The 108,657-nt window shown below is 68.3% G+C and carries 121 protein-coding genes and 2 tRNA genes (1 of these 123 only partly in view); 42 read left to right on the top strand and 81 right to left on the bottom strand.

Annotation, left to right across the window (positions count from 1 at the left end):
* The 6 genes from maiA to rplM all read right to left on the bottom strand — a co-directional run.
* Positions 1-661: the 5' portion of a maleylacetoacetate isomerase gene (gene maiA / locus CSC71_RS06185; RefSeq protein ID WP_162373482.1), read on the bottom strand. The gene continues 5 nt to the left of window position 1, outside the view; the window shows 661 of its 666 coding nt (coding positions 1-661); its start codon is at positions 659-661; its stop codon lies off the left edge, out of view.
* 16 nt (positions 662-677) lie between these two features.
* Positions 678-1,661, bottom strand: coding sequence for a fumarylacetoacetate hydrolase family protein (locus tag CSC71_RS06180; protein ID WP_162373481.1), 984 nt, complete (start codon positions 1,659-1,661; stop codon positions 678-680).
* Positions 1,662-1,723: 62 nt separating this feature from the next.
* Positions 1,724-2,467 (bottom strand): 2OG-Fe dioxygenase family protein, encoded by a 744-nt coding sequence (locus tag CSC71_RS06175; RefSeq protein ID WP_162373480.1) that lies wholly within the window; start codon positions 2,465-2,467, stop codon positions 1,724-1,726.
* A gap of 96 nt (positions 2,468-2,563) precedes the next feature.
* Positions 2,564-2,638 (bottom strand) — tRNA-Gln (locus CSC71_RS06170).
* A 48-nt stretch (positions 2,639-2,686) separates the two neighbouring features.
* Positions 2,687-3,079, bottom strand: coding sequence for a 30S ribosomal protein S9 (rpsI, locus tag CSC71_RS06165; protein ID WP_162373479.1), 393 nt, complete (start codon positions 3,077-3,079; stop codon positions 2,687-2,689).
* A gap of 3 nt (positions 3,080-3,082) precedes the next feature.
* Positions 3,083-3,511, bottom strand: a complete 429-nt coding sequence (gene rplM, locus CSC71_RS06160; RefSeq protein WP_162373478.1) for a 50S ribosomal protein L13 — start codon at positions 3,509-3,511, stop codon at positions 3,083-3,085.
* 208 nt (positions 3,512-3,719) lie between these two features.
* On the opposite strand from rplM, the gene coq7 reads away from it, so the two are divergent.
* Positions 3,720-4,364, top strand: coding sequence for a 2-polyprenyl-3-methyl-6-methoxy-1,4-benzoquinone monooxygenase (gene coq7 / locus CSC71_RS06155; protein WP_162373477.1), 645 nt, complete (start codon positions 3,720-3,722; stop codon positions 4,362-4,364).
* Positions 4,365-4,378: 14 nt separating this feature from the next.
* Here coq7 and CSC71_RS06150 read toward each other — a convergent pair whose 3' ends face one another.
* The gene (locus tag CSC71_RS06150) at positions 4,379-4,702 is read right to left on the bottom strand and encodes a DMT family transporter (protein WP_162373476.1); all 324 of its coding nucleotides are present in this window, start codon (positions 4,700-4,702) and stop codon (positions 4,379-4,381) included.
* Between the two features lie 140 nt (positions 4,703-4,842).
* Positions 4,843-5,637 (bottom strand): adenosylmethionine decarboxylase, encoded by a 795-nt coding sequence (gene speD / locus CSC71_RS06145; RefSeq protein WP_162373475.1) that lies wholly within the window; start codon positions 5,635-5,637, stop codon positions 4,843-4,845.
* A 214-nt stretch (positions 5,638-5,851) separates the two neighbouring features.
* On the opposite strand from speD, the gene crp reads away from it, so the two are divergent.
* On the top strand, positions 5,852-6,538 hold the full coding sequence (gene crp / locus CSC71_RS06140) for a cAMP-activated global transcriptional regulator CRP (protein WP_162373474.1): 687 nt from the start codon (positions 5,852-5,854) through the stop codon (positions 6,536-6,538).
* Positions 6,486-6,938, top strand: a complete 453-nt coding sequence (locus CSC71_RS06135) for a zf-TFIIB domain-containing protein (RefSeq protein WP_343037675.1) — start codon at positions 6,486-6,488, stop codon at positions 6,936-6,938. Before crp ends, CSC71_RS06135 begins: the two co-directional genes overlap by 53 nt.
* 30 nt (positions 6,939-6,968) lie before the next feature.
* Here the strand turns inward: CSC71_RS06135 and CSC71_RS06130 are convergent, their stop codons facing one another.
* The 11 genes from CSC71_RS06130 to CSC71_RS06080 all read right to left on the bottom strand — a co-directional run bounded on the left by CSC71_RS06130 (position 6,969) and on the right by CSC71_RS06080 (position 15,305).
* Entirely contained in the window at positions 6,969-7,679 is a 711-nt protein-coding gene (locus CSC71_RS06130) for a haloacid dehalogenase-like hydrolase (protein ID WP_162373472.1), read from the bottom strand.
* Positions 7,676-8,470 carry an indole-3-glycerol phosphate synthase TrpC gene (trpC, locus tag CSC71_RS06125; RefSeq protein WP_162373471.1) on the bottom strand — a complete coding sequence of 265 codons (795 nt, stop codon included), beginning with the start codon at positions 8,468-8,470 and terminating at the stop codon, positions 7,676-7,678. The genes CSC71_RS06130 and trpC overlap by 4 nt, the downstream gene beginning before the upstream one ends.
* Before the next feature lie 71 nt (positions 8,471-8,541).
* The gene (locus tag CSC71_RS06120) at positions 8,542-8,907 is read right to left on the bottom strand and encodes an antibiotic biosynthesis monooxygenase family protein (protein WP_162373470.1); all 366 of its coding nucleotides are present in this window, start codon (positions 8,905-8,907) and stop codon (positions 8,542-8,544) included.
* Positions 8,907-9,947, bottom strand: a complete 1,041-nt coding sequence (gene trpD / locus CSC71_RS06115) for an anthranilate phosphoribosyltransferase (protein WP_162373469.1) — start codon at positions 9,945-9,947, stop codon at positions 8,907-8,909. Before trpD ends, CSC71_RS06120 begins: the two co-directional genes overlap by 1 nt.
* Before the next feature lie 20 nt (positions 9,948-9,967).
* Positions 9,968-10,507 (bottom strand): DUF1543 domain-containing protein, encoded by a 540-nt coding sequence (locus CSC71_RS06110; protein ID WP_246192027.1) that lies wholly within the window; start codon positions 10,505-10,507, stop codon positions 9,968-9,970.
* Positions 10,504-11,148: a LysE family translocator gene (locus CSC71_RS06105; RefSeq protein WP_162373514.1), complete on the bottom strand. Its 645-nt coding sequence runs from the start codon at positions 11,146-11,148 to the stop codon at positions 10,504-10,506. Before CSC71_RS06105 ends, CSC71_RS06110 begins: the two co-directional genes overlap by 4 nt.
* Positions 11,148-11,732 (bottom strand): anthranilate synthase component II, encoded by a 585-nt coding sequence (locus CSC71_RS06100; RefSeq protein WP_162373468.1) that lies wholly within the window; start codon positions 11,730-11,732, stop codon positions 11,148-11,150. The genes CSC71_RS06105 and CSC71_RS06100 overlap by 1 nt, the downstream gene beginning before the upstream one ends.
* 8 nt (positions 11,733-11,740) lie before the next feature.
* Complete coding sequence (locus CSC71_RS06095) at positions 11,741-12,472, bottom strand: SIMPL domain-containing protein (RefSeq protein WP_162373467.1); 732 nt, start codon at positions 12,470-12,472, stop codon at positions 11,741-11,743.
* Between the two features lie 29 nt (positions 12,473-12,501).
* Positions 12,502-13,980, bottom strand: coding sequence for an anthranilate synthase component I (gene trpE, locus CSC71_RS06090; RefSeq protein WP_162373466.1), 1,479 nt, complete (start codon positions 13,978-13,980; stop codon positions 12,502-12,504).
* A 284-nt stretch (positions 13,981-14,264) separates the two neighbouring features.
* Positions 14,265-14,954 carry a ribulose-phosphate 3-epimerase gene (gene rpe, locus CSC71_RS06085; RefSeq protein ID WP_162373465.1) on the bottom strand — a complete coding sequence of 230 codons (690 nt, stop codon included), beginning with the start codon at positions 14,952-14,954 and terminating at the stop codon, positions 14,265-14,267.
* Between the two features lie 24 nt (positions 14,955-14,978).
* Positions 14,979-15,305 carry a J domain-containing protein gene (locus CSC71_RS06080; protein ID WP_162373464.1) on the bottom strand — a complete coding sequence of 109 codons (327 nt, stop codon included), beginning with the start codon at positions 15,303-15,305 and terminating at the stop codon, positions 14,979-14,981.
* 168 nt (positions 15,306-15,473) lie between these two features.
* Here CSC71_RS06080 and CSC71_RS06075 point away from each other — a divergent pair, with 168 nt between their 5' ends.
* Positions 15,474-16,400 (top strand): phosphoribosylaminoimidazolesuccinocarboxamide synthase, encoded by a 927-nt coding sequence (locus CSC71_RS06075; protein WP_162373463.1) that lies wholly within the window; start codon positions 15,474-15,476, stop codon positions 16,398-16,400.
* A 203-nt stretch (positions 16,401-16,603) separates the two neighbouring features.
* The gene (locus CSC71_RS06070; RefSeq protein WP_162373462.1) at positions 16,604-17,089 is read left to right on the top strand and encodes an Mpo1 family 2-hydroxy fatty acid dioxygenase; all 486 of its coding nucleotides are present in this window, start codon (positions 16,604-16,606) and stop codon (positions 17,087-17,089) included.
* A 68-nt stretch (positions 17,090-17,157) separates the two neighbouring features.
* Here CSC71_RS06070 and CSC71_RS06065 read toward each other — a convergent pair whose 3' ends face one another.
* The 7 genes from CSC71_RS06065 to hppD form a co-directional block, all read right to left on the bottom strand.
* On the bottom strand, positions 17,158-18,015 hold the full coding sequence (locus tag CSC71_RS06065) for an NAD-dependent epimerase/dehydratase family protein (RefSeq protein ID WP_162373461.1): 858 nt from the start codon (positions 18,013-18,015) through the stop codon (positions 17,158-17,160).
* A complete protein-coding gene (nhaA, locus tag CSC71_RS06060) occupies positions 18,008-19,237 on the bottom strand; it encodes a Na+/H+ antiporter NhaA (protein WP_162373460.1) in 1,230 nt (409 codons plus the stop codon). The genes CSC71_RS06065 and nhaA overlap by 8 nt, the downstream gene beginning before the upstream one ends.
* Before the next feature lie 58 nt (positions 19,238-19,295).
* Positions 19,296-20,252 carry a calcium/sodium antiporter gene (locus CSC71_RS06055; protein WP_162373459.1) on the bottom strand — a complete coding sequence of 319 codons (957 nt, stop codon included), beginning with the start codon at positions 20,250-20,252 and terminating at the stop codon, positions 19,296-19,298.
* A gap of 136 nt (positions 20,253-20,388) precedes the next feature.
* Positions 20,389-20,988 carry a hypothetical protein gene (locus CSC71_RS06050; RefSeq protein WP_162373458.1) on the bottom strand — a complete coding sequence of 200 codons (600 nt, stop codon included), beginning with the start codon at positions 20,986-20,988 and terminating at the stop codon, positions 20,389-20,391.
* 94 nt (positions 20,989-21,082) lie between these two features.
* Positions 21,083-22,387, bottom strand: coding sequence for a homogentisate 1,2-dioxygenase (gene hmgA / locus CSC71_RS06045; protein ID WP_162373457.1), 1,305 nt, complete (start codon positions 22,385-22,387; stop codon positions 21,083-21,085).
* A complete protein-coding gene (locus CSC71_RS06040) occupies positions 22,374-22,796 on the bottom strand; it encodes an endonuclease domain-containing protein (protein WP_246192024.1) in 423 nt (140 codons plus the stop codon). Before CSC71_RS06040 ends, hmgA begins: the two co-directional genes overlap by 14 nt.
* 53 nt (positions 22,797-22,849) lie before the next feature.
* A complete protein-coding gene (hppD, locus tag CSC71_RS06035) occupies positions 22,850-23,947 on the bottom strand; it encodes a 4-hydroxyphenylpyruvate dioxygenase (protein ID WP_343037674.1) in 1,098 nt (365 codons plus the stop codon).
* A gap of 113 nt (positions 23,948-24,060) precedes the next feature.
* Between hppD and CSC71_RS06030 the strand changes: the two genes are divergently transcribed.
* Complete coding sequence (locus tag CSC71_RS06030) at positions 24,061-24,534, top strand: MarR family winged helix-turn-helix transcriptional regulator (protein ID WP_162373456.1); 474 nt, start codon at positions 24,061-24,063, stop codon at positions 24,532-24,534.
* 12 nt (positions 24,535-24,546) lie between these two features.
* On the opposite strand, the gene CSC71_RS06025 is transcribed toward CSC71_RS06030, so the two are convergent.
* The gene (locus tag CSC71_RS06025) at positions 24,547-25,395 is read right to left on the bottom strand and encodes a helix-turn-helix transcriptional regulator (protein WP_162373455.1); all 849 of its coding nucleotides are present in this window, start codon (positions 25,393-25,395) and stop codon (positions 24,547-24,549) included.
* Positions 25,396-25,520: 125 nt separating this feature from the next.
* On the opposite strand from CSC71_RS06025, the gene CSC71_RS06020 reads away from it, so the two are divergent.
* Entirely contained in the window at positions 25,521-25,901 is a 381-nt protein-coding gene (locus CSC71_RS06020) for a VOC family protein (protein ID WP_162373454.1), read from the top strand.
* Positions 25,902-25,959: 58 nt separating this feature from the next.
* Here the strand turns inward: CSC71_RS06020 and CSC71_RS06015 are convergent, their stop codons facing one another.
* Both CSC71_RS06015 and CSC71_RS06010 read right to left on the bottom strand, forming a co-directional pair.
* Positions 25,960-27,456: a peptide MFS transporter gene (locus CSC71_RS06015; protein WP_162373453.1), complete on the bottom strand. Its 1,497-nt coding sequence runs from the start codon at positions 27,454-27,456 to the stop codon at positions 25,960-25,962.
* A 135-nt stretch (positions 27,457-27,591) separates the two neighbouring features.
* Entirely contained in the window at positions 27,592-28,455 is an 864-nt protein-coding gene (locus tag CSC71_RS06010) for a tryptophan 2,3-dioxygenase (RefSeq protein ID WP_162373452.1), read from the bottom strand.
* A 207-nt stretch (positions 28,456-28,662) separates the two neighbouring features.
* On the opposite strand from CSC71_RS06010, the gene CSC71_RS06005 reads away from it, so the two are divergent.
* From CSC71_RS06005 to CSC71_RS05980, 6 genes are all read left to right on the top strand, one after another.
* Positions 28,663-32,265 (top strand): Calx-beta domain-containing protein, encoded by a 3,603-nt coding sequence (locus CSC71_RS06005; RefSeq protein ID WP_162373451.1) that lies wholly within the window; start codon positions 28,663-28,665, stop codon positions 32,263-32,265.
* Between the two features lie 257 nt (positions 32,266-32,522).
* Entirely contained in the window at positions 32,523-33,599 is a 1,077-nt protein-coding gene (pdhA, locus tag CSC71_RS06000) for a pyruvate dehydrogenase (acetyl-transferring) E1 component subunit alpha (protein WP_162373450.1), read from the top strand.
* Positions 33,596-34,627: an alpha-ketoacid dehydrogenase subunit beta gene (locus CSC71_RS05995; RefSeq protein ID WP_162373449.1), complete on the top strand. Its 1,032-nt coding sequence runs from the start codon at positions 33,596-33,598 to the stop codon at positions 34,625-34,627. Before pdhA ends, CSC71_RS05995 begins: the two co-directional genes overlap by 4 nt.
* 14 nt (positions 34,628-34,641) lie before the next feature.
* Positions 34,642-34,989: an SH3 domain-containing protein gene (locus tag CSC71_RS05990; protein WP_162373448.1), complete on the top strand. Its 348-nt coding sequence runs from the start codon at positions 34,642-34,644 to the stop codon at positions 34,987-34,989.
* Positions 34,990-35,051: 62 nt separating this feature from the next.
* Positions 35,052-36,431 carry a dihydrolipoamide acetyltransferase family protein gene (locus CSC71_RS05985; protein ID WP_162373447.1) on the top strand — a complete coding sequence of 460 codons (1,380 nt, stop codon included), beginning with the start codon at positions 35,052-35,054 and terminating at the stop codon, positions 36,429-36,431.
* A 75-nt stretch (positions 36,432-36,506) separates the two neighbouring features.
* The gene (locus CSC71_RS05980; RefSeq protein WP_162373446.1) at positions 36,507-36,890 is read left to right on the top strand and encodes a VOC family protein; all 384 of its coding nucleotides are present in this window, start codon (positions 36,507-36,509) and stop codon (positions 36,888-36,890) included.
* Positions 36,891-36,901: 11 nt separating this feature from the next.
* Here the strand turns inward: CSC71_RS05980 and CSC71_RS05975 are convergent, their stop codons facing one another.
* Entirely contained in the window at positions 36,902-37,852 is a 951-nt protein-coding gene (locus tag CSC71_RS05975; RefSeq protein ID WP_162373445.1) for an MBL fold metallo-hydrolase, read from the bottom strand.
* A gap of 184 nt (positions 37,853-38,036) precedes the next feature.
* Complete coding sequence (locus CSC71_RS05970; protein ID WP_162373444.1) at positions 38,037-39,347, bottom strand: tryptophan--tRNA ligase; 1,311 nt, start codon at positions 39,345-39,347, stop codon at positions 38,037-38,039.
* 130 nt (positions 39,348-39,477) lie between these two features.
* Between CSC71_RS05970 and CSC71_RS05965 the strand changes: the two genes are divergently transcribed.
* Positions 39,478-40,284: a hypothetical protein gene (locus tag CSC71_RS05965; RefSeq protein WP_246192022.1), complete on the top strand. Its 807-nt coding sequence runs from the start codon at positions 39,478-39,480 to the stop codon at positions 40,282-40,284.
* 85 nt (positions 40,285-40,369) lie between these two features.
* Here the strand turns inward: CSC71_RS05965 and CSC71_RS05960 are convergent, their stop codons facing one another.
* From CSC71_RS05960 to rocF, 4 genes are all read right to left on the bottom strand, one after another.
* Positions 40,370-40,579, bottom strand: a complete 210-nt coding sequence (locus CSC71_RS05960; RefSeq protein WP_162373443.1) for a CsbD family protein — start codon at positions 40,577-40,579, stop codon at positions 40,370-40,372.
* Between the two features lie 200 nt (positions 40,580-40,779).
* Positions 40,780-40,914, bottom strand: a complete 135-nt coding sequence (locus CSC71_RS05955; protein ID WP_162373442.1) for an entericidin A/B family lipoprotein — start codon at positions 40,912-40,914, stop codon at positions 40,780-40,782.
* A 124-nt stretch (positions 40,915-41,038) separates the two neighbouring features.
* Positions 41,039-41,191, bottom strand: a complete 153-nt coding sequence (locus CSC71_RS05950) for an entericidin A/B family lipoprotein (protein ID WP_162373441.1) — start codon at positions 41,189-41,191, stop codon at positions 41,039-41,041.
* Positions 41,192-41,349: 158 nt separating this feature from the next.
* On the bottom strand, positions 41,350-42,273 hold the full coding sequence (rocF, locus tag CSC71_RS05945) for an arginase (protein ID WP_162373440.1): 924 nt from the start codon (positions 42,271-42,273) through the stop codon (positions 41,350-41,352).
* A 136-nt stretch (positions 42,274-42,409) separates the two neighbouring features.
* Between rocF and CSC71_RS05940 the strand changes: the two genes are divergently transcribed.
* The 4 genes from CSC71_RS05940 to CSC71_RS05925 all read left to right on the top strand — a co-directional run bounded on the left by CSC71_RS05940 (position 42,410) and on the right by CSC71_RS05925 (position 45,132).
* On the top strand, positions 42,410-43,144 hold the full coding sequence (locus CSC71_RS05940; RefSeq protein ID WP_162373439.1) for an RNA polymerase sigma factor: 735 nt from the start codon (positions 42,410-42,412) through the stop codon (positions 43,142-43,144).
* The gene (locus tag CSC71_RS05935) at positions 43,138-43,482 is read left to right on the top strand and encodes a hypothetical protein (RefSeq protein WP_162373438.1); all 345 of its coding nucleotides are present in this window, start codon (positions 43,138-43,140) and stop codon (positions 43,480-43,482) included. Before CSC71_RS05940 ends, CSC71_RS05935 begins: the two co-directional genes overlap by 7 nt.
* The gene (locus CSC71_RS05930) at positions 43,479-43,910 is read left to right on the top strand and encodes a DUF2231 domain-containing protein (RefSeq protein ID WP_162373437.1); all 432 of its coding nucleotides are present in this window, start codon (positions 43,479-43,481) and stop codon (positions 43,908-43,910) included. The genes CSC71_RS05935 and CSC71_RS05930 overlap by 4 nt, the downstream gene beginning before the upstream one ends.
* A gap of 223 nt (positions 43,911-44,133) precedes the next feature.
* A complete protein-coding gene (locus CSC71_RS05925) occupies positions 44,134-45,132 on the top strand; it encodes an SDH family Clp fold serine proteinase (protein WP_162373436.1) in 999 nt (332 codons plus the stop codon).
* Between the two features lie 79 nt (positions 45,133-45,211).
* Here the strand turns inward: CSC71_RS05925 and CSC71_RS05920 are convergent, their stop codons facing one another.
* Both CSC71_RS05920 and CSC71_RS05915 read right to left on the bottom strand, forming a co-directional pair.
* Positions 45,212-45,421, bottom strand: coding sequence for a hypothetical protein (locus CSC71_RS05920; RefSeq protein ID WP_162373435.1), 210 nt, complete (start codon positions 45,419-45,421; stop codon positions 45,212-45,214).
* A 133-nt stretch (positions 45,422-45,554) separates the two neighbouring features.
* The gene (locus CSC71_RS05915) at positions 45,555-46,094 is read right to left on the bottom strand and encodes a hypothetical protein (RefSeq protein ID WP_162373434.1); all 540 of its coding nucleotides are present in this window, start codon (positions 46,092-46,094) and stop codon (positions 45,555-45,557) included.
* 180 nt (positions 46,095-46,274) lie between these two features.
* On the opposite strand from CSC71_RS05915, the gene CSC71_RS05910 reads away from it, so the two are divergent.
* The 5 genes from CSC71_RS05910 to CSC71_RS05890 are packed head-to-tail and all read left to right on the top strand — an operon-like array spanning position 46,275 to position 48,469.
* Complete coding sequence (locus CSC71_RS05910) at positions 46,275-46,622, top strand: hypothetical protein (protein WP_162373433.1); 348 nt, start codon at positions 46,275-46,277, stop codon at positions 46,620-46,622.
* A 15-nt stretch (positions 46,623-46,637) separates the two neighbouring features.
* A complete protein-coding gene (locus CSC71_RS05905) occupies positions 46,638-47,267 on the top strand; it encodes a hypothetical protein (protein ID WP_162373432.1) in 630 nt (209 codons plus the stop codon).
* A 9-nt stretch (positions 47,268-47,276) separates the two neighbouring features.
* The gene (locus CSC71_RS05900) at positions 47,277-47,576 is read left to right on the top strand and encodes a hypothetical protein (RefSeq protein WP_162373431.1); all 300 of its coding nucleotides are present in this window, start codon (positions 47,277-47,279) and stop codon (positions 47,574-47,576) included.
* Positions 47,577-47,619: 43 nt separating this feature from the next.
* On the top strand, positions 47,620-48,135 hold the full coding sequence (locus CSC71_RS05895; RefSeq protein ID WP_162373430.1) for a hypothetical protein: 516 nt from the start codon (positions 47,620-47,622) through the stop codon (positions 48,133-48,135).
* Positions 48,136-48,148: 13 nt separating this feature from the next.
* Entirely contained in the window at positions 48,149-48,469 is a 321-nt protein-coding gene (locus CSC71_RS05890) for a hypothetical protein (RefSeq protein ID WP_162373429.1), read from the top strand.
* Here CSC71_RS05890 and CSC71_RS05885 read toward each other — a convergent pair.
* The 21 genes from CSC71_RS05885 to birA all read right to left on the bottom strand — a co-directional run bounded on the left by CSC71_RS05885 (position 48,466) and on the right by birA (position 64,371).
* Positions 48,466-50,598 (bottom strand): hypothetical protein, encoded by a 2,133-nt coding sequence (locus CSC71_RS05885; protein WP_162373428.1) that lies wholly within the window; start codon positions 50,596-50,598, stop codon positions 48,466-48,468. The genes CSC71_RS05890 and CSC71_RS05885 overlap by 4 nt on opposite strands.
* A 3-nt stretch (positions 50,599-50,601) precedes the next feature.
* Positions 50,602-52,080, bottom strand: coding sequence for a hypothetical protein (locus tag CSC71_RS05880; protein ID WP_162373427.1), 1,479 nt, complete (start codon positions 52,078-52,080; stop codon positions 50,602-50,604).
* Position 52,081: 1 nt separating this feature from the next.
* Positions 52,082-52,828 carry a hypothetical protein gene (locus CSC71_RS05875; protein ID WP_162373426.1) on the bottom strand — a complete coding sequence of 249 codons (747 nt, stop codon included), beginning with the start codon at positions 52,826-52,828 and terminating at the stop codon, positions 52,082-52,084.
* Position 52,829: 1 nt separating this feature from the next.
* On the bottom strand, positions 52,830-53,285 hold the full coding sequence (locus CSC71_RS05870; RefSeq protein WP_162373425.1) for a GNAT family N-acetyltransferase: 456 nt from the start codon (positions 53,283-53,285) through the stop codon (positions 52,830-52,832).
* Entirely contained in the window at positions 53,282-53,908 is a 627-nt protein-coding gene (locus CSC71_RS05865; protein ID WP_162373424.1) for a DUF6445 family protein, read from the bottom strand. Before CSC71_RS05865 ends, CSC71_RS05870 begins: the two co-directional genes overlap by 4 nt.
* Complete coding sequence (locus tag CSC71_RS05860; protein ID WP_162373423.1) at positions 53,905-54,417, bottom strand: hypothetical protein; 513 nt, start codon at positions 54,415-54,417, stop codon at positions 53,905-53,907. Before CSC71_RS05860 ends, CSC71_RS05865 begins: the two co-directional genes overlap by 4 nt.
* Before the next feature lie 25 nt (positions 54,418-54,442).
* On the bottom strand, positions 54,443-54,799 hold the full coding sequence (locus CSC71_RS05855) for a hypothetical protein (RefSeq protein WP_162373422.1): 357 nt from the start codon (positions 54,797-54,799) through the stop codon (positions 54,443-54,445).
* On the bottom strand, positions 54,796-55,623 hold the full coding sequence (locus CSC71_RS05850; RefSeq protein ID WP_162373421.1) for a hypothetical protein: 828 nt from the start codon (positions 55,621-55,623) through the stop codon (positions 54,796-54,798). The genes CSC71_RS05855 and CSC71_RS05850 overlap by 4 nt, the downstream gene beginning before the upstream one ends.
* Positions 55,620-56,951 carry a replicative DNA helicase gene (locus CSC71_RS05845; RefSeq protein WP_162373420.1) on the bottom strand — a complete coding sequence of 444 codons (1,332 nt, stop codon included), beginning with the start codon at positions 56,949-56,951 and terminating at the stop codon, positions 55,620-55,622. Before CSC71_RS05845 ends, CSC71_RS05850 begins: the two co-directional genes overlap by 4 nt.
* The gene (locus tag CSC71_RS05840; RefSeq protein ID WP_162373419.1) at positions 56,948-57,730 is read right to left on the bottom strand and encodes a hypothetical protein; all 783 of its coding nucleotides are present in this window, start codon (positions 57,728-57,730) and stop codon (positions 56,948-56,950) included. Before CSC71_RS05840 ends, CSC71_RS05845 begins: the two co-directional genes overlap by 4 nt.
* Positions 57,723-58,070 carry a hypothetical protein gene (locus CSC71_RS05835; protein WP_162373418.1) on the bottom strand — a complete coding sequence of 116 codons (348 nt, stop codon included), beginning with the start codon at positions 58,068-58,070 and terminating at the stop codon, positions 57,723-57,725. Before CSC71_RS05835 ends, CSC71_RS05840 begins: the two co-directional genes overlap by 8 nt.
* Entirely contained in the window at positions 58,070-58,273 is a 204-nt protein-coding gene (locus CSC71_RS05830; protein ID WP_162373417.1) for a MerR family transcriptional regulator, read from the bottom strand. The genes CSC71_RS05835 and CSC71_RS05830 overlap by 1 nt, the downstream gene beginning before the upstream one ends.
* 76 nt (positions 58,274-58,349) lie before the next feature.
* Entirely contained in the window at positions 58,350-58,919 is a 570-nt protein-coding gene (locus CSC71_RS05825) for a hypothetical protein (RefSeq protein WP_162373416.1), read from the bottom strand.
* Between the two features lie 131 nt (positions 58,920-59,050).
* Positions 59,051-59,290: a hypothetical protein gene (locus CSC71_RS05820; RefSeq protein ID WP_162373415.1), complete on the bottom strand. Its 240-nt coding sequence runs from the start codon at positions 59,288-59,290 to the stop codon at positions 59,051-59,053.
* Positions 59,291-59,292: 2 nt separating this feature from the next.
* Positions 59,293-59,700, bottom strand: a complete 408-nt coding sequence (locus tag CSC71_RS05815) for a hypothetical protein (RefSeq protein WP_162373414.1) — start codon at positions 59,698-59,700, stop codon at positions 59,293-59,295.
* Between the two features lie 312 nt (positions 59,701-60,012).
* Positions 60,013-60,264: a hypothetical protein gene (locus CSC71_RS05810; RefSeq protein ID WP_162373413.1), complete on the bottom strand. Its 252-nt coding sequence runs from the start codon at positions 60,262-60,264 to the stop codon at positions 60,013-60,015.
* Positions 60,265-60,379: 115 nt separating this feature from the next.
* Positions 60,380-61,612: a tyrosine-type recombinase/integrase gene (locus CSC71_RS05805; RefSeq protein ID WP_162373412.1), complete on the bottom strand. Its 1,233-nt coding sequence runs from the start codon at positions 61,610-61,612 to the stop codon at positions 60,380-60,382.
* A gap of 175 nt (positions 61,613-61,787) precedes the next feature.
* Positions 61,788-61,863 (bottom strand) — tRNA-Thr (locus CSC71_RS05800).
* A gap of 22 nt (positions 61,864-61,885) precedes the next feature.
* The gene (locus CSC71_RS05795) at positions 61,886-62,602 is read right to left on the bottom strand and encodes an SPOR domain-containing protein (RefSeq protein WP_162373411.1); all 717 of its coding nucleotides are present in this window, start codon (positions 62,600-62,602) and stop codon (positions 61,886-61,888) included.
* A gap of 9 nt (positions 62,603-62,611) precedes the next feature.
* Complete coding sequence (locus CSC71_RS05790; RefSeq protein ID WP_162373410.1) at positions 62,612-63,379, bottom strand: type III pantothenate kinase; 768 nt, start codon at positions 63,377-63,379, stop codon at positions 62,612-62,614.
* Positions 63,376-64,371 (bottom strand): bifunctional biotin--[acetyl-CoA-carboxylase] ligase/biotin operon repressor BirA, encoded by a 996-nt coding sequence (birA, locus tag CSC71_RS05785; protein ID WP_162373409.1) that lies wholly within the window; start codon positions 64,369-64,371, stop codon positions 63,376-63,378. Before birA ends, CSC71_RS05790 begins: the two co-directional genes overlap by 4 nt.
* A 175-nt stretch (positions 64,372-64,546) precedes the next feature.
* On the opposite strand from birA, the gene CSC71_RS05780 reads away from it, so the two are divergent.
* A complete protein-coding gene (locus CSC71_RS05780; RefSeq protein ID WP_211367898.1) occupies positions 64,547-64,834 on the top strand; it encodes a hypothetical protein in 288 nt (95 codons plus the stop codon).
* A gap of 8 nt (positions 64,835-64,842) precedes the next feature.
* Positions 64,843-65,589, top strand: a complete 747-nt coding sequence (locus CSC71_RS05775) for a M90 family metallopeptidase (protein WP_425501923.1) — start codon at positions 64,843-64,845, stop codon at positions 65,587-65,589.
* Positions 65,590-65,598: 9 nt separating this feature from the next.
* Here the strand turns inward: CSC71_RS05775 and CSC71_RS05770 are convergent, their stop codons facing one another.
* Complete coding sequence (locus CSC71_RS05770; RefSeq protein ID WP_162373406.1) at positions 65,599-66,048, bottom strand: hypothetical protein; 450 nt, start codon at positions 66,046-66,048, stop codon at positions 65,599-65,601.
* A gap of 206 nt (positions 66,049-66,254) precedes the next feature.
* Between CSC71_RS05770 and CSC71_RS05765 the strand changes: the two genes are divergently transcribed.
* Both CSC71_RS05765 and CSC71_RS05760 read left to right on the top strand, forming a co-directional pair.
* A complete protein-coding gene (locus CSC71_RS05765) occupies positions 66,255-66,914 on the top strand; it encodes an outer membrane protein (RefSeq protein ID WP_162373405.1) in 660 nt (219 codons plus the stop codon).
* Positions 66,915-67,075: 161 nt separating this feature from the next.
* On the top strand, positions 67,076-67,717 hold the full coding sequence (locus tag CSC71_RS05760) for an outer membrane beta-barrel protein (protein ID WP_162373404.1): 642 nt from the start codon (positions 67,076-67,078) through the stop codon (positions 67,715-67,717).
* Between the two features lie 177 nt (positions 67,718-67,894).
* On the opposite strand, the gene CSC71_RS05755 is transcribed toward CSC71_RS05760, so the two are convergent.
* The 10 genes from CSC71_RS05755 to araD1 all read right to left on the bottom strand — a co-directional run bounded on the left by CSC71_RS05755 (position 67,895) and on the right by araD1 (position 80,409).
* Positions 67,895-68,962, bottom strand: a complete 1,068-nt coding sequence (locus CSC71_RS05755; protein WP_211367896.1) for an arabinan endo-1,5-alpha-L-arabinosidase — start codon at positions 68,960-68,962, stop codon at positions 67,895-67,897.
* Positions 68,959-69,924: a glycoside hydrolase family 43 protein gene (locus CSC71_RS05750; RefSeq protein WP_162373403.1), complete on the bottom strand. Its 966-nt coding sequence runs from the start codon at positions 69,922-69,924 to the stop codon at positions 68,959-68,961. The genes CSC71_RS05755 and CSC71_RS05750 overlap by 4 nt, the downstream gene beginning before the upstream one ends.
* Positions 69,925-69,952: 28 nt before the next feature.
* A complete protein-coding gene (locus tag CSC71_RS05745) occupies positions 69,953-71,302 on the bottom strand; it encodes an MFS transporter (RefSeq protein WP_162373402.1) in 1,350 nt (449 codons plus the stop codon).
* A gap of 65 nt (positions 71,303-71,367) precedes the next feature.
* A complete protein-coding gene (locus CSC71_RS05740) occupies positions 71,368-73,293 on the bottom strand; it encodes a glycoside hydrolase family 127 protein (protein WP_162373401.1) in 1,926 nt (641 codons plus the stop codon).
* Complete coding sequence (yjfF, locus tag CSC71_RS05735) at positions 73,286-74,287, bottom strand: galactofuranose ABC transporter, permease protein YjfF (protein ID WP_281351938.1); 1,002 nt, start codon at positions 74,285-74,287, stop codon at positions 73,286-73,288. Before yjfF ends, CSC71_RS05740 begins: the two co-directional genes overlap by 8 nt.
* 8 nt (positions 74,288-74,295) lie before the next feature.
* Positions 74,296-75,384, bottom strand: coding sequence for an ABC transporter permease (locus tag CSC71_RS05730; RefSeq protein WP_162373399.1), 1,089 nt, complete (start codon positions 75,382-75,384; stop codon positions 74,296-74,298).
* 8 nt (positions 75,385-75,392) lie between these two features.
* Positions 75,393-76,898: a sugar ABC transporter ATP-binding protein gene (locus tag CSC71_RS05725; RefSeq protein WP_211367894.1), complete on the bottom strand. Its 1,506-nt coding sequence runs from the start codon at positions 76,896-76,898 to the stop codon at positions 75,393-75,395.
* Between the two features lies 1 nt (position 76,899).
* Positions 76,900-77,877: an ABC transporter substrate-binding protein gene (locus CSC71_RS05720; RefSeq protein WP_162373398.1), complete on the bottom strand. Its 978-nt coding sequence runs from the start codon at positions 77,875-77,877 to the stop codon at positions 76,900-76,902.
* Between the two features lie 41 nt (positions 77,878-77,918).
* Entirely contained in the window at positions 77,919-79,355 is a 1,437-nt protein-coding gene (locus tag CSC71_RS05715) for an aldehyde dehydrogenase family protein (RefSeq protein ID WP_162373397.1), read from the bottom strand.
* A gap of 46 nt (positions 79,356-79,401) precedes the next feature.
* Complete coding sequence (gene araD1, locus CSC71_RS05710; protein ID WP_162373396.1) at positions 79,402-80,409, bottom strand: AraD1 family protein; 1,008 nt, start codon at positions 80,407-80,409, stop codon at positions 79,402-79,404.
* A gap of 133 nt (positions 80,410-80,542) precedes the next feature.
* Between araD1 and CSC71_RS05705 the strand changes: the two genes are divergently transcribed.
* The 3 genes from CSC71_RS05705 to CSC71_RS05695 all read left to right on the top strand — a co-directional run bounded on the left by CSC71_RS05705 (position 80,543) and on the right by CSC71_RS05695 (position 83,623).
* Positions 80,543-81,481 carry a LysR family transcriptional regulator gene (locus CSC71_RS05705; RefSeq protein ID WP_162373395.1) on the top strand — a complete coding sequence of 313 codons (939 nt, stop codon included), beginning with the start codon at positions 80,543-80,545 and terminating at the stop codon, positions 81,479-81,481.
* A gap of 133 nt (positions 81,482-81,614) precedes the next feature.
* The gene (locus CSC71_RS05700) at positions 81,615-82,583 is read left to right on the top strand and encodes an alpha/beta hydrolase (protein WP_162373394.1); all 969 of its coding nucleotides are present in this window, start codon (positions 81,615-81,617) and stop codon (positions 82,581-82,583) included.
* On the top strand, positions 82,580-83,623 hold the full coding sequence (locus CSC71_RS05695) for a glycoside hydrolase family 43 protein (protein WP_211367893.1): 1,044 nt from the start codon (positions 82,580-82,582) through the stop codon (positions 83,621-83,623). The genes CSC71_RS05700 and CSC71_RS05695 overlap by 4 nt, the downstream gene beginning before the upstream one ends.
* 111 nt (positions 83,624-83,734) lie before the next feature.
* Here the strand turns inward: CSC71_RS05695 and CSC71_RS05690 are convergent, their stop codons facing one another.
* Positions 83,735-84,661, bottom strand: a complete 927-nt coding sequence (locus tag CSC71_RS05690) for a Gfo/Idh/MocA family protein (protein ID WP_162373393.1) — start codon at positions 84,659-84,661, stop codon at positions 83,735-83,737.
* Positions 84,662-84,841: 180 nt separating this feature from the next.
* Between CSC71_RS05690 and CSC71_RS05685 the strand changes: the two genes are divergently transcribed.
* Complete coding sequence (locus CSC71_RS05685) at positions 84,842-86,566, top strand: IlvD/Edd family dehydratase (RefSeq protein WP_162373392.1); 1,725 nt, start codon at positions 84,842-84,844, stop codon at positions 86,564-86,566.
* A gap of 38 nt (positions 86,567-86,604) precedes the next feature.
* Positions 86,605-87,483 (top strand): SMP-30/gluconolactonase/LRE family protein, encoded by an 879-nt coding sequence (locus tag CSC71_RS05680; RefSeq protein ID WP_211367891.1) that lies wholly within the window; start codon positions 86,605-86,607, stop codon positions 87,481-87,483.
* A 2-nt stretch (positions 87,484-87,485) separates the two neighbouring features.
* On the opposite strand, the gene CSC71_RS05675 is transcribed toward CSC71_RS05680, so the two are convergent.
* Positions 87,486-88,538, bottom strand: coding sequence for an aldose epimerase family protein (locus CSC71_RS05675; protein ID WP_246192035.1), 1,053 nt, complete (start codon positions 88,536-88,538; stop codon positions 87,486-87,488).
* A 570-nt stretch (positions 88,539-89,108) separates the two neighbouring features.
* Between CSC71_RS05675 and CSC71_RS05670 the strand changes: the two genes are divergently transcribed.
* On the top strand, positions 89,109-91,970 hold the full coding sequence (locus CSC71_RS05670) for a TonB-dependent receptor (protein WP_162373389.1): 2,862 nt from the start codon (positions 89,109-89,111) through the stop codon (positions 91,968-91,970).
* Positions 91,971-92,099: 129 nt separating this feature from the next.
* Positions 92,100-93,617 (top strand): alpha-N-arabinofuranosidase, encoded by a 1,518-nt coding sequence (locus tag CSC71_RS05665; protein ID WP_246192033.1) that lies wholly within the window; start codon positions 92,100-92,102, stop codon positions 93,615-93,617.
* 202 nt (positions 93,618-93,819) lie between these two features.
* On the opposite strand, the gene CSC71_RS05660 is transcribed toward CSC71_RS05665, so the two are convergent.
* The 6 genes from CSC71_RS05660 to gnd form a co-directional block, all read right to left on the bottom strand.
* Entirely contained in the window at positions 93,820-94,545 is a 726-nt protein-coding gene (locus CSC71_RS05660) for an HAD family hydrolase (RefSeq protein WP_162373388.1), read from the bottom strand.
* 118 nt (positions 94,546-94,663) lie between these two features.
* Entirely contained in the window at positions 94,664-94,984 is a 321-nt protein-coding gene (locus CSC71_RS05655) for a hypothetical protein (RefSeq protein ID WP_162373387.1), read from the bottom strand.
* Positions 94,985-95,126: 142 nt separating this feature from the next.
* Entirely contained in the window at positions 95,127-95,561 is a 435-nt protein-coding gene (locus CSC71_RS05650) for an EF-hand domain-containing protein (protein ID WP_162373386.1), read from the bottom strand.
* Between the two features lie 215 nt (positions 95,562-95,776).
* Positions 95,777-96,178: a hypothetical protein gene (locus tag CSC71_RS05645; RefSeq protein WP_162373385.1), complete on the bottom strand. Its 402-nt coding sequence runs from the start codon at positions 96,176-96,178 to the stop codon at positions 95,777-95,779.
* Positions 96,175-96,702: a CcdC protein domain-containing protein gene (locus tag CSC71_RS05640; RefSeq protein ID WP_162373384.1), complete on the bottom strand. Its 528-nt coding sequence runs from the start codon at positions 96,700-96,702 to the stop codon at positions 96,175-96,177. The genes CSC71_RS05645 and CSC71_RS05640 overlap by 4 nt, the downstream gene beginning before the upstream one ends.
* A gap of 99 nt (positions 96,703-96,801) precedes the next feature.
* Positions 96,802-97,707 (bottom strand): phosphogluconate dehydrogenase (NAD(+)-dependent, decarboxylating), encoded by a 906-nt coding sequence (gene gnd, locus CSC71_RS05635; protein WP_246192018.1) that lies wholly within the window; start codon positions 97,705-97,707, stop codon positions 96,802-96,804.
* A 229-nt stretch (positions 97,708-97,936) separates the two neighbouring features.
* Here gnd and CSC71_RS05630 point away from each other — a divergent pair, with 229 nt between their 5' ends.
* Positions 97,937-98,566, top strand: coding sequence for a restriction endonuclease (locus CSC71_RS05630; protein WP_162373382.1), 630 nt, complete (start codon positions 97,937-97,939; stop codon positions 98,564-98,566).
* A gap of 52 nt (positions 98,567-98,618) precedes the next feature.
* Here CSC71_RS05630 and CSC71_RS05625 read toward each other — a convergent pair whose 3' ends face one another.
* Entirely contained in the window at positions 98,619-98,816 is a 198-nt protein-coding gene (locus tag CSC71_RS05625; protein ID WP_162373381.1) for a hypothetical protein, read from the bottom strand.
* A gap of 116 nt (positions 98,817-98,932) precedes the next feature.
* A complete protein-coding gene (locus CSC71_RS05620) occupies positions 98,933-99,400 on the bottom strand; it encodes a DUF1203 domain-containing protein (RefSeq protein ID WP_162373380.1) in 468 nt (155 codons plus the stop codon).
* Between the two features lie 222 nt (positions 99,401-99,622).
* Here CSC71_RS05620 and CSC71_RS05615 point away from each other — a divergent pair, with 222 nt between their 5' ends.
* From CSC71_RS05615 to CSC71_RS05585, 7 genes are all read left to right on the top strand, one after another.
* Positions 99,623-100,336 carry a FadR/GntR family transcriptional regulator gene (locus CSC71_RS05615; RefSeq protein WP_246192016.1) on the top strand — a complete coding sequence of 238 codons (714 nt, stop codon included), beginning with the start codon at positions 99,623-99,625 and terminating at the stop codon, positions 100,334-100,336.
* 2 nt (positions 100,337-100,338) lie between these two features.
* Positions 100,339-101,274, top strand: a complete 936-nt coding sequence (locus CSC71_RS05610; protein WP_162373378.1) for a 2-dehydro-3-deoxygalactonokinase — start codon at positions 100,339-100,341, stop codon at positions 101,272-101,274.
* The gene (locus CSC71_RS05605) at positions 101,271-101,906 is read left to right on the top strand and encodes a 2-dehydro-3-deoxy-6-phosphogalactonate aldolase (protein ID WP_162373377.1); all 636 of its coding nucleotides are present in this window, start codon (positions 101,271-101,273) and stop codon (positions 101,904-101,906) included. The genes CSC71_RS05610 and CSC71_RS05605 overlap by 4 nt, the downstream gene beginning before the upstream one ends.
* On the top strand, positions 101,903-103,051 hold the full coding sequence (gene dgoD / locus CSC71_RS05600) for a galactonate dehydratase (RefSeq protein ID WP_162373376.1): 1,149 nt from the start codon (positions 101,903-101,905) through the stop codon (positions 103,049-103,051). Before CSC71_RS05605 ends, dgoD begins: the two co-directional genes overlap by 4 nt.
* A gap of 94 nt (positions 103,052-103,145) precedes the next feature.
* Positions 103,146-104,051, top strand: coding sequence for an SMP-30/gluconolactonase/LRE family protein (locus tag CSC71_RS05595; protein ID WP_211367889.1), 906 nt, complete (start codon positions 103,146-103,148; stop codon positions 104,049-104,051).
* A 36-nt stretch (positions 104,052-104,087) separates the two neighbouring features.
* On the top strand, positions 104,088-105,647 hold the full coding sequence (locus CSC71_RS05590; protein WP_162373374.1) for a sodium:solute symporter family transporter: 1,560 nt from the start codon (positions 104,088-104,090) through the stop codon (positions 105,645-105,647).
* Between the two features lie 359 nt (positions 105,648-106,006).
* A complete protein-coding gene (locus CSC71_RS05585; protein ID WP_162373373.1) occupies positions 106,007-106,504 on the top strand; it encodes a hypothetical protein in 498 nt (165 codons plus the stop codon).
* A gap of 44 nt (positions 106,505-106,548) precedes the next feature.
* Here CSC71_RS05585 and CSC71_RS05580 read toward each other — a convergent pair whose 3' ends face one another.
* Positions 106,549-107,814 (bottom strand): ferredoxin reductase family protein, encoded by a 1,266-nt coding sequence (locus CSC71_RS05580; RefSeq protein ID WP_162373372.1) that lies wholly within the window; start codon positions 107,812-107,814, stop codon positions 106,549-106,551.
* 98 nt (positions 107,815-107,912) lie between these two features.
* Positions 107,913-108,083 (bottom strand): hypothetical protein, encoded by a 171-nt coding sequence (locus CSC71_RS05575; protein WP_162373371.1) that lies wholly within the window; start codon positions 108,081-108,083, stop codon positions 107,913-107,915.
* Between the last annotated feature and the right edge of the window lie 574 nt (positions 108,084-108,657).

Here is a 108,657-nt window from a genome sequence, read left to right as displayed (position 1 = left end):
CGGCCGCCGGCGCGTCCGGCTGGTTCTCCGGCCTCGTCGCGTCGAATGCCGGCAAGCCGAGGCACGCGGCTTCGATCCGCCGGATCGTCGGGTACGGCGCCAGGTCCACGCCGAACCGGCGCGCGTTGTAGAGCTGCGGCACCAGGCAGCAATCCGCCAGCCCCGGCGCCTCGCCGTGGCAGAAGCTGCCGGTGGCGAGGTCCCCGGCCAGCAATTTCTCCATTGCGGCCAGCCCCCCGGCGATCCAGTGCCTGACCCATTCGTCGCGCGCCGGCTGCGGCACGTTCCATTCGCGCTCGAGGTACTGCAACACGCGCAGGTTGTTGAGCGGATGGATGTCGCAGGCGACCAGCTGCGCCAGCCCGCGCACGTGCGCGCGGTCGCGCGCCTCGGCCGGCAGCAGCGCCGGTTCCGGGTGGATTTCCTCCAGGTATTCGAGGATCGCCAGCGACTGCCGGAGCGTGCGCTCGCCGTGCAGCAGGACCGGCACCAGCTGCTGCGGATTCCGCGCCGCGTAGTCGGGTGCGTGCTGCTGCCCGCCGTCGCGCAGCAGGTGCACCGGCACGGTTTCGTAGGCCAGGCCCTTCAGGTGCAGGCCGATGCGCACCCGCCAGGCGGCGCTGGAACGCCAGTACGAATACAACCGCAGCGGTTCGTGCATGGCCCTGCCCTCCGGATTACGCCAATGGCTCGATCCGCTGCTCGATCGCGCCGAAGATCGAACGGCCGTCGCGATCCAGCATCTCGATCCGCACCGTGTCGCCGAACTTCAGGAACGGCGTGATCGGCTTGCCGTGCTCCAGCGTCTCGACCGTGCGCTTCTCGGCGAAGCACGACGCGCCCTTCGCCGTGTCCTGGTTGGCGATGGTGCCGGAACCGACGATGGTGCCGGCCGACAGCGGCCGCGTCTTCGCCGCGTGCGCGACCAGCTGGGCGAAATCGAACTGCATGTCGACGCCGGCTTCCGGCGCGCCGAACCACTCGCCGTTGACGTGGGTCAGCAGCGGCAGGTGCAGCTTGTTGCCGCGCCACGCGTCGCCCAGTTCGTCGGGGGTGACGAACACCGGCGACAGCGCCGAGCGCGGCTTCGACTGCAGGAAGCCGAAGCCCTTGGCCAGCTCGGCGGGAATCAGGTTGCGCAGGCTGACGTCGTTGACCAGGCCGACCAGCTTGATGTGCGCGGCGGCTTCCAGCGGCGTCGCCGCCATCGGCACGTCACCGGTAACGACGACGATTTCGGCCTCGAGGTCGATGCCGTAGTCCTCGCTGGCGACCCGAACCGGATCGCGCGGGCCATGGAAACCGGCGCTGGTGGCCTGGTACATCAGCGGGTCGACGTAGAAGCTTGCCGGCACCTCGGCGCCGCGCGCCTGGCGCACGCGCTCGACGTGCGGCAGGTAGGCGCTGCCGTCGACGAATTCGTAGGCGCGCGGCAGCGGTGCGGCCAGCGCGTGCATGTCGAGCGCGAACTCGCCGTCGGCCTCGCCGTCGTCCAGCGCTTGGGACAGGGCCGCGAGCTTCGGCGCCGCGGTTTCCCATTCCTCCAGCGCGCGCTGCAGGGTCGGCGCGATGCCGACCGCACGCACCGCGCGGCCCAGGTCGCGCGAAACCACCACCAGCGTGCCGTCGCGGCCGCCTTCCTTCAACGAACCCAGCTTCATCGCGCCTCCGAGGCGTGTTGTCGAATTCGTTTCAATTGTAATGAAATGCCGGCGGCGAAGGGTCAATCTTCGCCCTGGAAAGCCTTCGCCCGGTAGGTCAGCACCAGCGTGTCGCGGTGTCCGCCGATGGCCGGGTCGAGCGGCTGGATCGGCGTGGACTCGTGGATCACCCGCTGGTCGTCGAGCAACAGCAGCGACCAGGGCTCGGCCAGGGTGAAGCGCTGGCCGTTGGGGCCGTCGGCTTCGAATACCCGGGTTTCGCCGCCCTTGATGCCTTCGCGGCCGACCAGGATCACCGCGACGAAATCGACGCCGTCGCGATGCGCGCCTTCCGGCGTCGGCCGGCCGATGCCGTCGCCGGTATCGATGCGGAACTGGTGCGCCTCCACGTACCACGGCTGCGCGCCTTTCATCGCCGAGCACAGCCCGCCGAGCGCGAGCAGCAGCCGCGGCCAGACCGGCTGCGCGATGGCGGCCGGCGCGATCGGCTCGAACCAGCGGTGCATGCCGCCGTGCAGGGCGTTGTAGTCCAGCGATTGCCAGTGCGCGCGGTGCGGGGCCTGCACGATTCCTTCGCCGTCGACGACGAAGCAGGAATGGCGGCGGCGGCGGTAGCGGCCGCCGTCCTTGAGGTAGTCGTCGGGCGGCAGGCGCTCCCAGCCCGGCCGCAGGATCTCGAAATCGCCGGGGACGCCGCCGCACAGCGCAGCGAGGCCGGACGGCGGCACCACCGCATAGCCACGCGTACGGACGTCGCGCAGGATCGATTGGGCGACGGTGTCGGACGCGGCGTGCTGCGGGCTCATGGCGCGGATTCTACGCCCACGGTACGGGCCCTGCCCCGGACATGCCCCCCCGGAAACGCGAAGACCCGCCGGGGCGGGTCTTCGGGTCTTCGGATTTGGCAGCCCCGGATGGATTCGAACCACCGAATGCCTGAGTCAGAGTCAGGTGCCTTACCGCTTGGCGACGGGGCTATGCAGCGGATTGTAGCGCCGAAGCGAAGCCCCGGCGCAAGCAAACCATTAACGCTTCGAGAACTGGGTGGCGCGGCGTGCCTTGTGCAGGCCGACCTTCTTGCGCTCGACCTCGCGCGCGTCGCGGGTCATGAACCCGGCCTTGCGCAGTTCGGTCTTCAGGCTCTCGTCATACTCGACCAGCGCGCGGGCGATGCCCAGGCGGATCGCACCGGCCTGGCCGGTGGTGCCGCCGCCGCTGGCGGTGACGACGATGTCGAAGTTCTCGGTGTTGTTGGTCAGCTCCAGCGGCTGGCGCACGATCATGCGCGCGGTCTCGCGGCCGAAGAACTCGTCCAGCGGACGGTCGTTGACGGTGATCTTGCCGGTGCCCTTGCGCAGGAACACGCGGGCGGTGGAGGACTTGCGACGGCCGGTGCCGTAGTTTTGGGTGATGGCCATGACTTAGATATCCAGGACTTGCGGCTGCTGGGCGGCGTGCGGGTGCTCGGCACCCTTGTAGACCTTGAGCTTGCGGTACATCGCGCGGCCCAGCGGGCCCTTCGGCAGCATGCCCTTGACCGCGATCTCGATGACGCGCTCCGGATGGCGCTCCAGCGCCTGGGCCAGGGTCTCGGTCTTCAGGTTGCCGATGTAGCCGGTGAAGCGGTGGTACTGCTTGTCGGCCAGCTTGTTGCCGGTGACGGCGATCTTCTCGGCGTTGATGACGACCAGGTAGTCGCCGGTATCGACGTGCGGGGTGTAGACGGGCTTGTGCTTGCCGCGCAGGCGACGCGCGAGCTCGGTGCTCAGGCGGCCCAGCGTCTTGCCGGTGGCGTCGACGAGATACCAGTCGCGCTGGACGGTCTCGGACTTTGCGGTGAAAGTGGTCATGGCGAACTCTGGATTCTCTTGGGGGTACCCGGTCGGGCGGATTCCGGCAGGCGGGACGCCCGGCGGAACTTTGCCACGCGATGTGGTGCGGCGAAAAAGAAGCGGGATGATACCCGCCGCGCCGACTTCGCGCAAGCCACTAGGCCCCGGGTGACCAGCACCGGGCCGCGGCGCGAAAATGGACCCGCCCCCGCCGGAGACCGTCCCGATGGCCCATGTCCGCCAGTTCACCCCGCTGGACCAGCTGCTGGTCGAAGCGCAGCGCGCGCTGGACACCGTGTTCGGCCGGCCCGCCGCGCACCGGCCCAGCCCGGCCGGGTCGACCCCGGACGTCGAACTGGACGCCGCCGAGCGCCGCCATGCCGCCGGGCTGATGCGGATCAACCACGTCGGCGAGGTCTGCGCCCAGGGCCTGTACTTCGGCCAGGCCGCGGTCGCCCGCGAAGCGGAGACCCGCGGGCACCTGCTGGAGGCGGCGCAGGAGGAAACCGACCACCTGGCCTGGTGCGCCGACCGGCTGGACGAACTGGGCAGCCGCCCCAGCCTGTTCAACCCGCTATGGTACGCCGGCAGCTACGCACTGGGCGCGCTGGCCGGCCTGCGCGGCGACGGCTGGAACCTGGGCTTCGTGGTCGAAACCGAACGCCAGGTCGAGGCGCACCTGGACGAACACCTCGAAACCCTGCCCGAGGCCGACCTGCGCAGCCGCGAGATCCTCAAGGTGATGAAGGCCGACGAGGCCCGCCACGCCGACTACGCCGAGCACGCCGGCGCCCGGGCGCTGCCGCAACCGATCCCGGCGCTGATGGCCGCGGCGTCGAAGTTCATGAAGGCGGTCGCCTACCGGCTGTAGCGCGGCGCGCCGATTCAGGCCCGCGGCGCCAGCAGCTGCAGGCCGATCGCGCCCGCCACGATCAGGCCGATGCACAGCAGGCGCAACGGCGCGGCGCTTTCGGCGAACAGCGCGATGCCGACGATCGCCACGCCGGCCGCACCGATCCCCGTCCATACCGCGTAGGCGGTGCCCACCGGCAGCGTCTTCAGCGCCAGGGTCAGCAGCCACAGGCTGATCGCGGCCGCCAGCAGCGCCGCCACGCTGGGCCACAGGCGGGTGAAGCCCTCGGCCTGCTTCAGGCCGATCGCGAACCCGACCGCGAACAGGCCCGCCAGCAACAGATAAAACCACGCCATGTCCGTCTCCATGCCATCGATGGCCCGGAACGAAAACGGCGGCCCGGGTTCGCCGGACCGCCGTCGGTCGTGGATGCGCGCCGTGGCGCGTGCGGGTCGTCCCGCAATCTCGCGCGGATTATAGCGCGTGCGCTGTCGCCTCAGTCGACCAGGTTGCGGCCGTGGTACAGCTCCTCGATCTCGCGCTTCAGCCGCGCCTCGATCTTCATCCGCTCCTTGAACGACAGGTTCTTGGCCTTCTCCTCGAACAGATAGGTGTCCAGGTCGAATTCCTTCAGGTGCATCTTGGTGTGGAACAGGTTCTCCTGGTACACGTTGACGTCGAGCATCTCGTAGCGGGTGCGGATGTTCTTGGCCAGGTAGTCCTGGATCGAGTTGATCTTGTGGTCGATGTAGTGCTTCTTGCCCTTGATGTCGCGGGTGAAGCCGCGCACGCGGTAGTCCATGATCACGATGTCGGACTCGAAGCTCTCGATCAGGTAGTTCAACGCCTTCAGCGGCGAAATCACCCCGCAGGTGGCCACGTCGATGTCGGCGCGGAAGGTCGCGATGCCGTTGTCCGGATGGGTCTCCGGATAGGTGTGCACGGTGATGTGGCTCTTGTCCATGTGCGCCACCACGGCGTCGGAGATGATCTCCCTGCCGGCCTGCTTCTTGTCGATCACCGGCTCCTCGGAGATCAGGATGGTCACCGACGCGCCCTGCGGGTCGTAGTCCTGGCGGGCGATGTTGAGGATGTTGGCGCCGATGATCTCCGCCACGTCGGTCAGGATCTGGGTCAGCCGGTCGGCGTTGTATTCCTCGTCGATGTACTCGATGTAGCGCCGGCGTTCGGCCTCGGACTGGGCGTAGCTGACGTCGTAGATGTTGAAGCTGAGCGCTTTGGTCAGGTTGTTGAATCCCTGCAGGCGCAGGCGCGGCAGTGGCTTGACCACGGCGGTAGTCCCTCTGGGGGCGTCGGAAGAGGGGCGCGATTATGCGGCAAATGCGCCTGCAGCGGTATGTCGGCCAGCCGCCGCCGACCGGCAGATCCGGCGTGCGGGGCGGTTCGGACTGCCTCCGGAGCCCGGTTTGCCGTGGCATGCGGAATAAGATTAAGCTTGGCTTAACTCGCCAAGCTTTGGCCGACACAACGGAAAAGCGTCGTTTATGAGCACGAGTATTCCCCCGTTCACGCCCCTGCGCCCTACCGTGAGTCCCTTGTCTCCTGATCGCAGCACAATCGACCGCTTCCTTGCCCACAGCCACCGCAGGCGCTATCCGGCGCGTGCGGACGTGTTCCGCCCCGGCGATCCGGCCGGCACCCTGTACTACGTGGTCAGCGGCTCGGTCAGCATCATCACCGAGGAAGCCGACGACCGCGAGCTGGTGCTGGGCTATTTCGGCCCGGGGCAGTTCGTCGGCGAGATGGGCCTGTTCATCGAATCCGACAAGCGCGAAGTGATCCTGCGCACGCGCACCCAGTGCGAGCTGGCCGAAGTCGGCTACGAGCGCATCCAGCAGCTGTTCTCCGGCCCGCTGGCCGCCGACGCGCCGAGGCTGCTGTACGCGATCGGCGCGCAGTTGTCGCGGCGCCTGCTGGACACCAGCCGCAAGGCCAGCCGCCTGGCCTTCCTCGACGTCACCGACCGCATCGTCCGCACCCTGTTCGACCTGGCCAAGGAGCCGGAGGCGATGAGCCATCCGCAGGGCACCCAGCTGCGCGTGTCGCGGCAGGAACTGGCGCGCCTGGTCGGCTGCTCGCGCGAGATGGCCGGCCGCGTGCTCAAGAAGCTGCAGGCCGATGGCGCCCTGCACGCCCGCGGCAAGACCGTGGTGCTGTACGGCACCCGCTGATCCCCGCAAGGCCGGTCCCGCCATGGAATGCCCCAAGTGCCATCACCCGATGGAGAGGCTGGCACTGCCCGAGGCCGACGCGCATCGCTGCACGAACTGCCGCGGGATGTGGTTCGGCATGCGCGCGTTCGAGTTGCTGAAGGACCGCGCCGAGGCGATCGACACCGGCGACGCGGCCAGGGGCGAGGAATGCAACAAGGTCGACCGCGGCCTGCCGTGCCCGTCCTGCGACGGCGAGCGGCAACTGATCCGCATGGTCGACCCGATCCAGCCGCACATCTGGTTCGAAAGCTGCCAGAACTGCTTCGGGCGCTTCTACGACGCCGGCGAGTTCCGCGACTTCGCGGAGTACGGGTGGCGGGATTTCATCCGCGACCTGAAGGTCGTCGAGCGCGGTTGACGCCCGGCCGGGGCGCGGCGCGCCCTGCCCCTACGACCCGCCGCGATCCTTGCAGCCCCAGTTGAGGATCGGCGTCCCTTCCGGCAGCGCGCGGCGGAACATCGCCACGTTCTTCGCCTTCGGATTCACCACCACCGGCGACTTCGCCGCCTTCAGCAGCGGCAGGTCGGCGCTGGAACCCGAATACGCCACGTCGATCCCGCCGTAGCCGCGCTCGCGCAGCATGCGCATCTTCTCCTCGCTGTGGCAGTGGCGCAGCGCCATCATCGCGCCGAGGCGCGGCCCGACCTCGGTGCCGATCACCGGCACGTCCTGGTGGGCGACGAAGGCGAGGATCGCCCGCGCCAGCTCCGGCGGCGCGCCGGTGGCGACCACCACGCGGTCGCCGTCGCGGCGGTGCCGCGCGAACACTTCCAGCGCCTGCGGCAGCAGCCGCGCGCGGATGCCCGCTTCGTGCCCGCGCACGTAGCGGTCGATCCATGCGTCGAACTCGCGCGCGCGGCGCAGGCCGAAGGTGCCGATCCACACGTAGCCGGAAATGCCATGGCGGCGCGTCGGCAACCACGCCACCATCGGGCCCAGCAGCGGCGTGGCCAGCAGCGCGGCGAGCACGCGCAGCGGGTTGCGCCTGATCAGCCACGCGAACAGGTGGCTGCCGGAATCGCCGTCGTAGAGGGTGTGATCGAAGTCGAAGACGACCAGCGCCGCGTTCGCGCGCGGTTCGGGGTACCTGTCGCTCATGCGTCGAAGAATAGCGTACGCAGCGCCTCGCCCGGCTCCTCGGCGCGCATGAAGGTCTCGCCGACCAGGAACGCGTGCACGCCGGCGCCGCGCATCGTCGCCACGTCGGCCGGGGCGAGGATGCCGCTCTCGGTGACCAGCAGGCGATCCTTCGGCACCGCGTCCTTCATCGACAAGGTCACGTCGAGCGAGACCTCGAAGGTGCGCAGGTTGCGGTTGTTGATGCCCAGCAGCGGCGCCGGCACCTGCAGCGCGCGCTCCAGCTCGTCGATGTCGTGCACCTCGACCAGCACGTCCATGCCCAGCTGCATCGCCAGGTCCGACAGCTCGGCCAGCTGGAAGTCGTCGAGCGCGGCGACGATCAGCAGGATGCAGTCGGCGCCCAGCGCGCGCGCCTCGTACACCTGGTACGGATCGACCGTGAAGTCCTTGCGCAGCACCGGCAGCGTGCACGCCTCGCGCGCCTGCTGCAGGTAGGCGTCGCTCCCCTGGAAGAAATCGACGTCGGTCAGCACCGACAGGCACGAGGCGCCGCCGAACTCGTAGCTGACCGCGATCTCGGCCGGATGGAAGTCCGGGCGGATCACGCCCTTCGACGGGCTGGCCTTCTTGACCTCGGCGATCACCGCCGGGTCGCCGTGGGCGATCGCCGCATGCAGCGAATCGGCGAAACCGCGCACCGGCGAGGCGTCGCGCACGCGCGCCTTCAGTTCGTCGAGCGGGACGCGGCCGCGGCGCTCGGCGACTTCCCCGGCCTTGCGCGCCAGAATGGTGTTGAGGATGTCGCTCATGGATCAGTAGAGAGTGAAGAGGAGTGAGGAGTGAGGAGTGAGGAGCAGCCAGCGGCAATCCGGTTTTCTACTCACTCCTCGCTCCTCTGCGCTCTCCGCTCGGCATCCCAGCCATAGGCGCGCTCGACCTTCGCCACGCGCAACTCGAAGTGTTCGTACCAGTCGCGCCGTCCCCGTTCGCGCGCGGCCGCGTGCTCGGCGTTCGCCTTCCAGCCGCGGATCGCGTCCTCGCTGTCGAAATAGGCGACGGTGATGCCGAAGCCGTCGCCGCCACGCGCCGACTCGACGCCGAGGAACCCCGGCTGCGTCGCCACCAGCTCGACCATCCGCCGTGCCGCCGCGGCGTAGCCTTCCTCGTCGCGGCCGTTGCGCCGCGACGAGAAGATCACCGCGTAGTACGGCGGCTGCGGCAATTCCGCGAAACCGTTGCCGGACATCACGCAGCCTCCTTCGCCAGGGCCTGCGTGGCGGCGACGAATTCCTGCAGCTTCGCCAGCGCGGCGCCGGAAGCGATCGCCGCGCGCGCGAGCTGGATGCCGTGGGCGATATCGTCGGCGACGCCGGACACGTACAACGCCGCGCCGGCGTTGAGCAGCACGATGTCGCGCGCCGGGCCCGGATGGTTGTCCAGCACCTTCAGCAGCATCGCCTTCGACTCGGCCGGGCCGGCCACGCGCAGGTTGCGGCTGTGCGACATCGCGATGCCGAAATCCTCGGGGTGCAGCTCGTATTCGCTGACCTTGCCGTCGCGCAATTCGCCGACGAGCGTTCCCGCGCCGAGCGAGAGTTCGTCCATGTTGTCGCGGCCCCACACCACCAGCGCGCGCTCGGCGCCGAGTTCGCGCAGCACGCGCGCCTGGATGCCGACCAGGTCGGGGTGGAACACGCCCATCAGGATGCCCGGCGCGCCGGCCGGGTTGGTCAGCGGGCCGAGGATGTTGAAGATGGTGCGCACGCCCATCTCGCGCCGCACCGGCGCCACCGCCTTCATCGCCGGATGGTGGATCGGCGCGAACATGAAGCCGATGCCGGTGCGCGCGATCGAGCGCGCGACCTGCTCCGGCTGCAGCTCGATGTTCGCGCCCAGCGCCTCCAGCGCGTCGGCGCTGCCCGACTTCGACGACACGCTGCGGTTGCCGTGCTTGGCCACGCGCGCGCCGGCGGCGGCCACGACGAAGATCGAGCAGGTCGAGATGTTGAAGGTGTGCGAGCCGTCGCCGCCGGTGCCGACGATGTCGACGAGATGCGTGCGATCCGCAACGTCGACCGCGCGCGAGAACTCGCGCATCACCGTCGCCGCGCCGGCGATTTCGCCGACGGTCTCCTTCTTGACCCGCAGCCCGGTCAGGATCGCCGCGGTCATCGTCGGCGAGACGTCGCCGCGCATGATCTGGCGCATCAGGTCGATCATCTCGTCGCGGAAGATCTCGCGATGCTCGATGGTCCGCTGCAGGGCTTCTTGTGGGGAAATCGACATGGATGCCGCGCCTTCGGGTATCAGGAAATCACCAGGTAGTCGCTATGGTACGCAATGCCGGCGTGGGGGCCTTCGACCAGCGTCACGTGGCGACCGCCGGCCACCTCGACCGGGATGCAGTCGTCCACCCCGTACAGGGCGTCCTTGTGCGGCAGCATCCAGCCGGCGTCCGCCCGCGCCTTGCCCTTCGCCTTGGCATCGGCCGCGTCGCCGGCGACCACCAGCAGGTAGGCGTGCGCTTCGCCGAACACGCCCTTCTCGTAGCCGCCGAGATTGACGAAGAACAGTTTCGGCGAACCGGCCGGTGGCGGCGCATCGGAGAAACGCACCTGCCAGCCGTCGACGCCGTCGACTTCCATCCACGAATCGACGTGCGCGCCGCGCGGTTCGCCGAACCATTGCGCGCGCAGCTGCGGGTAGGTCGATTCGAGCGTGTCGCCGATGGCGAAGGCGACGTCGTGCAGCTCGACCCGGGCCTTCGGGTGGGTGCCGCCGAGCATCACGACGAAGAGTTTTTCGTTCGCAGCCATCTCGATGCCCGCGTTGCCAGCCTTGCTCATGCGCCCGGCCTCGCCGCCAGGGCCAGCCGTGCGCTGAAACCGATGAACAGCACGCCCGCCATGCGATCCAGCCAATGCATGCCCCGCGCGACCACCCGGCTGCGTCGCGTCCAGCCGGCGAGCAGGACGTAGCCGAAGTTGACCGGCAGCGAATTGACGATGAACACCACGCCCAGGAAGGCAAAGGCCAGCGTCTTGTCGTGGGCCGACGGCGCGATGAACTGCGGCACGAAGGCGAGGAAGAACAACGCGACCTTGGGGTTCAGCACGTTGGTCAGGAAGCCGCCCGCGAAGACCTGCCGCAACGAGCCGGCAGCGGCCTCGCGCACCGGCGCTTCCACCGCCGCGGGCGGCGACGGCGATCGCAGCAGACGCAGGCCGACCCACAGCAGGTACAGCGCGCCCGCCCATTTGACGACGTTGAACAGCGCGGCCGAGGTCGCCAGCAGCGCCCCCAGGCCCAGCGCCGCCACCGCCACGTGCACCAGGCAGCCGACGCTGATGCCGGCGACGGCGATCGCACCGGCCCTGCGCCCGGACCGCAGCGACTGGCTCACGATGTACAGCACGTCGGGGCCGGGCGTGAGGTTGAGCAGCCAGCCGGCAAGCATGAACACCAGCAATTGCGCGGGTTCGATCATCACGATGTGCGCTCCAGGAAGTTCTTCAGCAGGGCGTGGCCGTGCTCGGTGAGGATCGATTCGGGGTGGAACTGCACGCCTTCGACCGGGAATTCGCGGTGGCGCAGGCCCATGATCTCCTCGAAGCTGCCGTCGTCGTTCTCGGTCCATGCGGTGACTTCGAGCGCATCGGGCAGCGAGGATTTCTCGACCACCAGCGAGTGGTAGCGGGTCGCCTCGTAGCCGTCGGGCAAACCGGCGAACACGCCCTTGCCTTGGTGGCGGATGTGCGAGGTCTTGCCGTGCATGATGCGGCCGGCGCGGATCACCTTGCCGCCGTAGGCCTGGCCGATGCTCTGGTGGCCGAGGCAGACACCGAGGATCGGCGTGGTGCGGCCGAGGCTTTCGATCACCTGCAGCGAGACGCCCGCTTCGTTCGGCGTGCACGGGCCGGGCGAGACGACGATGCGCTCGGGCGCGAGCTTCTCGATCTGCTCCACCGTCAGCGCGTCGTTGCGCTCCACTCGCACCTCCGCGCCCAGCGCCTGCAGGTACTGGACGAGGTTGTAGGTGAAGCTGTCGTAGTTGTCGATCATCAACAGCATGATTTTGCTCAATTCAGTTCGTAGACGATGTACACGTCTTGGTCGAGCGTGATCTTGCCCTCGCGCAGAACAGCCGGCGGCGGCGGGGGCGCTGGAGCATACAAATCCGTTGCGCGGGCACCGGTCACCACGACTGACTCCAGACTCTGTGAGTACTGGAGATTCAGGCCCTGATTCGAGATGTTCTGCACTGCACCCAACTTTCGACCGACGCCAGTCGCCATTACCTCCGCCGTCTTCCTTGCATTAGCAATCGCGCTATCCAGCAATTCGCGACGAAGCTCATCTGCACGCGACGTCTCGAACTTGGCCGTCTGGATTCGCAAGGCGTTCGATTTTGGCAAGGCCGAAATGAACTCATTCAACTTCGCCAACGAATGGAATCTGACCTTGATTTCCCGCTCATAGGTATTGCCCTGAAATACCTGTTTGTCTGCGTCGTCGTCCCATTTGTATTCCGGGGAAATCTCCAAGTTGGAAATCGTGACATCATCGTCTTTGACTTTCATTTTTTCGGTAACGGCAAGGATATCCCTGGCCAGGGACTCAATTTTCTGCTGCGTAGCCGCAGCGTCCGTGCTGGTTTCTTTCAGCGTCAATTCAACCGGGAAAATATCCGGCACCACGTCCATCTTTGCTTCGCCATGCACGGCGATAAACGGCCGATCAGCCGGCGCCTGGGCCTGCAAGGAACCAATAATCGCAAGCAGACCTGCTGCGACTGCAATCCTACTTTTCATGGAAGTTCCCCTTTCGGTTAGAGTTTTCATCACAACCCCTTCGCCGCTTCGGCCACCGCGCGGAACAGCGCCCTGCCCTTGTTCATCGTCTCGTCCCACTCCTTCTCCGGGTCGGAGTCGTAGACGATGCCGGCGCCGGCCTGCACGTGCAGCTTGCCGTCCTTGATCACCGCGGTGCGGATCGCGATGGCGGTGTCGGCGTCGCCGTGCCAGCCGATGTAGCCGATGCTGCCGGCGTAGACGTTGCGCTTGATCGGCTCCAGCTCGCGGATCACTTCCAGCGCGCGGATCTTCGGTGCGCCGCTGACCGTGCCGGCCGGGAAGGTCGCGCGCAGCACGTCGGCGTAGCTCAGGCCGGGAAGCAGTTTCCCGGTCACCTCGCTGACGATGTGCATCACGTGGCTGTAGCGCTCGATCACGAAGCTTTCGCCGACCCGCACGCTGCCCGCCTCCGACACCCGGCCCACGTCGTTGCGGCCCAGGTCGATCAGCATCAGGTGCTCGGCGCGCTCCTTCGGATCGGCCAGCAGTTCGGCTTCCAGCGCCAGATCCTCTTCATGCGTCCTGCCGCGCGGACGGGTGCCGGCGATCGGGCGCACCGTCACCTCGCCGCCCTGCAGGCGCACCAGGATCTCCGGCGACGAACCGACCACCTGCATGTCGCCGGCGTCGAGGAAATACATGTACGGCGACGGATTCAGCGCGCGCAACGCGCGGTACACGTCGACCGGGCGCGCGGCGAACGGCACGCTCAGGCGCTGGCTCAGCACCACCTGGAACACGTCGCCGGCGCGGATGTATTCCTTCGACTTCTCCACCGCGGCGATGAAGCCCTCGCGGGTGAAGCCGGAGACGAAGTGGCTTTCGTCGAGCACGTCGCGCGCGATCGGCGCGGGATAGCCGGCGCCCGGCGCGCGCAGCTTGGCGACCAGCGCGTCGAGCCGCGCCTGCGCCCTGTCCCACGCGTCCGCCTCGCGCGGATCGGCGTGCACGACCAGGTACAGGCGGCCCTTGAGGTTGTCGAACACCGCCAGCTCTTCCGACAGCATCAGCAGGATGTCGGGCGTGCCGAGCTGGTCGGGGTTCGGGTCTGCGGCGAGTTTCCGTTCGATGTATTCGATGCACTCAAAGCCGAACCAGCCGACCAGGCCGCCGCTGAAGCCGGGCAGCCCTTCCAGTTCCGGCACCACGTGCGCGGCGCGCAGCGCCTCGACTTCGGCGAAGGGATCGGCGACCTCGCGGCTTTCGACCAGCCGGCCGCGGTCGCGGATTTCCAGCGCGTGGCCGCGGAAGGTGGCGACCCGGCGCGCCGGCAGGCCGATGATCGAATAGCGGCCGAAGCGCTCGCCGCCCTCGACCGATTCGAACAGGTAGGTGTGCGGCGCGTCGGCCAGCTTCAGGTAGACCGACAGCGGCGTGTCCAGGTCGGACAGCACCTCGCGGACGACGGGGATGCGGTTGTACGTGCCTTCAGCGGCGTGGCGCTGGAACTGTTCCTGCGTGATCAAGATGGCTTTCCTTCCGGGATGCGGGGGCGTGGCAGACGACGGCAACGGGCCACCATCGCCAGGACCGGCGAGCGGAAGGAAGATCGCGGGAGAGCGTCTGCGGGATCACGGGGCCCCACTTTAACCGATCCGGCGGCCTTGTGCGGGAGCGGGCCATGCCCGCGACTGCGGAACCCTCCGGGGCGGCGCAGCGTGGAAGGCCATGGCAGGGACGGCGCGCGCGGGCGGGATCGGCCTGCGGCATTGCGGGCGATGGCGGCAGCCCCCTTCCTTTCGTTTGCAACTTATCCGCAGGCCGCCGCCACTTCCGCGCGCATCTTCGCGATCACCGCCGCATAGCCTTCCACATTGGAGCCGGGGGCATTGAAGATCGCCGAGCCGGCGACGAAGGTGTCGGCGCCGGCCGCGGCGATCTTGCGGATGTTGTCGGCCTTCACGCCGCCGTCGATCTCCAGGCGGATGTCCTTGCCGGTGGCGTCGATCTTCTTCCGCACCGCGCGCAGCTTGTCCAGCGCCGACGGGATGAAGGCCTGGCCGCCGAAGCCGGGGTTGACCGACATCAGCAGCACCAGGTCGAGGTCTTCCAGCACCCAGTCCAGCACGTCGACCGGCGTGGCCGGGTTCAGCACCAGCCCGGCCCGGCAGCCGTGCGACTTGATCAGCTGGATGGTGCGGTGGACGTGCGAACTGGCCTCGGGGTGGAAGCTGATCACGCTGGCGCCGGCCTCGGCGAAGTCCGGCACGATGCGGTCCACCGGCTGCACCATCAGGTGCACGTCGATCGGCGCGGTCACGCCGTGCTTGCGCAGCGCCGCGCAAACCATCGGGCCGATGGTCAGGTTCGGCACGTAGTGGTTGTCCATCACGTCGAAGTGCACCCAGTCGGCGCCGGCCTTCAGCACGTTGTCGACTTCCTCGCCGAGCCGGGCGAAGTCCGCGGAGAGGATGGACGGGGCAATGATGCAGTCGGACATGGGATTCCTTCGGTTCGTGGCAGCTCAGCGCCGGCGCAGCTTCTTGATCCGGTCGTAGGCAGCGTTGAGTTCGCGCGATTTCGCCTCGGCCCGGGCGCGCAGTTCCGGCGCCGCGCCGGCCAGCCGGTCCGGGTGGTACTGCGAAATCAGCCGGCGGTAGGCCTGGTCGATTTCGGCGTCGGTGGCGTCGCTGGTCAGGTCGAAGGCGCGGTACGGGTTGTCCTTCGACAGCTTGAACCAGTCGCTGTCGAAGGCATGGCCGAGCAGCAGCCCGATCAGCCCGCCCAGCGGGTGCCGCAGCAGCAGCCAGCCGGCCACGAAACCCAGCAATTTGCCGTACCAGCGCGTCATCCGCCGCTCTCGCCGAAAATTCGCCGCAATTCTACGGCACAGGGCGCCCGCGCAGTCGTACACTACGCGGCCCGCTGTCCCGCGGGCCGCCTTCACGGGCCGCTCGATGAGTCTCCCGCCGCCCGCACGGGCCCCGTGGACAGCAGTCATCGCAGTCCAGGAGTACCCGTGTCCACGACGTTGCTCGAATCCGACCTGCCCGGCCTGACCCTGCGCCATCGCGGCAAGGTGCGCGACGTGTTCGACCTGCCGCGCGAACGCCTGCCCGCCGACGCGCCGCCGGGGGACTACCTGCTGATGGTCGCCACCGACCGCCTTTCCGCATTCGACGTGGTCCTGCCCGACCCGATCCCCGGCAAGGGCGAGATGCTGTGCCAGATCTCGAATTTCTGGTTCGCCAGGACCGCCCACCTGCTGCCCAACCACCTGACCGGCATCGACGTCGCCAGCGTGCTGCCGCAAGGCGTCGACGCGGCGCTGTACGCCAAGCGCGCGGTGGTGACGAAGAAGCTCAAGCCGGTGCCGGTGGAGGCGATCGCCCGCGGCTACCTGATCGGCAGCGGCTGGAAGGACTACCAGCGCACCGGCAAGGTCAGCGGCATCGAACTGCCGCAGGGCCTGCGCCAGGCCGAACAGCTGCCGGAGCCGATCTTCACCCCGTCGACCAAGGCCGCGGTCGGCGACCACGACGAGAACATCGACTTCGACACGATGGTCCGCACCATCGGCGCCGAACTGGCCGAAAAGGTCCGCGACGCGACCCTGCGCATCTACCAGTTCGCCGCCGAGTACGCGGCCCAGCGCGGCATCCTGCTGGCCGACACCAAGTTCGAGTTCGGCACCGACGCCGACGGCCGCCTGTACGTGATGGACGAGATGCTGACCCCGGACTCGTCGCGCTACTGGCCGGCGGAGCAATACGAAGTCGGCACCAGCCCGCCAAGCTACGACAAGCAGTTCGTGCGCGACTACCTGGAGACGCTGGACTGGAACAAGACCGCGCCCGGCCCGAAACTGCCGGCGGAGGTCATCGCCCGCACCCGCGCCAAATACGCCGAAGCGCTGCAGAAGCTGGCGGGCATCGGCATCGACTGAACGGCGCTTCTCCCCCTCCCTTCGCAAAAGGGGAACCGGGGGGGGTTCCGTTTCCGTCGCCCCGCGCGGATCCTTCCGTTGTCCGCCGCGCGAACGCCCGTTCGCTTTCGCCAGCAGGGGCAGGGGTCCGCACCGCGGCGCAAAATGCCGCGCTGCGGTGGCTGCGTTATCCTCGACGCCAGTGAATCCCCGGGAGGGAGGGAATGAACGCGACCGCCGGACGCCCCATCGACCGCTTCTTCGCCAACTACTCCAACGACCACCGCAACCCGACCAATCAGCTGATCCACACGGTCTGCGTGCCGGCGATCCTGTGGTCGGTGATCGCGCTGTTGTGGTGCATCCCGGTGCTGGGCAGCTGGTTCAAGCCGGGCGTGTGGGCGGCGCTGGCGATGTTCGCCGCGTGGATGTACTACTACCGGCTGTCGCGCCCGATCGGCTTCGGCATGCTGGTGGTGTTCTTCACCATGGCCTGCATCTGCCGGCTGGTCGCGATGGCGTACGGCACGGGCACGCTGCTGTGGGCGGCCATCGCGGTGTTCGTGGCGGCGTGGATCGGCCAGTTCGTCGGCCACAGCAAGCTGTTCGAGGGCCGCAAGCCCAGCTTCTTCACCGACCTGACCTACCTGCTGATCGGCCCGATCTGGGTGCTGGCCAAGTTCTACCGCAAGATGGGCTGGAAGTACTGATCGTGCAGGAGCGGCGTGAGCCGCGACCCGTATCCGCTATCGGGAAAGCATCGCGGCTCACGCCGCTCCTACAGACCGAACATTTCCCGGGCCGGCGCGAACGCGCGCGGCGCGTAGCCGAAGTCGCGGCGCGCCGGTTCCGCATCGAACACCAGGTCCTCGCGCATCCGCGCCACCGCCGCGTCGCCGAGTTCCTGCAGCTTGCCGAGCCTGCGCGCCGCCGACAGCGCCAGCGCGAACAGCGGCGCCGGCACTTCCCGCAATCTCGGCGGCGGATCGAGCGCCGCCAGCGTGCGCGCGACCATCTCGCGGTAGGCCAGCGCCTCGCCGCCCGGCAGCGCGTAGCCGCGGCCGAACGTCGCGGGCCGGTCGAGCACCGCCAGCGCGGCATCGGCCAGGTCGTCGACGTGCACCGGCTGGCGCAGGCCGTTCGCGCCGCGCGGCAGCACGAAGAAACCGGCCCTGCCCGCCAGCCGCGCGATCCGGGTCAGCGTGCGGTCGCCGCCCGCGCCGTAGACCAGCGTCGGCCGCAGCAGCGTCGCATGCGCACCACGCGCCGCGGCCGCTTCGAACAGCGATCTTTCGGCGTCGCCCAGCCGGCGGACGAGGTCGCGTTCGCATGGATCCCGCGAATCGCGCTTGGTTTCGAGGCTGGTCGAACCGAACGCGACCACGCGCGGCGCATCGATCCGCGACGCCGCGAACCACGCCGCGAAGCGGTCCAGCGGCCCGAGGCTGAAAATCGCGTCGACCCGCGGCGGCAATGGCGGCATGTCCGCGAAATCGCCGCGCAGCCAGGTCGTCCCGTCGTTGTCTTCGTGCGCCTGTCGCGACAACGCATGCACGTGCCAGCCTTGCGCATGCAACCGCGCCCGCACCGGCACGCCGATCTGGCCGCTGCCGCCGAAGACCAGCGCCTCAGCCATTTGCGGTCGTGGTCGGTTTCAGCACCAGCCGCAGCCACAGCCAGCCGAGCGCGGCCGAGACCGTCGAGCCGCCGAGGATGCCCAGCACCGCGGCTTCGCCGAGTTGCGGATGGCTCGCGCCATAGGCCAGGTTGGCGACGAACAGGCTCATCGTGAAGCCGATGCCGCACAGCACGCCGAGGCCGAGCAGCGCCTTGAGGTCCATGCCGTCGGGCAAACGGGCGATACCTGACGCGCGGGTCAGCAAGGCGGTGCCGACGATGCCGACCGGCTTACCGAGCAGCAGGCCCAGCGCCACGCCCAGCGGCAGCGGCGCCAGCGCATCGCCGGCCTGCATTCCCCGCAGCGACAGGCCGGCGTTGGCGAAGGCGAACAGCGGCAGGATCGCGTAGGCGACCCACGGGTGCAGCGCGTGTTCCAGCTGCTCCAGCGGGGAATTCTCCGACGGCGATGCGGCTTCGCCGCCGTTGCGGTTGCGCAGCGGGAACATCAGGCCGGTGACCACGCCGGCCAGCGTCGCGTGCACGCCCGACTTCAGCACGAAGTACCACGTCGCCGCACCGAGGATCAGGTAGACCGCCAGGCTGGCGACGCCGCGCCAGTTCAGCAGCAGCATCAGGCCCACGCTGGCGCCGGCCCAGGCCAGCCAGTGCATGGCGAGGTCGTGCGAGTAGAAGACCGCGATGATCAGGATCGCGATCAGGTCGTCGACGACCGCGATCGTCGACAGCAGCAGCTTCATCCCCAGCGGCACGCGCGGGCCGAGCAGCGCGAGCACGCCGAGGGCGAAGGCGATGTCGGTGGCGGTGGGCACGGCCCAGCCGCGCATCGCGACCGCGTCGCCGTGGTTGATCGCCGTGAACAGCAACGCCGGCACCGCGACGCCGCCGGCCGCGCACAGCACCGGCAGCAGCATCTGGTCGAAGCGCGACAGTTGCCCGCTCAGCGCCTCGCGCTTGATCTCCAGCGCCACCAGCAGGAAGAACACCGCCATCAGCGCGTCGTTGATCCACCATTCGGCGGATTCGACCATCGCGAAGCCGCCGACGCTGAAGCCGAGCGGGAAATGGCGGAAGGCCTCGTAGGCGTCGTGCCAGCGGGAGTTGGCCAGCAGCAGCGCCAGCGCCGCGGCGAGCATCAGCACGATGCCGCCGGCGGCCTGCAGGCGGAAGAATTCGCGCAGCAGTTGCAGCGCGCGGTTGACGGGGCGGATGCGGCTCATCGGGCGATTATAGGGTCGCGCCCTCCCCCGGCATTCCCGCCTCCGCGGCGGCCGCCGCTCAGCCGCGGATCGTGGCCAGCTCGAACGCGATCCACGCCAGGAACGCGACGGACAGCACCGCGCCTTCCCAGCGCTTGATCCTGAGGTCGCCGCGCAGCATCGGGTACAGCATCAGCGCCAGCACCATCGCCGCCGGCAGTTCCAGCCTGACGAACGACGCCGGCAGCGCTAGCGGACCGTGCGCCGCGGCCATGCCGCCGACGATCACCAGCAGGTTGAACAGGCTGGAGCCGATCACGTGTCCCAGCACCATGTCGCCCGAGCCTTTGCGCGCAGCGGCGATCGCGGCGGCGGCTTCCGGCAGCGCGGTGCCGATCGCCACCGGCAGCAGGCCGACCAGCAGCGGCGACCAGTGCAGGCCGGCGCCGATGTCCGTCGCGGCGCCGACCACGAACTTCGCCCCGTAGAACAGCAGGGCCGCGGCGACGGCGAAGCGCAGCAGGTTCATCCACAATACGACGCGGGTGGATGCGTAATCGGCGACCTGCTGGCGCACCTCGGCGGTTTCGCCGCCGCCGCGCGCCAGCAGGAAGGCCAGCAGTGCGACGAAGGCCAGCAGCAGCGCGACGCCCTCGATGCGGCCCACCGCGCCGTCCAGGCCGAACACGATCAGCGCCAGCGTCGCCATCACCAGCAGCACCAGCAGCGGCGACAGCAGGCGCATGCGCACCAGCAGCGGCGCGGCGACGGCGGCCAGGCCCAGGCTCAGGCCGAAGTTGGCGATGTTGCTGCCCACCGCGTTGCCCAGCGCCAGCTCCGGCTGGCCCTTCGCGATCGCGTAGGCATTGACGAACAGTTCCGGCAGCGAGGTGCCGAAGGCGATCAGCAGCAGGCCGGCGACGAATGGCGACGCCCCCAGCTTCTGCGCCAGTCCGGACGCGCCCTTGACGATGCTGTCGCCGCCCAGCGCCAGCAGTACCAGTCCGAGTACGAAGAATCCCCAGGCTTCCAGCATGTCCGTCCCTCCCTAGCGTCCCGGCGGATTCTAGCCACGTTCGCGCGCCGCCGGCCAGCCGCAGCAAACCAGCCGCGAAGGTTGGCGGAGGAACGACGCCGGCATCGGAGGCCGCCGCCGCCCGGGCGGCGCAGGCTCAGGAACAGCCTTCGATGTAGTCGACCTGCGGCGGCACGCCGACGCGCCATTCGGTGACCTTGCCGTTCGCGTCGGTTTCGAACACCAGCCTGCCCGGCGCCGCATCGCCGGCAACCGACAGGTAGTGCCCGCCCTCGACGTACTTGTGCGGCATCGGACTCAGCGCATTGCCGTACAGCCGCTGCAGTTCGGCCGCGCTCATGCCGATCCTGCCCCCACCGGGCGCGGCGATCTGCCCGGAAGCGACGTCGATGCGCACGAACTTGCCGCCCTCGATCATGAAGGCGATCTTGTAACCCTGTTTCGCCTGCGTGGCGGGGATCAGGTAATGGCAGCCGCCCGGCTCGGACGGCGCGGCGTCGCCGAGGTCGCCGCCCCAGGCCATGCGTACTTCCTCGGCGCTCGCACCGAACTCCGCCGGGCCGAAGCCTTCGAAGCCGATCGTGCCTGCGGCCGGCAGGTCGACGCGCAGCGAACCGCCCGGTGCCGCTGCCGGCTCGGGCTCGGGCGCGGGCGTCGCCGCGGCCGGTCCGGACGCTGGCGGCGCCTTGCAGGCGGCGAACAGCAACGCGAGCGCGACGATCGGTGCCTGGCGCATGTTCGGTCTCCCGGTGGATCGGCGGCGAGTATGCACGGCCGGTGTCGACGCCGCGAGAAATGCGCGGCGGCCCTTCGACTCCGCGGCGCCGCCGCTACGCTCCGGGCGAGCGGAAGTGCTTCTCCAGGCCGGCCCAGCAATCCTGGTAGTCGCGCTGGCGATGCGGCGCATCCAGCGCCTGCCGGGTCGGCCGGATCGCCGCGCGCGTTTCGAACATGAAGGCCATCGTGTCGGCGATCACGTCGGGCTTCGACAGGTCGGCGTTGCTCGCCTTCTCGAAGGTGGCGGCGTCCGGTCCGTGCCCGATCATGCAGTTGTGCAGCGACGCGCCGCCGGGCGCGAAGCCCTCGGCCTTGGCGTCGTACACGCCATGGACCAGGCCCATGAACTCGCTGGCGATGTTGCGATGGAACCACGGCGGGCGGAACGTGTCCTGCGCCACCAGCCAGCGCGGCGGGAAGATCGCGAAGTCCAGGTTGGCGGTGCCGTGCGTGTCGCTGGGCGAGGTCAGCACGGTGAAGATCGACGGATCCGGATGGTCGTAGCTGATCGAACCGATCGCATTGAAGCGGCGCAGGTCGTAGCGGTACGGCGCGTAGTTGCCGTGCCAGGCGACCACGTCGAGCGGCGAGTGGTCGATGCTGGCGCGCCACAGCCGGCCCTGGAACTTGGCGACGAGCTCGAACTCGCCTTCGGCGTCTTCGTACGCGGCCACCGGCGTTTCGAAATCGCGCGGGTTGGCCAGGCCGTTCGCGCCGATCGGGCCGAGGTCGGGCAGGCGCAGCAGCGCGCCGAAGTTCTCGCAGACGTAGCCGCGCGACGGGCCATCCGGCAGGTCGACGCGGAAGCGCACGCCGCGCGGGACCACCACGATCTGCTGCGGCTCGACGTCGACCACGCCCAGTTCGGTGGCGATGCGCAACCGGCCCTGCTGCGGGACGATCAGCAGTTCCGCATCGGCGTCGTAGAAGTAGCGGCCCTGCATCGACTTGTTCGCCGCGTACAGGTGGATGCCGACGCCGGTCTGCGCCGCCGCGCCGCCGTTGCCGGCGACGGCATACAGGCCGTTGACGAAGTCGGTCGGCGTTTCCGGGATCGGCAGCGGGCTCCAGCGCAACTGGTCCGGCGGCACCGGACCGTCGCCGAAATCGTTGTGGAACTTGTCCTGTTCGAACGGCTCGAACGCGCCGTGCATCGCCGCCGGGCGGATCCGGTACAGCCAGCTGCGCCGGTTCTGCCCGCGCGGCGCGGTGAACGCGGTGCCGGACAACTGTTCGGCGTACAGGCCGTGCGCGGCCTTCTGCGGCGAATTGCGCCCGACCGGCAGCGCGCCGGCGACGGCCTCGGTCGCGAACTCGTTGCCGAAGCCGGTCATGTAGCGGTTTTCAGTCGTACTCATGAGCATCGTGCCTTTGAGCCCCTCTCCCGTCGGGAGAGGGGTTGGGGTGAGGGTCCGGTTTCCCGGCCAAGTTCCAGATCGCGTCTACCACCGCTTCTGTCTGCAGCAGGACATCATGATCCCAGAAACGCTGGACGCACCACCCTTGCGTCTCCAGGTACCGGGTTCTCGCCGCGTCCGTTTCCAGCGTGTGCTGCGACCCGTCCAGCTCGACTATCAGTTTCTTCTCGACGCAGCAGAAATCGGCGATGTACGGCGGTACCGGATGCTGGCGGCGGAATTTCAGGCCAGCGAGTCGTCCTCCGCGCAGGTGCTGCCACAGTTTGTGCTCGGCATCGGTCGACTCCCTGCGCAATCGACGGGAGTTTTCGAGCGTACCGCTCGGCAACGGTGGTTTGACTATCGTCACTTCGCCGTACCCTCATCCCAACCCTTCTCCCGGAGGGAGAAGGGCTTCGACACTTACAGCACGCCGCGGCGCATCTGGTCGCGCTCGATGCTCTCGAACAGCGCCTGGAAGTTGCCTTCGCCGAAGCCTTCGTTGCCCTTGCGCTGGATGATCTCGAAGAAGATCGGCCCGACCGCGTTCTGGGTGAAGATCTGCAGCAGCTTGCGCTTCTTCGTCTCCGGGTCGGCGTCGATCAGGATGCGGTTCTTCTTCAGCCGCTCCACATCCTCGCCGTGCTCGGGGATGCGCTGGTCGATCACCTCGAAGTAGGTGTCCGGGGTGTCGAGGAACTCGACCCCGGCCGCACGCATCTTCTCGACCGTGTCGTAGATGTCGTCGGTGAAGCAGGCGATGTGCTGGATGCCCTCGCCGTGGTAGGCGTCGAGGTACTCGTTGATCTGCGACTTCGGGTCGGACGACTCGTTCAGCGGGATGCGCACCATGCCGTCCGGCGCGGTCATCGCCTTCGACAGCAGCCCGGTCTTGGCGCCCTTGATGTCGAAGTAGCGGATCTCGCGGAAGTTGAACAGCCGCTCGTAGTAATCCGCCCACTTGGCCATGTTGCCGTGGTACAGGTTGTGGGTAAGGTGATCGATGAAGGTCAGGCCGTAGCCCTTGGGCATCATCTCCGCGCCCGGCAGCCATTCCCAGTCCGGGTCGTGGATGGTGCCCTTGTCGTCGTAGCGGTCGACCAGGTACAGCATGCAGTCGCCGATGCCCTTGATCACCGGGGCCGCGACCGCCTTGGTCAGTTCGTCGGCAGCGTCGAAGGCCTCCGCCCCGTTCTTCAGGGCCTGCACGCGCGCCCATTCGGCCAGCTTGTTGATGCGGATCGCGAAGCCGCAGGCGGACGGGCCATGCTTGGCGGCGAAGCGCGCGGCGAAGCTGTCGGGGTCCTCGTTGACCAGGAAGGTGCAGTCGCCCTGCCGGTAGTTGGTGATCGGGCGCGTGCGGTGGCGGGCGACCGGGACGAAGCCGAGCTTGCGGAAGTAGTCGTGCAGCGCGGCGCCCTGTCCGGCCGGGGCGGCGTATTCGACGAACTCGAAGCCGTCGATGCCCATCGGGTTGTCGAAGGTGACGGCTTGCATGCCCTGCGGGGGATATGCGCTCATGGGGTTTCTCCTGCAATATCGCGGACGGTCCGCCCCGAGGGCGGGCCCGGCGAATGGATTTCGTACCCTCCTTTATAGTTTCAGCTGAAACCAACCACAAGTAGCAGCGCAACATGAACCAGCCTGCCCACCCGCCCGTCCAGTCCGATTTCGATCTCGACCGGCTGTTCTCCTACCGCCTGAGCGTGCTGTCCAACCGCATCAGCGGGGCGATTTCGCGCGAATACCACCGCCGCTTCGGCCTGGCGATCACCGAGTGGCGGGTCATGGCGGTGCTGGGCCGCTTCCCCGGGCTGTCGGCCGGCGAGGTCTCGGCACGTACCGCGATGGACAAGGTGGCGGTCAGCCGGGCGGTGGCGCGGCTGCTGGAACGCGGCCTGATCCAGCGCGAGATCCACGACGACGACCGCCGCCGCTCGGTGCTGGCGCTGTCGACCGAAGGCGTGCGCGTACACGACGAAGTCGCGCCGATGGTGATGGAATACCACCAGCGCCTGTTCGAGTCGTTCACCCCCGAGGAACGCGCCGTGCTGGACAAGCTGCTGGACAAGCTGGCCGGCGACGGCGTGAAGCGGATCGAGGGCTGACGCCCGCCCCGCCTAGGCCGGTGCGGCGCGACGCGCGGCGTGCGGCCGGCGCGCGCGGTAGTCGCCCGGGCTCGCGCCCATGACCCGGCGGAAACGGCGATTGAAGGTCGACAGGTCGTTGAAGCCGCATTCGCCGGCGATCGTCGCGACCGGTTCGGCGGAAGCGCGCAGGCGCAACGCCGCGCGATGCAGGCGCAGGCGCAACACGAACTGGTGCGGGCTCAGGCCCACGACCTGGCGGAACACGCGCAGGAAGTGGTAGCGGCTCATCGCCGCTTCGTCGGCCAGTCCGGCCAGCGACAGTGCTTCGCCCGCCATCGCCTCGATCCGGCGCAACGCGCGGGTCACGCGGCGCTCGTCGCGCGCGCTGGGACCGCGCATCGCCGGCCGCGCGTCCGCCAGCGTCGCGACCACGGCATCGGCCAGGCACAACGCCGCTTCCTCGAGCGCCGGCGCGTCGGCATCGTCGCGCGCGGCCTCCGCTTCGGCCAGCAACGGCTGCAACTCCGCCAGCGGCGGCAGGCTGGCCACCGCCAATGCGGCGCGGCGCGCGCCCGGCACCGCGGCCACGATCCGTTCGAACAGCGCCGGCGCGTACTGGAACGACAGGCAACGGTCGCCGGCCGCGTGTTCGTGGCCGCATTCGAAGCAATGCCCGGGATTGCCCAGCAGCAACGCGCCGGGAGCCAGCAGCGCGCGGCCGGCGCTGCAGCGGTACTGGAACGAGCCTGCGCTGACGATCGCGATGCTGAAACCCGCGTGCCGTTCCTCGAACGGCCGGTCGCGCGGCCCGGCGTCGCAGACGACGTCCTGGACGCGCCAGCCGTCGGCGGAAGCGAGTTTGCGCACGAGCATGGCCATGCCCGGCAAGTTAGCAACTTTTCCCAAGCCGCGCCGCTGCCGGACGCCTACAAAGCCGTACCGCCAGTCGGATCGCGTTCGACGCGCGCGAGTCCGCCCGGCCCGACGACCCAGGAGAAAAAACCATGCTCGACCATGTTTCCATCGGCGTGCGCGACCTGCACGCGGCCAAGGCCTTCTACGACGCCGCGCTGGCACCGCTCGGCTATGCCTGCCTCAGCGAAGGCGACGACTCGCTCGGCTACGGCCGCGACAACGTCGTGTTGTGGCTCAACCGCAGCGCGCGCCCCGTGCCGGCCGATGCCGAATCGGGCCTGCATTTCTGCTTCGCCGCGCCGACCCGCGCCAGCGTGGACGCGTTCCACGCGGCGGCATTGGCCATGGGCGGCCGCGACAACGGCGCGCCGGGCCTGCGCGCCGACTACGATCCGGACTACTACGCGGCCTTCGCGATCGACCCCGACGGCTACCGGCTCGAAGCGTATTGCGGCAAGCCGGCGGCCTGAGCGCGCGCAAGAAAAACCCCGCCGGAGCGGGGTTTTTCTTCACGACGGGCATGGGCGCTTACTTCACGCCATGCATCAGCTTCTGGATCAGCGGTGCGATCAGGAACAGGATCACGCCGCCGCCCAGCAGGATCCAGAAGCCCTGCGTGTAGCCCGCGTGCGCCGAGGCGACGGTCATGCCGGTCTCGCCGCTGACGTGGCTGGCGAAGATGCCCGACAGGTTGTTGCCGATGCCCGTCGACAGGAACCAGCCGCCCATCGCGAAGCCGACCAGCTTCACCGGCGCGAGCTTGGTGGTCATCGACAGGCCGATCGGCGACAGGCACAGCTCGCCCACCGACTGGATCACGTAGACCATGAACAGCGTCCAGAACGGGATCAGGCCCGCGGCGCTCACCAGGCTCGACAGCGCGAACATCAGCAGCAGGAACGCCAGGCCGTTGAAGATCAGGCCCAGGCCGAACTTGCGCGGGATCGACGGGTTGGCCTTGCCCATCCGCATCCACAGCCACGCCAGCACCGGCGCGACAGTGATGATCGCCAGCGAGTTCACCGACTGGAACCAGCCCACCGGGAAGATCCAGCCGCCGAAATCGCGGTTCACGATCTTGTCGGCGAGGAAGTTGAACGAGCTGCCGGCCTGCTCGAAGAAGCACCAGAACAGCACGTTGAACACGAAGATGATCAGCATCGCGATCGCGCGGTCGCGCGCGACCGGGCCCTCGCGGAAGCCCTCGACCAGGATCATGCCGCACAGCACCAGGAACATCGCGCTGAGGATCCACTGCAGCGTCGCCGCGTCGATGGCAAGCAGGAAGTAGTACACCGGCACCGAGGCCAGCACGAACAGCAGCACCCACAGCACGCGCGACTTGTTCTCGGCGCCGGCGAGCGGGCGGCCGATCGTACCGAGCTGGCGGCGGCCGAACCAGAACCACACCAGGCTCAGCAGCATGCCGATGCCCGAGGCGATGAACACCACCTTGTAGGCCGGCATCGCGTCGGTGCCGAACACCTTGTCGGAGAACCAGCCGGTCAGGATCGGGGCGATGAACGCACCGGCGTTGATGCCCATGTAGAACAGGGTGAAGCCGGAATCCCGGCGCTGGTCCGTCGGCGCGTAGAGCTGGCCGACCATCGCCGAGATGTTCGGCTTGAACAGGCCGTTGCCCGCGATCACCGTCGCCAGGCCGACATGGAACACGGTCTGGTCCGGGTAGGCGATCATGAACAGGCCGGCGGACATCACCACCGCGCCCAGCAGGATCGAGCGCTGGTAGCCGATGACGCGGTCGGCGATGTAGCCGCCGATGATCGCCGCGGCGTAGACCAGCGCAAGGTACGCGCCGTACACGCGGCTGGCGGGCGCTTCGCCCTCGCCGGACCCGGCGTAGAACGCCTGCACGATGTACAGCGTCAGCGCCCAGCGGATGCCATAGAACGCGAAGCGTTCCCAGAACTCGGTCATGAACAGCATCCACAACGGACGCGGATGACCCATCGTTTGCTTGAATTCCGGGATTGCGCCCGGCGCGGAAGCTGCGGTACCGCTCATGCGGTTTCCCCCTCAAAGTCGTTCAGGAATGGAAGCCCGCCGTGGGAACGGGACGCGGCAGAATCGCCGAACGTCGCCGCCGGCGTCAAATTCACGTGAATTTCCCCTTTTCCTTCAATGGGAAAGGGGAAATGTTCAGCCCGGCCGCGTGCCGATGGTCGTGCGCACTTCGAACAACTCAGGGAAGAAGGTCAGTTCCAGCGCCTGCTTCAGGAAGCCGACGCCGCTGGAACCGCCAGTACCGCGCTTGAAGCCGATGATGCGCTGCACCGTGCGCATGTGCCGGAAGCGCCACAGCTGGAACTGCGATTCCAGGTCGACCAGGTCCTCGCACAACGCGTACTCGCGCCAGTAGCGGTTGGTGTCCTCGTAGACGCGCTCGAACACCGGCAGCAGCGCCGGGTCGGACACGTGCGGCTGCGACCAGTCGCGTTCGAGGTGGATTTCCGGGATCGCATGGCCGAAACGGGCGAGATAGCGCAGGAATTCGTCGTACAAGCCTGGCGCGCGCAACACCTGCTCCAGCGCGGCCTGTCCCGCCGGATCGTGGTGGAACACCTTCAGCATCGCCGCATTCTTGTTGCCGAGCAGGAATTCGATGCTGCGGTATTGCAGCGACTGGAAGCCCGACGACGGGCCCAGCACGTCGCGGAATTCCATGTATTCCGAGGGCGTCAGCGTTTCCAGCACCGACCATTGCTCGGTCAGCTGGCGCAGCACCTGCTTGCTGCGCGCCAGCACCTTCTGCGTCTGCCAGACCTCGCTGCGCTGCAGGTGGCGGATCGCCGCGCCCAGTTCGTGGATCAGCAGCTTCAACCACAGCTCCGACACCTGGTGCTGGACGATGAACAGCATCTCGTCGTGGTGCGGCGGATCGGACAACGGCTGCTGCGCGTCGAGCAGCTTGTCCAGCCGCAGGTAGCCGCCATAGGTCAGGCGGCCGCCCAGGTCGGTGTGGATGCCGGCTTCGAGCTGGCGCTGGTTCTTTTCTACGGACATCGGCTCTTTATCTACTCAAGGAACATGTCGTAAGCCGTTGCCCGGCCAAGCGCACAGGGTAACCGATCGCCGTGCCGGCGCCCTTGTCATGCGGATGCAACCCGCGCGGCGGAATCTTTGTTTGGCTATATTCTGCGACACCCGTCGCGATCAGGGGCGCAGCGGGCCGGTCGGGTCCGATAACGCACGTTCTTCAAGGGAGTGTCCATGGAACTGTCCAGGGGCCGCTGCGCGGCCATTGCGCTGTCTGTTTTCGCCCTGTGCCTTGCCGCTTCCGCGCAGGCGCAGGTGGTCATCAGCCAGGTCTACGGCGGTGGCGGCAACAGCGGCGCGCCGTACACCAACGACTACGTCGAACTGTTCAACCGCGGCGCCACGCCGGAATCGCTGGCCGGCAAGTCGGTGCAGTACGCCAGCGCCACCGGCACCGGCAATTTCGGCTCGGCCAGCAACCTGATCGTGGTGCTGCCGAACGCGACCCTGCAGCCGGGCCAGTATTTCCTGCTCGGCCTGGCCGGCGGCAGCAACGGCTCGGCGTTGCCCGCCACCGACGCCAGCGGCACGATCAACATGTCCGGCAGCGCCGGCAAGGTCGCGCTGGTCAATTCCACCAGCGGCCTGGGCTGCAACGGCGGCAGCACCGCCTGCAGCGCGGAGCAACTGGCGCTGATTGCCGACCTGGTCGGTTTCGGCGACGCGAATTTCTACGACGGCGCACCCGCGCCGACCCTGTCCAACACGCTGGCGGCCTTCCGCGCCGACGGCGGCTGCACCGACACCGACAACAACGCCGCCGACTTCTCCGCCGCGGCGCCGGCGCCGCGCAACAGCGCTTCGCCCGCGCATGTCTGCGGTGGCGGCGGCCTGCCGGCATTGACCATCGCCGACATCGCCATCGATGAAGCCGCCGGCAACGCGGTGTTCACCCTGCGGTTGAGCGCGCCGGCCGGCGCCGAAGGCGCCAGCGTCGCCTATTCGACCGCCGACGGCAGCGCGCAGGCAGGCAGCGACTACGTCGCCGCCAGCGGTACGGCCACGTTCGCCGCGGGCACGGATGCCACCACCGTCAGCATCGCGCTCATCGACGATGCGGTCACCGAAGCCAACGAAACCTTCTTCGTCGACTTCAGCGATGCCAACGGCCTCGCCCTCGGCGACACCCGGGCGCAGGCCACGATCGTCAACGACGACGTCACCCTGAGCGCGATCCACGACATCCAGGGCAACGGCGCGACCTCGCCGCTCGATGGCGCGCTGGTGTACACCACCGGCATCGTCACCGGGCGCAAGGGCAACGGCTTCTTCCTGCAGGCCCCGGACAGCGAGGCCGACGCCGATCCGGCCACCTCGGAAGGCGTGTACGTGTTCACCGGCAGCGCGCCGCCGGCCGCGGCCGCGGTGGGCAACCTGGTGCGCGTTTCCGGCGTGGTCGACGAATACGTCCCCGCCGCCGATCCGTACCAGCTGCCGCTGACCGAGATCTCCGGCAACCCGACCGTGACCCTGCTGTCGACCGGCCACGCCCTGCCCGTGCCGGTGCCGGTCACCGCCGACCTGACCCGCCCGGACGGCGGCTTCGGCCAGCTCGAACACCTGGAAGGCATGCGCGTCAGCGTGGCCAGCCTGACCACGGTCGCCGCGACCGAAGGCAATGCCACGCCGTACAACGCCACCGGCAGCGCCAACGGCATCATCTACGCCGTGGTCACCGGCGTACCGCGGCCGTTCCGCGAACCCGGCCTGCAACTGCCCGACCCGATTCCCGGCGGCGCCGGCGCGCAGCCGATCCCGCGCTGGGACGGCAACCCGGAAATCCTCACCATCGACAGCGACGGCCTCGGCGGCCCGGCCTACCTGCTCGACCTGCCGGCCGGCAGCGTCATCGAAGGCCTGACCGGACCGCTCGACTACGGCTTCCGCCGCTACACGGTGATGCGCGACCCGCAGGTCGACATCACGGTGACCCCGGCGCCCGGCCCGCGCGCCGCGCGCGAAGCGTCGGCCGACGAATTCACCGTCGCCGCCGCCAACCTCGAGCGTTTCTACGACAACGTCAACGATCCGGCGGTCGACGACAGCGTCGCCAGCTTCGCCGCCTACCAGACGCGCCTGCAGAAGGCTTCGCTGGCGGTGCGCGACTACCTGCACGCGCCGGACGTGCTGGTCGGCATCGAGATCGAGAACCTCGCCGTGCTGCAGGCGCTGGCCGACCGCATCAACAGCGACGCGGTCGCCGCCGGACAACCGAACCCGCAGTACGCCGCCTACCTGGAAGAAGGCAACGATGTCGGCGGCATCGACGTCGGCTTCCTGGTGAAGACCGCCGACGCCGGCGCCGCGCCGCGCGTCGAGGTGCTGGCGGTGACGCAGGTCGGCAAGGACGCGATGTGGATGCAGCCGGACGGCACGCCGGCCCTGCTCAACGACCGTCCGCCGCTGGCGCTGGACGCGGTGGTGCACTACGCCGACGGCCGCAGCTTCCCGGTCGTCGTGGTCGGCGTGCACCAGCGCTCGCTGATCTCCGCCGAGGAAGACACCGCCGCCGCCGACCGCGTGCGCAGGAAGCGCCAGGCGCAGGCCGAGTTCCTCGCCAACTACCTGCAGTCGCGCCAGGCCGGCGATCCGGCGACGCGCCTGGTCGTGCTCGGCGACTTCAACGCCTTCGCCTTCAACGACGGCCTGACCGACGTGATGGGCACGACCGGCGGCACGCCGGCGCCCGATGCGGAAACGGTGGTGCCGGGCGACGGCGCCGACCTGGTCGACCCGGACCTGGTCAACCTGGGCGAACTGGTGCCGCCGTCCGAACGCTATTCCTACGTGTTCGACGGCAACGCGCAGACGCTCGACCACGTGCTGGTCAACGAGGAGCTGATCGTCACCACGCGCAGCGCCGGCATCGACCACGCGCGGATCAACGCCGACTTCAGCGACAGCGCGCGCGGCGACGCGACCACCGCGCAGCGCACCGCCGACCACGATCCGGTGATCGCCTACTTCGCGCCGCGCCCGCTCGCCGACCTGGCCGTGACCGCCAGCGCCGCGAACGACGAAGTCCTGGCTGGCGGCACGCTGTCGTACGCCGCGACCGTGACCAACCTCGGCCCGGAAGGCGCCGAGCAGACCGGCATCGGCTTCGCCATCGACGCGGAACTGCCCGACATGGCCGTCGCCGCGCCGGCCGGCTGGAGCTGCGACGCGCCGCAGGTCGCCGGCGGCATGACCTCGATCGCCTGCGTCGCCGGCCTGCTCGACAACGGCGCCAGCGCCGGCTTCACGATCACCGCCACCGCGACCGCCGCGCAGATCGGCGATGCGGCCGAACTCGCGGTCGCGGCCAGCACGTTGTCGCTGGACCGCAACCCCGGCAACGACGAAGCCGGCACCGCGACCCGGGTCGTCGACCGCGCCGACCTGGCCGTGCGCCTGGGCGGCCCGGCGAAGAAGCTGCACTACGGCCGCATCGAACGTTTCCCGCTGGTCCTCGACAACGCCGGGCCGAACGCCGCGCGCGAAGCGGTGGTCGCGTTGCGCGGCGACGCGCCCGCGGCGAACGTCGCCATCGCCGCGCCGGCCGGCTGGCAATGCGCGGTGAACGACGACGACGACGGCTTCGTCGCCGAATGCGCCGCCGCGAACGCGCTGGTCGCCGGCGCCAGCGTCGGCTTCGATTTCGCCATCCGCATTCCCGCGCGCCCCGACAGCACCGAGTCGCTGACCCTGCGGGCGAGCGCAGGCGCGGCGACGCCGGATCCGGACGCGGGCGACAACCAGGCCGTCTACCGCAACCGCATCGTCGGCGTGCCGTAGGCACGGCGCGCGCGGATATGCAACCATAGGACGCGGCTTCGGCCGCGTCTTTTTTTCGCGCAACGGAAAGCGCGGCCGGGACGCGGACGCGACGGGCGCGATGCGCCGGCGAAACCGCTTACGTCGTTGATGCCGCAATGGATTGCGTGCTCCATTGCCCCGCGTATTGCTGCATTGCAGGACGGGTTTCCCGTGCGGGTTCTTTAACATGTGCATCGGTATCATCTGAAACAAAACTCCACGAGCACGCGAACGCAATGACCCTGGCCGCGCAATTCCGGATCGAATACCTGCAATACCTCGACGTGGACGGTCGCCAGCTCCGCGACGACCTGCCCGCGGCCGCGCGCGACCTGGCGCGGGTCAAGGAACTGTTCAAGCGGATGCTGTTCGTGCGCGCCTTCGACACCAAGGCGATCGCGCTGCAGCGCACCGGCAAGCTCGGCACCTACGCCTCGTGCCTGGGCCACGAGGCGACCCACGTCGGCATCGGCGCGTCGATGCTGCCGGAAGACGTGTTCGCGCCCAGCTACCGCGAGTACGGCGCGCAGTTCATGCGCGGCGTGCGCCCGCGCGACGTGCTGTTGTACTGGGGCGGCGACGAGCGCGGCAACGACTACGAAATCCCGCGCCACGACTTCGCCTGGTGCGTACCGATCTCCACCCAGTGCCTGCACGCGGCCGGCGCCGCGCTGGCGTTCAAGCTGCGCGGCGAGAAGCGCGTCGCGGTCAGCGCCTGCGGCGACGGCGGCAGCTCCAAGACCGACTTCTACGCCGCGCTGAATTCCGCCGGCGCCTACCAGTTGCCGCTGGTGATGTGCGTGATCAACAACGGCTGGGCGATCTCGGTGCCGCGCAGCGCGCAGACCGGCGCGCAGACGCTGGCGCAGAAGGGCCTCGCCGGCGGCCTGCATTGCCTGCAGGTCGACGGCAACGACCTGCTCGCGGTGCTCGAGGCGATGCGCATCGCCACCGAACGCGCGCGCAACGGCGAAGGCGGCAGCGTGCTCGAGTTCGTCACCTACCGCCTGTCCGACCACACCACCGCCGACGACGCGCGCCGCTACCGCGGCGAGGCCGAGGTCAAGGCCGCGTGGCAGCGCGAGCCGCTGCTGCGCCTGCGCGCGTGGCTGGCCGCGCAGGGCCAGTGGAGCGAGGAAGAAGAGAACGCCTGGACGGCCGAGTGCAACGCGCACGTCGACGAGGAGGTCAACGCCTACCTCAACACGCCGGTGCAGCCGGTCGAGGCGATGTTCGACTATTTGTACGCCGATCCGCCGCCGGAACTGCTGGCGCAGCGCGCCGCCGCGCTCGCGCTGGAGGGCCGCGCATGAACGTGGAGGCCGCCAAGACCGTGAACAGCGAAGCCGCAGCGGGAACCGCCGCGCCGATCACCCTGATCGAGGCGATCACCCAGGCGCTGGCGTGGGAAATCGCCCACGACGATTCGGTGGTCGTGCTCGGCGAGGACGTCGGCGTCAACGGCGGCGTGTTCCGCGCCACCGCCGGCCTGCAGCAGCGCTTCGGCCAGGCGCGCGTGCTCGACACGCCGCTCGACGAGACCACCATCGCCGGCCTCAGCGTCGGCCTCGCCGTGCAGGGCATGAAGCCGGTGGCCGAGGCGCAGTTCGACGGCTTCGTCTACCCGATGGTCGACCACATCGTCTGCCACGCCGCGCGCATGCGCTACCGCACCCGCGGCCGCCTGCACTGCCCGCTGGTACTGCGCGTGCCGTGGGGCGGCGGCATCCGCGCGCCGGAACACCATTCCGAGGCGAACGAGGCGGTCTTCGCCAACGTGCCCGGCCTGCGCGTGGTGCTGCCGTCGTCGCCGCAGCGCGCCTACGGCCTGCTGCTGGCGGCGATCCGCGACCCCGACCCGGTGATCTTCTACGAACCCAAGCGCATCTACCGCCAGTACAAGGAACTGGTGCCCGACGACGGCGAGGCGTTGCCGCTGGACGTGTGCTTCGTGCTGCGCGACGGCACCGACGTGACCCTGGTGACCTGGGGCGCGCAGGTCAAGGAAACGCTGGAAGCGGCCGAAGCGCTGGCGAAACAGGGCATCAGCGCCGAGGTCATCGACGTGGCCACGCTGCGCCCGCTCGACTTCGACACCATCGCCGAATCGGTGTCGCGCACCGGGCGCTGCGTGATCGTGCAGGAAGCCCCGCGCACCGCCGGCTTCGGCGCCGAGATCGCCGCGCGGCTGGCCGAGCATTCGATGTACGACCTGGTCGCGCCGGTCGAACGCGTGACCGGCTACGACACGCACATCCCGCTGTTCCGCCTGGAGATGAAGTACCTGCCCAGCGTCGAGCGCATCGTCGCCGCGGCGAAGCGCGCGATGGCGGCAGGCTGAGGCAGCGCGCCGCCATGCGCCGCGCCCGCGTCGTGGTTTCGCATCGCGCGCCGGATCGCCCGCCGATCCAGGTGCTGCGCGGCGACGCGGTGCTGCTGGGCGAGCGCGACGTGGACTGGCCGGAGTTCGTCTGGACCACGGTCCCCGGCGGGCTCGGCGGCTGGGTGCCGGCGTCGCTGTTCGACCGCGACGGCGGCGCCGCGGTCGCGCTGGAGGACTACGACGCGCGCGAGCTCGACGCCGAAGCCGACGAGGTAGTGACGCTCCACCGCGAACTGGCCGGCTGGTGGTGGGCCGAGAACGCGCTCGGCGTGCAGGGCTGGATCCCGGGACGCGCGCTGGAGATGCTGGACGACGGCTGAGTCCGGCCCGCCACGCAAAACGACAAGAACCTTTCCATCGATTCGACGCGAGACGCCACGCCATGAGCGACAGCAAGACCTTTTTCCTCCCCGACCTCGGCGAAGGCCTGCCCGACGCGACCATCGTCGAATGGTTCGTCAGGGAAGGCGACACCATCCGCCTCGACGAGCCGCTGGTGTCGATGGAGACGGCGAAGGCGGTGGTCGAAGTGCCGTCGCCGGTGTCGGGCAAGGTGCTGAAGCTGGCCGGCGCCGCCGGCGACGTGATCGTCACCGGCACGATGCTGGCGCAATTCGAGATCGACCCGTCGCTGCCGCAGCGCGCCGAGGGCCAGGACACCGGCCACCACCACGGCGGACACGCGCCGGCGAAGGCGGAAACGCCCGCGCCCGCCGCGAAGCAGGAAGCGCCCGCGGACGACGGCGACGCCGGCACCGTGGTCGGCGCGATGCAAACCTCCAATGCCGTGCACGCCGAACAGGCGGTCGCGGTCGGCGGCATCAAGGCGATGCCGGCGGTGCGCGCGATGGCGAAGAAGCTCGGCGTCGACCTGTCGCGCGTGCGCGCGACCGGCGCCGACGGCGCGGTCACGATGGCCGACGTCAAGCAGGCCGCGGCCAGCGGCTCGGCGAAGATCGGCGCCGCACCGGCGAATGCGCCACGCCCCGCGGCGGCGGCGGCCGTGCCCGCATCCGCCGCTCGGGCGCCTTCCCCCGCAGGTGCGGGAAGGACCGCCGATCAACGCACGCCGCTGTCCGCGTCCGGCAAGCCGATGCGCACGCAGCCGCCGTCGGTGTCGCTCGGCGGCCAGCCGGAACAGCTGAAGGGCGTGCGCCGCAACATGGCGCGGGTGATGGCCGACGCGCACGCCAAGGTCGTGCCGACCACGCTCAACGACGATGCCGACATCCACGCCTGGCAGGCCGGCAACGACGTGACCGTGCGCCTGCTCCGCGCGATCGTCGTCGCCTGCAAGGCGGTGCCCGCGCTGAACGCCTGGTTCGACGGCGACAAGCTGGTGCGCACCCTGCACCCGCACGTCGACGTCGGCGTCGCCGTCGACACCGACGACGGCCTGTTCGTGCCGGCGCTGCGCAATGCCGACCTGCTCGACGCGCGCGGCATCCGCGAAGGCGTGAACCGCCTGCGCGCGCAGGTCGAGGACCGCAGCATCGCGCCGTCGGAACTGACCGGCTACACGATCTCGCTGTCGAACTTCGGCATGTTCGCCGGCCGCTACGCCACGCCGGTGGTGGTACCGCCGTGCGTGGCGATCGTCGCCGCCGGCCGCGCGCGGCTGCAGGCAACGCCGGTCGAGGGCGGGTTCAAGGCGCACAAGGTGATCCCGCTGTCGGTCACCTTCGACCACCGCGCCTGCACCGGCGGCGAAGCGGCGCGCTTCCTCCGCGCCATGCTCGACGACCTCGCCCTGCCCTTGTAGGAGCGGCGTGAGCCGCGACCGCGAGTCGCCCGAAAACCTGTCGCGGCTTACGCCGCTCCTACAACAGAGTCCGCCATGGCCCACCGCAGCCGCCTCGCCGGTTTCATCATCGACTGCCAGGTCGACGACATCGAGCCCGCCGCGGAGTTCTGGAGCAAGGCGCTGGGCCTGCCGCGCGGCGACGCTTACGTCGATGGCGAAGCGCATTACGCCGAACTGGCGGACGCGGCCGGCGGCCTGCACGTGGAAGTGCAGAAGGTCGCGCACGCCTCGCGCGTGCACCTGGACATCGAGGCCGACGACATCGACGCCGAAGCCGACCGGCTGGAGAGGCTCGGCGCCAGGCGCATCGGCTTCGTCAAGCGCTGGTGGGTGATGGAAGCGCCCAGCGGCCAGCGCTTCTGCGTGGTGAAGATGAAGCACCCGGAGAACGGCGCGACGCCGACCGTCTGGGACTGAATCCCACCCGGTTACGACTGCTTCCGGCGGTCGAGCCAGACTTCCAGCCCCTGCGCGTTGAGTTCGACGTCCATGCCCAGCAGCTCCAGCACGCCGGCGCTGTCCTGGGCCACGCCGTGCTCGCGCGCGCGGCGCAGGTACAGGTCGGCCAGGCCGTAGACCAGCCGCGCATGGCGGTCGTCGTGACCGTCCGCGAGCTCCGCCAACCGCACCATCTCGTCGATCTGCGCGTGCAGGTCGGCGGCCAGGCGCACGCAGTCGAAGACCTGGCCGAAGTGGGTGACGCGGATCGAAACCGGGCGCCTGGCCAGCAGCTTGTCGATCGACGCGTGCAGTTCGTCCGGGTCGAACTGCACCGGCGTGGTGGTCGGCAGGACGAAGGGGCCGGCGGGGCTGTCGAATTCGCGGTAGGAAAGGCCGAAGGTGTCGCCGGTGAACCAGCTGCGGCTGCGCTCGTCCCAGACGCTGTAGTGGTGCCGCGCATGCCCCGGCGTGTCGATGCACAGCAGCGGGCGGCCGGCGAGATCGATCGCATGGCCCCCGCGCTTGTCGACGACGTCGGCGACCACGACGCGTTCCTCGGCCACCGGCAGCATGCCGGCGTGGTCGCGGTTGAAGACTTCCTCGCCGTACACCGCCGTCGCGCCGGCGATCAGCTTGGCCGGATCGATCATGTGCCGCGCGCCGCGCGGATGCACGACCAGTTTCGCGTTCGGCAGCGCCCGCATCAGCGGCCCCGCGGCGCCGGCATGGTCGAGGTGGACGTGGGTGACCAGCAGCCAGTCGACCGCCTCGCGCGCGACGCCATTCTCCTCCAGCGCGGCGAGCACGCGCGGCGCGCAGGTCGCGGTGCCGCAGTCGATCAGCGCGGCACGGCCGTTCTCGACCACCAGGTAGGCCGCGCACAGCCCCGGACGGACGTAGCCGGTGTCGATGGTGGTGATGCCGTGCACGTCGGCCACTGCCCTGCCCTCGTCTTGCGTCCGCCCAAGGATAGGCACCGGGACCGCATCCGTCGATGCGCCTTTGGCCCCGCGATCGCCCCTTCCGCAGGCGCGACGCGAGCCGCGAACGCATCTTGTCGCGGGCGATCCGGACGGAGGGCTTCGCGACCTGCGCCGCGCTGCGGGAAAGACGGCCTGCGGGTCAGGTTTCCGCGTCGCGCAACGCCCGCAATGCCGCCAGCACTTCTTCCACCGGCACCTGCAACTCGATCCCCGGCGTTTCCAGCGCATCGCCGCGCTCGACCTGCTTCAGCACGCCGATCAGCCTGCCGGCGTCCTTCGGCGAATCGAAGCCGGCGCTCTGCACCAGCAGCTTGCCCTCGGCGTCGAGCAGCTTGAAGTAGAAGCGGTTGTCGCTGTCGCGGTACTGCTTGAAGGCCGGCAGCGCGGTCTTTTCCGCGGCTTTCTTCTTCCCGCTCGCGGCCTGCTTCGACAGGTCGCGCAGGCCGACCGCGTCGCGCAGCTCGGCGAGGAACGGCTTCGCGTACTTCTCGCGCAGCCGCGCTGCGCCGTCGCGCAGGATCGCCTCGATGTCGCCCGGCTTCGCCACCAGCGCCTCGTACTTCTCGCGCAGCGGCGCGACCTCGGCGTCGATGCGCTCGAACAGCTTCCGCTTGGCGTCGCCCCAGCCGATGCCGCTGGCGAAGTCGCCGGCGAACGCCGCGGTTTCCTCCGCCGAAGCGAACGCCTGGTAGAGCTGGAACAGCGCCGAACCTTCGGCGTCCTTCGGCTCGCCCGGCGCGCGCGAATCGGTGACGATGCCGGCGATCAGCTTCCTCAGCTCGTTGCGCGGCGCGAACAGCGGGATCGTGTTGCCGTAGCTCTTGCTCATCTTGCGGCCGTCGAGGCCCGGCAGCGTCGCCACGTTGTCGTCGACCGACGCCTCCGGCAGCGTGAAGAACTCGCGGCCGTAGATGTGGTTGAAGCGCTGGCCGAAGTCGCGCGCCATCTCGATGTGCTGCACCTGGTCGCGGCCGACCGGCACCTTGTGCGCGTTGAAGATCAGGATGTCCGCGGCCATCAGCACCGGGTACATGAACAGGCCCGCGGTGACGCCGAAATCGTCGTCCTCGCCGTCGGCGCGGTTCTTGTCGACCGCCGCCTTGTAGGCGTGCGCGCGGTTGAGGATGCCCTTGCCGGCGACGCAGGTCAGGTACCAGGTCAGCTCGGTGATCTCGGGCACGTCGCTCTGCCGGTAGAACCACACCTTCGACGGATCGAGCCCGGCGGCGAGCCAGGTCGCGGCGATCTCCAGCGTGCTGCGCTGGGTCTTCGCCGGGTCCTGCGCCTTGATCAGGCTGTGCAGGTCGGCGAGGAAGTAGAAGCTCTCGGTGCCCGGATCGCGGCTGGCGACGATCGCCGGACGCACCGCGCCGACGTAGTTGCCCAGGTGCGGGGTGCCGGAGGTGGTGATGCCGGTGAGGACGCGGGTGGTGGAAGCCGGGGTGGTCATGCGCGGGGATTAGCTTGTGCTGAACGGACACAGTTTAACCGCTGCGCCGGCCAGCCCCGTTCCCCGCGCCCGGACGTTCCCGCTATCGCATCCGACGGCATGCCGCCGTCGGCCGAACCGGAGAACCTCGATGATCCGCAAGATGCTGCTCGGCGCTGCCGCCCTGCTCGCCGCCGCCTGCGCACCCGCGTCGGCGCGCGAACTGGTCGAACTGTCGGTGGTCGACCACGACAGCGGCCACATGCTGGACCCGTACCCGCACCGCGGCGACCGCTGGATCGCCGGCGAGCCAGGCCACCGCTACGGCGTGCGCCTGACCAATACCACCGGCGAGCGCGTGCTGGTGGTGCTGTCGGTCGACGGCGTCAACGCGGTCAGCGGCCAGAGCGCCGACCCGTCGCAGGCCGGCTACGTGCTCGGCCCGTACGAGAGCGCGGAGATTTCCGGCTGGCGCAAGTCGCTGGACGAAGTCGCCCGGTTCTACTTCACCGACCTCGGCGACAGCTATGCCGCGCGTACCGGCCGCCCGCGCGACGTCGGCGTGATCGGCATCGCCGTGTTCGAGGAAGCGCGCCCGCGCTACCGTCCCCTGCCGGCGCCGGCACCTCCGGTCGCGCGCGAAGGCACCCCCGGCCGCGCCGAATCGAAGGCCGCCGCGCCTGCCGCGCAGGCCGAGGCCGCGACCGCCGACGGCGCCACGCGCCAGCGCATCGGCACCGGCCACGGCGAACGCGAATGGTCGCCGATCGGGCAGACGCGCTTCGTCCGCGCCACCCGCGGCCCCGTCCAGGTCAGCGAATTGCGCTACGACGAAGCCCGTCGCCTGGTCGCGCTCGGCATCCTGCCGCGCCCGCATCCGCGCTGGCGCGACCGCCGCGACGACGCGCCGCGCGCGTTCCCGAACGCCTTCGTCCCGGACCCGCCCCGCCGGTACTGAACGCGGCACTGGCCGATGCGCGCAGCCGGAAACGCGCAACGGGCCTGGCGGCCCGTTGCGTCGTTCGCGGAATGGCGCCGGCGGATCAATGCTTCATGTCGAGCATGCGCTCGAACTGGCGCACTTCGCTCTCCGCGCGGTCGCGATCCCAACCATAGCGCTCCTGCAGCTTGTGGGTCAGGTATTCCTCGCTGCCCTTCGCAACCTTGCAGTCCTCGTCGGTCAGGTTGCTCCATTGCGCGCGGATCCTGCCTTCGAGCTGCTTCCAGTTGCCGGCGATGATGTCTTGCTGCATGGCTTGCCTCTTTCTGCTGCGCGGCGGTGGATGCCGCACGCGCAGCATCGCAGGCGCGGCGTTGCGATCCGATCAACCGGATGTGCGGATCGCATTACCGCGTGCGACGGACCGCGCGCGCCGCCACGGACGAATGCGCCATGCAAGGAAAAGGCCGGACAGGCCGGCCTTTTCCGCGAAACCAGGATCGTGGACTTCGCTTACTTCTTCGCGGCGCCTTCCATCTTTTCGCCGACCTTCTGCACGTCCTTGCCGAATCCTTCGACGGTGTTGCAGGCGGACAGGCCGGCCATGGCCAGCGCGGCGAGCAACAGCAGGGCGATGGTGCGTTTCATCTCGTTCTCCTCGGTAATGGGGTGGCGGCCGGGGGTCCGCCTCGCCGGCAATCCTGCATCGGATCGGCGCGAAAATGAAGTGGCGGCGGTCCGCTTCCGCGCAGGATTCATCCGCGCGACAGGCTCAGCAGGGCGGGTCCTTGCAGTCCTCGGCCTTGTCCTGGACCTTCTCGCCGGCCTTCTGCATGTCCTTGCCGGCGCCGGCGACGGTATTGCAGCCCGCCAGCGTCGCCGTCGCGAACATCGCCAGCAGCAGGGACAGGATCGTACGCTTCATCGGATGCCTCCTCGGTTGCGTGGATCACGCAGCCACCCTGTCCCGGGTCGCGTTTATCCCGAATGAACGCGGGGCCCCGCATTCAGCCGCAGCTTAGGCGCGCATGTCGCGCGATTCGTCGTTCCCGATCCCGCCTTCGCAGGGGACGCCCCGGTACGCTAGTCGCGCATCAGGGTCGACTTGCCGAACAGGCTTTCGACCAGGTCGACCACCAGTTCCGCGGTCTGGTTGTGGTTGTCCAGCACCGGGTTCAGTTCGACGATGTCGAGCGAGCCCATGCGCCCGCTGTCGGCGATCATCTCCATCACCAGCTGCGCCTCGCGGTAGTTCGGCCCGCCCGGCACCGTGGTGCCGACGCCCGGCGCGATGCCGGGATCGAGGAAGTCGACGTCGAAGCTGACGTGCAGGTGGGTGTCCGCGTCGACGCCGTCGAGCGCGGCCAGCATGGTCTGCTTCATGCCGTTCTCGTCGATGTAGCGCATGTCGTAGACGTCGATGCCGTACTGCTTGATCAGGCGCTTCTCGTCCGGGTCGACCGAACGGATGCCGATCTGGCGGATTTCCGCCGGCGACATCGCCGGCGCGTCGCCGCCGAGCTTCACCAGCGCGTCCGGGCCGAGCCCGCACAGGCACGCCACCGGCATGCCGTGGATGTTGCCCGACGGCGTGACTTCGCTGGTGTTGAAGTCCGAATGCGCGTCCAGCCACAGCACGCGCAGCTTCCTGCCCTGTTCGCGGCAGTGCCGCGCGACCGCGCCGATCGAGCCCATCGCCAGGCAGTGGTCGCCGCCCATCATGATCGGCAGGCGGCCCGCGCGCAGCTCGGCCGCCACCGCCTGCAGCACGCCGCGGTTCCAGGCGACGACCTCGTCGAGGTGGCGATAGCCGTGGTCGGGCGGCAGCCATGGATTCGCCGGGCCATCGACGTTGCCGGCGTCGCGCACCTGCACGCCGCGCGCGGCCAGCGCCTCGCCGAGCCCGGCGATGCGCAGCGCGTCCGGCCCCATCCGCGCGCCGCGGTGGCCCGCGCCGATGTCGGTGGGTACACCGATCAGTGAAACCGGAGGATAGTTTCGGCTCATCGCATTCGTATCAAGGGAAACATTCCGGCAGTTTAGCCGGAGCGGACGTCGCACGGCGACGGCCCGCGGATCGGCCCCGCACGACCCGGGAACCTGGCGCCCGCTCGCGCATCCCATGGGCAGGAAGGAGGAAACCATGCCGCAGCAGGACACCCTGGCCCTCGACTATGCCGCGCTGGACGACAACGCCCTGGCGGCCGCGGTGCTGCGCGGCGACCGCCAGGCCTTCCGCCACATCATGCGGCGCTGCAACCAGCGCCTGTTCCGGGTCGCGCGCGGCGTGGTCGGCGACGATGCCGAAGCCGAGGACGTGGTCCAGGAGGCCTACGTGCACGCCTACGAAAAACTGGCCACGTTCCGCGGCGACGCCTCGCTGTCGACCTGGCTGATCCGCATCGTGCTCAACGAAGCCCACGGCCGCCTGCGCCGGCGCCGCCCCACGACGGACGTCGACCGCATCGACACCGCGCAGGACGACGGCCGCGTCGTCGCATTCCCCTCCCGTTACGGCAGCGAGGATCCGGCCGCCGCCGCCGCGCGCGAGCAGATGCGCCATGCGGTCGAACGCGCCATCGGCGAACTGCCCGAACCGTTCCGCATCGTGTTCGTGCTGCGCGAGATCGAGGAATGCACGGTCGAGGAGCCCGCTGCCACCCTCGGCCTGCGCGCCGAAACGGTAAAGACCCGCCTGCACCGCGCGCGCCGCCTGTTGCGCGCGGCGCTGCACGACACCCTGGCGTCGGCGCTCACCGAGGCATTCCCCTTCCTCGGCACCCGCTGCGACCGCATGACCGAGCAGGTGCTGAAACGACTCGACGCACCGCCGCCGGGACCCCAGACATCCACACCCAACGGGAGTTCGCCATGTTGAAAATCGCATTGCTGGTCTTCGCCATCGCCGCACTGGGCGGGCTGGTCCTGGCCTCGAGCGTCCTTCGCGGGCGCCTTGCGCCGTGGGCGCTGTCGGTGCTGCACGCGCTGCTCGGCGCCAGCGGACTGGGCCTGCTGGTCGTCGCCATGCTGCAGGGCGCGGCGCCCGCACGCGCCGTTGCGGCCCTGGCCATCCTAGCGATCGCCGCGCTGGGCGGCTTCTACCTGGCCTCGGTCCACCTGCGCGGCAGCATCGCGCCGAAGGCGGTGGTGTTCGTCCACGCCGGCGTGGCGGTGGTCGGCTTCCTGACCCTGTTGAGCGCCGTGCTGGCGTCGTGAAGCATCCGCTGCATCCCGCGCTGGTGCATTTCCCCGTCGCCTGCTGGTCGCTGGCGACGGCCGCCGACTTCGGCAGCCTGTGGTGGGGCGAGCCGGCATGGCGCTTCTCCGGCGCCGTGCTGGCGATCGGCACGGTCGCCGCCCTGGCCGCGATGCTGGCCGGCTTCTTCGAATTGTCGAGACTGGATGCGGACAGCCCCGCGCAGCGGGTAGCCAACCGCCACATGCTGTCGGCGATGGCCGCGTGGAGTTGCTATGCCGCCAGCCTGTTGCTGCGCATGCAGGGAATGGCCTGGCATGAGCCCGATGCCGTGGCGCTGGGGCTGAGTGCAGCCGGCTTCGCTGCGTTGTGCGCGGCCGGCTGGCTCGGCGGAACCCTGGTGTACCGGCATCGCGTCGGTACTTGCGCGCCGAACGATCCGCGCTGAACGCGCACGACCCACGGCGGGCCTGGTGCGCTTGTCGGCGTCGAATAGTCAATATATCTGTTTGATTTATATGGATTATTGGCTAACCGCTCGGAGATTCTGCCCCCCAATATGCCCCCACTCAAGGCCGCCTGCGATGCCGGGCCGTGCCGGCCTACATGCCCAAGGGGGCTAACACCCCGGCAAAAGCTGGGTGTTAGGATTCCTTAACTGGGGGAAGCCAATGAATTTCGAAGACGCAGTTGCCGAGCTGTACAAGGAGGATGGAGAACGCGACTATTTCTTCATCAGCCACGCCATCAGCCGCGACCTGCACCGTACGCTCAGCCTTGAAATTGAGCGGAACAAGAAGAAGGACAAGGCCACCATCTTCCTGAATACGTATGGAGGAGACCCGGATGGCGCATTCAGGATCGGTAGATGCCTGCGCCACCATTACAAGGGCAAAGGCAGCCTCCGGATTGCCATTCCGCATTGGTGCAAAAGTGCGGGAACCCTGATCGCCATGGTTGCAGACGATCTCGGCATCGGTGATTTCGGTGAACTTGGTCCGTTGGACATTCAGGTCTACAAGGGGTCGGAACTGCAAGAGCGGAGCTCGGGCTTGGACATTACCGAAGCCATGGGTGCCGTGACCGAACACATCAAAGAAAGCTTCCACCTCGTACTGAAAGAAACACGCAACCTCGGGTTATCAACGAAGCTCTCGGCGGAATTTGCCGCACAAGTCAGCGCCGCAATTGCGTCGCCCTTGTTTAGCCAGCTAGACCCGCTCCGCTTCGGGGAATTGCAAAGGCTGACACGCATCGCCGAGGAGTACGGCAACCGCCTTAATCAATACGGCAGCAACCTGAAACAAAACGCCCTTGACCGCTTGATACACAAATATCCGTCGCACAACTTTGTCATTGACAGAAAGGAAGCAAAGGAACTTTTCGAGCGCGTAGGCCCACTAACCGAAGCCGAACAACATTTCTGCGATTCGATCTGGCATCTCATTTCATCTCAATCGAACATCGCTTGTGCCGTAATACCACCGCCCGCCCCATCTCAAGCAGGAGCCCAAGATGACAACTCTTCTCAACCAAGCAATGAATCGGCAAATGGCTCCCAGCAGCCAAAGCAAGGGGATTCAGACGCAGGTGAGAACGGCTTACGAGCACGCTCAAGCCGCAAGAGAAGGACGCAAGGCTCCAACACGCGAACCCACCTCCCGAACTAGCTTTCCGACTTCCGCTAACGCGAAGTAACAACAAAACCCCGGCATGCCGGGGTTTTCGCTTTTTGAATGGTAGGTCGCGCTAATCCTCACCTTGAGGCCGCTCGATCCCCTCCACTTCCACCAAGCCTCTAACAACTTCTCGCCCAGTGCGCGTCAGATCGATGACCCAGACTTTGAACTCATCTCGGTAGTCCAGGCGAATCAATCCCTTGTCAGCAAGGAAGTTTAGATGCCCAAGCAAATCAGCTTGTGCAAGCGGCAACCCAACGTAGGCCAGTCCAACGTGCATTAAGTCGTCGTTGCCGCAACGACCTGGACTAGCCTCAAGGATGCGAAGTATCCAAAGGCGTGTGCATCCGGATATAGCCTCAGCAGCGATAAGCGCTGCTTTCAAAGCCGTCTTGCCGGAGTTCTCTGGCGGACTACCCACGTTGCCTTTCCCGAAGAACTAGTGCTCGAAGAAGCCCACTCGCACCAAACACATCCACACCACAGGATGTGGATGCATACACACGCTTTGCTTTGGCGAGCGCCTTACCAACCGTTGCTTCATCTCGCGCCGTCCAAACAGTAATTGTTTCGCGCGGCTTTAGTCTGTACGGCAGCGAGACCGCATTCATCGCATCAGAAATAATTGGGCTGCGCTGTAGACGGCGCCCAAACCGTCTCTTGAAAAATCCGGTGGAGGTGAGTCCCATGCTGTCGATAGTCACCTCGACAAAACCTAAATTGGTAACGCGAACACCAAAATGACCATCAGGGCTTCGTTCTAAAACGCCAGCGAATTCAGAAGTCTGCCCCGCGAGCTGCGTGGTTCCACTGATCTGAAATACCCTGCTCAGCCATACTGCACGGACGCGCAAACGGACGCGATCACGATAAAGCGCCCAAACAGTATTGATCACGCCGAGCACTGCGCCTAGAAGCGCCACTCCAAACGTCATGCCTTCTTTCCAGTCCATAGCTCCCCCTGTCGGAACAGGATAGCGTGCCAGTTTCTTCCGTAGGATTTTCCCTACACGGCGTCGAGAAAATCTCCGAGCCATTGGCTCTCTCGGCACCGATACCATCGCCATGTGCAGTCTCAACACATGCGACAGACGGCTGCCAGCCTTCGTGCGTCACCTTCATGGAGAACGGATATGCGGTGGTGGTCGATCTTCGCGCGCGGCCTAGCATGGCCGCTGCTGGCCCTCATGGGCGGCGTCCTGCTGTCGTCGGCGGTGTCGCACCTGGCGAATTCCTCGCCGTACTTCGGGCAACTAGGCACGCCGGCACGGGGGATTGCGCTTGCGGGAGCAGTCGCCTCGGCTGGGTTCTTGGCCGTGTTCGGCTGGCGGCTGTATCGGTGGGAAGGCGGGCATGGGCCGGACTGCCGGTACTGTGGCGGCCCGTTGGGTGGCGTTCGACCCGGCAAGGTCTACTACGGCAAGCAACTGCCCGATTTCCGGCGCTGCTATAACTGCGGCCGGGACACGCCTGAGTTGTGATCGCGAGGAAAAGGGATGGAGCAGATAGCCTTCGAAGGCCCGGGGTATCGCATCGCGACCACCGACAAGGCCGAAACCATGACGCACTACCACGGGATGAGCCCGGAGGAGTTGGCGGCGTACGGCCATGATCGCGGGGCGTTCGTGGACTTGATCAGCAGCCCCGAATTGATCGACACCATTCCCGAGCTACGGCGAAGCGCTGGGCTTCGGAGCATGGTCGCAGCAGCGACAGGGCACGATTCCAAGCTGTGCTCCATCGGCTGCGACGTAGCGCAGTTCGAAAGGACAGCGGACGATAATCCGATTGCCTCGAAATTCCATGTCGGCGGCTATGCCGTCTACGTGATCAGGAACCCCGAGAAATCCACCGACACCAGCCACTATGTGGACTTGGCCGGCTGGATTTTGGGCGCCATCCCTGCCCCACCTCCACCGATCCGCATCTTCTTCGATTTCATGGTCGAACCGCTCAAGCACTTCTATGGTGAGCAGGGTCATTTCGGCCTCATGGCGAAGACCGTCGGCTACGGCGACACGCCGGAACTCGCCTGGCGATCCTTCGAATGGTCGTCGAACCAGATTGCGGCGTCGATCATGCGGCATCGCGTGCCGCCGGAAAGCCCTTCGGGCCAAACCGAGTAGCATGCGCCCATGAACCACGATTTCGCCCTCACTATGCTGCTCAAGCCGCTGTTTGGGGCCATGTTCCTTGGCCTGTGGGCGGGTTTCCTTTGGCTGCTGTGGCGCTTCGTGCCGGAAGGGAGGCTCAGGCGAGTCCTCTTCTTCAAGCTGTGGGCCGACCATGACGCATGGCCGCACGGGCAATCGCTGCTCAGCAGGTTGTGGTACGGGAAGCGCTCGCCCGCACCGGAGAGCTACGCGCCTCCGTCTCCGACGGCGTCGGAGCAAGCGCGCCGCCGGAGCACCAGGCCGCGCAGGCGGTTACCGTAAGACACCGGGGGAGCATGTGGCTGGCAGGAAACGATTGTTGATCATGGCCGCCGCGCTTGCGGGCGCCGCCCTCGTGCCACTGCCTTGTTTCGCGGGCTCGCTGTATAAATGCATCGGCCCGGATCGCATTCCCACGTACGTCTCCCAGCCTCTGAAAAACTACGCATGTGTGTTGATTGCGAACTACCAGCCTTCACAACAGACGAGTGGCGGCCTAACAGCGACGCGGCCTGTCTACTGGTGCTATCGCAGGGACGGAACCGGATATTTTTCGGCCACACCGGCCACGAATTGCGTTCTCGATAGGACGCAGCGCCCGGCAACCGCTCCGGCACTTCCCCTCTATTCGCACGGTTACCCATGCACGGCCGACTGCGGAGGCCATGAAGCCGGCTACCAGTGGGCCGAGGCGCACGACATCGAAGACCCCGACGACTGCGGCGGCAACTCGCAGTCCTTCATCGAAGGATGCGAAGCCTACACGGAGGAAGTCCAGCAGCAGATGATCGAAGATGGGGACTGCAAGGACGCCGATGAAGACGAGCGTTGCGACGACTGAACCAGGAGGGCCAATGGCTACCCACGACAGCGACTACTTCCACCAGCTTCCGCCACTGACTTCCGAAACGGTCGCAGCGCTGAGCGCCGGCAGCGAACTTTCCCTGCTGCTTCTCGACCTCTCGACGGAGAAGGGCATTCTCTTTCCGGTGCAATACACGCATCGGGAACTAACCTATCGGACGCCGGGGAACAAGGATGCCGTCGCCTTTGGCAGCGCTCGCCTCAACGGCGAAGGCGAATACCGGAACGTGCGCATCCTGTTTTCGCAGCCGCGCGAAACGGCGGCACTGCGAGGACTAGAGCTTGAGGGGCACGTCAAGCTGCGGACCTAACGCGCGGGAATCGACTCTCGGACAGGCATTGCCTGCTGCGGCCGCATCCTGGCTTCGAGGTCGTCGGCGAACGCATCGATTTCCGGGTCCTGCTCTTCCCTCGCCATGATGCGCAGGCCGGTCAGCATGTTCGGCAGCATCGCGGCGGGAACATCCGTCGAGCGCGCGAGCCAGCCGACGAACTTCGGGTTCGTCATGAGCCGCGAGCCGCTCCATGCGCTGCCTACGCCGGCCGCAATGGCGCCGGCATAGCCCCACTGCTGAGTGAGCACGGCCAAGGCGAACGCGCCCGAACTGACCAGTTGCGCCGCGGCGGGCGCGGTCCCCGAGGGATTCGGCAACGTCTGCGCACCCTCGCGCAGGTTGCTGGCAACGCGCGCGATCTTGTCCAGGTTGGAGCGGAACCCATTGCCATAGCGGTCGAACAGAGCCGACTTCGCCGCGGGGCTCAGCTTGTCCCAATTGGTCAGGAAGGTTTGCGTGCTGAACTGCGCGCCGAGATCGTCCTGCTGGCTGCTCACTGCCCGGCCGAGCCGGCGCAGCATCGTCGCCGAGAGCATCTTCTGCGCGTCCGAGGGAAGCGACTGCATGACGGCGTGCAGTTTCGTCGCGCCTTCGCGCGTGCCGCTCACCGCCGCATTGAACACTGCCTCCGGGCCGCCGTTCCGACCGACTACCGACTCAATCAACTCCATGCGGTTCATGCCGGCGCGGAAGTGCAGGTTCGCGCGGTTGAACGCGGAAACCGCCTTCGGGTTGCCCGTCGCCTGCGCTGCGGCAGCCATGTCCTTCGACAATTCGCCGTAGAGGCCGCGAAGCTGGCGCACCGGGATGTCCGGGGCCAAGCCGGCGTCCGCGATCAATTCGCCCACTTGGCTGCGCACGCGCTTCATCGCCTCGTACGGGATCGAGCCATTGCCAGCGGCAAGGTCGGCCTCCAGCGCGTCGCGGATCGCCGACAGCTTCGGGTTCGACAGCAACGCCGACGTGGCCGTGGCGCCGGGAATCTTCTGCGTCTGCTGCGCGAGGTAGCGGGAGGCGTTCGTGGCCGGCATCGGCGTGTTCGGCGGGAGGTACTGGTCGAGCTCGCCGTACAGGCGCGCGGACGTGGTCCGGAAGTTGTCGAGGAAGCCACCGGGCCCGCTCACGCCTTGCGCGATTGCACGGCCCGCCTTGGTCGGGTCGGAGCGGTAGGCCAGCGTGCCGGCGAGGTCGTCCACGGCGCCGCCGATCTGCTCGTTCTGGCTCGCCGACTTCCGCGCCATGGTGCCGGCGCCGCCCGGCGCCTTGGACAGCACTGCCTCGATGCCGCGAGCGAGGCGGTTCTCCGTCGCTTGGCCGACCGTGGGCGTCGTTCCCGCAGCACGGAACCCGACGAGGTTGTTCTGTACCGTCTGCCCGGACGAACCACGCAGCAGGCCGCGCGTGGTCATGGCAGCGGTCGTGCGGGCTGCGCCGGGGAGCAGGCTGCCGGCGAGTCCTGCGGCGATCTGTGCGCCCTCGCTGCCGCCGTTCTCGCGCGTGATCGAGGAAGCGCCCGCGCCGCCGATGGTGCTCACCGCCTGCAAGCCGGGGCGGCTGGCCAGCATGTTCCCGACGCCCTGCGCTGCCGGGCCAACCTTGCCGGCGTTACCCAGCAGGCTCAGGCCGCTGCCAACGCCCATGGTCAAGGCCGTGCCGGTCAGCGCTTCGCCAATGTCGCCGTAGATGCGCTCCCGCTTCGTCTGTGGACGTTCCAAGCCCATCCGGTCAGCCAGGCGCGCGGCCTCCTCGCGGTACGGCAACGCCTGCTCCTCAGGCATGCCGAGCACGCGCGCCAGCGGGTTCGAAACGTAGTGATTGAACGCATCGCCGCCAAAGGTGCCGATCAATCCGCCAGCGCCTTGCAGCACGTTGCGCGTGCCAAGTTCCAGATCGCGACGCCAGCCGGGTTTCTGCTTCGGCTGGCCGGTGACCATGCGCGCGAAGTCGGAATTGTTGGCCGAAGGCGCCACGCGCTGCTCCGTCGAGTCGATACGTGCCGTCACGTCGGAAAAGTCCGCGCGCGGCGCATCGAATTGATCGAACGGGTTGCCAGTAGCCTGCGGCATCGGCCGCGCGCTGTCGAATTGGTCGAAGGGATTCGGCATGATCTACCTCAAGAACTGGTCGGCGGAGACGCCGTACTTCTGTTCGAACTGCTGGCGCAGTTGCGGGTTCTGGCGCAGGTAGTCGATTGCCTGCTGCGGCACGCCCTGCGATCCGCTGGCCGGCGCCGCGCTCGACTGCCCGCCCTTCCAGCCGGAGAGGTCGAGGAAGTTCTTGATCTTCGCCGCCTGCACCTGCGGAGGATCGAGCGGGTTCGGCATTTGCAGCGTCGCCGTCTCGCGGTCGGCGTTGGTGATGATGCCGGTCGGGTTCTCGTAAGCGGCCCAGGCTGCGCCAGCGCCCTGCGAGTAGCTGGCGATGTCCGCGTTCGAACCCTGCACCAGCGTGCTGCCCCACGGCAGTTCGTTGACCGCGCGCGCGACGCCGCCCTGCATGAAGCGCCCGCTGTTCTCCTTCACCGCAGACGCGATCTGCTCCGAGCTCATCCCGGCGAGTTCCTCCGGCGTCCTGCCGGTGAGCGCTGCCGCGTACTGGAGCAGGTTGCGTTGCACGCCCTGCACGGCCACGCGCTGGCGGTCGTTGAGGCCGTCGTTCGCTTGGCCGCTGCCGGCCGCTGCCTGTTCCTTGGGCTGATAGACGACGTTTTCGCGACCTTCCGAGTCAACCTGCACCACCGAGCCGGCCGGATAGCCCGCGGCGGTGACTTCCTGCGGGCTCATCCGGCGGAACGAATTGCCCGCCTGCTGCGCCGGCTTGCCGCGGACGCCGGGCACGGGGACAACACCGTTCCCAGCCACGCGCGGCGGCAGGTTATAGGCGTTCGCTCCGCCACTGTTGGCGATATCCGCCATCGCGGCCTCGCGACCCTCCGGCGGCATGCTCGGATCGATCTGGAACGGCATGCCGTCGGGGCCGATGCCGCTCTGCAAGCCGTTGCCCTGCGTCGGCGGCGAGAGCCACGAAACATTACCGTTCGCGTCGGTGTAGAGCGTCGGGCGAGCGGGAGCGAAGGGAACCTCCGCGACCACTCGGCCCGATGCGTCGAATCGCTTGGAGCCCGGCCCGAGGGTGAACTGCTCCGGCGCCTGAGCGCCGCCGTATGCCTGCAACAGCGAGTTCGCCGCGCCCATGATCGTCGGCGCGGTTTCCGGCGTGTAGTCGGGCGGAAGGTCCTGCATACCGAACCGGCTCAGCGTCGGCACCATCTGGTGGTAGATCGCCGGACGCGCCTGCTCGGGTGCCGAGGTCAGCATCTTTGCCATGTTGACCATCGTGGTGTTCCGACGGTCCTCGTCGGCTTGCAGGTTCTTGTTCAGCGCGAAACCAGCGTCCGGGTCCGTGGCAATGGCCTGCCGCACGAACTGGTCTCGCTGCTGCGCGTCCGGCGCGGAGTACGCCTGCGACGCGAGACCAGTGAGGCGGTTCTGGCGCTGCTCCGCCTCGCGTTGCTGCCGCTGCTTGGTGCCGAAGGCATAGCCCTGCTGATAACTGCCGGGGATATCGGGAAGGAGAAGGTTCTGCATGTCAGTTGCCTCCCACGTACCAGCGCGAGCCGCCGCCGGTGAGTAGGTTGGTATTCGTGCCGCTGGGCTGCCAACCGCTGGAGGGGTTGTTCGGAGCGAAGGCTCCCCAATCCGTTGGACCTGCTGAGTTCGGGTTCGGGCTGTAGCTGCTGCTACGGCTCGCCGCGTACTGGCCGGCGACGTTCGCCAGGCCGGACAGGGCATTGCCCCATGCGTTGGCGCTGCCGATTGCCCCGTTCGCCTGCGCGTTGCCGGACCCGACGAGGAGGTTCCCGATGTTGTTCGCCGACTGCATGCCCATCGAGCCCGCACCGACCGCGGAGTTCTGGCCCAACTGCGTCATGCCCATGAGCCGGTTCCACTGGTCGCCGTACTCCTGCGACGCCAGGCCCTGCCCGTATTGCATGAGGTCCGCTGAGTGACCGCCGCTGTAGAGCGAGCCACGCGCCGCGGCACTCCGATCTAGCGCTTGCATTCCCTGGCCAAGTCGCCACTGATACGCCGCCGAGTCCTGGATCGAGTCGGGGTTGTTCGTGAGGTTGGTGAGGCCGGTCAAGCTGTTCTGCCCGGCCACGAGATACGGCTGGATGTTCTGCTGGAACGTGTCGAACTGCCGCTGCTGTTCCGCGATGCCCTGATTTGCCGCACTGCTCTGCTTGTTCGCTGCCTTCTTCGAAGCATCCGAGGACATTTTTGCCGCCCCGACCGCCCCGACAGCGCCAATTACCGCCGCCGTTACTGCGCCCATGTCACACCACCTTTTTTGCGTAAGCGGACTCGCTGTGCGCGTAGCCCAGTCGTTCGTAAAGAGCAGCCGCCTGCGGCGGGCTGTTCGCCATATGCACCATGTGAATCACTTCGGCGCCGCGTTCCTTGCAGGCCGGTTCGATTGCATCGAGGAGAGCCTTTCCGACTCCCGAACCCTGAGCGTCGGGGTTCACCCACCACACGACTTCGTACGCGGCGCAGTGGCGCGTGTTGAACACGAAAGGGAGCACCCACAGGCCGACCATGCCGACCACCCTTCCACCCTGTTCTGCCAACAACATCACATGGCCGCTCGCCAGGGTTGCAGCGATATCGGCCACGGTTTCCGGATTGAACTCGAACCACTCGGCGAAGACGGTGTTGGCGTAGAACTTCTCAGACATGGCGACAATCGCCGGAACGTCGTCCCGCGTTGCCTGTCGAATGGTGACCGTCATTGCTGCCTCGGGGTGAAGAATGCGACCGCGATGAGTCGCCCGGATTCGGGGTTGTCACCGAAGGCCGCGAAGGGCCAACGGGAATGGAACAACGCGCTTTCGTAGATCAAGCCTCGGCCGAGCTTCATCTCGACCAGGCCGATTCGCTCCCAGCGGCCAGCGTCGTTCCAGTCGTCTTTCACGAGCTCGAACAGTGCCGTATCGCCGGGATCGATCCTGTTTGCGCCCGTCGCCCTATGGCGCCAGAACGCGGTTCCGCCGGTGCCTTCCGACAGGTACACCACGGCCGCATGCGTGCCCCATCCCATGTCGGAATGAATCGCATGGTTCGGCAATTCGCCGCCGTAGTTGAGCCGGTAACCCATTCCAAGCATGTCCACCGGCCCAACGGCCGCCTCGATTGCCTGTTGCAGCCCCGGCACCTCGACCAGCGCCACGCGCTTGTAGACCTCGCCATCCGGCGCCGGCCAATCGATGAAGTGCGCCTGCAATGCGTGTTGCCGGAGTGCCGAAGCGTTGGGGATGTCGAACACCGCCGCTGGGCTTGCCCCGATCTCGGGAGCCGCCCACGGCTTCGCCACGCAATCCGTTGCGGCGGTTGCGGTTTCGAGCGTCATGGTCATGCGGCCCACTGGAAGAAGAGTTGCTGCGGATTGCCCGCCGCAGCGCGGGAGGACTGGCGTGGGGGCGCGGTTCCTATTTTCGAGAATACCGATCTGCGGGTGTAAATCTTTCCCGAGAGGAAGTGCTGCTGCGCCTCGTGCAATCGGGTCTGGAACATTTCGAGTGCCGCAGTACGCAGATCGAAATACGTGCCGATCCGGACGCCGAGTTGCTTGGCGCGCACGCCCACCGGCTGCGGAGCCTTCCTGCGCCACATGACCGCCAGAGCGTCCGCAGCGGCCAATTCAAGGACATCATGCCGCCATGCAATGCCACGGTGCTCGCACCAGACCCGCAGGTAACAGACGCCATGCAGGTGGGTAGCGGGGAACTGCCTTCCGTCCTGCGCATGGAAGAGCAGCAGCAGCGCCGGCCGGATGTCGTACCGGCTGCGCCGCATGAAAGCCAGCGCGGCGGCCTCCTGCGGCAGATGCCGGCTACCCCATCGGTTGAGGTTGTTCGGTTCCATTCGCCCCCACGGCGTTGGTTGTTGGTCAGTGGATCGGAAATACAGCAGTTTCGAGAGAGGGGAGGACGCACACCGTCCGACGCATCCCCCTGAACCAGAGGACGCAGTTGCAGGTGCAGGGCTGCCCCCGTGCCATGAGCTCGCAGCAGGAATCCATGTGATCCAGCCACCAGCCAGCCATCGATTCGCCGAGCAGCACCTCGGCCATGCCCTGACGCAACTGGAAATCCGGGTGCGCGGTGATCGCCTTGAAAGGCACCTGCTCACCTTGTCCCGGCGCGGTGGACGTGTTTTCCGCCGTTTGTTTAACAGGTCGCTTCGACAGGGCGAGGCGGGAGCGCAGCGTTCCGGGGCGTCGATTGCGTGGGAGGGGCCGCGTCACGGGGAACCCTCCGTCGTGCTCAGGCGCCGCGCACGGCTGCCGCCTTTCACCACGCCTCGCGCCGCTGCCGTTCCTGCTCCCGAAGCATCTGCGCCCACTCGCGCAAAATTGGCCGCTCGCCGCCTTTCCATGCGTTCCGGCTGCTGCGCCGCTTGCCTTCCTCCGTCACCGGGCCGCGCGTCTTCTCCCACGGCTTCCAGCGTTTGATAGCTTCCGATTGCCGAGCCCTGCGCTCCGGCGTCCACCCATTGGCCATTGACCACCTCCAATTTTTCGTTTGGCGGATTCATCTCCATCCCGCCCCCGCGAGCGGACACGCCGTTGTTCACCTGCTGCGGGCCGTTGGCGACGTTTGCCTGCTGGATGAAAGCGACGGAGCGCGGCGCCTTGATCTCACTCAGCGTCCGGAGCGTGGCCTGGCTCTGAAACTGCGCCCGCAGCGCGAGCCGCATGTAGCTTTCAAACGCTTCCGGGAACTCGCCCATGTTGAGTTGTGCCCGACCGAGCAACGCGGCGAATACAGCGTTCAGCGCCGCCGCCTGGCCGAGCAAGAGCATTTCCGAGTCGCTGCTGTCGCCGCGCTTGGATCGCTGCACCATCTCGTCAAGCGCGTCGAAGGTGTAGGCCAAGGTTTCGGGCACGGGCATCCCGGCCTGTTTCTGCCACTCCTGAATCGCCCTTGCATTTGAAGCCACGCCATTCACGGCAACGAAGGCGCGACCTTTCGCACGCACTTGGGTTGCCTTCTCGCTTGCCAAAGCTTCGAGAACCGACGGCACGCTTTCCGGCTTGCTCGCCACAAGGGGTTTCTTCGTCCGTTTCACGAGGCACCCCCTGCTGCGGCCATCCGGCCGTCGTGGTAGTCACGAGTCGGCGCCATGCTCACGAAGGACGTGGACGCGCCGCGCCAGAGGCAATTCACAGTGCCGATGTTCCCGTGGCGGTTCTTCACCACGTTGATTTCTGCCGCGGCGGTTTCGGCCTGAGGATTCGACAGGTCGCGCCAGAGCATCATGATCTGGTCGGCTTCCTTCTCGATTTCGGAAGAGTCGGCCAGGTCGCTCATCATCGGGCGTTGGTTCTGGCGCTCCTCGACCTTGCGGTTCACCTGTGCAAGAGCGACCACGGGGATGTTCAGATCACGCGCGAGGTTCTTGAGCATCCGGGCAATCGCGCCAATGCGCTCATGCTTCGGCGCTCTCGCCATGCCGCTGATTTCCAGCTTCTGGAGATAGTCCACGTACAGCGCCTTGATCCCGTACTGGTGCTTCCAGCGGCGCGCCACGCGGATCACTTCGGCAATGTCGGGCGAACTGCGATCCAGCAGACGGATCGGACGGCCGCCGAGGTCGCTCACCGCGTTCGTCAGCCTGCCCCACTGATCGTCTTCGATCTTGGCCGCGCGCAGCCGACCAACCGACACGTTCGAACCAGCCGCCATCCAGCGGAGCCCCACCTGCGACGCTGGTTGCTCGCCGGAAATCAGCCCCACGGAACCGAACTTGCTGGCCGCTGCGGTCATGCCCAGCAGAAGCCCCGTCTTGCCCATCGCCGGCCTGGCGCCGATCACGATCAGGTCGGAGTCGTGCAAACCGCCCAACGTATCGTCCAATTCCTCAATGCCGGTGGTAACGCCGATCAAGCGCCCGCCGGCCTCGTGCGCGGCCACAACCTCCGCCCATGCCTGCTGCATGGCCGTCTTCGCAGTGTGCTCGCAGTCGTGCTCGTCGGCATGGAGAGCCATCAGCGAGGTAATGGCGCGATCCGCAGCACCATCCTCGCGGCGGCCGGCTTCATCCGCCAGTTCGCGGGCGATGCGCAGCGTTTCGCGGTCTCGCCAGCCGGTCACCAGCAGACCTGCCGGATAGCGGGCATCCCGCGCCGGGATGATTTCCTGCGCCGCAGCGATTTCGATCACGAGCGTCTGCGTGCCGCGGGACAGCCCTTCGCGCTCCGCGGCATCCGCCACGCTTACCGGGTCGAAAGGCTTGGCCTCCTGCGCGAGCGACTGGATCACGCTCCAGATTTCGGCGTGCTGCTCGTTGGCGAAGTGCTTGGTCTGCAACGGCATGTCCGGCAGGCTGGAGGCGCGAACCATCGCCGTGTGCAACACTTGGCGCTCGACGTGGTACAGCGATTGGGCGCGGCTCATGCTTGCAGCCTCGGCAGCGTGGCCGGCTCATTCGCAGCCGGTCGCGTGCGGCGCGACACGCCTTCCCAATCCGCCTTGAATCCGGACCAGCCGCGCTCGCAGCACATGGCCAACGCCTCTTGCAGCGTCAATCCGGCCTTTTGGGCCTCACGCTGGATGCCGGCCACTGCGGTTGCCGTGATCGGCGCTTTCTTGCTTTTCCGGAGTTCGAGGAAGTCCGACACCACTTGGGAATCGACACCCGGAAACAGGTCTGCAGTGGCGCCGCGAGGCGCCTTGCTCTTCTTCTGTTTCTGCTCCTGTTCTTGCTCCTGCTCCTGTTCTTGGCTTCCGAGGGGCTTGGAAGGGGCTTCGATGGGGCTTGCTTCCGAGAGGTGAAACGCATCCCGGTACAACGCCAAGAAAGCATCGCGCAGCGGACCTTTCGGTGCTTTCGCCAGTTCGTTTTCGACGCCCTTGCACCGCTTGTCATTCGGGGCCAGGCGCTCGCCGATCTGGAACCGCGCCATCGCGTGCACGAAGACGTGTTCCGAAGCCTCGTCGTAGGTGCAGAATCCGGCTTCGATGCCCCTTGCAAGCCCCTTAGAAGCCCCTTCCGATCCGAGCTCCGTGTCGTGGGCGATGTAGAGCATGGGCAGGTAGTAGAGCCCGATCATGTTGGCGTGCGGGCTCGTCATCAGGTACATGGCGACGATGACCGCCTCCGGGCCTGCCTTCTTCAATGCCTTGCCGGTGTCGCCCGTCCAAAACTGCGGCGCGACCTTGCTGTAATCACGCATGGCGGCGGCCTCCGGTGTTGGCCACAGCCAGCCCCTTGAGGTGTTCGATGCGGTGAACCTCGAAAGGGGTGCGGCTGGCGATCAGGTTCGCGATCTCGACCAGCACGGCGCGAACGCCCGCCTTGTCACCGATCCGAGTGAGCTCCACCGCCTGATTGCGCAGAGACGCGAGACGGGCTTCCTTCCGGGCAATGGCCAGGTCGTCCAGGTTGCCCGCGAGCCGGCATTGAGTGCATGCCGAAGCCACGCTAGCATTGCGCCACTGCATGCCGCCGCCAGCGAATGCACCCTCGGAGCCCGCCGTTCGCACCGGCGGGTTTCGTTTTTCCGTGGTTCCCATTAGGCGGCCGCCTTCGCGGACTCTGCCGCCAGGCGTTCCGGCAGCGTGCGCAGGCTGTCCAGATAGACGTAGCGCCGCTTTCCGATGGTGAAGGTTTTCAGCTTGCCGGCGCTGATGAGCTCGTATGCGACGGTGCGGCTGATGCCGTGCGCCGTGCAGGCCGTGACCAGCGGCGCATAGGTCGGGGGAGTGAGAGTTTCCATAACCGTCCGTTCTTGGGGGAACCCCTGCGGGCGTGCAGGGACGGTTTGAAACTTCTCGAATAAAACGAAAGTGCGCTTAGGCCGTTTTCGCTTTTTTCGTGCGCCGGGTCATTACACCGGCATCTTGCAGAACATTGCGGACCTGTGTGGCCGTCCTTTTGTACTGGGTGCTGAGGACCCCAGCGAGCTCATGCTGAGCTCGACCTTCGGCGAGCATCTTCTTCGCGGCCTCGATGCACGTTTTCTGCCACCCCTCTGCCTTAGCCTTGTTCGTGGCGCCGCCTTTCGGGCTCCCCTTGCGCTTGCCGCGCAGAATAGGGAGCGCCTCACCAACAAGCCGATCCTTCGCCAGGTCGGTCGCGCCGGCCTCCACGTAGTCTCTGAGCATCTTGCCGGCGGTTTCGTAGTCGCCGGCACACGCCTTGCGGAAGGCGCTCTCAAGCGCAGCGTGCTCCACGCTGTCGGAATCGATCTTCGCGGTTTCCGCGATGAGCGAAGTTGCCCACTCCTCAGGAATACGGTTCAACGGGATGCCGGCCCTTTCCGCCTGCATGCCCACCCACGCCGCGACCATCCATTGACCGATTTCGTCGTCGGTCTTGTTCAGGTCCAGCGGCCCGAGCCTCGCCAATACAGCGTCATCCATAGCGCCCCCGCGCTCCCTTGAAAGGAACCGCGCCAGGCCGGCAGGGTCTCCGGCTTTTCGCCCCGTCGGGCTAGATGCGGATGTTGATCAGATCGTCGCTATCGACGCAGCAGTCCACCCCCAAGGGGCCGTCACTTGAGAGCCCACAACGCCCGCAGGTCGGCCGCATCAGTACGACGCACGCTATCCGGGTCCATCTTGAGGCCGGCCGTCCGCGCAGCTCGCAAGAAGCCTTCGATTACCTGCTGGTCAGCCTCATTTAGTTCCATTGCGTCAGCCATGACCTCGCCAAGCGTCTTGCTCCGCGGGGGAGGCATGGCCGTGGCGAGTTCAATCGCGAGCGATTTCAATTCGTGTTGTTGAAGTGCCATTTTTAGCCTTCCCTCCACATGCGATTAATGGGACGCAGGCATGCGCCGAGAATTTCGATATCGCGCGCGATATCTTCATCCTCTATCCCGATGAAGTGCTGAGATAGCCGACCAAATGCAGCCTGCGCACTCTTTCTGTTCTGCTCTCGCCTCCGCTCCAGTCGCTGGATCATTAACAGCGAGAAATGCAGGACTTCGGCCTCGAAATCGGAGGCGTCTGCACGGCCAGTGAAGTCCACCAATTCGTCGAGCAATTCGTCCAACCACTCGACGGGAACGCCTTCACCCTGCCCCTCACGGGCGCGATACTTGGGGACAGCCATGTCCTGCATGCGCTTAACATCAATGCGAACAAATTCTCCCCGCGCTACAGGGATCATGGCGCCATGAACGGTCAACTCGGTATTCATGGGCGAACCCCTTGGCCGACATAAATGCCAGCTTGGGGGATGGTCAGCCGGACACGGCGAAGCAGTTTCCGAGCCTGGTAGCGAGAAAGTTTCCTGTCAGACAGGGGATAACCATCAACAATCTTTCCGTCCTTTCGCTCTAGGCGAATCGCCACCCAATATTCCCGCCGATAGACGCGCGGCCCCAAGCCAGGACCAGGCCCGCGGAAACGAGCCTGTGCTTGCCTACTACGAGCGGGAACTTCAAGCGCTTCGCCAAGGTTCTTGACCAAGAACTGCTCCATGTGAATCAGGGGACGCAAACCAGCCATATCAGACCCCTCCGGTGTTTGCGGAAGTACCTGCCACTTTGGCCTCCGTCTGCTGTGCATCCAGGTATTCGCGCAGGTCTTCCGTCGCGGCATCCAGCAGGTCCGCTGCGCCCTCCGCAGCTTCCGAAGTGAGCCACTCGTCGTGGTCGTCGCTATAACTGAATTTGGATATCACTCGCATGATGCAATTAGCGCGCACGATCTTCGCGTATGCCCGCTCCGCGTCAGCGATGGTTACACTCTTGGTTGCCATGATCGTTCTCCTTGGGAACGGTTGTGGAAGGCCGGCCGGGAGTTACCGCTCCCGGTTCGGCCGCTTTTACCGGGCTAAGCCCGATTCTTCGCAATGCCGTCGCATGCGCTGCGACTCATCCGGTCTTTCTCCGGAACGGCAGGACGTTCTTTTTCTTGCCTTCTTTCAGGGTGTCCAGGTAATCCGCCCACGCCTGCATCATCCGGCGACGCTCGGGCAGATGCTCGGCGCGGTTGTACGCGGCCTTGATCGCATTGCGCTCGGCATGGGCAAGCTGCCGCTCAATGGCGTCGGTGTTCCAGCCCATCTCATGCAGCAGCGTCGAGGCCATGCTGCGGAAGCCGTGGCCGGTCATGTCGTTGGTGCCGTAACCCAGGCGGCGCAAAGCAGCATTGACCGTGTTCTCGCTCATCGGGTCGCGGTTGCTGCGCACGGAGGGGAAAACGTACTTGCCCTTGCCGGTGAGCGGCTGGAGCTCAGTCAGGACAGCGACAGCCTGCGAGGACAGCGGCACGATGTGCGGCGTCCCCATCTTCATCTTCTCGCCGGGGATGTTCCATTGTTTGCGGTCCAGGTCGATTTCCGACCATTCGGCATGGCGCAGTTCCCCGGGCCGCGTAAAGACCAGCGGCGCGAACTTCAATGCACATAGCGTCGTGAACTGGCCGGTGTAGCCGTCGATTGCCCGTAGCAGTTCCCCGATCTTCTCCGGGTCGGTGATCGACGCGAAGTGGCGGTTCTTCTTGGTCTTGAGAGCGCCGCGCAGATCGCCCGTAGGATCGCGCTCAGCGCGCCCGGTGGCCACGGCGTAGCGGAACACCTGCCCGCTTACCTGCTTGAGCTTCTGCATCGTCTCCAGCTTGTCCTGCGCCTCCAGGCGGCGGAACACAGCCAGCATCTCGGACGCGGCGATTTCACCAATCGGGCGTTGGCCTACCCACGGGAAGGCGAAGGTTTCCAGCAGCCATTCGGTTTTCTTCCACGTCGACCCGGCCAGGTCGCCCTTGCGGGATTCCAGCCACTCCTTGGCGACCGCCTCGAAGCGGTTGTCGGCGGACTGGCGCGCCAGCAGCTTGGCCGTGCGCTTCTCGCCAGAGGGGTCGCGGCCAGCGTTCAACGAGGCGCGCGCCTTGTCGCGTGCGGCGCTCGCGTCCTTGAGCGATACCTTGGGATAGACGCCGATGGCCAGGCGCTTCTCGCGGCCAGCAAAGCGGTACTTCATGCGCCAATACTTCGAGCCGTTGGGCATGACTTCGAGATACAAACCGCCGCCTGCAGCGAGCTTGTATGGCTTGTCTGCAGGCTTCGCTGCGCGTGCTGCAAGGTCAGTTAAAGGCTTCGCGGCCATCTGGGGGCACAATCCCGTTTTTTGCCCCTCCCACCGGGGGCATGCCCCCAAATATGCCCCCACTTGAATCCGGATGCAAGCGGACAGCGCCGGACAATGCCGGACGCTGTATGCCTTATTTCATGGGGTTTTCCGGGGATTTCCGGACTCCGGCGGACGTTGCCGGACGTATAGATGGTGCCGCTTGTCCGAATCGAACGGACGACCTACCGCTTACAAGGCGGTTGCTCTACCGACTGAGCTAAAGCGGCGAAGAGTAAGCCGGTGGCGATTCTAGCGCAGCGCGGCGCAATCCAGCGCCTGCGACTGCTTCGCGCCGGCCTTCGCGCGCGCCTGCGCCGCATCCATGCCCTGCTCCGCCGCGATGTCGGCCCACCACTGCGAAGGCCCTTCCTCGCCCGCGGCGCGCACCTGCGCCGGGAACCCCGCCGCCTGCAGCGCATGCTGGCGGCGCGTGGCGCCGCTGCGGTTGCGGTACAGGCCCAGGGCGATGCCGTTGGCCAGTTCGCCTTCGTTGACGACCAGGAAATCGTCGAAGCCGGCCGCGGCGATGCGTTGCGCCAGCGCCTGCGCCGCCGCGCGGTCTTCGGCCGGCGGCAGGAATACCGTGTAGTTGCCGGAGGACGCGCCCTCGACTTCGCGCGTGCGCGATCGCGCGATGTCGGCCCGCAACGCGGCAACGGCGGCGGTCGCCGCGGCGGCGTCGGCGAACGGACCCAGGCTGAAGCATTGCAGCGATGCCGCGACTGTGCCGGCGGCGACTCCGGGCGGCGCTTCGACGGGCGTGGACGGCGCTGCCGTGGCGGCGGCTTGCGCCGGCGACGCAGCCGGCGCGCGTGGCGGCGGGGCTTCGCTGGCCAATTGCAGCCGGGCGACGCCTTGCGGTTGTTGCGGCGGCGCGGGCGGCGGCGCATCGGGCCGGGAAATCCACCAGCCGGCGACACCGAGGTTCAGCACGACGAGCAGGACGAGCAGGGCGCGGATCAGCATGCGGCGATTCTATGGGCTGCGGGTCGATGGCGGGTCGCTGCGGTCCCGGCCGGCGCGCGCCCAGATCGCCAGCCCCTGCAGCACCAGCGACGGCGCGGGTTCGGCCTGCGGCAGCCAGGCGCGCAGCGCTTCGCCGCCGCCGCCGTGCAGCAGCAGGCGCGGCGCGGCGCCGAGTTCTTCCCGCGCCAGCCGCAGGCTGCGCTCGACCAGCGCGACCGCGGCGCCGTCGCAGCCGGACGCCAATGCGTCCGCGGTGTCGGCGGCGAATTCCACGTAGTCGCCGCCCTGCGCCGGCAACTGCGCGGCGGCGCGTTGCAACGCCTCGCGCATCAGCCGCGGCGACGGCGCGATGCGTCCGCCACGGTGGTTCCCGTCCGCGTCGAGCAGGTCGACGGTCAGCGCCGTGCCGACCCCGGCCACCAGCCATGGGCCGGCGCCGCGCGCGCGCGCCGCGAGCAGGGCGAGGAAACGGTCCACGCCGAGTTTCGCCGGTTCGGCATAGGCGATGCGCACGCCGGCGAAGCGCCGCTGCGTGCGCGCGATCGAGATGCGGCGGAAGCGCGACACGAGCGCGTCGAGCACCGCGGCGGTCAGCGCCGGCGAGGCGACGCTGGCCAGGCACGCGGAGTCGGCCCTGTCCGGCAGGCATTCTCGCAAGCGTTCGACGAACGCGGATTCGTCGTGGCCCAGCGCCCGCACTTCGCCGAGTTCGCCGGCGGCGTCGAGCGGCGCGCATTTCAGCCGCGAATTGCCCAGGTCGAACAGCCACTGGCTCATGCCGCCCTCACGCTGACTTCGCCGGCGTACAGCCGCTGTTCCGCGCCGTCCATGCGCACGCGCAGCGCGCCGTCGTCGGCGATGCCGCAGGCCACGCCGCGCTGCACGCCGGCGTGGCCGTGCACGTCGATCTCGCGCCCGGCCAGCGCGTCGAGCGCGGCGTAGCGGTCGACGAACGGCGCGAGTCCCTGCGCGTCGAACGCTTCCAGCGCCGGCAGCAGGCGGGACAGCAGCAACGACGCGATGCGGTTGCGCGACACCGGCTGCGCCGACAGCGCCTGCAGGTCGATCCACGGCTGGTCGATCTTCGCCGCATGCGAGGCCGGCATGCGCACGTTGACGCCGATGCCGAGCACCGCGCGCGCCGGGCCGGCGTGCTCGCCGCTGCCTTCGACCAGCAGGCCGCCGAGCTTGCGCAGCGCGCCGGATGCGTCGGCGACGACCAGGTCGTTCGGCCATTTCAGGCGCACGCTGCCGAAGCCGGCTTCGCGCAGCGCCTCGGCGACGGCGATGCCGGCGACCAGGCTCAGCCCGCCCAGCCGGGCCAACCCGGCGGAGAACTGCCGGTCCAGCGACAGGTAAAGGTGCGCGGCCAGCGGCGAGGCCCAGGTCCGGCCGCGGCGGCCGCGACCGCCGGTCTGGCGCTCGGCGAGCAGCACCGCCACGCCCCGTGCCGGCGGTGTGCGGCGCAACAACTCGCTGTTGGTCGAATCGATCGACCAGGCGACTTCGAGGCCGGCCAGTTGCGTGCGCAGTGCCGGCGCCAGCCCGGCGCGGATCGCCGCCGCATCCAGCCATTCCAGCGGCTGCGCCAGCGCGTAGCCGCGGCCCGGTTGCGCCTGGATCTCGATCCCGGCCGCGCGCAGGGCCTCGATCCGCTTCCAGATCGCGGCGCGGGTCAGGCCGCCGGCGCGGGCCAGTTCCCCGCCGCTGGCCGGACCGGCGCACAGCCGCTGCAGCAGCTCGCGCTCCGCGTTCGGGGGCGCATTCATGCGGGAACCCGCGCCTGTCGGCTGGACGGGTCCGGGGGGTGGCGTAGGGTCGCGGGCATGCCCTTCATTATGCGTGAGCCGGCGCACGCTTCCGCCGCTGACGGGCGTCGGAATTGGGTTATAGTTCGGCTTTCCCGCGCCCCGGACCGGAGCCACCATGCCCTGCCATCGTCCGATGCAACGCGCCGCCTTCGCGCTGCTGCTGGCCTGCGCCAGCACCGCCGCGCTGGCCCAGAACGGCCACAACGCTTCCGCCGACGGCAGCGGTGCTTGCCCGCAGGATGCGGACGCCACCGCCGGTACCGACAAACCCGGCCCGGCCAAGGCCGCGGCGACCCGCGGCAAGTACGCGAAACCGGCCACCCCGGCGGCGCGCAGCGATGGCGGCAGCAGCGACGGCGACAACCTGCCGCGTCCGCACGCCGGCAAATGGCACAGTTTCCTGCCCGGGATGTTCCGCTGAGCTTGCGGTTGTTCGACTGGCTGCGCGGGCGGCCGGCACCCCTTCCCGAACCCCGCTGGCGGTCGCTGCTCGCGGCGACGCCGTGGGCGAATGCGCTGGACCATGACGCCGCGGCGCGCCTGCGTGCGCTGAGCGAGCGTTTCCTGCACGAGAAGACCATCACCCCGCTGGACGGGCTGGCGCTCGACGACGACCAGCGCGCGCAACTGGCCGTGCTGTGCTGCCTGCCGCTGCTGCGCTTCGGCGAACACGGCCTGCGCGGCTGGTCGCAATTGCTGGTGTACCCGGATGCGTTCCGCGTGCGCCGCAGCCACGTCGACGCCGCCGGCGTGCTGCACGAGTGGGACGACGAACTGGCCGGCGAGGCCTGGGACAGCGGCCCGCTGATCCTGTCGTGGGCCGACGTGCGGGCCGACCTCGACGACCCGTGGGCCGGCTACTGCGTGGCGGTGCACGAGATGGCGCACAAGCTCGACGTGCTGGACGGCGAGATGGACGGCACCCCGCTGCTGCCGCGCGAATGGCAGCGCGAATGGGCACGCGATTTCCAGCGTCGCTACGACGCGTTCTGCGCCGAAGTCGACGCCGGCCGCGATACCGCGATCGACCCCTACGCCGCCGAGGCGCCGGAGGAATTCTTCGCCGTGCTCAGCGAATACCATTTCTCCGCGCCGGCGCTGCTGCAGGAAGAGATGCCCGAGCTGGCCGCGCACCTGCGGCGCTTCTACGGACCGCCCCCGGCGCCCGTTGGCTGAACGTCGCCGTCATTCTTCCGGCAGCGGCCGCGCCCAGTGCGCGTAGCTGGCGCGGATCGCCTCGCGCACGCGCTTGTATTCGCCGAAGCCGGGGCGCACGTCGAGCGCCTTGGCCACGTCGCGCCAGCCGGCCTCGTAATCCTTCGCCCGCGCCTGCACCACCTCGCGGCACGAGTGCGCCGACGCCTTGGCCAGCGCGCAGGCGAAGTGCACGTCGCCGGCGCGCCAGCCGGGCTGCGCCAGCAACGCCTGCGCGTACCCGCGCGACACGCCGAGGTAACGCGAGACTTCGTCGACGAAACTGTCCGGGTAGCGCGCGGCATAGTCGTCGATGTCGCGCAGCGCGCGATCGATCCACGCGTCGCCGGTGCGCGGCTGGTAGTCGTCCGCGGCCGCGTCGACCCGGGCCGACAGCATCGATGGCAGGCACGCAGTCAGCAGGCCCGTGCAAAGGGCCAAGCGCGCGAGGCGATGGCGAAACGAACGATGCGGCATGGTTTCCTGATTATGCGCCTGCCCTCGCGGAGCGGGAAATACGTCGCACACCGATACAGTGCAGTGGCGCGATCGCCGCGCCCGCGGTTAGAGTATCGCGGCCCGCAATCCGGGCCTGCGGGCGCCGTCGCGGCGCCCGCCATACGACAACATCTTGTTTAGGGGAAAACATGTTCAAGTTCGGACGCGTGGCGCTCGTCGCCATCGCATTGGGGGGTATTGCGCCCTTGGCGCAGGCGCAGGGCGGTTTCTTCATCGGCGGCCAGGCTGGACAAGTCAAGTTGTCCGACATCGGGCTGGAAGACGAAAGCGGCGACGGCAAGTCGCTCAACCTGGGTTACCGCTGGCAGGCCGGGCAGCGCGTGCAGGTCGGCATTGAAGTCGGCGCGGGCCGGATCGATGGCATCGACGACCGCTATTCCTACGACGTCGGCTTCAGCGACGGCCTCGCCCACGTGGAGGAACGCTATGGCCTGAAGGCGGATTATGCGCAGATCGGCGCCAATGCCCGCTTCCAGTTCGGCGCGGACAGTCGCTGGTTCGCCATCGCCCGCCTGGGCTACCTGGGCTACGACCAGGAACTGAGCGGCAGCTATTCCGTCAGCGGCGTCTACACCGACAGCGGAAGGTATTCCGAGAGCGACAGCGGCGGCGGCGCTTATTTCGGCGCCGGCATCGGCGTGGACCTCACCCCGAACGTCAACCTCAACCTGATGGTCAACGGTTATGCCTACTCGTCGCTTTACTACGACGAGTACGAAGGCGAGTACTACTGGGACGACGTGAGCACCGCACGCAGCACCACGCTCGGCATCGAGTTCCGCTTCTGAACCGGAAACCGAACCGGCGATGAACCCGTTGCGATGGGCTTCTCCTATCGGTGAAGCCCATCGCAGCTCCTTGACGTGATGCCGGCTACAGTGCCCCGCCCGCGAAGAGGGCGGCGGCGGCCGCGAGGTTTCCGCATCATCATCACCGAAAGGAAGAAATCATGCTCAAACATGGATGCGCGGCGCTGCTGGCCGCCGCCCTGGCCACCGCCCCCGCCGCGCACGCCGGCGACTTCTTCGTCAGCGGCCAGGCCGGCCGGATCGAGCTGGACAACGCGTTCGGCGACCGGAATACCAACCTGCTGCAGGCCAGCGCCGGTTACCGCTGGGGCCTGGACAACGTGCAGGTCGGCATCGAGGCCGGCGGCGGCAAGCTGGCCGACCTCGAGGGCGAGGCCCGCACCGATTTCGCCGGCGGCTATTCGACCGATGCCTACACGCTGGCCACGCGCTATGTCTTCGTCGGCGCCAACGCGCGGATCAAGCCGCCGCTGCTGCCGGTGTTCTTCATCGCCCGCGCCGGCTACACCGGCTACGAGCAGGAATTCGACCACGCCGTGATCGACCGGTTCGCCGACGCCGCGCCGGTGACCGAGCGCCGCGAATCCACGGAGCACGGCGGCGGCGTGTACTACGGCGCCGGCATCGGCACCAGCATCCTGCCGCTGCTCGACGTCAGCCTGATGCTGAACGAACAGCGCACCCGCAGCGTGCGCTACGACCCGGTCGACGACGAATACCGCCTGTCCGGCGACGAGGACGGCGCGCGCAGCGTCAGCCTGTCGGTCGAATACCGCTTCTGACTTCGAGCGGAATCACGACAGAACCACGGCCGGTTCGGCGATCTGCGCCCTGCGATTTCGGCTGTTGCCGATCCGAAGCGGACGTTCGGTCCGGAACTGGCCGGAAGGCACCGTCCAGCCAACGAAGCCGTCCGGCCGCCGACCGCTGCGGCCCTTCAATGCCGGGCAGGACAGCGATCAGTGTTCCAAGGCCGTTGCATCCACCTTGGGCCACTCGGCCTCGCCCCACGAGACGGGCAGGACCTTCAGCTTCGGCAGGCCCTGGTTCCTGGCGTCGTAGGCGTGGAAGACCAGGTAGTCCCTGCCATCGAAGGTGTAGGCACTGTTGTGGCCGGGGCCGGGCCAGCGCGCGCTGCCACGCAGCACTTCGCTGCCGCCGCCCTGGTCGAGGCGCTTTCCTTCCTTGTCCAGGTACGGACCCTGCGGCGTGCGCGAGCGGCCGACCATGATCCGGTAGTCGCTCTTCGCGCCGCGACAGCAGTGGTCCCAGGACAGGAACAGGTAATACCAGCCGTTCTTCTTGAACAGGAACGGCGCTTCCAGCGCACCGGGTTCCGGCTCGGCATCGTCGACCAGGAGCGAGCGTTCGCGCTTGGCCAGGGTATGCCATTCCTGCGGTTCGGCAAGCGCCAGCCGGTCGGCGCGCAGCTTCGCCAGCTTCAGGCCGCCCCAGAACGAACCGAAGGCCAGCCACGGCGTGCCGTTGTCGTCTTCGACCAGGTTCGGATCGATCGCGTTCCACAGGTCGCGGTGCGGCACCGAGCGCAGCACGATGCCGTGGTCCACCCACTTGAACGCCGGGTCGGCCGGGTCGAGCGTGGTGTTGGTGGCCACGCCAATGGCCGAGGTGTTCTTGCCACCGGTCGAGATCGAGTAGTACAGCGTGTAGACGCCATCGTGGAAGGAAATGTCCGGCGCCCAGATGTGGCCGTTGAACTTCGGCACGATGTCGTAGGCCCAGGCCGGGATCTGCGCGAACACCGGCGGCTCGGCCTTCCAGGCCTTCAGGTTCTTCGAGCTGTACACGCTGATGCCCGGGCCGGTGATGAACAGGTACCAGGTCTTGCCCTGGCGGATCATCACCGGATCGTGCGCAAGCACGTCGGCCGAATAACCCTTGCGCGGCGTGGCGACCGGCGGGTTTTCCATCATGTCGTCGTTGTTCGCCGGCGGCGGGGTTTGCGCCAACGCGTTGGCAGCAAGCAGCGTGGCGTACGCGCATAGCAGGGATAACGTGCGTTTCATGCATCCCCTCCCGGGATTTCGACTTCGCGCAGCGGGCGGCCGAACACCGGCATGCCGTCCGCATCCCACTGCAGCGGCTGGAGGCAGGCGTGGCGGTCGGGGTTCCACAGTGGATCGCCTTCGATCTCCCGGTAGTTGCGCGCGTGGTAGACCAGCAGATCGGTTTCGCCATCTTCGGTCACGGTGAAGCTGTTGTGGCCGGGGCCGAACACTTCGCGCTCCGCATCGGTGACGAACACCGGCTGCGGCGACTTGTGCCAGTTCGCCGCATCCAGCAGGTCGGCGTTCGCATCCGCCCACAGCAGGCCGACTGCATAGCGTTCGTCGGTGGCGCTGGCCGAATAGCTGACGAAGACCCTGCCGTGGCGGACCAGCACCGAGGGGCCTTCGTTGACCAGGAAGCCCTGCACTTCCCAGTCGAATTCCGGACGGGTCAGCATCACCGGCGGGCCGCCGATGCGCGTCGGGGTTTCCATCGGCGCGAGGTAGAGGTTGGAATTGCCGGGGATGTCCGGGTGCTTCTGCGCCCACAGGTAATAGCGCCGGCCGCGGTGCGCGAAGCTGGTCGCGTCCAGGCAGAACGCATCGATGCCGCTGTCCACCCGGCCGGCGAATTCCCATTCGCCCTGCATCGGATCGGCGGACGGATTGCGCAATGCGTACATCCGATGCTGGAACAGGCCGTCCTTGATCTCGCGCGATGGCGCGGCGGCGAAATAGACGTACCACGCATCGCCGCCGTGGTGCAGTTCCGGCGCCCAGACCAGCGAGCTGGCCGGGCCGCTGGCCGGCGCGCGCCACAGGGTTTTTTCTTCGGCGTGCATCAGCCCGGCCAACGTGCGCGAGCGGCGCAGCACCACGCGGTCGTATTCCGGCACCGAGGCGGTGAAGTGGTAGTGGCCGTCGCGCCGGGAGACGTGCGGGTCGGCGCGGTTGAGGATGAACGGATTGCGGAGTTTCACGTGGGGGTCGCTCGTTTCGCCGCCGCGGTCACGCGGCCTGTCCTTCGGAGACGATCTGCTGCTTGATCTGGTTGTAGTAGCCGTCGGTGATCCGGTAGAGGAACATCAACCCGCCCATCAGCGCGTGGAACAGGCCGGGTATCACCGACAGCATCAGCGCGATGCCGTTGAGGGTGAACGCGCTCTGTGGCTGGTCCGGCACGTACTGGAACCATGCCAGCAGCCAGCCGACGATGGCGCCGGCGATGCCCATGCCGGCCTTCTGGCAGAACGAGATTCCGCCCATCGCCAATCCCGCCACGCGCTTGCCGTCGCGGGCATGGCCGTAGTCCACCGCCTCGGTGATCGCCGACCAGAACACCGGCGCGTGCAGGTCCACGACGAAGCTGATCAGGAAATAGAAAACGAAGGCCGGCGCGACATCGCCGGGGCCGACGAGGAAGTACATCGCCACGCTCAGCGCGCCGACCAGCAACTGGCTCCAGCGGAACAGCGCGATCTTGCACCAGCGCTTGGTGATCCAGGTCGAGGCGACCATCGCCAGGATCGCCGCGGCCACGCCGGTGGCGAGGAAGGCGGACAGCATGCGCGCGTCGCCGCCCAGATAGTACTTGGCGTAATAGGCCGCGACCGAGCCGCGCACCACGTAGCCGATGGTGCCGATCACGCACACCGCGCACAGCACCAGCCACTGGTCGTTGGAGAACAACAGGCGCAGCTGTTCGCCCAGCGGCTTGCGGTCGACCTGGTGCTGGATGCGCTCGGTCGTGGCGAAGAAGCAGAACAGGAACAGCAGGCAGGCCATCAGGCCCATCAGGCCCATCGCCCACCTGTATCCCTCCGCCAGGTTGCCATTGCCCCAGGACTCGGCCAGCACCGGCACCACGATGGTGACCAGGAAGGCGGCGACCTTGGCGAAGAACAGGCGATAGCCGTTGGCCGACAGCCGCTCCTTCGGGTCGGCGGTCAGCACGCCGATCAGCGAGATGTAGGGGATGGTGACCGCGGTGAAGACCAGGGTGACCAGGATGTAGGTGGCATAGGCCCAGACCAGCTTCTGGTTGTAGTCCAGGTCCGGCGTGGTGAAGGTCAGGAACACCGAGATGCCGAACGGCACCGCCAGCGCCAGGAAGTACGGCCGGTAGCGACCCCAGCGCGTATTGATGCGGTCGGTGACCATGCCCATCAGCGGGTCGGTGACCGCATCGATCATGCGCACGACGATCATCAGCAGGGCCACGTCCTGCGGGCGCAGGCCGAACACGTCCGTATAGAAGAACGTGATGATCAGCATCATCGACGAGATCACGACGTTGACCGCCATGTCGCCGGCGCCGAAGCCGATCTTTTCGAGGATGGACAGTTTCTGGGTTTGCATTGCGACTCCCCGACGCGCGGGCTGGCGTTTCCGGTTGTGGTTGCGCGCCGACGCGCGGCGGCTTGCTAGAACTGCGGGTTCTTCTCCCATTCCGGGCGCACCCTGCAATACACCGCATAGCGTTCGTGCCCGATGCGGTACAACGGCACGAGTTCCAGCGGGCCGTCCATGCCGTCGGCAGCGAAGCGCAGCACGGCCTCGTCCTGCGGTTTCGCCCAGAGCTGGTCCGGCGCGAAGAACACGCTGGGCAACTGGCGGCCGGCGATGCGGTTGAGCGACGGACGCTGGTCGGAAACGTGCAGCTGTTCCGGCGCGATGCCGTCGCTGCCCATCCGTGCGGCCAGTACCAGCGGTCCGTACATCATCGCCTGCAGCGAAGGTTCGTCCGGCAGTGGCGCAGGATGCAGCGCCATCGGCAGGGCGAGTTCGACCACGTCGCCATCGGCGAAGCGGCGGCGCAGCCTGAAGTAGGTTCCCGCTTCCAGTTTCGCCTCGACCGGCTCTCCGTTGACCTTCAGCGCCGCCTTGCCATTCGTCCAGTACGGAATGCGCAGGCGCAGATCCATCTTGCGCGGCCGGCGCAGTTCGAAACGCAGCGTGGTGCCCTGCTCCTCCGGGAAGCGCGTGGCCTGGGTCACCCGCATGCCCAGGGCCTCCCAGTCCAGCCGCGAGGCGAGGTACAGGTTGACGGTCAGGCCGGCGTCGTCGTGGAAGTAGACCGTGTCCTGCAGCCTGGAGAATTCCTCGGCGCCGGTGCCGGTGCAGCACCAGAACGAATCGAACGGCGTGTTGAACAGCTTCCAGTAGCCGGCAGCCATCGGCACGAAGTACATCATCATGCCGGTTTCGTCCTGGGTGCCGAGGCGCGCGTTGAACAGCACGCGCTCGTAGTAGTCCATCAACGCCGCGCGCGGTTCCCAGCCGTACAGGTGGCGGGTCAGCTTGAGCAGGTTGTGGCTGCAGCAGCATTCGTGGCTGTGGCCGCTCAACCGGCCGGCGAGATGATCGGGTTTGCCGAAGTGCTCGTAGTCGCTGACGCCGCCCGTGGCGTAGGCGTGGTGCGCGGTCACCGTCTGCCAGAAGAACTCGGCCATCTGTCGCTGGCGCGGGTCGCCGTCGATCCCGTAGGCGCGCGCGGCGGCGACCAGTTTCGGGATCTGCGTGTTGGCGTGCAGGCCATCCAGCGCATCGCGCCTTTCCGCCAACGGTTGCAACAGCGAAACCTGCTCGAAGCGGCGTGCCCAGCGTCGGTACCGGTCGTCGCCGTGGATGCGGTAAAGCTCCCACAGCGATTCGTGGATGCCGCCGAACTCCACGCCGAGGATGCGCTTCCACTGCGCATCGTCGAAGCCGTCCATCCACGCGCCGATCCAGTCGGCGAAGCGCGTGGCGACCCGCAGCGCCCGCGCATTGCCGCACAGGCGCGCCATGTCCAGCTGGCCGGCCAGCAGCTTGTGCGCGGTATACAGCGGCACCCAGACCCGTTCGCCGCGGCCGAGGCGGTCGTAGAACTCGTCCGGATAAGCGCCGAGATATCCATCTTCGCGCTGGCAGCGCGCCAGCCCGGCCACCAGCGCATCGGCCTTGCGCCGCAGGGCTGCGTCGCCGGTCGACGCACAGAGCAAGGCGCAGGCCGACAAATAGTGTCCGCCGGAGAAGTGCCCGCGGATCTCGCAATGCGGCGACTCCCAGCCGCCCAGCGGTTCCGCATCCGATGGCAGCCCCGCGGCCAGGCGGAAGCTGTGCAGCAACCGCTCGTTCGGAATCGACATCAGGTAGCGGCGCGTGCGTTCGCGCGCTTGCAGGAAGGGGCCATCGAGCAGCGTCACCTGGCCCAGTTCGAAGGGGCGTTCGCGCAGCACGATCTTCTCGCGCACCGCTGGCCGAACGGCGGGCTTCGCCGCGGCATCGCCGGCGGCCAGCGCGCCGGAACCCAGCAGGGCCGCGGTCGCGGCGCAGTCCTTCATGAACTCGCGTCGCGCGCTACGCATTCGAACTCCGCTTGCGCCGGCGCGTCGCCAGCGCGCGTTGCAGCAGGCAGAACACCAGCAGCAGCGCACCGATGACGATCTTGGTCCACCACGAACTCAGGCTGCCGTCGAAGGCGATCAGGGTCTGGATCAGCCCGAGGATCAGCACGCCGAGCAGCGTGCCGAGCACGTGGCCGCTGCCGCCGGCGAGCAGGGTGCCGCCGATCACCACCGCGGCGATGGCGTCCAGTTCCAGCGCGCTGCCATGCAGGCTGTAGCCGGACAGCATGTACAGCGTGCACAGCACGCCGCCCAGTGCCGAGCAGAAACCGCTCAACGCATACACCGCGATTTCGGTGGCCGCCACCGGCAAGCCCATCAGCGCGGCCGAGGCGCGATTGCCGCCGATCGCGTACACGGCGCGGCCGAAACGCGTCGAGCGCGCCACCCAGGCCGCCGCGGCCACCACCACCAGCGCGATCACGGCGCCGACCGACAACGCATGGCCGCCGCCCAGCGGAAGGCGCAGGTAGGCCAGTCCCGTCAGGAACGGATGATCGATGCTGATCGAATCGACACTCAGCAGGGTCGCCGCGCCACGGGCCAGGAACATGCCGGCCAGGGTCACCACGAAGGCCGGCAACCTGTAGCGCTGGATCAACCCGCCCATCGCCGCACCGAATGCCGCGCCCAGCGCCAGCGCCAGCGCGATCGCCGCCAGCGGATGCCACCCGTGGTTCTGCACCAGCACCGCGCACAGCACGGTGGTGAAGGCCAGCACCGCACCGACCGACAGGTCGATGCCGCCGGCCAGGATCACGAAGGTCATGCCCACCGCGACCACGCACAGGAAGGCGTTGTCGATCAGCAGGTTCAGGAACACCTGCGGATTGAGGAAGCCGTCGTACAGCACGCCGCCGGCGCCGGCCATCAACGCGAACAGCATCGCCGTGGCCAGCAGCGAGGCGCGCTGCGGGTCGGACAGGCTGCGCCGCCATTTTCCCGGCAGGGACATCGTCGCGTTCATGCCTCGGCCCCGGCCTTGCGACTGAAGCGCCTGCGCACTTCGCCGCGGAATTCCGGCGATTGCAGCAACATCACCGCGAACACCAGCACCGCCTTCACCACCAGGTTGACCTGGGGCGGCACGCCGGCCGCGTAGATCGTCGAGGTCAGGGCCTGGATGATCAGCGCGCCCAGCACGCTGCCGGCCAGGCTGAAGCGCCCGCCGGTCAGCGCGGTGCCGCCCAGGCACACGGCCAGGATCGCGTCCAGCTCCATCATCAGCCCGGCGTTGTTGGCGTCGGCGCTGCTGACGTTGGAACTGACCAGCAACCCGGCGACGCCGGCGCAGAACGCGCAGAACACATAAGCCACCGCCGTGATCGCCCGGGCGCGCACGCCGGCCACGTGCGCGGCCAGCGGGTTGTGGCCGATGCTGCGCACGAACAGGCCCAGCGCGGTGCGTTCGGTCGCCAGGTACAGGAAGGCGAACAGCGCGGCGACCACGAACAGCGGGAACGGCAGGCCGAACAGGAAACCACCGCCGAGGAAGGCATAGGGCGGGTAGTACACGGTGATGATCTGTCCGCCGCCGATCAACTGGGCGATGCCGCGCCCGGCGACCATCAGCACCAGGGTGGCGACGATGGGCTGCATGCCGGCCTTCAGCACCAGCGCGGCGTTCCACGCGCCGCAGGCCAGGGCGGCCGCCAGCGCGGCCAGGATCGCCAGCCACAACGGCATCAGGCCGGGCGAGTCGCCGGCGGCGGTCAAGCGCACCACGATCCACGCGGCGACGGTGGCGCTGATCGCCAGCACCGCACCGACCGAGATGTCGAGTCCGCGCACCGCGATCACTCCGGTCATGCCCAGCGCGACCACCGCCAGCGGCGCGGCACGGTTGGCGATGTCGACCAGGTTGCCGTGCAGGTGCCCGTTCTGCCAGTGCAGCGACAGGAAGCCGGGGTTGAACACGCCGTTGCCGGCCAGCAGCAGGGCCAGGGTCAGCAGCGGCCAGAACAGCGGCCACGCGACGGCGCGGCGCAGCGGCGCGGCGATGCGGGCGAACGCGGCAAGCGCGGGCTTCGGCGACGACGAATTCGACGACATGTGCACGCTCAATGCCCCGCGATCATCGCCAGCACCCGCGCGCCGTCGGCGTCGCCGGGCAACTCGCCGGCCTTGCGTCGTTCGCGCATCACCGCGATGCGGTCGCACAGCCGGGTCAGTTCGTCGATTTCCGCGGAGACGAACAGCACCGCCATGCCCTGGCGCGCCAGCTTCACCACTTCGCCCATGATTTCCTGCTTGGCGGCGATGTCGATGCCGCGCGTGGGTTCGTCCAGGACCAGCAGTTTCGGCTCGGTCGCCAGCCAGCGCGCCAGCACCACCTTCTGCTGGTTGCCGCCGGACAGCGCGCCGACCGGGGTTTCGATGTCGGCGGTCCTGATGCCCAGCAGTTCGACGAAGCGCCCGGCCAGCGATTCCTGCTGCGTGCGCGAGAGGCGCCGGCGCCAACCCAGGCGCGCCTGCAGGGCGAGCACGATGTTCTCGCGCACCGACAGTTCGGCGACGATGCCTTCGGTCTTGCGCTCTTCCGGGCACAGCGCCAGGCCGCGCCGCACCGCATCGGCGGGATGGCGGAGGTCCGCATCGCTGCCGGCGATGCGCAGCGTGCCCTGTTCGACGCGGTCCAGGCCGAACAGCAGCCGTGCCAGTTCGGTGCGGCCGGAGCCGAGCAGGCCGCCGAGGCCGAGGATTTCGCCCGCGCGCAGGCGCAGGTCGACCGGATGCAGCTTGTTGCGTGCGCCGATGCCTTCGGCTTCGAGCAGGGTGGGCGCGTTGCCGGCAACGGGGGCGGCGGCGTGCGCGCCGGCCAGTTCGACTTCGCGCCCGACCATCGCCGCGACCAGCGCCGGCTGCGGCAATTCGGCCGCGGCGTATTCGCCGACGTTGCGCCCGTTGCGCAGCACGGTGATGCGGTCGCAGATCGCGTAGACCTGATCGAGGAAATGGGTGACGAACAGGATCGCCATGCCGCGTTCGCGCAGGCGGCGCATCACCCGGAACAGGTCGCGCACTTCGTCTTCGTCGAGGCTGGACGTGGGTTCGTCGAGGATCAGCACCCGCGCCGACACGCCCAGCGCGCGCGCGATCGCGACCATCTGCTGCACCGCGACCGGATAGCCGCCCAGCGGCAGGTCGACGTCGATTTCCAGGTGAAGTTCGCGCAGCAGCGCGCGCGCCTCTTCGCGCGCACGCCCCCAGTCGATCCCGCCCCAGCGCCGGCGCGGGTAGCGGCCCGCGCAGATGTTCTCGGCGACCGAGAGATTGGGGCACAGGTTCACTTCCTGGTAGACCGTGCTGATGCCTTCGCGCTGCGCGTCCAGCGGCGTGGCCGGGGCGATGGCGCGGCCGTCCAGGACGATGCGGCCGGCGTCGGCGCGCTCCACGCCGGTCAGCAGCCTGATCAGGGTGGACTTGCCCGCGCCGTTCTGGCCCATCAGCGCGTGCACCTCGCCGGCGTGCAGGCGCAGCCCGGCGTCGTCCAGCGCGACGGTCGCGCCGTAGCGCTTGCCCAGGCCTTGCGCTTGCAGCACCAGCTCGGGCGACGCCACGGCCATGTCAGTATTTGCGCTTCGGCAGTTCGGCTTCGGCCTGGTCGCGGGTGAACACGCCTTCCGCCACCTGCACGCGCCTGGGCACCGGCTTGCCGGCGGCCACGTCGCGGATCAGTCCGGCCAGTTGTTCGCCGAACAGCGGGTTGCACTCGATGGTGGCGTTGAGCTTGCCGGCCTTCATCGCCTCGAATGCGCCGCGCACGCCGTCGATGGAGACGATGCGGATGTCCTCGCCGGGCTTCAGCCCGGCTTCCTCGATGGCCTGGATCGCACCGATGGCCATGTCGTCGTTGTGCGCGAACAGCACGTCGATGCCTTCCTCGGCCTTCAGGAAGGCCTCCATCACTTCCTTGCCCTTGGCGCGGGTGAAGTCGCCGCTCTGCGAGCGCACGATGGCGAAGCGCTTGTCGGCGTCGATGATTTCGCGGAAGCCCTTCATGCGGTCGTTGGCCGGCGCCGAGCCGACCGTGCCCTGCAGTTCGACGATGCGGACCGGGCCGGCCCGGCCCTTGCTGTCCTCGAGCAGCCAGCGCGCGGCGCGGCGGCCTTCCTCGACGAAGTCCGACCCGATGAAGGTGGCGTAGAGCGAATCGTCGCTGACCTTGACCGCGCGGTCGGTCAGCACCACCGGGATGCCGGCGGCCTTGGCTTCGCGCAGCACGCTTTCCCAGCCGGTCTCGACCACCGGCGAGAAGGCGATCACGTCGACCCGCTGGGCGATGAAGCTGCGCAGGGCCTTGATCTGGTTTTCCTGCTTCTGCTGCGCGTCGGAGAACTTCAGCCTGAATTCCGGCTCCGCCAGCGCGGCCTTGACCGAGGTGGTGTTGGCGGTACGCCATTCGCTTTCCGCACCGACCTGGCTGAAACCGACGACGATCGGCTTGCCGGCGTCGCCCGCGCCTTTCGCCGCGTCGCCGCCGGAGCAGGCGGCCAGCAGCAGCGCGAGCGCGAATGCCGCGCCTTGCCCGAAGATGTTTCGCATCGCGTTCCCTCCCAAGAACCGTTTGCCGTGTCGTGCCGCGGTCAGGCGGCGGTGTAGGCGGTTTTCACCGTGGTGTAGAACTCCACAGCGTAGCGCCCCTGTTCGCGCGGCCCGTAACTGGATGCCTTGCGCCCGCCGAACGGCACGTGCGGATCGACGCCGGCCGTGGGCAGGTTGACCATCACCATGCCCGCCTGCGCGTGGCGCTTGAAATGGCTGGCGTGCTTCAGCGAATTGGTGCAGATGCCGGCGCACAGGCCGAACTCGGTGTCGTTGGCCAGCGCCAGCGCGTGCTCGTAGTCGTCGGCGCGGATCAGCGCGGCGACCGGGCCGAAGATCTCCTCGCGGCTGATGCGCTGTTCCGGCGTGGCCGCGAACAGGGTCGGCGCGAGGAAGTGGCCCCGGGTCGGCGCTTCGACCCGCTCGCCGCCGAACAGCAATTCGGCGCCTTCGTCGCGGCCCGCCCGGATGTAGGACAGGTCGGTGTCCAGCTGGCCCTGGCTGGCGACCGGGCCGATGTCGACGCCGGCCTGCAGCGGGTCGCCGACTTTCACCCTGGCCAGTCGCGCCTGCATCTTGGCCACGAATTCGTCGTACGCGCGGCTTTCCACGATCAGGCGGCTGGACGCGGTGCAGCGCTGGCCGGTGGAGAAGAACGCGCCGTTGACCGCGCATTCCACCGCCTTGTCCAGGTCGGCGTCGGCCAGCACCACCAGCGGGTTCTTGCCGCCCATTTCCAGTTGGATCTTCAGCCCGCGTTCGGCGGCCTGGCGCAGCAGCGCGTTGCCGGTCGGCACCGAGCCGGTGAAGGTCAGTGCGTCGAGTTCCTTGTGGCCGATCATCGCCTGGCCGACCACGCGGCCGGCGCCCAGCACCATGTTGAACACGCCGGCCGGCACGCCGGCGCGCGCCAGGATGTCCGCGATGGCCCAGGCGCAGCCCGGCACGATTTCGGCCGGCTTGAACACCACGGTGTTGCCGTAGGCCAGCGCCGGCGCGATCTTCCACGCGGGGATCGCCAGCGGAAAATTCCACGGCGCGATGATGCCGACCACGCCCACCGGTTCGCGGGTGATCTCCACCTCCACGCCGGGACGGGTCGAAGCCAGCTTCTCGCCGGGAATGCGCAAGGCCTCGCCGGCGAAGAACTTGAAGATCTGCCCGGCGCGCGCGGCTTCGCCGATGCTTTCCGGCAGGGTCTTGCCTTCCTCCATCGCCAGCAGGCGACCCAGTTCTTCCTTGCGCGCCAGGATTTCGCTGCCGACCGCGTCGAGGAGGTCGGCGCGCTGCTGCGGCGAGGTCAGCGACCACGCCGGCAACGCGGCGGCGGCGGCGTCCACCGCCTGCGCGACCTCCGCGGCGTCGAGCACGCCGTATTCGCCCACGGGCGTGGCGAGGTCGGAAGGATTCTCGTCGGCCTGGCTGCCTTGTCCCACGACCCATTGGCCGGCGATGTAGCTCTGGAACTTCTGGTTCATCTCGTTCTCCGGACGCGTCTGGTCGAAAGCGGGATCGGCGGCATTGTTACAGCACCTGCACGCCGCCCAGCGCGAAACCGGCCTCGACGCTTGCCAGCGGATTGGCCAGCGGCATGCCGAAGCCGGGCAGTTCGATCTCGAACACGTCGCCTGCCTGCGCGCGCACGCCGTCGGCGAAGCTCAGCGTGGCGGTGCCGAAGAAGTGCAGGTGCACGTCGCCGGGACGGCGGTGCGCCGCGTACTTGAAGTGGTGGTATTCCAGGTTGGCCAGCGAGTGGCACATGTTGTCCTCGCCGGTGACGAAGGGTTTTTCCCACAGCACCTCGCCGCCCCGGCGAATGCGGCTGCTGCCGCGCAGGTCGCGCGGCGCCTCGCCGGTGCGCAGTTCCGGGCCCACCGCACAGGCGCGCAGCTTGGAGTGGGCCAGGTACAGGTAGTTCTGGCGTTCGGTGACGTGGTCGGAGAACTCGTTGCCGATGGCGAAGCCAAGCCGGTGCGGAGTGCCGTCGGCGCCGATCAGGTACAGGCCGACCAGTTCCGGCTCCTCGCCGCCGTCCAGCGCGAACGCGGGCGATGGCAGCGGCTGGCCGGGAGCGACGAGGATGCCGCCATCGCCCTTGTAGAACCATTCCGGCTGCACGCCCGCCGCGCCGTCGCGCGGGATGCCGCCTTCGACGCCCCACTGGAACATCTTCATCGAATCGGTGAGCGTGCCGGCATCGGCCTGCTGCTTGAGGTTCTGGTGCATCGCGTCGCGGGCCGCGGCGCTACCCAGGTGGGTCAGGCCGGTACCGGTCACCCGGCAATGCGCGGGGTCCGGATGGTGCAACGGCGTCAGCACGCGGCGCTGCGCCAGCAGTTCGACCAGGTCGGTGCGCTCCGGGCCAAGGCGCGTGCCGGCTTCGGCCTCCAGTCCGCGGCCGGCATCGATCGCGGCCATCGCCAGTTCGTACATCGAACCGGTTTGCGCCAGCAGCCGAACCTCGCGCCCGTCGGCGCCGGTCGCGCCAACGCGCACCGCGCCGGATTCGTCGAGTAACTGGATCAGTCGCATCTGTGCACTGCCTGGGACGGGATGGGGACCTGCGTGGCCGCGACGGCCCCTGCCTATTCTGCGGGGATGTCGGATATGCAACAAATATGGAAATAGTGATAATCGATATCCAACCCGATATAGGAAGCCGCCCATGCCGACGCCCCCCTGGTTCGTCCGCGCGCGCCTCAAGACCCGCCAGCTGATGCTGCTGATCGCGATCGAGGAGCAGGGCAACATCCATCGCGCCGCCGAGGTGCTGAACATGTCCCAGCCGGCGGCATCGAAGCTGCTGAAGGACCTGGAGGACCTGATCGGCGTGGCCCTGTTCGAACGCCTGCCGCGCGGCATGCGCCCGACCTGGTACGGCGAAAGCATGATCCGCCACGCGCGCATCGCCCTGTCCAGCCTGAACGAGGCCGGCGCCGAGATCGACGCGCTGAAGGCTGGCCATGCCGGCAGCGTGGCCATCGGCGCGATCGCCGGCCCGGCGATGACCTTGTTGCCGCCGGCGCTGGCGCGGATCAACCGGCAGCATCCGGACCTGCGCGTGTCGGTGGTGGTCGAAAGCAGCGACGTGCTGCTGGAGCAGTTGGCGCAGAACAGGATCGACCTGATGATCGGCCGCCTGTTCGCCCGCCACGACAAGCGCAACCTGCATTACGAACCCCTGGCCGAGGAAGAGGTTTGCGCGATCGCCCGCCCCGGCCATCCCTTGCTGTCGCTGAAGCGGCCCACGCTGGAAGCGCTGGCTCAGGCGTCCTGGGTAGTGCCGCCGGAAGGCAGCGTGCTGCGTCATCGCTTCGAACTCATGTTCCAGAACGCGGGCCTGGACGTGCCGCGGCGGGCGATCGGCACCGCGGCGCTGGTGCTGTTGCCGCGCCTGCTGCAGGACAGCGACCACCTGGCCGTGGTGCCGGTCGACGTGGCCCGGCATTACGCCGAGCACGGCATGGTGCGGGTCGTGCCGGTGGAATTGTCCTGCAGGATGGACTCTTTCGGCTTCATCACCCGCACCGACTGGCTGTTGTCGCCGGGCGCGCAGACGGTGCTGGCGGCGATGAAGGCGGCCGCGGGCGAGGTATACGGCTGACGCGCTCCCATACATAAACGTATATCGCGACGATCGGATTTCCGATGGCTGCATGAAACGCGAGCGGTGGCCCCTACACTCGGCGTCGGTCCCGACCACCCGCCTGTTTCATTTCGCACGCCGGAGAACAGCCATGCCCTTCAGGTCCCACTTCCCGTCCGCGTTCGCTCGCGTCGCGCTGATCGCGGCATCGCTTTGTGCGGTGGCCGCGCCGGTCGCCGCACAGGACGATGCGATGACGCCGATCGCGATTCCCGCACAGCCCGACGCGATCGAGCTGGGTACCGGGCCGCTGCCCGACGCGAAGACCCCCGAAGCCTGGCACCGCCAGTACGGCAGCATGTTCGCGCGCAACGTCACCATCGCCACGCTGACCCCGTTCCTGCCCGATCCGGCCAAGGCCACCGGCACGGCGGTGATCGTCGCCCCGGGCGGTGGCTTCCGCTCGCTGTCGATGGAGAACGAAGGCTGGCAGGTGGCGCAGGCGCTGGCCGACCGCGGCGTGGCCGCGTTCGTGCTCAAGTACCGGCTCAACCAGACCCCGCCGGACCTGGACGGCTTCGCGCAGTCGATCCGCGAGATGCTCTCCGGTCCGGTGCCGCGCCATCGCGTGGATCCGATGTCGTCCATCGCCACGCTCGGCCCGCAGATCGCCGACGCGCGCGCCGCGTTCGCGCTGGTGCGCAGCCGCGCCGACGAATGGAACATCGACCGCAACCGCATCGGCATGGTCGGCTTCTCCGCCGGCGCCATGCTCACCATCGCCACCGCGCTGGCCGGCGAGGATGCGAAGCCCGCCTTCCTCGGCGACATCTACGGCCCGCTGGCGCCGCTGGACGTGCCGGCCGATGCGCCGCCGCTGTTCGTGGCGCTGGCCGCCGACGACCCGCTGTTCGCCAACGGCGGCTTCGGCCTGATCGAAAGCTGGCGCGCCGCCGGCCACCCGGTGGAGTTCCACTTCTACGAACAGGGCGGCCACGGCTTCGGCATGTACCCGAAGCCCACCACCAGCACCCAGTGGTTCCACAACTTCGCCGCCTGGATGAAGATGCACGGCTGGCTGGAACCGCGGAACGCCGCCGCGCAGGAAGCCACCCGATGACCCGCGCGCGACGCCCTGCGGCCCGCACGATGACGTCGCGCACCACCGGACTCCTGCTCGCGGCCCTGCTGCCGCTGCTGGCCGCGCCCGCGATGGCGGCGAAGCCGGTGCACAACCCCGTACCCGGCTCCAACCCGCTGTTCCGCGACAAGTTCACCGCCGACCCTGCCCCGCTGGTGGTCGGCGACACGCTCTACCTCTACGTCGGCCACGACGAGGCCCAGCGCGACGAGATGTTCAACATGCGCGAGTGGCTGGTGTACTCGACCACCGACATGAAGCACTGGACCGACCATGGTCCGATCATGAAGGTGGCCGACTTCAAGTGGGCCAAGGCCGACGCGTGGGCCTCGCAGGCGATCGAGAAGGATGGCAAGTTCTGGTTCTACGCCGCCGTGGAGCACGACGATACGCATCCGGGCAAGGCAATTGCGGTGGCCGTGTCCGATTCGCCGACCGGCCCGTTCGTCGATGCGAAGGGCTCGGCGCTGGTCACCAACGAGATGACGCCCATGGGCACGCACAGTTGGGAGGACATCGACCCGACGGTGTTCACCGACGACGACGGCACCACCTGGATCGCGTGGGGCAACCGGCAGTGCTACATCGCCCGGCTCAAGCCGGACATGATCGAGATCGACGGCGAGATCACCGAGATCACGCCGCCGCATTTCGAGGAAGGCCCCTGGCTGCACAAGCGCGGCGACACCTACTACCTCACCTACGCCTCGCTGGACCGCGCCAGCCACCGCGACGAGAAGGTGTCCTACGCCACCGCCCCGTCGATCCGCGGCCCGTGGACGTATCGCGGCGAACTGACCGGCTCGGGCAAGTACAGCTTCACCATCCACCCGGGCATCGCCGAGTTCAAGGGCCAGTGGTACCTGTTCCTGCACAACGCCGCGCTCGCCATCGGCGACCAGAACGGCTCGATCGGCCGCCGCGCGGTTACGGTCGAGTACCTGCAGTACAACGCGGACGGGACGATGAAGCCGGTGGTGCAGACCGAAGCGGGGGTTTCCGTTCCGCCTGCGCGATGAAACCGGGGGAGCAGAACACGGAATCCCCCATGGCCAGGCTGGAAATGGTTTCCTGATCCGTTCCTTTGCTGTTTTTTTGCAGGAGCGGCGTCCCGTGGCTCCTGCAAATGGTCAATCGTGGAAGGCCTCGACAATCTTGCGCCGGCCCAGCATGAAGGCGTCGGCGACATGGCGCAGCGGCGTGAGGTCGACGTCCGATTGGCCGGCCTTGATGATCTCGGCGAAGCGCCTGTACAGCAGCGGATACTCCTGCTCCGGCTGTTCGTGCACCAGCTTGCCATCGACCGACAACCTGGCACCGCCCTCCGACAACACCATCTCGCCGGCATCGGTTCGCGCGACGATGTCCCAGCTCTGCCTGCCGGTCTGGCGCCAGTCGAATTCGGCCCTCAGGTCCAGGCCGCTGGCGTCGGTGAAGTCGATCGAGGCGGCGATCGGCGCATCGCGGTTTTCCGGGAATTCCAGCGTCGCGGCCGTGGCGAACACCGGGCGCGGCAGGATCCGGGTGACGATGGAAAGCGCATTGATGCCCGGATCGAACACGCCCAGTCCGCCGGCCTGCCAGATCCATTCCTGGTTGGGGTGCCACTGGCGCACGTCTTCCTTCCAGGTCACCCGCATGGAACGGATCCGCGTGCCGGCCAGGAATTGCCTGGCCGCTTCCACGGCCGGCGCGTAACGGGAATGCCAGCTGGCGAAGAGCGACAGTCCGTTGGCATCGGCCAGCGCCGCGAGGTCGGCGACCTCCGAAAGCGTCGCGCCCGGCGGTTTTTCCAGGAACACGTGCTTGCCGGCCGCAAGCGCCTTCACCGCCGCCGGGTAGCGGTATTGCGGCGGCATGCACAGCGAGACGGCCTGGATCGACGGCACCGCCGACAGCATCTCTTCGATCGAGGCGAAGTTGTCGATGCCCTCCACCTTCCCATGGCGGCTGGCCGCGGCGACCAGCCGATAGTCGCCGTTCCCGGCCACGGCCGGGAGGTGCTGGTCGCGCACGATCTTGCCGATGCCGACGATTGCAAGGTTGATTCCTGACACGGATGTCGTCTCCACGGAGGGCGCGAAATAGATACAAACCTTCGTATCGATAGTGCGGATATTGTTATTTTTACAATATCAATATGCCCGGTAGCATCGCCGCCGTAAAGGGTTCCCACGCGCAATGCGCGTCCGCCCCGACGCATACCTCGCTCCATCCGATCAAGGATCCCGTCAGTCATGGGCGCACCCGACAAGCCGGTTCGACGCAGCCAGGAATGGTTCGGCCGCGTAGGCAAGCAGGGCTTCTACTACCGCAGCTGGCTGAAGAGCCTGGGCTTGACCCACGACATGTTCGACGGCCGCCCGGTCATCGGCATCTGCAACACCTGGTCGGAACTGACCCCCTGCAACAGCTCGCTGCGCGAACTGGCCGAGCACGTCAAGCGCGGTATCCACGAAGCCGGCGGTTTGCCGCTGGAGTTCCCGGTGATGTCGCTGGGCGAAACCCAGATGCGCCCGACCGCGATGCTGTTCCGCAACCTGGTCAGCATGGACGTGGAGGAATCGATCCGCGCCAATCCCATCGACGGCGTGGTATTGCTGGTCGGCTGCGACAAGACCACGCCTTCGTTGCTGATGGGCGCGGCCAGCGTGGACTTGCCGACGATCGCCATTTCCGGCGGGCCATCGCTGTCGGGCAACTGGCGCGGCCAGCCGGTCGGTTCCGGCACCGGCGTGATCGAGATGTCGGAGATGGTGCGCGCCGGCACGCTGGAGCAGGAGGAATTCGTCGAAGCCGAAGCCTGCATGCAGCGTTCCAAGGGCAGTTGCATGACCATGGGCACGGCCTCGACGATGGCCTGCATGGTCGAGGCGCTGGGCATGTCGCTGCCGGAAAACGCCGCCATCCCCGCGGTCGATTCGCGCCGCTTCCGCCTGGCGCACCTCAGCGGCCGGCGCATCGTGCAGATGGTCGAGGAAGACCTGCGCATGTCGCGCATCCTCACCCGCGCCGCGTTCGAGAACGCGATCCGCGCCAACGCCGCGATCGGCGGCTCGACCAACGCGGTGGTGCACCTGCTGGCGCTGGCGGGGCGTATCGGCGTGCCGTTGTCGCTGCAGGACTTCGACGAGCTGGCTTCCAAGCTGCCGTGCCTGGTCAACCTGAAGCCGTCGGGCCAGTACCTGATGGAAGACTTCTTCTATGCCGGCGGCCTGCCCGCGGTACTGCGCGAAATTTCCCCGCACCTGCATCTGGATACGCCGACGGCCAACGGCCGCACCCTGGGCGAGAACATCGCGCAGGCGCCATGCTGGAACCGCGACGTGATCCGCAGCGCGGACCAGCCGTTGCGCACGGAAGCCGGCATCGCCGTGCTGCGCGGCAACCTGGCGCCGGATGGCGCGGTGATCAAGCCGTCCGCGGCGTCGCCGGGATTGCTGAAGCATCGCGGCCGCGCGGTGGTGTTCGAGAGCATCGAGGATTTCAAGGCGCGCATCGACGACGAGGCGCTGGACATCGACGAAACCTGCGTGATGGTGCTGCAGAACTGCGGTCCGCGCGGCTATCCCGGCATGGCCGAAGTCGGCAACATGCCGCTGCCACCGAAGCTGTTGCGCCGGGGCATCACCGACCTGGTGCGCATTTCCGACGCGCGCATGAGCGGCACCGCCTACGGCACCGTGGTCCTGCACGTTTCGCCCGAAGCCGCCGCTGGCGGCACACTGGCCCTGGTGCGCAACGGCGACTTCATCGAGCTGGACGTGCCGAGCCGGCGCCTGCATCTGGATGTGTCCGACGACGAACTGGCGCGCCGACGCGCGGAGTGGCGCGAACCGCCGCGTCCGACCCGCGGCTGGGCCAAGATCTACGTCGACCACGTGCAGCAGGCGCACCTTGGCGCGGACCTGGACGTGCTGGTCGGCGGCAGCGGCGACGGCGTCGGCCGCGATTCGCACTGATGGGCCTTGCGGTTCCGCGCGTGTCCGTTCCTCGCGCCGTGTCTGCACCGCGCTGCGTCTGGCCCCTGGCGGCCACGCTCGGCGAAGGCGCATGCTGGTCGGCGCGCGAACAGGCGCTGTACTTCGTCGATATCCTCGGCAAGGCGCTGCACCGCTACCGGCCCGACAGCGGCGAATGCCGCAGCTGGCATTTCGAAGAGGAAGTCTCGGCATTGGCCGAACGCGAGCGCGCCCCCGGCCTGCTGCTGAGCCTGCGCCACGACCTGGCCCTGTTCGATCCTGCAAGCGGCGAGCTCGTCCGCCTGCACCGGCCCGAGCCGCAGCGTACCGGCAACCGCTTCAACGACGGCAAGTGCGATGCGCGCGGGCGCTTCTGGATCGGCAGCACGGACTATGCGTGCCGGGCCTGGACCGGCGCGCTGTACCGCTACGAAGGAGGCGGTCGCTGCACGCGCCTGCTCGATCAGGTGTGCATCTCCAACGGCCCGACATGGTCGCTGGACGGGCGCACGATGTACTTCAACGAGACCGGCCATGCCCGCACGTGGGCGATCGATTTCGACCCGGAGCGCGGCACCCTCGGCGAGCGCCGCCTGTGGCGGCAATTCGATGCCGCCAGCGAAGGCGTGCCGGACGGCATGACCACCGATGCCAGGGGCCGCCTGTGGATCGCGCGCTGGGGCGGTGGCGCGGTGACTTGCCACGACGGCGAGGGCACCGAACTGGCCCGGATAACGTTGCCCGCCACGAACGTCACCAGTTGTGCGTTCGGCGGACCGGACCTGCGCACGCTGTACATCACCACGGCCACGGTCGACCTGGACGAGACGAAGCGCGCTGCGCAGCCGCTGGCCGGTGGCCTGTTTGCGGTGGAACTGGATGTGCCGGGATTGCCGGCGAACCGTTTCGCCGGCTGAACTCAGGCCCGGTCCAGCGCCGCCGTCACCTCGGTCCACTCGCGATCGCGGCCGGGCAGCGCGAAGACGTATTCGATCTCGCGACGATAGTGTTGACCGGGGCGCAGGATCGCATCGGGGAAATTCGCGTGGTTCGGCGCGTCCGGGAAATCCTGCGGCTCCAGGCACAGGCCGCGGCCGAGCTGCGGGTGCTGCACGTCCAGCCCGTGCCCGCCGTAAAGCTGCAGGGCTGGCGCGTCGCAGAGAATGCGCATGGCCACGCCGCTGTGCGGCGAATACAGCTCGGCGGCACAGTCGTGCGGCTGTCGCAGCACCAGGCAATGGTCGTAGCCGCCGCCGACGCGCAATTGCGCATCGGCTTCGTCGTGGCGCGCGGCCAACGTCGCGGCCTGGCGGAAGTCGAACGGCGTACCGGCCACGTCGGCCATCTCGCCGGTCGGGAGCAGTTCGGCATCGATCGGCAGGTAATCGTCGGCCGGCACGCGCAGCCACTGCGAGGCGGCCGGAACGGCCGGATTGCCGGCGAGGTTGAAGTAGGGATGGTGGGTGGGATTGAACGGCGTCGGCGCGTCGCAGCGCGCTTCGAACCGCAGTTGCAGGCGCATGCCCTGCAGGCGATAGGTCGCGGTCACATCGAGCATGCCCGGATAGCCTTCTTCGCCGTCGGGCGAGCGGTAGTGCAGTACCAGCGCGTCGTTTGCATGCGACCCGACCGTCCACATCCGCCGGCCGAAGCCCAGCATGCCGCCGTGCAGGTGGTTGTGGCCTTCGTTCGCGGCCAGTCGGTACCCGCGCCCGTCCAGCGAGAAACGCGATGCGGCAATGCGGTTGCCGTAGCGTCCGACCAGGATGCCCAAATACGCCGGATCGGCGCGGTAGGCGCCGGCATCGGGCAAGCCGAGCACCAGGCCGACGCGATTGCCTTCCACGGGGATCTCCAGGCGGGCGAGGATGCCGCCCAGGTCGAGGATCTCGGCCTGCAGGCCATCGTCGTCGCCAAGCCGGCAAGCACGTACCTGGGTGCCGTCATCGAGTCGACCGAAACTGCGAACCAGCGCCACGTCGCTCCTTGTGCGTTTGTCGGCCGCGATATGGCCCCACGCAGCATAGGCGCCGGAGTTGCCCGCAACCATGTCGGGAATCGCATGGCGGGCGATGAAAATCGAATGGCGCGAGTGCCGCCTCCGCGTACTGAAACAGATACTTCTTTACATATCCTTTTCCCGATTAAATTCATTAGCAGGTTATAGAGCGCGTCGCTATGCTCGACCTGCAGCCATGGTCTGCCCAATGCAGGGCAAATGGCGCACCGGACGTCGACATGCAGCACGTCCGGGAAAATCGGATCAGTTGCGTCCAGACGTAGACCGGGAGGGGTTGAAAGTGACGACGCCCATACGTGACGGCATGGCGACATGCCGCGAGGCCTTGCGTTTGCCTTTTTTGCGCCGCCCCTGCGCATCCGCGCCATCGCCGCGGAACGCTCCGCTCCCCGCCCCCACCGCCGGCTGCCGCTGTTTGCCGCCGCGCAGCGGCGCGCCAGTCGATGCGGTACGCGACAACCGCAGATCGCATGCCATCCGGTCTTTCGACCGCCCAGTCACGCTAATTCGAGAGCCCATGCAATGAAGCGCACGAATCGTCAGACGCAAACGCATACCCTGCCATTGGCCGCATTGCCCGTCGCGCTGGCCGCCGCGCTGGCCATCGCGCCCGCCGCCGCGCAGCAGTCGCAGCCGCCCGCGCCCGCCCAGGTCTGCCCCACCGCCGAAGACCCGAACGCGCCGCGCCCGCCGGCCGCCGACCCGGCGACCGAACTGGACAAGGTCGAGGTGCGCGGCCTGCGCGCCAGCCTGATGAGCGCGCAGGCGATCAAGCAGGGCTCGATGCAGATCGTCGACGCGATCGTCGCCGAGGACATCGGCAAGTTCCCCGACAACAACCTGATCGAGGCGATGCAGCGCATCACCGGCGTGCAGACCACCGATCGCGGCGGCGGCGAAGTGTCGACGGTGTCGATCCGCGGCCTCAACGACGTCACCACCACCATCAACGGCCGCAACATCTTCACCGCCTCCGGGCGCTCGGTGGCATTGCAGGACGTGCCGGCCAGCCTGCTGTCCAGCGTCGAGATCTACAAGACCCGTTCGGCCAGCCACATCGAAACCGGCATCGCCGGCGCCCTCGACATCCACACCCACCGGCCGTTCGACTTCGACGGCAGACAGGTCGTGGTGGCCGCGCGCGGCATCTACCAGGAACAATCGGACAACACCGACCCCAACGTCAGCGCGCTGCTCTCCAACGTCTGGAAGGTCGGCGAAGGCCGCTTCGGCGCGCTGCTCAACGTCTCCTACGCCGAGACCAACTACCGCGACCAGAGCGTGACCGCCGGTGCGATGGTGCCGTTCTTCACCGACCAGCCGCCGGAAGGCTTCGTGCCCTACCAGCGCATCGATACGATGATCAACGGCCAGGAAGTCTGGCAGCCGGGCCTGGAGGCGGGCCTGCCGTTCGCGGCCGGCTCGACCCTGCCGGTGAACGGCCAGCAATACGAATACCTGCTGTCGCGCGATGCGATCTTCGCCAGCGATTTCACCGGCAAGCGCGAGCGGCCGGCGGCCAGCCTTTCGCTGCAGTGGGCGCCGAACGACAGTTCGGAATACACGTTCGAGGCGTTCTACAACGGCTACCGCAACGAGGGCTTCAACTCGCTGCTGTTCTCGTTCGTCGACTGGTGGGGCGCGCTGGGCGACGATCCCGCGCAGAACATCGAGGTGTACCCGGGCACCAACGTGGTCAAGTCGCGCCAGGGCATCGGCTTCCCGTACAACTTCACCAGCGGCGACCTCAGCACCGGCAAGACCGACAGCATGCTCTACGCGCTGGGCGGCAAGTGGGAGGTGGGCGACAACCTGAAGCTGAAGTCCGAACTGACCTGGCAGGACAGCGAATTCGAGAGCGACTTCTTCGCGATGCGCGCCGACCGGGTGACGCGCGAGGTCTGGGTCGACTTCAACAGCGGCCGCGGCATCCCGGCGTTCGGCTTCGTCGACGATCCCGCCACCCCGGACATCGACGAAAGCAATGCGGCCGACCCGGCGCAGTGGACCCTGGCCCAGTTGTACGACAACGCCAACTATTCGAAGGGCGACGCGGCCACCTTCACCTTCGACGGCGAGTACGCGGCCAACTGGGGCCCGGTGCAAAGGCTCTCCTTCGGCGTGCGCTACGACGACCGCAGCGCCAGCGAGGGCCAGCGCGTGGGCAACGACCAGGGCTGCAACCGCGAGGTGCTGGATTGCTCGTTCGCCTCCGCCGACGGCCTGCAATCGATCAACCACGGCTTCTTCGATGGCCATTCCGACGTGCCGACTTCGTGGGTGGTGCCCGACGGCCACTACATCCGCGACAACGCCGACTACTATCGCGCGCTGTATGGCCGGCCCACCAGCGACCAGCTGGTGCTGACCGAGAACTTCAACGTCGACGAAACGACCACGGCGCTGTACGTGCAGGCCGATTTCGCCACCGACCTGGGCAGCGGCACGTTCGACGGCCAGGTCGGCCTGCGCTACGTCGACGTCGACACCGACATGCGTTTTGGCGAAGGCAGCGCCTCGGCCAGCGCGTCGAAGCTGCTGCCCAGCGTGATGCTGCGCTACGGCTTCACCCCCGACCTGATGCTGCGCCTGGCCTACGGCGAGACCCTGCGCCGCCCGAACTTCGCCCAGCTCAACCCCAACATCATCTACGTCGAGGACGTCACCAACATCGGCTACGGCACCGCCAGCGGTGGCAACCCGAACCTGGCGCCGACCGAGTCGAAGAACATCGACCTGTCGCTGGAGTGGTACTTCTCCCCCGGCAACGCGGTCTACGCCACGCTGTTCCGCCGCGACATCGAAGGCATGGTCAGCGACTTCCGCCGCCGCGTGACCTTCGAGGGCTACGACTACATCCTGACCCAGCCGGACAACGCCTCCAACGGCGAACTCAAGGGCTTCGAGGTCGGCGCCGTCTACTTCCCGGACGACCTGCCCGGCTGGCTCAACGGCCTCGGCGTGCAGGCCAGCTTCACCCGGCTGACCTCCAGCCAGGACATCCCGGTCACCAACAGCGCCGGCGAAGTCGTCGGCACCCAGACCACGCCGATGTTCGGCGTCTCCGACAGTTCCTACAGCGTGGTGCTGGCCTACGAAAGCGAAAAGTTCGGCGCGCGCCTGTCCTACGTCTGGCGCGACGATTTCCTGCACCACTACGAAGCGGCGCTGTTCGCCAACCCGCTGGGCGTCTACAACAAGCCCGAGAGCAGCATGGACTTCCAGCTCAGTTACGATGCGACCGACGCGTTGACCCTGACCTTCGACGCGGCCAACCTGACCAACGAGCTGACCCAGAGCTATTACGAGTACCCGAACACGCACAATTTCGGCACCTCGCTGTTCAGCCGCACCTTCGCGCTGGGGCTGCGCTATCGCTTCTGAGTCCCCCTCCGCCCGGACGCGCCGCGGACCTGCCGCGGGCGCGCCGGGCGGGTTCTTTCCGTTTCCGCCATGCCAGAGGTAGACACGATGCTGAAGGACACTCTGCGAAAGCTGGGCCTGGCCACGGCCATGTCGGTGATCGCCGGCGCCGCGGCGGCGCAAGGCCCCAACGCGGTCGATGCCACGCTGCACGCCGACCGGCCCGGCGCGACTTTCAGCCGCAACCTCTTCGGCCAGTTCGCCGAGCACCTGGGCTTCGGCATCTACGGCGGCATCTGGGTCGGCGAGGACTCGAAGATCCCCAACACCCACGGCTACCGCAACGACGTGGTCGCGGCGCTGAAGGCGCTGCAGGTACCGGTGGTGCGCTGGCCGGGCGGCTGCTTCGCCGACGAGTACCACTGGCGCGAAGGCATCGGCGCGCGCGACAAGCGCCCGGTCAAGGTCAACACCCACTGGGGCGGCGTCGAGGAAACGAACGCGTTCGGCACCCACGAATTCATGGACTTCGCCGAGCTGATCGGCGCCGACGCCTACGTGTCCGGCAACGTCGGCGACGGCACGCCGCGGGAAATGGCCGAGTGGGTCGAGTACATGACCTCGGACACCGGGTCGACCCTGGCGCAGGAACGCCGCGCCAACGGCCGCGACAAGCCGTGGAAGGTGCCGTACTTCGGCATCGGCAACGAGTTGTGGGGCTGCGGCGGCAACATGCGCGCCGAGTACGCCGCCGACCTGCACCGCCGCTACCAGACCTTCGTGAAGGCGCCGCCGGGGCAGAAGATCATGAAGGTCGCCGCCGGCGCCAACACCGACGACTACCACTGGACCGAAGTGTTCATGCGCGAGGCGCGCGACCACGCCGACGCGCTGTCGCTGCACAACTACACGATTCCCGGCGGCTGGCCGCCGCGGTATTCGTCGATCGAATTCGGCGAGGACGAATGGATCGAGACCCTGTCCGCCGCGCTGCGCATGGACGAGCTGATCGCGCGCCACACCGCGATCATGGACAAGTACGACCCGGAGAAGAAGGTCGCGCTGTTCGTCGACGAATGGGGCACCTGGTACGCCGGCCTGCCCGGGGTCAACCCCGGCTTCCTGCACCAGCAGAACACGCTGCGCGACGCGCTGGTGGCCTCGCTGCACTTCGACATCTTCAGCGCCCACGCCGACCGGGTGAAGATGGCCAACATCGCGCAGATGGTGAACGTGCTGCAAGCGATGATCCTGACCCGGGACGAGAAGATGGTGCTCACGCCCACCTACCACGTCTTCGCGATGTACAAGCCGTTCCAGGACGCGACCGTGCTGCCGCTGGAAATCGGCGCGCCGGCGTACACCCGCGGCAAGTGGACGGTGCCGTCGGTGCACGGTTCGGCGGTGCGCGGCAAGGACGGGCAGGTCTACGTTGCGCTGACCAACCTCGATCCGGACACCAGTGCCGCGGTCGCGGTGAAACTGCAGGGCGTTGCGGCCACCGGCGTTTCCGGGCGCATCCTGACCGCAGCAGAGATCACCGCGAAAAACACCTTCGAGCGTCCCGACGCGGTCGCGCCGGCGGATTTCGACGGTGCGCGGATCGAGGGGGGACGACTGCAGGTCGACTTGCCGGCGAAATCGGTGCTGGTGCTGCAACTGCGCTGAACGCGCAGTCCGGCACCTACGAAACCTCCTGAAAGCGACGACGCCCGCTCCCGCACGGGAGAGGGCGGAGCGATGCCGGGCCCGCCTGGCCCTGCCCGCGCGCGCAGCGCCAGCCTGTCGGTCGAATACCGCTTCCGGCTTCGCCGACCGCAAGCGGCACGGCCGGACCGGCATGCGTGCCGGCCGGTTTCCCCGACGCGTTTCAGCCGCGCGCCAGCCGCGCCTCGATTTCCGCCAGCGCCGCCGGCAGCTGCGCCGCCGATTCGACCGCCAGCATCCGCGCCTCGTCGCCGTTCAACGCATGCTCGGCCTCGTGCGCCCAGGTCAGCGGGTACGGCATGTGCACGCCCCAGCCGCCGAGTTCGAGCACCGGAGCGATGTCCGAGCGCAGCGAATTGCCGATCATCGCGAACCCGTCCGCGTCGACGCCGAGTTCGCGCAGCACGCGCGCGTAGGTCGGCGGATCCTTCTCCGAGACGACCTCGATGCGGTGGAACAAGTCGGCCAGGCCGGACTGCGCGATCTTCGCCTCCTGGTGGAACAGGTCGCCCTTGGTGATCAGTACGATCTCGTGGGTGGCGGCGATGGCTTCCACCGCCGCGCGGATGCCGTCGAGCAGTTCGACCGGATGCTGCAGCGTGGCGCGGCCGATCTCGACGATGCGGTGGATGTCGTGCGCGGAAATGCGCGCGTCGGTCAGCTCGATCGCGGCCTCGACCATCGACAGGGTCATGCCCTTGGCGCCATAGCCGAACACGCGCAGGTTGCGGCGTTCGACCCCGAGCAGGTGCCGCTGCGTGTCGCGGTCGCCGAGGTCGATGTATGCGCCGAGCACGCGTTCGAATTCCCGTTCGGCGGCGCGATAGTAGTCCTCGCTGCGCCACAGCGTGTCGTCGCCGTCGAAACCGACCCAGCGGATGCCGCCCATCCCGCGCTGCTCCCGTAATGCGGATGAAGGATGCGCAGGATACCGCAAGGCCATCGCGGCATCCCTGCCGCGATGGTTGCGGGACCACCTCTGCTTCGGTACTTCTGCTGCCCTGCTGTTACTTCTCCTGCGCCGGCGGCGTCGTCGGCTGTTCGTCTTCGGCAGGCGGCGTAGCCGGCTGCTCCGTTGCCGGCGGTTGTTCCTGCTGCGGCATGGACATGTCGCCCTCGGCGGGCGGCATGGTGCTGTCCGCGTTGGTTGCGTCGGCATTGGTCGTGGCCGGCGGCGTGTTCGCATCGGCCGGCTCCGTTGCCGGCGCTTCGGCCGGCGGCGTCGTGCCGGCCGCGGTTTCGCTGTCGGCGGCCGGCTGGCAACCGGCTGCAAACGCCAGCAATGCCGCCAGCGGCAACAGGCGGATGTATGCATTCGTGCCAATCATCGGCAGATCCTCCTTCGTGGATGGGTGGTAATGCCATCGCGCGCCGCGCATTGCGTGGCGCGCCGGGCGTCCCTGCCCCTTCCGCCCTCCCCCACCTGGTTCCGCGGGGGAGGGCTCCTCTCGACTCCGTCGGCTCGTCGGCTTACGGCGTGGTCTGCGGTTGTTCGCCGTAGTTCTTGCTGACGAAGTCCTTGTATTCGTCGGTGGTCAGCTTGCCGTCGGCATCGGCGTCGGCCTGGTCGAAGATCTTCGTCAGGCCGTCGCTGGCCGTGGCTTCCTGCTTGCTGATCGTGCCGTCCTTGTCGGTGTCGACCTCTTCCCAGCCCTTCTGCGTGCCGGTGGCACCGGCGGATTGCGAAGACGCGTCGCCCGAGGTCTGGGTTTGCGGATAGCTCGTGGTGGGGGTCTGCTGTTCCGCGCCGGTGGTGGGGGGCGCGGTCGTCGGCTGGGTGGACTGCTGCTCCGCGTCCTGCGGCGGGGCGGTGCCGGTCGCGTCCTGCGCGAATGCCGGGGCCGCGCCGAATGCGGTGGCCAGCGCGAGTAGCGCGAAGATCGGTTTGCGGTTGTTGTGGCTCATGGTTTCGTCTGGCTCCGTCGAGTAATGGTTGTAATGGAACGTGCGCCAACGTCGCACGACGCCACGGTGCTAGCCTTCCCCTGAATCGCCTTTGCGGCACGACCTGAACGTGCACGTGGGCTTAACCACGGCGCGCGCGATCCGGATTAGCCGCCGGTTAACGACGGATGACGGGTGGGTGAGACCGGGATTCGAAGCGTGAGGCGGCGATGAAATCAGCCGTGTTTTTCGCGTTCCACGGCGGCCGGCGACGACGCCGGCTTCGCCCAACGGCGACTGAACGCCAGCCACGCGGCGACCACGCCGCTCCATGCGCCGACCGCTTCGCAGACCACGCGCGCGCCGAGCGACTCGGGGTCGTGGATGCCCTGCAGCGCGAGCCGCGCGTACAGCGGCGACTCGAGCTTCATCAGGCCGAGGTAGAACAGGTTCCAGGCGTCGACGCCGGCCGCGAACGCGCTGGCGCTGAACAACGCCCAGCCCAGCGCGCGCGCGTCGGAAAAACGGAACGCGCGCGACAGGCCGCGCCACAGCAGGTAGGTCAGCATGCCGACGGCGAAGGCGATCAGCCCCGCCTCGACCACGCCGAGCAGGCCGAAGTGCAGCGCCAGGTTCATGCGCCGGCCTTGGTTGCCGGCGCGGCGGCGGCCAGCGCCCGCATGCGCACCAGCAGGCCGATGTTGTAGACCAGCGAATACGCCAGCAACGCGGCCGCCATCGACATCGTCAGCGGGCTGGCCTGCTGCATGCCCTGCGCCGCGCCGCCGGCGAATGCGCCATGGGTCCAGCGCCACGCCAGTCGCGCGACCAGCAACGCGGTGAGCGCGCCGCCGATCCACGGGTTCGGCGTGTAGAAACCGCCGCCATCGACCCATTCGGCATGGGTATGGCGCAACGACAGCAAGCCCAGCGCCACGCCGGCTGCCGCGCCCAGGCCGATGCCCACGGCGACGTGCGGCACGAACGCCGCCGCCAGGCAGACGAAGGCGCTGGCCACCGCCACCAGCACCAACCGCGCGACGGTGCGCGCGTGCCGCCACGGCTGGCGGCCGAAATTGCGGCGGATGCGCCGGTAGAACACCCACGCGATCCCGGCCATGGCCAGATAGGGGGCGATCGGGGCGAAAGCGGGTGCGGGCATGGCGGTTCTCCTCGGCAAGACCGTTACTTTAACCGCCACCCGCGGCGGCGGGCTTCGATCCCCGCGGCGCCGGGCTCGCCCGGCGCAGGGCGCGGCCCGTCAGCCGGCCTTGACCTTGTGCCCGCCGAACTCGTTGCGCATCGCCGCCAGCAGCTTGTCGGCATAGGAATCGCCGTCGCGCGAGCGCAACCGCTGCAGCAGCGACAGGGTGATCCCCGGCGCCGGCACGTCGAGGTCGACCGCCTCGGCCACGGTCCAGCGGCCTTCGCCGGAATCCTCGACATAGGGCGCGATGCCATCCATCCGCGGGTTCTTCTTCAGCGCGTCGGCGGTCAGGTCGAGCAGCCACGAGCGCACCACGCTGCCGTCGCGCCAGATCTGCGCGACCTGGTGCAGGTCCAGGCCGAACTCGGCCTTGCGCTGCAGGATCGCGAAGCCTTCGGCGTAGGCCTGCATCATTCCGTACTCGATGCCGTTGTGGATCATCTTGCAGAAATGGCCGGCGCCGACCGGGCCGACCCGGCCCCAGCCGCTGTCCGGGCTAGGCGCCAGCGCGGCGAAGATCGGCGCCAGCCGCGCGGTCACCGCTTCGTCGCCGCCGATCATCAGGCTGTAGCCCTCGCTCAGCCCCCAGACGCCGCCGCTGGTGCCGCAGTCGAGGAAGTGGATGCCAGCCTCGGCCAGCCACGCGGCGCGGCGCCGGCTGTCCTTGTAGTTGGAATTGCCGCCGTCGACGATGCTGTCGTCCGCCGCCAGCAGCGGCAACAGGGCTTCGAGGGTTTTGTCGACGATCTCGCCCGCCGGCACCATCAGCCACAGCGCGCGGGGTGCGGCCAGCGCGGCGACCAGTTCCTGCAACGAAGCCACCGCCTCGATGCCCTGCGCGGCCGCATGCGTGCGCGCCTCGGCGCCGGGGTCGTAGCCGACCACGCGATGCCCGGCGCGGACCAGCCGCTGCGCCATGTTCGCGCCCATCCTGCCCAAGCCCACCATGCCCAGTTCCATGCGCCGCTCCTGCTTTTCCGGTTCGTAGAGACGCATAGGGTCGCATGCCGGCCCCTGCCTGGCAGCAGCCGGATGCCGGTCCCCGCGACCGCCAGCGGCGGGTTTCGGGTCAACTGCTGACCCTGAGGGTCAGGTTGACAGGCCGCGGCGGGCCGCTTCCCGCCGCCTGTTGCCGTGGCACGCTTCTTGCTGCGTTACCTCCCATGGATGCCCTCAGGTACGGACCGCCATGGGAAACACGAACAACGGCCACAAGATCCGGAACGGAAAACCCGATTCCCCGCAACTGACCCGCGCCGGGCGCAGGCCGCTGGAGCTGGCCGTCGCCGACTATTACCGCCGGCAGGGCTATTCGGTGGTCCAGTCGCCCGACGACGGCCGCGAGCGCGACCTCGACGGCATCGACCTGCTGCTGCGGCAGGACGAGAAGTTCTTCGTGGTCGCCTGCCGCGACCGCCTGCAGCCGCTGTTCCACCACGAGATCCAGGCGCTGCAGCGGCGGCTGCCGCGGCTCGGCGCCGGCATGCTGATCATCGTCACGCCGGGCACGTTCGACGCGCACGCGCGCGAAATCGCCGACCGCTCCTCGCACCTGCAACTGGTCGACGGCCGGCTGCTGCACGTGCTGCTCGGCGATGCGCGCATGGAGGCGCTGGAGCGCGAACTGGGCGCCGCGCGGGCGGCGTATCAGTTGCCGATGGCCGCCGGCGCCGACGACCTGCCGAAGCGCAGGCTCGCGCCCGGCCTGGCCGTCGCCTCGTTCCTGCTGCTGGCGCTGGTGCTGCTGCTGGGCTGGCTGGCGTTGCGCCATCCCGCGCCGGCCGTGGACGAAGGCGGAAGCCCCGGCGCCACCCGCTGACCGCCCGCGCCCGGGTCGGGTCGGCGCATCGCCGGGATGCCGTGCCGGCGCGTCATTCGCGCACGATGGTCACGTAGGCGCCGCTGCCCATCACCTGGAAGGTGTCGTTGTCGACGCGCCGCACCGGCGTGCCGTCGTCGAGCCGGTAGACGAGCGTGGCGCCGTTGGCCGGCGGCTGCAGCTCTTCGAGGCTCTGCATCACCCGGCACCGGTTGCCCGCCTCGTCCTGCGCATAGAAGACCTGGGTCATCGTGGTCCCCTCTTCTTCGGTCGTCGCGTGACGCCAGCCTATCTCCCATCTGTCATGCCGCCGTAAACGAAACGGGAAATCGGCGTTAACCGCCGCGGCCGGCGCGGGCCGGCGGTTCAGGCACGGTCCACGCGCGCGGCATAGCAGCCGTATTTGGCGTAATGCGCATGCAGGTAGGCGGCGCGCGGGTTCTCGAACAGGCGCTCGGCCAGCGCCGCGATGCCGTCGCCGCTGGCCAGGTCGGCGTCGATCAGCAGGTGGTGGCGATCGAAAGCGCGCAGGGCGACGACGCGGCGGCGCAGGACTTCCGGCACTTCGTCGCGGAAATCGGCGGCGCGTTCGGCGCCTTCGCGCACGTAGATGGCGTGGCTGGAGCGGTACGGGGTGTCGGCCGGCTGGTGGGTGTAGTTCAGCAGCAGCACGCTTTCGCCGGGCGCGGCGTCGCGCAGCTCGATGCGTTCGGGATAGCCGTTGGCCGCATCGACGACGACGCGGATGGCGCCGTGCGCCTTCAGTTCTTCGTCGCCGAGGCCGAACAGGTGGCGGAACGGTTCCGGCGACAGGCCGGTGATGCGGAAGGACATGACGGACTCCGGAATATCGAATCGATGCGCATCGTCGCGCGGGCCGGCGGCGGCGGATATCCGGATCTTGCGGGCGCGCCGTTGCGGCGCGGGCCTGCGCGGCGCCCGCTTTTATATTGTCTGACTATATGTTCTGATACCCGCCGAAAGGCCGGGCACGCGCCCGGTCACGGGCCGGAACCGGGTGCGCGGTGCGCGCGGGCGCGACGGCGGAGGGATGCAGTGAGGACCAGCGCGGCACGCAACCTGCCCGACCACGTGGTGCAGCAGCTCGGGCGCCAGATCGTCGACGGCCGGCTGCGGCCGGGCGCCGCGCTGCCGCGCGAAGAAGCGCTGGCGCAGGACATGGCGGTCAGCCGCACCGTGCTGCGCGAAGGCCTGAAGCTGCTCGCGGCGAAGGGACTGATCGAATCGCGGCAGAAGACCGGTACGCGCGTGCGCGACAGCCGCCACTGGAACCAGCTCGATCCCGACGTCCTGGCCTGGCGCTGCGCGGCGATGCCGACCGCGGACTTCGTCGAGAAGCTGGTGGAGATGCGCGCGATCATCGAGCCCGCCGCCGCCGCCGCCGCCGCCCGGCGCCGCGACGCCATGCAGCTGGCGCAACTGAAGGCCGCCTACCAGGCGATGGCCGATGCCGCCGACCTCGACGCCTGGGCGCGCGCCGACCTCGAATTCCACCAGCGCGTGCTGGAGGCGGCCAACAACGAGCTGATGACCTCGCTGTTCGCGGTCATCGACACCGCGCTGGCCGCGTATTTCCGGCTTTCGGCGCGCAGCGCGGTCGACTTCAAGTATTCGCTGCCGCAGCACTTCGCGGTCTACGACGCGATCCGCCGGCGGCGCGCGAACGCCGCCGGCGCGGCGATGCTGGCGCTGGGCGAGGACTCGCGCGGCAACCTGCGCCGCCGCTTCCGCGACGGCAAGGCGCGCTGAAGATGGCCGCGCTGATCGCCCTCGACTGGGGAACCAGCAGCCTGCGCGGCTACCTGCTCGCCGGCGACGGATCGATCCTCGAGACCCGGCGGCAACCGTGGGGCCTGCGCAACCTGCCCGAAGGCGGCTTCGCCGCGGCGCTGGCCGGCATCAGCCGCGGCTGGCCGCGGTTGCCGCGCATCGCCGCCGGCATGGTCGGCGCGCGCGGCGGCTGGCGCGAGATGCCCTACCTCGCCACGCCGACCGGCGTGGCGCGGCTGGCGCGCGCGCTCGGCGAAATCGTCGCCGCCGATGGCGCGCCGCTGCGGCTGGTGCCCGGCCTGCGCGATCCACGGGGCCCCGACGTGATGCGCGGCGAAGAGACCCAGGTACTCGGCGCCGTCGCGCGCGACCCGGCGCTGGCCGCCCGCGCGACCCTGGTATTGCCCGGCACCCACAGCAAGTGGGTCGAGGTGCGCGACGGCGAAGTGCGCGGCTTCCGCACCGCGATGACCGGCGAGCTGTACGCGCTGCTGCTGCGGCATTCGATCCTCGGCGCCGATACCGGCGGCGACCGCGATGCCGGCGACGAACCGGCCTTCGTCGACGGAGTCCGCACCGCGCGCGACAGCGGCGCGGCCGGCGCGCTGACCCGGATCTTCGCCGCGCGCGCGCGGCTGCTGGACGGCAGCCTTGCCGCGCGCGCGGTGCCGGCCTGGCTGTCCGGCCTGCTGGTCGGCGAGGAGATCCGCGGCATGCGCGCGCGGTGCGCGGAGGCCGGCGCAGAGGCGGACGCGCCGGTGCTGGTCGGCGACGTCGCGTTGTGCGCGCGCTACCGGCTTGCGTTGCAGCAGTTCGGGATCGCTTCGCGCACCGCCGCCGCCGATGCCGCCGCGCATGGCCTGTGGCGCATCGCCGCCGACGCCGGCCTGGTTTCCCCCACGGAGCATCCCCGATGAAACCCGATTGGCTGCAGCCCTTGCCGCTGGTCGCGATCCTGCGCGGCCTGACCCCGACGGAAGCGCCGGCGATCGGCGCCGCGCTGTACGACGCCGGCTTCCGCATCCTCGAGGTGCCGCTGAATTCGCCGCAGCCGCTCGACGGCATCGCCGCGCTGGCGCGCGGATTCGGCGAGCGCTGCGTGGTCGGCGCCGGCACCGTGCTGGAACCGGCGCAGGTCGAGGCCGTGGCCGCGGCGGGCGGGCGGTTGATCGTGATGCCGCACACCGACGCCGCGGTGATCGCCGCGGCGAAGCGCGCCGGCCTGCCGTGCGTGCCCGGCGCGGCGACGCCGAGCGAGGCCTTCGCCGCACTGCGCGCCGGCGCCGATGCGCTGAAGCTGTTCCCCGCCGAACAACTCGGCCCGTCCGTGTTGAAAGCCTGGCGCAGCGTGCTGCCGGCCGGCACCGCCGTGCTGCCGGTCGGCGGCATCACCCCGCAGCGCATCGCCGACTACCGCGCCGCCGGCGCCGCCGGCTTCGGCATCGGTTCGGCGCTGTCCGCGCCGGGCCGCGACGCCGCCGACGTCGCCCGCCGCGCGCGCGAATTCGTCGCCACCTGGAACGCCGCCCGAACCGACCCGCAACCATGAAGATCACCGCCATCACCACCTATCTGGTCCCGCCACGCTGGCTGTTCCTGCGCATCGACACCGATGCCGGCATCAGCGGCTGGGGCGAGCCGGTCGTCGAAGGCCGCGCGCACACCGTCGCCGCGGCGGTCGACGAGCTGTCCGACTACCTGCTCGGCAAGGACCCGCGACGGATCGAGGACCACTGGAACGTGCTGTACCGCGCCGGCTTCTACCGCGGCGGGCCGGTGCTGATGAGCGCGCTGGCCGGCCTCGACCAGGCGCTGTGGGACATCCACGGCAAGGCGCTCGGCGTGCCGGTGCACGCACTGCTCGGCGGCAAGGTGCGCGAGCGCATCCGGGTGTATTCGTGGATCGGCGGCGACCGCCCGGCCGATACCGCGCGCGCGGCGAAGGAAGCGGTGGCGCGCGGCTTCACCGCGGTGAAGATGAACGGCACCGAAGAACTGCAGTTCGTCGACAGCCACGCCAAGGTCACCCGCGCGCTGGAGAACGTGCAGGCGGTGCGCGACGCGGTCGGCCCCGACATCGGCCTCGGCGTCGACTTCCACGGCCGCGTGCACAGGCCGATGGCCAAGGTGCTGCTGCACGAACTCCGGCCGTTCGGGCTGATGTTCGTCGAGGAACCGGTGCTGTCCGAACACCTCGAGGCGATCCCGGAGCTGGCCGCGATCTCGGCCGCGCCGATCGCGCTGGGCGAGCGCCTGTACTCGCGCTACGACTTCAAGCGCGTGCTGCAGGCCGGCGGCGTCGACATCATCCAGCCCGACCCCTCGCACGCCGGCGGCATCACCGAGACGCGCAAGATCGCGGCGATGGCCGAGGCCTACGACGTCGCCCTCGCCCTGCACTGCCCGCTCGGCCCGATCGCGCTGGCCGCGAACCTGCAGCTCGACGCGGTCTGCTACAACGCCTTCATCCAGGAACAGAGCCTGGGCATCCACTACAACGCCGCCAACGACCTGCTCGACTACCTCGCCGACCGCGCGCCGTTCGACTACCGCGACGGCTACGTGGCGATGCCGGAAGGCCCGGGGCTGGGCATCGAGATGAACCAGGCCTACGTCGAGGAACGCGCCATCGAGGGCCACCGCTGGCGCAACCCGGTGTGGCGGCATGCCGACGGCAGCGTGGCCGAATGGTGACGGCGATGGGCACGGATCCAAACCGCGCCGGCCATCCCGGCCCCGCCAGCCGCAGGCGCACCGCCCGGGCGTTCGTCGTCGACGGGGGCCGGCGGTGAGCGCCGCGGCCGAAGTCGTACTCGACGCCGGCAACCGGCTCGGCGAAGGCGTGCTGTGGTGCGAACGCGCGCAGGCGCTGTACTGGACCGACATCCACGCGGCGACGCTGTGGCGGCTGCGCCCGGCCGACGGCGCGGTGCGCACCTGGGCGCTGCCGGAGCGGCTGGCTTCGCTCGCGCTGTGCGAGGCCGACGACTGGCTGCTGCTGGCGCTGGCGTCGCGACTGGCGTTCTTCCACCTCGACAGCGGCGAGCTGCGCACGCTGCACGACATCGAGCCCGGCCTCGACACGCGCGCCAACGACGGCGCCTGCGACCGCCAGGGCCGCTTCGTGTTCGGCACGCTGCACGAACCGCGCGACGGCGGCGACAGGCGCGCGGTCGGCGGCTTCTACCGCTTGAATCCCGACCTTGGCCTCGAAGCGCTGCCGCTGCCGAAGGTCGCCATCGCCAACAGCATCGCCTTCAGCCCGGACGGCGCGACGATGTACTTCTGCGATTCGCCGCGCAAGCGCATCGAACGCTGCGCGTATGGCGACGCGATCGGCGCGGCCGAGACCTTCGTCGACCTGTCCGGCCACGCGGGCGAGCCGGACGGCTCGGCGGTCGACGCCGAGGGCGCGCTGTGGAACGCGCAATGGGGCGCGGCGCGCGTGGTGCGCTACCTGGCCGACGGCCGCGAGGACCGGGTGGTCCGCCTCCCCACCCGGCAACCGACCCGGCCCGCGTTCGGCGGCCGCGACCTCGGCACGCTCTACGTCACCAGCGCGCACGACGGCATGGACGCGGCCGCGCGCGAACGCGACCGCCGCGCCGGCGCGCTGTTCGCGCTCGCCGCCGGCGCGCGCGGCCTGCCCGAACCGCGCTTCGCCGGCGATCCCGCCGCCGCGCCCGCCCGCTGAACCCGCGATCCGCCTTCCTTCCGGAGAACCCACGGCATGACCCTGACTCCACTCGACATCGGCATCGTGCTGGCCTACCTGGCCGGCATCTTCGTGCTCGCTCAGCTGGTCTCGCGCGAGAAGGGCGGCCACCGCAAGTCGGCCGAGGACTACTTCCTCGCCAGCCGCGCGCTGCCGTGGTGGGCGATCGGCGCCTCGCTGATCGCCGCCAACATCTCCGCCGAGCAGATCATCGGCATGTCCGGCTCCGGCTACGCCATCGGCCTGGCGATCGCGTCCTACGAATGGATGGCGGCGCTGACCCTGCTGATCGTCGGCAAGTGGTTCCTGCCGATATTCCTGCGCAACGGCATCACCACGATGCCGCAGTTCCTCGAGGAGCGCTACGGCGGCCGCATCCGCACGCTGATGGCGGTGTTCTGGCTGGGCCTGTACGTGTTCGTCAACCTGACCTCGATCCTGTGGCTGGGTTCGATCGCGGTGGCGCAGGTGACCGGCCTGGACCAGCTGCTGGCGCTGGCCCTGCTCGGCGGCTTCGCCCTCGCCTACCAGTTGTACGGCGGGCTGAAGGCGGTGGCGCTGACCGACATCGTGCAGGTCACCCTGCTGGTGCTGGGCGGCCTGCTGGTCACCGGCATCACGCTGGCGAAGATCGGCGACGGCAGCGTCGTCGCCGGCTTCAACGCGCTGTGGGCGCAGCACCCGGGCAAGTTCGAGATGATCCTCGACCGCTCCAACCCGTTCTACAAGGACCTGCCGGGGCTGTCGGTGCTGGTCGGCGGCATGTGGATCGCCAACGTGAGCTACTGGGGCTTCAACCAGTACATCATCCAGCGCGCGCTGGCGGCCCGGGACATCGGCGAGGCGCAGAAGGGCGTGGTGTTCGCCGCGTTCCTGAAACTGCTGATGCCGGTGATCGTGGTGCTGCCGGGCATCGCCGCGGTGGTGCTGGCGCCGAACCTGGCCAAGCCCGACGCCGCCTATCCGACGATGATGGGCCTGCTGCCGCCGGGCGTGCTCGGCCTGGTGTTCGCCGCGCTGGTCGCCGCGGTCGTCGCGTCGCTGGCGTCGAAGATCAATTCGGTGGCGACCATCTTCACCCTCGACTTCTACGCCAAGCGCCGCGCCGACGCATCGCAGGCGACGCTGGTGCGGGTCGGCCGCATCGCCGCGATCTCGGCGATCGCCGTGGCGGTGCTGACCGCCAGACCGCTGCTGGGCGGCTTCGACCAGGGCTTCCAGTACATCCAGGAGTTCACCGGCTTCTTCACCCCCGGCATCGTGGTGATCTTCCTGCTCGGCCTGTTCTGGAAGCGCGCCAACGAGGCCGGCGCGCTGGCCGCGGCGATCGGTTCGTTCGCGCTGTCGATCGTGCTGAAGCTGGCGTGGCCGGCGCTGCCGTTCATGGACCGGATCGGCCTGGTGTTCCTGCTGGCGCTGGCGCTGGCGGTCGTCGTGTCGCTGGCGACGAAGAGCGGCGCCGCGCGCGACCGCATCCGCACCGACGGCGTCCGCTACGCGACGTCGCCGTTCTTCAACGTCGCCAGCCTTGCGGTGATCGCCATCCTCGTCGCGCTGTACGTGACGTTCTGGTAAGCCGGCGCGCGTCGTCGCCGCGGCATCGGGAAGGCCCGCCGCACGGCGGGTTTTCCCTTTGGCCCGGGCCATGCCGCAGCGCGGAACGCGCATTCGCCGGGAAATCCGGCACGGACGCGCCGGCCCGCGCGCGATTCCCGCCGTCACGCCGGCATAACGGCCGCGGGCCTAGAACCTGCCCCGAGATCCCGACCACCCTGGGCGTAGCGCCGAAGGCGCGAAGTCGAAGGGCCGTTCATCCTCGCAAACCGGGTGGTTCGACTTCGCGGAGCGGCGCTCCGCTGCGCCCGATGCGAACGGTTTCCAGTCCCGGGACGGCTTCCAGCGCGGAAGCCTCCCTGCATGCACGGGAGGCGGACATGAAGATCCGGCACGTGTTCTGCGCACCCGACCTGGCCGTCGCCCAGGCCGCCCTCCGGGCCGCACGCCGCGCAGGCGTGGACAACCGCGACCTGCTGCTGGTCGCACGCCCGGACATCGAGCTGCATTCGATCCGCAACGCGCGCAAGGAGGCCGACACCGACATGCTGCCGGCGGCGATGCGCGGCATCGGTTACGGCGCCGCCACCGGCCTGCTGGCCGGGGTGGCGGCGATGCTGGTGTCCACGCCGGGCATCAGCTGGGCCGGCGCCATCGCCGCCATCGTGGTCGGCGCGGCCATCGGCGGCTGGATCGCCGCGCTGGTCGGCGCTTCGGTGCCCGATCCGATCCGCCGCAAGTTCAGCGCGGAAATCGAAGCCGGCAACATCCTGGTGCTGGTCGATGCCGACCGCGAACACATGGAAGCGGCGGGTTTCGCCATCGTCCACGAAGGCGCGCAACTGCTGCCGTTCGAGTCGCACAAGGCGATGGCATGAAAGCGGGCGGGTTTCAACCCGCCTTACGCGCGTTCAAAAAATCGTCATCGGAATTCGGAAAATTCGTGGCGTACGTTTGCACCGGGCACCCCTTTCGCCTGCAGGGTCCGGCTTACCTGCGCCAGCAGGCCGCGCGGGCCGCAGAACGCCACGTCGATCTCGGCCGGAGCCGTTTCCTGGCAGATGCTGCCGATGCGATCGACGAACGCCGGATCCGACGGCCCGCCCGCGACGGGCACCAGTTCCACCCCGCGCTCGCGCGCCATGGACGCCATCACCGGCACTTCCGGGAAATCGCGTCCGGGCGTGTGGAAATAGAACAGCGTGACCTTGTCGAAGCTTCCGGCGCGGGGATCCTGAAGCCAGGCGATGAAGGAGGAGATGCCGACGCCGCCGCCGACCCAGACCTCGCGCCGCGCCTCCTGCCGGCGCAGGAACCGCCCGTGCGGCGCATAGATGTCCGCGCGCATCCCGACGCTCGCGGTGGCGACCAGCTTGCCCGTGAAATCGCCCAGGCTGCGGATCTCGAAGCAGACCCGGCCCTTCCCGCCGCTGCCCGACGCGATGGTGAACGGATGCGGTTCGCGCATGCCCTCCACGTTCATGCGCAGGAAGCCGAACTGGCCGGGCTGGAAATCGATGCCCTTCCGTACCGGCTCCAATTCCAGATGCATCGCCGCCCCGCCGGAGCGCACGCCGACCACCTGGTATTCGGCGTGCGCGGACAGCAGCGGGTACAACAGAAGCTTGTAGAACGCGCCCGCCACCCCCGCTGCCGACAGCGCAGCCAGCCAGATGCCGGCCGCGCTATCCAACGGGATCGGCTGCTTGAAACTGAGCCAGTGCAACGCCACCACCACGAACAGCAGCCCGGACAGCTTGTGCCACCATCGCCACACGCCATAGGGGATGTTGCGATTCAAGGCCAGCAGCACGATGAACATCAGGCCGACGAAGGAGAACTGGCGAAGGAATCGCGGCCAGCCATCCGGCAACGGCAGTATGACGGCAGTCTCCCAGCCCGGCATGCCCGCCTTGAACACCAGGTGGAACGAGGCCAGGCCCAGCGCCCAGACGCCCAGCCATTTGTGCACGACGTAGACGCGGTCGAGGCCGCCGAAAACCGATTCGACGAACTTCCAGCGCGCGCCGAGAACGGCCGCGGACGCCATGAGCGACAACGCCGCCACCCCCGACGCGAGACTCGCCGCCGGCATGCCGATGCGCGTGCCCGCCGGCAGTCCCAGCGCCGTGAGCGCCGTACTGGCCAGAATCAGGAAGGCGACGGTGTAACGCGGCTTGAGGTACATGGCTGCAGAACCCCACTTAGGTAGTAGCGACTTCCAGGCGCCCAGTTGGCAACCTCAGGGCGCCCGACCCGTCCCGGTCGGGCGGGCATTGACCCGTCTTACGCGCGTTTTTCGGCATCCTGTTTCGCCGCCAGGTCCCGCTCTGCCCGGCGAATCTGCTTGCGGACATACAAGTGTATGCCCACCACCAACGCAAACATGACCAGGCTGCCGCCGATGGCCAGCCAACCCACCGGCTCCATCAGGATCTCGCGCAGTACGGGGCTCATTTTCGCCTCCTTTCCGGACGCTACCCGGCTTGATCGGGTAACTCACCAGGGCCGGGCGAATATAGCCACCCGCCATCATCGGCATGCGCGCCTGCCCGTTCGCTTGCTGCCTCAAACAGTCTTCCGGCACCGGCCGGAACACCGATTGGCGCAATCGCCGCATCACCTGCAGCCGCCGCAGTGCGCCAACCCCGCGCGACACCACGGTAATGAACATCACCCCGGAATGCCTTGATCAGAATCAATCCGGCATTTGCCGTCATCCTTGACTGGCAACGGCGCGCCAGCGCACGGAAAACCCCGGAATTTTCCCGCTCGAAACGGGGGACCGGTAGGGCGGGTTTTAACCCGCCTTACGCACATTTTGAGACACGGAAGGGCGGGTCACGACCCGCCGCCACGCCGCGCAGGTTTCGCCTCGCCTTTCGAATCCTTCGCCGCAACCGGGGGTTCACCCCCGTTTTCACGGACACTTACGAGAAGGCCGATCAAGGCCATGAGGAGTGTTCATGTCGAAGCGAAGGAAGTTCAGCACCGAGTTCAAGCGCGGTGCGGTTGAGCAGGCCAGCCAGCC

It is taken from the genome of Pseudoxanthomonas sangjuensis, from assembly GCF_010211755.1.
Classification (GTDB): Bacteria; Pseudomonadota; Gammaproteobacteria; order Xanthomonadales; family Xanthomonadaceae; genus Pseudoxanthomonas_A; species Pseudoxanthomonas_A sangjuensis.
This window is presented reverse-complemented; position numbering and strand designations above follow the sequence as displayed.

Coding starts and splice junctions, on each gene's coding strand:
- CSC71_RS05755 (WP_211367896.1), bottom strand. CDS start 68,962: ATGAAACGCACGTTATCCCTGCTATGCGCGTACGCCACGCTGCTTGCT.
- CSC71_RS05940 (WP_162373439.1), top strand. CDS start 42,410: ATGCCGCAGCAGGACACCCTGGCCCTCGACTATGCCGCGCTGGACGAC.
- CSC71_RS05640 (WP_162373384.1), bottom strand. CDS start 96,702: ATGCCCGCACCCGCTTTCGCCCCGATCGCCCCCTATCTGGCCATGGCC.
- CSC71_RS05715 (WP_162373397.1), bottom strand. CDS start 79,355: ATGAACCAGAAGTTCCAGAGCTACATCGCCGGCCAATGGGTCGTGGGA.
- CSC71_RS05980 (WP_162373446.1), top strand. CDS start 36,507: ATGGCCCACCGCAGCCGCCTCGCCGGTTTCATCATCGACTGCCAGGTC.
- CSC71_RS05625 (WP_162373381.1), bottom strand. CDS start 98,816: ATGACCCAGGTCTTCTATGCGCAGGACGAGGCGGGCAACCGGTGCCGG.
- CSC71_RS05720 (WP_162373398.1), bottom strand. CDS start 77,877: ATGCGAAACATCTTCGGGCAAGGCGCGGCATTCGCGCTCGCGCTGCTG.
- CSC71_RS05650 (WP_162373386.1), bottom strand. CDS start 95,561: ATGAGCCACAACAACCGCAAACCGATCTTCGCGCTACTCGCGCTGGCC.
- rpe (WP_162373465.1), bottom strand. CDS start 14,954: ATGTCCGACTGCATCATTGCCCCGTCCATCCTCTCCGCGGACTTCGCC.
- CSC71_RS05795 (WP_162373411.1), bottom strand. CDS start 62,602: ATGCTGATCCGCGCCCTGCTCGTCCTGCTCGTCGTGCTGAACCTCGGT.
- trpC (WP_162373471.1), bottom strand. CDS start 8,470: ATGAGCGACATCCTCAACACCATTCTGGCGCGCAAGGCCGGGGAAGTC.
- CSC71_RS05985 (WP_162373447.1), top strand. CDS start 35,052: ATGAGCGACAGCAAGACCTTTTTCCTCCCCGACCTCGGCGAAGGCCTG.
- CSC71_RS05840 (WP_162373419.1), bottom strand. CDS start 57,730: ATGCGTGATTACAGCAAGGTCGCGCCGCAGTTTTGGACGGGCGACACC.
- dgoD (WP_162373376.1), top strand. CDS start 101,903: ATGAAGATCACCGCCATCACCACCTATCTGGTCCCGCCACGCTGGCTG.
- CSC71_RS06025 (WP_162373455.1), bottom strand. CDS start 25,395: ATGGCCATGCTCGTGCGCAAACTCGCTTCCGCCGACGGCTGGCGCGTC.
- CSC71_RS05810 (WP_162373413.1), bottom strand. CDS start 60,264: ATGGCAACCAAGAGTGTAACCATCGCTGACGCGGAGCGGGCATACGCG.
- CSC71_RS05935 (WP_162373438.1), top strand. CDS start 43,138: ATGTTGAAAATCGCATTGCTGGTCTTCGCCATCGCCGCACTGGGCGGG.
- nhaA (WP_162373460.1), bottom strand. CDS start 19,237: ATGAGCCGCATCCGCCCCGTCAACCGCGCGCTGCAACTGCTGCGCGAA.
- CSC71_RS05910 (WP_162373433.1), top strand. CDS start 46,275: ATGCGGTGGTGGTCGATCTTCGCGCGCGGCCTAGCATGGCCGCTGCTG.
- CSC71_RS05780 (WP_211367898.1), top strand. CDS start 64,547: ATGCAACGCGCCGCCTTCGCGCTGCTGCTGGCCTGCGCCAGCACCGCC.
- CSC71_RS05605 (WP_162373377.1), top strand. CDS start 101,271: ATGAAACCCGATTGGCTGCAGCCCTTGCCGCTGGTCGCGATCCTGCGC.
- CSC71_RS06175 (WP_162373480.1), bottom strand. CDS start 2,467: ATGAGCCCGCAGCACGCCGCGTCCGACACCGTCGCCCAATCGATCCTG.
- CSC71_RS05685 (WP_162373392.1), top strand. CDS start 84,842: ATGGGCGCACCCGACAAGCCGGTTCGACGCAGCCAGGAATGGTTCGGC.
- CSC71_RS05995 (WP_162373449.1), top strand. CDS start 33,596: ATGAACGTGGAGGCCGCCAAGACCGTGAACAGCGAAGCCGCAGCGGGA.
- CSC71_RS06030 (WP_162373456.1), top strand. CDS start 24,061: ATGAACCAGCCTGCCCACCCGCCCGTCCAGTCCGATTTCGATCTCGAC.
- birA (WP_162373409.1), bottom strand. CDS start 64,371: ATGAATGCGCCCCCGAACGCGGAGCGCGAGCTGCTGCAGCGGCTGTGC.
- CSC71_RS06070 (WP_162373462.1), top strand. CDS start 16,604: ATGAACGCGACCGCCGGACGCCCCATCGACCGCTTCTTCGCCAACTAC.
- CSC71_RS05610 (WP_162373378.1), top strand. CDS start 100,339: ATGGCCGCGCTGATCGCCCTCGACTGGGGAACCAGCAGCCTGCGCGGC.
- CSC71_RS05740 (WP_162373401.1), bottom strand. CDS start 73,293: ATGCGTAGCGCGCGACGCGAGTTCATGAAGGACTGCGCCGCGACCGCG.
- CSC71_RS06065 (WP_162373461.1), bottom strand. CDS start 18,015: ATGGCTGAGGCGCTGGTCTTCGGCGGCAGCGGCCAGATCGGCGTGCCG.
- CSC71_RS05925 (WP_162373436.1), top strand. CDS start 44,134: ATGAATTTCGAAGACGCAGTTGCCGAGCTGTACAAGGAGGATGGAGAA.
- CSC71_RS05645 (WP_162373385.1), bottom strand. CDS start 96,178: ATGAACCTGGCGCTGCACTTCGGCCTGCTCGGCGTGGTCGAGGCGGGG.
- CSC71_RS05670 (WP_162373389.1), top strand. CDS start 89,109: ATGAAGCGCACGAATCGTCAGACGCAAACGCATACCCTGCCATTGGCC.
- CSC71_RS05705 (WP_162373395.1), top strand. CDS start 80,543: ATGCCGACGCCCCCCTGGTTCGTCCGCGCGCGCCTCAAGACCCGCCAG.
- CSC71_RS05575 (WP_162373371.1), bottom strand. CDS start 108,083: ATGAGCCCCGTACTGCGCGAGATCCTGATGGAGCCGGTGGGTTGGCTG.
- CSC71_RS05820 (WP_162373415.1), bottom strand. CDS start 59,290: ATGGCACTTCAACAACACGAATTGAAATCGCTCGCGATTGAACTCGCC.
- CSC71_RS05815 (WP_162373414.1), bottom strand. CDS start 59,700: ATGAATACCGAGTTGACCGTTCATGGCGCCATGATCCCTGTAGCGCGG.
- CSC71_RS05890 (WP_162373429.1), top strand. CDS start 48,149: ATGGCTACCCACGACAGCGACTACTTCCACCAGCTTCCGCCACTGACT.
- CSC71_RS05730 (WP_162373399.1), bottom strand. CDS start 75,384: ATGTCGTCGAATTCGTCGTCGCCGAAGCCCGCGCTTGCCGCGTTCGCC.
- CSC71_RS05760 (WP_162373404.1), top strand. CDS start 67,076: ATGCTCAAACATGGATGCGCGGCGCTGCTGGCCGCCGCCCTGGCCACC.
- CSC71_RS05825 (WP_162373416.1), bottom strand. CDS start 58,919: ATGGATGACGCTGTATTGGCGAGGCTCGGGCCGCTGGACCTGAACAAG.
- CSC71_RS05965 (WP_246192022.1), top strand. CDS start 39,478: ATGATCCGCAAGATGCTGCTCGGCGCTGCCGCCCTGCTCGCCGCCGCC.
- CSC71_RS05900 (WP_162373431.1), top strand. CDS start 47,277: ATGAACCACGATTTCGCCCTCACTATGCTGCTCAAGCCGCTGTTTGGG.
- CSC71_RS05630 (WP_162373382.1), top strand. CDS start 97,937: ATGGGAAACACGAACAACGGCCACAAGATCCGGAACGGAAAACCCGAT.
- CSC71_RS05845 (WP_162373420.1), bottom strand. CDS start 56,951: ATGAGCCGCGCCCAATCGCTGTACCACGTCGAGCGCCAAGTGTTGCAC.
- hmgA (WP_162373457.1), bottom strand. CDS start 22,387: ATGAGTACGACTGAAAACCGCTACATGACCGGCTTCGGCAACGAGTTC.
- CSC71_RS05895 (WP_162373430.1), top strand. CDS start 47,620: ATGGCCGCCGCGCTTGCGGGCGCCGCCCTCGTGCCACTGCCTTGTTTC.
- CSC71_RS05960 (WP_162373443.1), bottom strand. CDS start 40,579: ATGCAGCAAGACATCATCGCCGGCAACTGGAAGCAGCTCGAAGGCAGG.
- CSC71_RS05745 (WP_162373402.1), bottom strand. CDS start 71,302: ATGCAAACCCAGAAACTGTCCATCCTCGAAAAGATCGGCTTCGGCGCC.
- rocF (WP_162373440.1), bottom strand. CDS start 42,273: ATGAGCCGAAACTATCCTCCGGTTTCACTGATCGGTGTACCCACCGAC.
- CSC71_RS05700 (WP_162373394.1), top strand. CDS start 81,615: ATGCCCTTCAGGTCCCACTTCCCGTCCGCGTTCGCTCGCGTCGCGCTG.
- trpD (WP_162373469.1), bottom strand. CDS start 9,947: ATGTCGATTTCCCCACAAGAAGCCCTGCAGCGGACCATCGAGCATCGC.
- CSC71_RS06150 (WP_162373476.1), bottom strand. CDS start 4,702: ATGGCGTGGTTTTATCTGTTGCTGGCGGGCCTGTTCGCGGTCGGGTTC.
- CSC71_RS06010 (WP_162373452.1), bottom strand. CDS start 28,455: ATGTCCGTAGAAAAGAACCAGCGCCAGCTCGAAGCCGGCATCCACACC.
- CSC71_RS05665 (WP_246192033.1), top strand. CDS start 92,100: ATGTCGGTGATCGCCGGCGCCGCGGCGGCGCAAGGCCCCAACGCGGTC.
- CSC71_RS06120 (WP_162373470.1), bottom strand. CDS start 8,907: ATGTCCGGCAACGGTTTCGCGGAATTGCCGCAGCCGCCGTACTACGCG.
- CSC71_RS05950 (WP_162373441.1), bottom strand. CDS start 41,191: ATGAAGCGTACGATCCTGTCCCTGCTGCTGGCGATGTTCGCGACGGCG.
- coq7 (WP_162373477.1), top strand. CDS start 3,720: ATGGCCCATGTCCGCCAGTTCACCCCGCTGGACCAGCTGCTGGTCGAA.
- crp (WP_162373474.1), top strand. CDS start 5,852: ATGAGCACGAGTATTCCCCCGTTCACGCCCCTGCGCCCTACCGTGAGT.
- CSC71_RS06080 (WP_162373464.1), bottom strand. CDS start 15,305: ATGACGCGCTGGTACGGCAAATTGCTGGGTTTCGTGGCCGGCTGGCTG.
- CSC71_RS05590 (WP_162373374.1), top strand. CDS start 104,088: ATGACCCTGACTCCACTCGACATCGGCATCGTGCTGGCCTACCTGGCC.
- CSC71_RS05585 (WP_162373373.1), top strand. CDS start 106,007: ATGAAGATCCGGCACGTGTTCTGCGCACCCGACCTGGCCGTCGCCCAG.
- CSC71_RS05835 (WP_162373418.1), bottom strand. CDS start 58,070: ATGGGAACCACGGAAAAACGAAACCCGCCGGTGCGAACGGCGGGCTCC.
- CSC71_RS05875 (WP_162373426.1), bottom strand. CDS start 52,828: ATGGGCGCAGTAACGGCGGCGGTAATTGGCGCTGTCGGGGCGGTCGGG.
- CSC71_RS06015 (WP_162373453.1), bottom strand. CDS start 27,456: ATGAGCGGTACCGCAGCTTCCGCGCCGGGCGCAATCCCGGAATTCAAG.
- CSC71_RS06110 (WP_246192027.1), bottom strand. CDS start 10,507: ATGAGCAAGGCTGGCAACGCGGGCATCGAGATGGCTGCGAACGAAAAA.
- CSC71_RS06020 (WP_162373454.1), top strand. CDS start 25,521: ATGCTCGACCATGTTTCCATCGGCGTGCGCGACCTGCACGCGGCCAAG.
- CSC71_RS06130 (WP_162373472.1), bottom strand. CDS start 7,679: ATGAGCGACAGGTACCCCGAACCGCGCGCGAACGCGGCGCTGGTCGTC.
- CSC71_RS05620 (WP_162373380.1), bottom strand. CDS start 99,400: ATGTCCTTCCGCATCACCGGCCTGTCGCCGGAACCGTTCCGCCACCTG.
- CSC71_RS05660 (WP_162373388.1), bottom strand. CDS start 94,545: ATGGGCGGCATCCGCTGGGTCGGTTTCGACGGCGACGACACGCTGTGG.
- CSC71_RS05860 (WP_162373423.1), bottom strand. CDS start 54,417: ATGGAACCGAACAACCTCAACCGATGGGGTAGCCGGCATCTGCCGCAG.
- CSC71_RS05905 (WP_162373432.1), top strand. CDS start 46,638: ATGGAGCAGATAGCCTTCGAAGGCCCGGGGTATCGCATCGCGACCACC.
- CSC71_RS06105 (WP_162373514.1), bottom strand. CDS start 11,148: ATGATCGAACCCGCGCAATTGCTGGTGTTCATGCTTGCCGGCTGGCTG.
- CSC71_RS06100 (WP_162373468.1), bottom strand. CDS start 11,732: ATGCTGTTGATGATCGACAACTACGACAGCTTCACCTACAACCTCGTC.
- CSC71_RS05955 (WP_162373442.1), bottom strand. CDS start 40,914: ATGAAACGCACCATCGCCCTGCTGTTGCTCGCCGCGCTGGCCATGGCC.
- yjfF (WP_281351938.1), bottom strand. CDS start 74,287: ATGTCCCTGCCGGGAAAATGGCGGCGCAGCCTGTCCGACCCGCAGCGC.
- CSC71_RS06135 (WP_343037675.1), top strand. CDS start 6,486: ATGGCGCCCTGCACGCCCGCGGCAAGACCGTGGTGCTGTACGGCACCC.
- CSC71_RS06180 (WP_162373481.1), bottom strand. CDS start 1,661: ATGAAGCTGGGTTCGTTGAAGGAAGGCGGCCGCGACGGCACGCTGGTG.
- gnd (WP_246192018.1), bottom strand. CDS start 97,707: ATGGAACTGGGCATGGTGGGCTTGGGCAGGATGGGCGCGAACATGGCG.
- CSC71_RS05765 (WP_162373405.1), top strand. CDS start 66,255: ATGTTCAAGTTCGGACGCGTGGCGCTCGTCGCCATCGCATTGGGGGGT.
- CSC71_RS05970 (WP_162373444.1), bottom strand. CDS start 39,347: ATGACCACCCCGGCTTCCACCACCCGCGTCCTCACCGGCATCACCACC.
- CSC71_RS06055 (WP_162373459.1), bottom strand. CDS start 20,252: ATGCTGGAAGCCTGGGGATTCTTCGTACTCGGACTGGTACTGCTGGCG.
- CSC71_RS05870 (WP_162373425.1), bottom strand. CDS start 53,285: ATGACGGTCACCATTCGACAGGCAACGCGGGACGACGTTCCGGCGATT.
- CSC71_RS05695 (WP_211367893.1), top strand. CDS start 82,580: ATGACCCGCGCGCGACGCCCTGCGGCCCGCACGATGACGTCGCGCACC.
- CSC71_RS05725 (WP_211367894.1), bottom strand. CDS start 76,898: ATGGCCGTGGCGTCGCCCGAGCTGGTGCTGCAAGCGCAAGGCCTGGGC.
- CSC71_RS05915 (WP_162373434.1), bottom strand. CDS start 46,094: ATGGACTGGAAAGAAGGCATGACGTTTGGAGTGGCGCTTCTAGGCGCA.
- CSC71_RS05885 (WP_162373428.1), bottom strand. CDS start 50,598: ATGCCGAATCCCTTCGACCAATTCGACAGCGCGCGGCCGATGCCGCAG.
- rpsI (WP_162373479.1), bottom strand. CDS start 3,079: ATGGCCATCACCCAAAACTACGGCACCGGCCGTCGCAAGTCCTCCACC.
- CSC71_RS05580 (WP_162373372.1), bottom strand. CDS start 107,814: ATGTACCTCAAGCCGCGTTACACCGTCGCCTTCCTGATTCTGGCCAGT.
- CSC71_RS05865 (WP_162373424.1), bottom strand. CDS start 53,908: ATGACCATGACGCTCGAAACCGCAACCGCCGCAACGGATTGCGTGGCG.
- rplM (WP_162373478.1), bottom strand. CDS start 3,511: ATGACCACTTTCACCGCAAAGTCCGAGACCGTCCAGCGCGACTGGTAT.
- hppD (WP_343037674.1), bottom strand. CDS start 23,947: ATGAGCGCATATCCCCCGCAGGGCATGCAAGCCGTCACCTTCGACAAC.
- CSC71_RS05990 (WP_162373448.1), top strand. CDS start 34,642: ATGCGCCGCGCCCGCGTCGTGGTTTCGCATCGCGCGCCGGATCGCCCG.
- CSC71_RS05805 (WP_162373412.1), bottom strand. CDS start 61,612: ATGGCCGCGAAGCCTTTAACTGACCTTGCAGCACGCGCAGCGAAGCCT.
- CSC71_RS06005 (WP_162373451.1), top strand. CDS start 28,663: ATGGAACTGTCCAGGGGCCGCTGCGCGGCCATTGCGCTGTCTGTTTTC.
- CSC71_RS05655 (WP_162373387.1), bottom strand. CDS start 94,984: ATGATTGGCACGAATGCATACATCCGCCTGTTGCCGCTGGCGGCATTG.
- CSC71_RS05920 (WP_162373435.1), bottom strand. CDS start 45,421: ATGCACGTTGGACTGGCCTACGTTGGGTTGCCGCTTGCACAAGCTGAT.
- CSC71_RS05830 (WP_162373417.1), bottom strand. CDS start 58,273: ATGGAAACTCTCACTCCCCCGACCTATGCGCCGCTGGTCACGGCCTGC.
- CSC71_RS06050 (WP_162373458.1), bottom strand. CDS start 20,988: ATGCGCCAGGCACCGATCGTCGCGCTCGCGTTGCTGTTCGCCGCCTGC.
- CSC71_RS05880 (WP_162373427.1), bottom strand. CDS start 52,080: ATGCAGAACCTTCTCCTTCCCGATATCCCCGGCAGTTATCAGCAGGGC.
- pdhA (WP_162373450.1), top strand. CDS start 32,523: ATGACCCTGGCCGCGCAATTCCGGATCGAATACCTGCAATACCTCGAC.
- CSC71_RS05790 (WP_162373410.1), bottom strand. CDS start 63,379: ATGAGCCAGTGGCTGTTCGACCTGGGCAATTCGCGGCTGAAATGCGCG.
- araD1 (WP_162373396.1), bottom strand. CDS start 80,409: ATGCGACTGATCCAGTTACTCGACGAATCCGGCGCGGTGCGCGTTGGC.
- CSC71_RS06095 (WP_162373467.1), bottom strand. CDS start 12,472: ATGAAAAGTAGGATTGCAGTCGCAGCAGGTCTGCTTGCGATTATTGGT.